The sequence below is a fragment of the Catenuloplanes atrovinosus genome (assembly GCF_031458235.1).
Taxonomy (GTDB): domain Bacteria; phylum Actinomycetota; class Actinomycetes; order Mycobacteriales; family Micromonosporaceae; genus Catenuloplanes; species Catenuloplanes atrovinosus.
On sequence record NZ_JAVDYB010000001.1, the window covers coordinates 6820347 to 6935689 of the forward strand.

The 115343-nt window shown below is 72.1% G+C and carries 91 protein-coding genes and 1 pseudogene (2 of these 92 cut by a window edge); 52 read left to right on the forward strand and 40 right to left on the reverse strand.

The window, feature by feature from the left end:
- Nucleotides 1-859: the 5' end (the start) of a hydrogenase maturation protein gene (locus J2S41_RS30400; protein WP_310372801.1), read on the reverse strand. 1052 nt of this gene lie to the left of the window's left edge; only the first 859 of its 1911 coding nucleotides appear in the window; it begins with the start codon at nt 857-859; its stop codon lies off the left edge, out of view.
- A 312-nt stretch (nt 860-1171) separates the two neighbouring features.
- Between J2S41_RS30400 and mfd the strand changes: the two genes are divergently transcribed.
- The 8 genes from mfd to J2S41_RS30440 all read left to right on the forward strand — a co-directional run bounded on the left by mfd (nt 1172) and on the right by J2S41_RS30440 (nt 13245).
- Nucleotides 1172-4780 carry a transcription-repair coupling factor gene (mfd, locus tag J2S41_RS30405; protein ID WP_310372802.1) on the forward strand — a complete coding sequence of 1203 codons (3609 nt, stop codon included), beginning with the start codon at nt 1172-1174 and terminating at the stop codon, nt 4778-4780.
- 55 nt (nt 4781-4835) lie between these two features.
- Nucleotides 4836-5570 carry a hypothetical protein gene (locus J2S41_RS30410; RefSeq protein WP_310372803.1) on the forward strand — a complete coding sequence of 245 codons (735 nt, stop codon included), beginning with the start codon at nt 4836-4838 and terminating at the stop codon, nt 5568-5570.
- A 23-nt stretch (nt 5571-5593) separates the two neighbouring features.
- Nucleotides 5594-6544 carry a nucleoside triphosphate pyrophosphohydrolase gene (locus J2S41_RS30415; RefSeq protein ID WP_310372805.1) on the forward strand — a complete coding sequence of 317 codons (951 nt, stop codon included), beginning with the start codon at nt 5594-5596 and terminating at the stop codon, nt 6542-6544.
- Nucleotides 6545-6942: 398 nt separating this feature from the next.
- A complete protein-coding gene (gene ppc, locus J2S41_RS30420; protein WP_310372807.1) occupies nt 6943-9726 on the forward strand; it encodes a phosphoenolpyruvate carboxylase in 2784 nt (927 codons plus the stop codon).
- A gap of 117 nt (nt 9727-9843) precedes the next feature.
- The gene (locus J2S41_RS30425) at nt 9844-10758 is read left to right on the forward strand and encodes an ABC transporter ATP-binding protein (protein WP_310372809.1); all 915 of its coding nucleotides are present in this window, start codon (nt 9844-9846) and stop codon (nt 10756-10758) included.
- Nucleotides 10758-11615: an ABC transporter permease gene (locus J2S41_RS30430; protein ID WP_310372812.1), complete on the forward strand. Its 858-nt coding sequence runs from the start codon at nt 10758-10760 to the stop codon at nt 11613-11615. The genes J2S41_RS30425 and J2S41_RS30430 overlap by 1 nt, the downstream gene beginning before the upstream one ends.
- An 11-nt stretch (nt 11616-11626) precedes the next feature.
- Nucleotides 11627-12523, forward strand: coding sequence for an ABC transporter ATP-binding protein (locus J2S41_RS30435; RefSeq protein ID WP_310376603.1), 897 nt, complete (start codon nt 11627-11629; stop codon nt 12521-12523).
- Nucleotides 12524-12525: 2 nt separating this feature from the next.
- Nucleotides 12526-13245, forward strand: a complete 720-nt coding sequence (locus J2S41_RS30440) for an ABC transporter permease (RefSeq protein ID WP_310372814.1) — start codon at nt 12526-12528, stop codon at nt 13243-13245.
- Between the two features lie 36 nt (nt 13246-13281).
- Here J2S41_RS30440 and J2S41_RS30445 read toward each other — a convergent pair whose 3' ends face one another.
- Nucleotides 13282-14469, reverse strand: a complete 1188-nt coding sequence (locus J2S41_RS30445; protein ID WP_310372816.1) for a glycosyl hydrolase — start codon at nt 14467-14469, stop codon at nt 13282-13284.
- 137 nt (nt 14470-14606) lie between these two features.
- Between J2S41_RS30445 and cysC the strand changes: the two genes are divergently transcribed.
- The 8 genes from cysC (at nt 14607) to J2S41_RS30485 (ending at nt 24998) form a co-directional block, all read left to right on the forward strand.
- Nucleotides 14607-16130 (forward strand): adenylyl-sulfate kinase, encoded by a 1524-nt coding sequence (gene cysC, locus J2S41_RS30450; protein ID WP_310372818.1) that lies wholly within the window; start codon nt 14607-14609, stop codon nt 16128-16130.
- A 174-nt stretch (nt 16131-16304) separates the two neighbouring features.
- Nucleotides 16305-18035 (forward strand): tyrosine-protein kinase domain-containing protein, encoded by a 1731-nt coding sequence (locus tag J2S41_RS30455; RefSeq protein ID WP_310372819.1) that lies wholly within the window; start codon nt 16305-16307, stop codon nt 18033-18035.
- A complete protein-coding gene (locus tag J2S41_RS30460) occupies nt 18032-19372 on the forward strand; it encodes a hypothetical protein (RefSeq protein WP_310372820.1) in 1341 nt (446 codons plus the stop codon). The genes J2S41_RS30455 and J2S41_RS30460 overlap by 4 nt, the downstream gene beginning before the upstream one ends.
- Nucleotides 19369-20595, forward strand: a complete 1227-nt coding sequence (locus J2S41_RS30465) for a hypothetical protein (protein WP_310372823.1) — start codon at nt 19369-19371, stop codon at nt 20593-20595. Before J2S41_RS30460 ends, J2S41_RS30465 begins: the two co-directional genes overlap by 4 nt.
- Complete coding sequence (locus J2S41_RS30470; protein ID WP_310372824.1) at nt 20592-21467, forward strand: sulfotransferase domain-containing protein; 876 nt, start codon at nt 20592-20594, stop codon at nt 21465-21467. Before J2S41_RS30465 ends, J2S41_RS30470 begins: the two co-directional genes overlap by 4 nt.
- On the forward strand, nt 21467-23098 hold the full coding sequence (locus tag J2S41_RS30475) for a lipopolysaccharide biosynthesis protein (protein WP_310372826.1): 1632 nt from the start codon (nt 21467-21469) through the stop codon (nt 23096-23098). The genes J2S41_RS30470 and J2S41_RS30475 overlap by 1 nt, the downstream gene beginning before the upstream one ends.
- A 35-nt stretch (nt 23099-23133) precedes the next feature.
- Nucleotides 23134-23856, forward strand: a complete 723-nt coding sequence (locus J2S41_RS30480; RefSeq protein WP_310372828.1) for a class I SAM-dependent methyltransferase — start codon at nt 23134-23136, stop codon at nt 23854-23856.
- A gap of 92 nt (nt 23857-23948) precedes the next feature.
- Nucleotides 23949-24998, forward strand: a complete 1050-nt coding sequence (locus tag J2S41_RS30485; RefSeq protein ID WP_310372830.1) for a glycoside hydrolase family 26 protein — start codon at nt 23949-23951, stop codon at nt 24996-24998.
- 166 nt (nt 24999-25164) lie between these two features.
- On the opposite strand, the gene J2S41_RS30490 is transcribed toward J2S41_RS30485, so the two are convergent.
- The gene (locus tag J2S41_RS30490) at nt 25165-25929 is read right to left on the reverse strand and encodes a WecB/TagA/CpsF family glycosyltransferase (RefSeq protein WP_310372832.1); all 765 of its coding nucleotides are present in this window, start codon (nt 25927-25929) and stop codon (nt 25165-25167) included.
- 61 nt (nt 25930-25990) lie between these two features.
- On the opposite strand from J2S41_RS30490, the gene J2S41_RS30495 reads away from it, so the two are divergent.
- The 5 genes from J2S41_RS30495 (at nt 25991) to galT (ending at nt 31812) form a co-directional block, all read left to right on the forward strand.
- The gene (locus J2S41_RS30495) at nt 25991-26950 is read left to right on the forward strand and encodes a sulfotransferase family protein (RefSeq protein ID WP_310372834.1); all 960 of its coding nucleotides are present in this window, start codon (nt 25991-25993) and stop codon (nt 26948-26950) included.
- Nucleotides 26947-27867 (forward strand): glycosyltransferase family A protein, encoded by a 921-nt coding sequence (locus J2S41_RS30500; protein ID WP_310372836.1) that lies wholly within the window; start codon nt 26947-26949, stop codon nt 27865-27867. The genes J2S41_RS30495 and J2S41_RS30500 overlap by 4 nt, the downstream gene beginning before the upstream one ends.
- Nucleotides 27868-27956: 89 nt before the next feature.
- Nucleotides 27957-29963, forward strand: a complete 2007-nt coding sequence (locus tag J2S41_RS30505; protein WP_310372838.1) for a beta-galactosidase — start codon at nt 27957-27959, stop codon at nt 29961-29963.
- Nucleotides 29963-30736, forward strand: coding sequence for a DeoR/GlpR family DNA-binding transcription regulator (locus J2S41_RS30510; RefSeq protein ID WP_310372840.1), 774 nt, complete (start codon nt 29963-29965; stop codon nt 30734-30736). Before J2S41_RS30505 ends, J2S41_RS30510 begins: the two co-directional genes overlap by 1 nt.
- Complete coding sequence (gene galT, locus J2S41_RS30515; protein ID WP_310372842.1) at nt 30733-31812, forward strand: galactose-1-phosphate uridylyltransferase; 1080 nt, start codon at nt 30733-30735, stop codon at nt 31810-31812. The genes J2S41_RS30510 and galT overlap by 4 nt, the downstream gene beginning before the upstream one ends.
- A 175-nt stretch (nt 31813-31987) precedes the next feature.
- Here galT and J2S41_RS30520 read toward each other — a convergent pair whose 3' ends face one another.
- Complete coding sequence (locus tag J2S41_RS30520; protein WP_310372844.1) at nt 31988-33205, reverse strand: NADP-dependent isocitrate dehydrogenase; 1218 nt, start codon at nt 33203-33205, stop codon at nt 31988-31990.
- 230 nt (nt 33206-33435) lie between these two features.
- On the opposite strand from J2S41_RS30520, the gene J2S41_RS30525 reads away from it, so the two are divergent.
- Nucleotides 33436-35097, forward strand: coding sequence for an alkaline phosphatase D family protein (locus tag J2S41_RS30525; protein ID WP_310372846.1), 1662 nt, complete (start codon nt 33436-33438; stop codon nt 35095-35097).
- Between the two features lie 432 nt (nt 35098-35529).
- Here the strand turns inward: J2S41_RS30525 and mdh are convergent, their stop codons facing one another.
- Nucleotides 35530-36480 carry a malate dehydrogenase gene (gene mdh / locus J2S41_RS30530; protein ID WP_310372847.1) on the reverse strand — a complete coding sequence of 317 codons (951 nt, stop codon included), beginning with the start codon at nt 36478-36480 and terminating at the stop codon, nt 35530-35532.
- Between the two features lie 480 nt (nt 36481-36960).
- Here mdh and J2S41_RS30535 point away from each other — a divergent pair, with 480 nt between their 5' ends.
- From J2S41_RS30535 to J2S41_RS30560, 6 genes are all read left to right on the forward strand, one after another.
- The gene (locus J2S41_RS30535) at nt 36961-38595 is read left to right on the forward strand and encodes a peptide ABC transporter substrate-binding protein (protein ID WP_310372848.1); all 1635 of its coding nucleotides are present in this window, start codon (nt 36961-36963) and stop codon (nt 38593-38595) included.
- A 128-nt stretch (nt 38596-38723) separates the two neighbouring features.
- On the forward strand, nt 38724-39650 hold the full coding sequence (locus J2S41_RS30540; RefSeq protein ID WP_310372850.1) for an ABC transporter permease: 927 nt from the start codon (nt 38724-38726) through the stop codon (nt 39648-39650).
- The gene (locus tag J2S41_RS30545; RefSeq protein WP_310372852.1) at nt 39643-40554 is read left to right on the forward strand and encodes an ABC transporter permease; all 912 of its coding nucleotides are present in this window, start codon (nt 39643-39645) and stop codon (nt 40552-40554) included. The genes J2S41_RS30540 and J2S41_RS30545 overlap by 8 nt, the downstream gene beginning before the upstream one ends.
- A gap of 5 nt (nt 40555-40559) precedes the next feature.
- Nucleotides 40560-41555 (forward strand): ABC transporter ATP-binding protein, encoded by a 996-nt coding sequence (locus J2S41_RS30550; RefSeq protein ID WP_310372854.1) that lies wholly within the window; start codon nt 40560-40562, stop codon nt 41553-41555.
- Nucleotides 41542-42594 (forward strand): ABC transporter ATP-binding protein, encoded by a 1053-nt coding sequence (locus tag J2S41_RS30555; RefSeq protein ID WP_374728179.1) that lies wholly within the window; start codon nt 41542-41544, stop codon nt 42592-42594. The genes J2S41_RS30550 and J2S41_RS30555 overlap by 14 nt, the downstream gene beginning before the upstream one ends.
- A gap of 41 nt (nt 42595-42635) precedes the next feature.
- Complete coding sequence (locus J2S41_RS30560) at nt 42636-43544, forward strand: GNAT family N-acetyltransferase (RefSeq protein WP_310372856.1); 909 nt, start codon at nt 42636-42638, stop codon at nt 43542-43544.
- A 67-nt stretch (nt 43545-43611) separates the two neighbouring features.
- Here the strand turns inward: J2S41_RS30560 and purH are convergent, their stop codons facing one another.
- The 6 genes from purH to icmB form a co-directional block, all read right to left on the reverse strand.
- On the reverse strand, nt 43612-45294 hold the full coding sequence (gene purH / locus J2S41_RS30565; RefSeq protein WP_310372858.1) for a bifunctional phosphoribosylaminoimidazolecarboxamide formyltransferase/IMP cyclohydrolase: 1683 nt from the start codon (nt 45292-45294) through the stop codon (nt 43612-43614).
- Nucleotides 45291-45902 (reverse strand): phosphoribosylglycinamide formyltransferase, encoded by a 612-nt coding sequence (purN, locus tag J2S41_RS30570; RefSeq protein WP_310372860.1) that lies wholly within the window; start codon nt 45900-45902, stop codon nt 45291-45293. Before purN ends, purH begins: the two co-directional genes overlap by 4 nt.
- Before the next feature lie 47 nt (nt 45903-45949).
- On the reverse strand, nt 45950-47341 hold the full coding sequence (locus J2S41_RS30575; protein ID WP_310372862.1) for a cell division protein PerM: 1392 nt from the start codon (nt 47339-47341) through the stop codon (nt 45950-45952).
- 118 nt (nt 47342-47459) lie between these two features.
- Entirely contained in the window at nt 47460-48341 is an 882-nt protein-coding gene (sucD, locus tag J2S41_RS30580) for a succinate--CoA ligase subunit alpha (RefSeq protein ID WP_310372864.1), read from the reverse strand.
- 5 nt (nt 48342-48346) lie between these two features.
- Nucleotides 48347-49525, reverse strand: a complete 1179-nt coding sequence (sucC, locus tag J2S41_RS30585; protein ID WP_310372866.1) for an ADP-forming succinate--CoA ligase subunit beta — start codon at nt 49523-49525, stop codon at nt 48347-48349.
- A 414-nt stretch (nt 49526-49939) separates the two neighbouring features.
- Nucleotides 49940-50353: a coenzyme B12-dependent isobutyryl CoA mutase small subunit gene (gene icmB, locus J2S41_RS30590; protein ID WP_310372867.1), complete on the reverse strand. Its 414-nt coding sequence runs from the start codon at nt 50351-50353 to the stop codon at nt 49940-49942.
- Nucleotides 50354-50742: 389 nt separating this feature from the next.
- On the opposite strand from icmB, the gene J2S41_RS30595 reads away from it, so the two are divergent.
- Together J2S41_RS30595 and J2S41_RS30600 are read left to right on the forward strand one after the other, a co-directional pair.
- On the forward strand, nt 50743-51486 hold the full coding sequence (locus tag J2S41_RS30595; protein ID WP_310372869.1) for a M23 family metallopeptidase: 744 nt from the start codon (nt 50743-50745) through the stop codon (nt 51484-51486).
- Nucleotides 51487-52548: 1062 nt separating this feature from the next.
- Nucleotides 52549-53247 carry a M23 family metallopeptidase gene (locus J2S41_RS30600; protein WP_374728280.1) on the forward strand — a complete coding sequence of 233 codons (699 nt, stop codon included), beginning with the start codon at nt 52549-52551 and terminating at the stop codon, nt 53245-53247.
- Between the two features lie 11 nt (nt 53248-53258).
- Here the strand turns inward: J2S41_RS30600 and pcrA are convergent, their stop codons facing one another.
- Nucleotides 53259-55640, reverse strand: a complete 2382-nt coding sequence (pcrA, locus tag J2S41_RS30605) for a DNA helicase PcrA (RefSeq protein WP_310372873.1) — start codon at nt 55638-55640, stop codon at nt 53259-53261.
- Nucleotides 55641-55743: 103 nt separating this feature from the next.
- On the opposite strand from pcrA, the gene J2S41_RS30610 reads away from it, so the two are divergent.
- Nucleotides 55744-57588, forward strand: a complete 1845-nt coding sequence (locus J2S41_RS30610; protein WP_310372875.1) for a bifunctional metallophosphatase/5'-nucleotidase — start codon at nt 55744-55746, stop codon at nt 57586-57588.
- 229 nt (nt 57589-57817) lie between these two features.
- Entirely contained in the window at nt 57818-58132 is a 315-nt protein-coding gene (locus J2S41_RS30615; protein ID WP_310372876.1) for a chorismate mutase, read from the forward strand.
- A 635-nt stretch (nt 58133-58767) separates the two neighbouring features.
- Here the strand turns inward: J2S41_RS30615 and J2S41_RS30620 are convergent.
- From J2S41_RS30620 to J2S41_RS30650, 7 genes are all read right to left on the reverse strand, one after another.
- Nucleotides 58768-59778 carry an ABC transporter ATP-binding protein gene (locus J2S41_RS30620; protein ID WP_310372878.1) on the reverse strand — a complete coding sequence of 337 codons (1011 nt, stop codon included), beginning with the start codon at nt 59776-59778 and terminating at the stop codon, nt 58768-58770.
- Complete coding sequence (locus tag J2S41_RS30625) at nt 59771-60802, reverse strand: ABC transporter ATP-binding protein (RefSeq protein ID WP_310372880.1); 1032 nt, start codon at nt 60800-60802, stop codon at nt 59771-59773. Before J2S41_RS30625 ends, J2S41_RS30620 begins: the two co-directional genes overlap by 8 nt.
- Nucleotides 60803-60810: 8 nt before the next feature.
- On the reverse strand, nt 60811-61746 hold the full coding sequence (locus tag J2S41_RS30630) for an ABC transporter permease (protein WP_310372882.1): 936 nt from the start codon (nt 61744-61746) through the stop codon (nt 60811-60813).
- A 48-nt stretch (nt 61747-61794) separates the two neighbouring features.
- Nucleotides 61795-62721 (reverse strand): ABC transporter permease, encoded by a 927-nt coding sequence (locus J2S41_RS30635; RefSeq protein WP_310372884.1) that lies wholly within the window; start codon nt 62719-62721, stop codon nt 61795-61797.
- Nucleotides 62722-62849: 128 nt separating this feature from the next.
- On the reverse strand, nt 62850-64478 hold the full coding sequence (locus tag J2S41_RS30640) for a peptide ABC transporter substrate-binding protein (protein WP_310372886.1): 1629 nt from the start codon (nt 64476-64478) through the stop codon (nt 62850-62852).
- Nucleotides 64479-64788: 310 nt separating this feature from the next.
- Complete coding sequence (locus J2S41_RS30645) at nt 64789-65439, reverse strand: response regulator (RefSeq protein WP_310372888.1); 651 nt, start codon at nt 65437-65439, stop codon at nt 64789-64791.
- A 5-nt stretch (nt 65440-65444) separates the two neighbouring features.
- Nucleotides 65445-66707, reverse strand: a complete 1263-nt coding sequence (locus tag J2S41_RS30650) for an ATP-binding protein (RefSeq protein WP_310376606.1) — start codon at nt 66705-66707, stop codon at nt 65445-65447.
- A gap of 156 nt (nt 66708-66863) precedes the next feature.
- Here J2S41_RS30650 and J2S41_RS30655 point away from each other — a divergent pair, with 156 nt between their 5' ends.
- The 3 genes from J2S41_RS30655 (at nt 66864) to J2S41_RS30665 (ending at nt 70079) form a co-directional block, all read left to right on the forward strand.
- Nucleotides 66864-68231, forward strand: a complete 1368-nt coding sequence (locus J2S41_RS30655; protein ID WP_310372890.1) for a PspC domain-containing protein — start codon at nt 66864-66866, stop codon at nt 68229-68231.
- Nucleotides 68228-68758 (forward strand): hypothetical protein, encoded by a 531-nt coding sequence (locus tag J2S41_RS30660; protein WP_310372893.1) that lies wholly within the window; start codon nt 68228-68230, stop codon nt 68756-68758. Before J2S41_RS30655 ends, J2S41_RS30660 begins: the two co-directional genes overlap by 4 nt.
- A gap of 91 nt (nt 68759-68849) precedes the next feature.
- Complete coding sequence (locus J2S41_RS30665) at nt 68850-70079, forward strand: phosphatidylserine decarboxylase (RefSeq protein WP_310372895.1); 1230 nt, start codon at nt 68850-68852, stop codon at nt 70077-70079.
- A gap of 955 nt (nt 70080-71034) precedes the next feature.
- Here the strand turns inward: J2S41_RS30665 and J2S41_RS30670 are convergent.
- From J2S41_RS30670 to guaB, 11 genes and pseudogenes are all read right to left on the reverse strand, one after another.
- A pseudogene (locus tag J2S41_RS30670) lies at nt 71035-71781 on the reverse strand (CDP-alcohol phosphatidyltransferase family protein); the annotation flags it as partial.
- Nucleotides 71782-72370: 589 nt separating this feature from the next.
- The gene (locus J2S41_RS30675) at nt 72371-73318 is read right to left on the reverse strand and encodes an NUDIX hydrolase (RefSeq protein WP_310372897.1); all 948 of its coding nucleotides are present in this window, start codon (nt 73316-73318) and stop codon (nt 72371-72373) included.
- 19 nt (nt 73319-73337) lie between these two features.
- On the reverse strand, nt 73338-74285 hold the full coding sequence (locus tag J2S41_RS30680; protein WP_310372898.1) for an NUDIX domain-containing protein: 948 nt from the start codon (nt 74283-74285) through the stop codon (nt 73338-73340).
- Nucleotides 74286-74412: 127 nt separating this feature from the next.
- On the reverse strand, nt 74413-75966 hold the full coding sequence (gene guaA, locus J2S41_RS30685) for a glutamine-hydrolyzing GMP synthase (protein ID WP_310372900.1): 1554 nt from the start codon (nt 75964-75966) through the stop codon (nt 74413-74415).
- A 55-nt stretch (nt 75967-76021) separates the two neighbouring features.
- Nucleotides 76022-77704, reverse strand: coding sequence for a S8 family serine peptidase (locus tag J2S41_RS30690; protein ID WP_310372902.1), 1683 nt, complete (start codon nt 77702-77704; stop codon nt 76022-76024).
- A 58-nt stretch (nt 77705-77762) separates the two neighbouring features.
- On the reverse strand, nt 77763-79427 hold the full coding sequence (locus J2S41_RS30695; RefSeq protein WP_310372904.1) for an FAD-dependent oxidoreductase: 1665 nt from the start codon (nt 79425-79427) through the stop codon (nt 77763-77765).
- A 10-nt stretch (nt 79428-79437) separates the two neighbouring features.
- Entirely contained in the window at nt 79438-80934 is a 1497-nt protein-coding gene (locus tag J2S41_RS30700; protein WP_310376610.1) for a PAS domain S-box protein, read from the reverse strand.
- 89 nt (nt 80935-81023) lie between these two features.
- Nucleotides 81024-82457, reverse strand: a complete 1434-nt coding sequence (locus tag J2S41_RS30705) for a M1 family metallopeptidase (protein WP_374728281.1) — start codon at nt 82455-82457, stop codon at nt 81024-81026.
- A gap of 109 nt (nt 82458-82566) precedes the next feature.
- The gene (locus tag J2S41_RS30710; RefSeq protein WP_374728180.1) at nt 82567-83982 is read right to left on the reverse strand and encodes a M1 family metallopeptidase; all 1416 of its coding nucleotides are present in this window, start codon (nt 83980-83982) and stop codon (nt 82567-82569) included.
- Nucleotides 83983-84042: 60 nt separating this feature from the next.
- A complete protein-coding gene (locus J2S41_RS30715; protein ID WP_310372906.1) occupies nt 84043-85158 on the reverse strand; it encodes a GuaB3 family IMP dehydrogenase-related protein in 1116 nt (371 codons plus the stop codon).
- A gap of 22 nt (nt 85159-85180) precedes the next feature.
- A complete protein-coding gene (gene guaB, locus J2S41_RS30720; RefSeq protein ID WP_310372908.1) occupies nt 85181-86680 on the reverse strand; it encodes an IMP dehydrogenase in 1500 nt (499 codons plus the stop codon).
- 186 nt (nt 86681-86866) lie between these two features.
- Between guaB and J2S41_RS30725 the strand changes: the two genes are divergently transcribed.
- On the forward strand, nt 86867-87265 hold the full coding sequence (locus J2S41_RS30725) for a DUF5319 domain-containing protein (protein ID WP_310372910.1): 399 nt from the start codon (nt 86867-86869) through the stop codon (nt 87263-87265).
- A gap of 47 nt (nt 87266-87312) precedes the next feature.
- Here the strand turns inward: J2S41_RS30725 and J2S41_RS30730 are convergent, their stop codons facing one another.
- A complete protein-coding gene (locus tag J2S41_RS30730; protein WP_310372912.1) occupies nt 87313-88152 on the reverse strand; it encodes a helix-turn-helix transcriptional regulator in 840 nt (279 codons plus the stop codon).
- Nucleotides 88153-88421: 269 nt separating this feature from the next.
- On the opposite strand from J2S41_RS30730, the gene J2S41_RS30735 reads away from it, so the two are divergent.
- On the forward strand, nt 88422-88811 hold the full coding sequence (locus tag J2S41_RS30735) for a WhiB family transcriptional regulator (RefSeq protein WP_310372913.1): 390 nt from the start codon (nt 88422-88424) through the stop codon (nt 88809-88811).
- Between the two features lie 87 nt (nt 88812-88898).
- Here the strand turns inward: J2S41_RS30735 and J2S41_RS30740 are convergent, their stop codons facing one another.
- The 3 genes from J2S41_RS30740 to groES form a co-directional block, all read right to left on the reverse strand.
- Nucleotides 88899-90608 carry a molybdopterin-dependent oxidoreductase gene (locus tag J2S41_RS30740; RefSeq protein WP_310376616.1) on the reverse strand — a complete coding sequence of 570 codons (1710 nt, stop codon included), beginning with the start codon at nt 90606-90608 and terminating at the stop codon, nt 88899-88901.
- 114 nt (nt 90609-90722) lie between these two features.
- Entirely contained in the window at nt 90723-92369 is a 1647-nt protein-coding gene (groL, locus tag J2S41_RS30745) for a chaperonin GroEL (protein WP_307240923.1), read from the reverse strand.
- Between the two features lie 136 nt (nt 92370-92505).
- The gene (groES, locus tag J2S41_RS30750) at nt 92506-92814 is read right to left on the reverse strand and encodes a co-chaperone GroES (protein WP_503128928.1); all 309 of its coding nucleotides are present in this window, start codon (nt 92812-92814) and stop codon (nt 92506-92508) included.
- 291 nt (nt 92815-93105) lie between these two features.
- On the opposite strand from groES, the gene J2S41_RS30755 reads away from it, so the two are divergent.
- From J2S41_RS30755 to J2S41_RS30785, 7 genes are all read left to right on the forward strand, one after another.
- Nucleotides 93106-94299: a class I SAM-dependent methyltransferase gene (locus J2S41_RS30755; protein ID WP_374728181.1), complete on the forward strand. Its 1194-nt coding sequence runs from the start codon at nt 93106-93108 to the stop codon at nt 94297-94299.
- A gap of 68 nt (nt 94300-94367) precedes the next feature.
- Nucleotides 94368-95444 (forward strand): sugar ABC transporter substrate-binding protein, encoded by a 1077-nt coding sequence (locus tag J2S41_RS30760; RefSeq protein WP_310372923.1) that lies wholly within the window; start codon nt 94368-94370, stop codon nt 95442-95444.
- 19 nt (nt 95445-95463) lie between these two features.
- Complete coding sequence (gene ybaK / locus J2S41_RS30765; protein WP_310372925.1) at nt 95464-95958, forward strand: Cys-tRNA(Pro) deacylase; 495 nt, start codon at nt 95464-95466, stop codon at nt 95956-95958.
- Nucleotides 95959-97383: 1425 nt separating this feature from the next.
- Nucleotides 97384-98466 carry a sugar ABC transporter substrate-binding protein gene (locus J2S41_RS30770; protein ID WP_310372927.1) on the forward strand — a complete coding sequence of 361 codons (1083 nt, stop codon included), beginning with the start codon at nt 97384-97386 and terminating at the stop codon, nt 98464-98466.
- A gap of 95 nt (nt 98467-98561) precedes the next feature.
- Nucleotides 98562-99335: an ATP-binding cassette domain-containing protein gene (locus tag J2S41_RS30775; protein ID WP_310372929.1), complete on the forward strand. Its 774-nt coding sequence runs from the start codon at nt 98562-98564 to the stop codon at nt 99333-99335.
- On the forward strand, nt 99332-100570 hold the full coding sequence (locus tag J2S41_RS30780) for a sugar ABC transporter permease (RefSeq protein WP_310372932.1): 1239 nt from the start codon (nt 99332-99334) through the stop codon (nt 100568-100570). Before J2S41_RS30775 ends, J2S41_RS30780 begins: the two co-directional genes overlap by 4 nt.
- Nucleotides 100571-100593: 23 nt before the next feature.
- Entirely contained in the window at nt 100594-101790 is a 1197-nt protein-coding gene (locus tag J2S41_RS30785) for an ROK family protein (RefSeq protein ID WP_310372933.1), read from the forward strand.
- Here J2S41_RS30785 and J2S41_RS30790 read toward each other — a convergent pair.
- Nucleotides 101770-102354, reverse strand: a complete 585-nt coding sequence (locus J2S41_RS30790) for a TetR/AcrR family transcriptional regulator (protein WP_310372935.1) — start codon at nt 102352-102354, stop codon at nt 101770-101772. The two genes, J2S41_RS30785 and J2S41_RS30790, sit on opposite strands and share 21 nt — an antisense overlap.
- 159 nt (nt 102355-102513) lie before the next feature.
- On the opposite strand from J2S41_RS30790, the gene J2S41_RS30795 reads away from it, so the two are divergent.
- Genes J2S41_RS30795 through J2S41_RS30805 form a run of 3 tightly spaced genes read left to right on the forward strand, consistent with a single transcriptional unit; the run spans nt 102514 to nt 106590 of the window.
- A complete protein-coding gene (locus J2S41_RS30795; protein WP_310372937.1) occupies nt 102514-103125 on the forward strand; it encodes an O-methyltransferase in 612 nt (203 codons plus the stop codon).
- 48 nt (nt 103126-103173) lie between these two features.
- Complete coding sequence (locus J2S41_RS30800) at nt 103174-104859, forward strand: ABC transporter ATP-binding protein (RefSeq protein ID WP_310372938.1); 1686 nt, start codon at nt 103174-103176, stop codon at nt 104857-104859.
- A gap of 3 nt (nt 104860-104862) precedes the next feature.
- Nucleotides 104863-106590, forward strand: a complete 1728-nt coding sequence (locus tag J2S41_RS30805) for an ABC transporter ATP-binding protein (RefSeq protein ID WP_310372940.1) — start codon at nt 104863-104865, stop codon at nt 106588-106590.
- Here the strand turns inward: J2S41_RS30805 and J2S41_RS30810 are convergent.
- The 3 genes from J2S41_RS30810 to rimI all read right to left on the reverse strand — a co-directional run bounded on the left by J2S41_RS30810 (nt 106587) and on the right by rimI (nt 109065).
- Nucleotides 106587-108263, reverse strand: coding sequence for a DUF6311 domain-containing protein (locus J2S41_RS30810; RefSeq protein ID WP_310372942.1), 1677 nt, complete (start codon nt 108261-108263; stop codon nt 106587-106589). The two genes, J2S41_RS30805 and J2S41_RS30810, sit on opposite strands and share 4 nt — an antisense overlap.
- Before the next feature lie 38 nt (nt 108264-108301).
- Nucleotides 108302-108556 (reverse strand): hypothetical protein, encoded by a 255-nt coding sequence (locus tag J2S41_RS30815; protein ID WP_310376618.1) that lies wholly within the window; start codon nt 108554-108556, stop codon nt 108302-108304.
- A 65-nt stretch (nt 108557-108621) separates the two neighbouring features.
- The gene (gene rimI / locus J2S41_RS30820) at nt 108622-109065 is read right to left on the reverse strand and encodes a ribosomal protein S18-alanine N-acetyltransferase (RefSeq protein WP_310372944.1); all 444 of its coding nucleotides are present in this window, start codon (nt 109063-109065) and stop codon (nt 108622-108624) included.
- A gap of 83 nt (nt 109066-109148) precedes the next feature.
- Here rimI and alr point away from each other — a divergent pair, with 83 nt between their 5' ends.
- The 3 genes from alr to ung all read left to right on the forward strand — a co-directional run bounded on the left by alr (nt 109149) and on the right by ung (nt 112216).
- Complete coding sequence (gene alr, locus J2S41_RS30825; protein ID WP_310372946.1) at nt 109149-110279, forward strand: alanine racemase; 1131 nt, start codon at nt 109149-109151, stop codon at nt 110277-110279.
- A 32-nt stretch (nt 110280-110311) separates the two neighbouring features.
- Nucleotides 110312-111433 carry an alpha/beta fold hydrolase gene (locus tag J2S41_RS30830; protein ID WP_374728282.1) on the forward strand — a complete coding sequence of 374 codons (1122 nt, stop codon included), beginning with the start codon at nt 110312-110314 and terminating at the stop codon, nt 111431-111433.
- Nucleotides 111434-111529: 96 nt separating this feature from the next.
- On the forward strand, nt 111530-112216 hold the full coding sequence (gene ung / locus J2S41_RS30835; protein ID WP_310372950.1) for a uracil-DNA glycosylase: 687 nt from the start codon (nt 111530-111532) through the stop codon (nt 112214-112216).
- A gap of 5 nt (nt 112217-112221) precedes the next feature.
- Here the strand turns inward: ung and J2S41_RS30840 are convergent, their stop codons facing one another.
- Both J2S41_RS30840 and J2S41_RS30845 read right to left on the reverse strand, forming a co-directional pair.
- On the reverse strand, nt 112222-113913 hold the full coding sequence (locus J2S41_RS30840) for an alpha/beta hydrolase (protein WP_310372953.1): 1692 nt from the start codon (nt 113911-113913) through the stop codon (nt 112222-112224).
- A 22-nt stretch (nt 113914-113935) separates the two neighbouring features.
- Nucleotides 113936-114238, reverse strand: a complete 303-nt coding sequence (locus J2S41_RS30845) for a hypothetical protein (RefSeq protein WP_310372955.1) — start codon at nt 114236-114238, stop codon at nt 113936-113938.
- A 115-nt stretch (nt 114239-114353) separates the two neighbouring features.
- Between J2S41_RS30845 and J2S41_RS30850 the strand changes: the two genes are divergently transcribed.
- Complete coding sequence (locus J2S41_RS30850) at nt 114354-114722, forward strand: holo-ACP synthase (RefSeq protein WP_310372957.1); 369 nt, start codon at nt 114354-114356, stop codon at nt 114720-114722.
- Between the two features lie 96 nt (nt 114723-114818).
- Nucleotides 114819-115343: the 5' end (the start) of an NAD(P)H-hydrate dehydratase gene (locus tag J2S41_RS30855; RefSeq protein ID WP_310372960.1), read on the forward strand. The gene runs 906 nt beyond the window's last position; only the first 525 of its 1431 coding nucleotides appear in the window; its start codon is at nt 114819-114821; its stop codon lies off the right edge, out of view.

Consider the following 115343-nt stretch of genomic DNA (forward strand, 5'->3'; position numbering starts at 1 on the left):
CCACCGCGGCCGGCAGCTTGATGCCCCGCGGCCAGGTGCCGGCCGGGCCCGCACCGCCACCGGCGACCGGCTCCGGACCCGCCTGGCGCAGGTGCCCGATCCACACGCCGCCGTCGCCGGTCGCGACCAGGATCGCGCCCTGTCGCCGGCACAGCACCGTGCCCGGCTTCGCGCCGGTGCCGGCGGTGCCGCCCGGGTGCGCGTCGTACGCGTAGACCGGCAGGCCCAGCACCTCGGTGCGCACGCCGGGGGCGCCGTCCGCGGCCCGGATCCGCCGGACGATGCGCTCGCCGCCCTCGTCCCAGCCGAACGCGCGGTCGGACTGGCGCATCGCCGCTCGCGGGCGCGCGTTCGGCACCTCGTGCGGCATCCGCTCGGCCGGCACCGGCCGGAACGCCGGGTCGGCCGCCTTCGCCAGCACCTCCCGTACGCAGGCGACGGCCGCGTCCGCGACCGGGCCGTTGTAGAGCGCGGACTTGCGCGGCGCGGTGCCGGACAGCCGGAAGATCCGGGTGGCCCAGATCGGCCCGGCGTCCATCTCGGCCACCGCCTGCAGCGCGGTGACGCCCCAGTACGGCTCCGCCTCGGTGATCGCCCAGTCGAGCGAGGACGGCCCGCGGTCGCCGACCGGACCCGGGTGGATGATGATCGTGCGCCATTCGGTCCAGATCTCGGCCGGGACGCGGTGGGTCAGGAACGGGCAGAGGATCACGTCCGGGCGCGCGGCGCGGACACCCTCGATCATGTCCCGGTCGCCGGTCGCGAGGAGCACACCGACCTCGTGTCCCGCCTCCCGGAGCGTGCACCAGACCCGCTGGCTGAGTCCGTTGAAGGCGGAGACGAGCAGCAGAACCCGCACCGTGTGGTTCCTCCTTGCGTGGCGGGGGTGGTTCGGCGGCGCGGGCGCCCGGATGATCGACGTCGAGACGGTGATCCAGTGCCCGGCCCGCACGACCTTGCAAGCGCGCCGAGCTGCGCGGTCGCACAGCGGGTGCGACGCGCGCGCCGCCGCCACCATCGGATTCAGCCGAACTCCGGACCCGCGCTCCGTCGCCCGACCCACCGCTGTTCCACGGGTCGGGCGGACCGGCGGCGTAGTCTGGATGTCGTACCCCCCGTCCATGCTGGGCGCGGGGTAAACGCCGTGCCGTCCTACGGGGGATCGATCCACATGAAGCTCGCCGGCCTGCTTCCCGCCGCGCTCGCCGACGGCGGCCTGGCCCGCGCCCGCGACCTCGCCCGCGCCGGTGGCCCGGACGCGGCGGAGCTGGGGCTGACCGCGCCCGCGCCGCTGCGCCCGATCATCGTCGCGACCGTCGCCGCCGCGGCGGAGTCCGGCGGTGCCGGCCGCCCGGTGCTCGCGGTGACCGCCACCTCGCGCGAGGCGGACGACCTGGTGGACGCGCTGGGCTGCCTGATCCCGGCGGAGCAGGTGGTGGCGTACCCGGCGTGGGAGACGCTGCCGCACGAGCGCCTCTCCCCCCGGTCGGACACGGTCGGCAAGCGGCTGGCCGTGCTGCGGCGGCTGGCGCACCCGGGCCCGGGCTCCCCGGTGCGGGTCGTGGTCGCGCCGGTCCGGTCGGTGCTGCAACCGCAGCTCAAGGGCCTCGGCGACCTGGAGCCGGTGGTGCTGCGCCCGGGCGGCGAGGCGGGCCTGGAGGCGACGGTCGCGCGGCTGGTGGACCTGGCGTACGCGCGGGTCGACCTGGTGACCAAGCGCGGCGAGTTCGCGGTGCGCGGCGGCATCCTGGACGTGTTCCCGCCGACCGAGGAGCACCCGCTGCGCGTGGAGTTCTGGGGCGACGAGGTCGAGGAGATCCGCACGTTCGCGGTGGCCGACCAGCGCACCATCGAGCCGGCGGCCGAGCTGTTCGCGCCGCCGTGCCGGGAGTTGCTGCTCACCCCGCACGTGCGGGAGCGGGCCGCCGCGCTGGCCGCCGCGCACCCGGAGCTGGGCGAGATCCTGTCCAAGCTGGCCGAGGGCATCCCGGTGGAGGGCATGGAGTCGCTGGCCCCGGCGCTGCTCTCCGGCACGGACAGCATGGAGCTGCTGCTGGACTGCATGCCGCGGGACACGCACGTGCTGCTCTGCGATCCGGAGCGGATCCGCACCCGGGCGCACGACCTGGTCCGCACCAGCGAGGAGTTCCTGCAGGCCAGCTGGGCCGCGGCCGCGGTCGGCGGCGAGGCGCCGATCGACGTCGGCGCGGCGGCCTTCCGCAGCCTGTCGGACGTGCGGGCGGAGGCGGCGCGGCTCGGGCAGGCGTGGTGGTCGGTGTCGCCGTTCGGTCTCGCCGACGCGGAAGCGGAGACCGCGCCGTGGGAGGACTCCCCGGCACCGGTCACGGTCACGCCGGACGCGGGGGACGACATCGCGCTCGCCGCGCAGGCCGCGCCGCTCTACCACGGCGAGACCGGGCGGCTGGTCGACGACCTGAAGCGCTGGTCCGGCGACGGCTGGTCGGTGGTGCTGGTCTTCGAGGCGAACGGCCCGGCGAACCGCGCGGCCGAGGTGCTGCGCGACGCCGGTCTGGGCACGGTCATGGCCGACGGGCTGACGACCGCTCCGGCCGCCGGGCAGATCACCATCGTCTGCGGCGGGCTGAACCACGGCTTCGTGGACGAGCGCTCCCGGCTCGCGGTGGTGACCGGCAACGACGTGAGCGGCGGCCGGGGCGCGACCACCAAGGCGATGGGCAAGATGCCGTCGCGCCGCCGCAACACGATCGATCCGCTGGAGCTCAAGGCCGGCGACTACGTGGTGCACGAGCAGCACGGCATCGGGCGGTACGTGGAGCTGGTGCAGCGGAAGGTGAACGGCGCCGACCGGGAGTACCTGGTCATCGAGTACGCGGCGGCCAAGCGCGGCCAGCCCGGCGACCGCCTGTTCGTACCCACGGACCAACTGGACCAGCTCTCCCGCTATGTCGGCGGCGAGGCGCCCACGCTGCACAAGATGGGCGGCAGCGACTGGCAGAAGGCGAAGGCGCGGGCGAAGAAGGCGGTCCGGGAGATCGCCGCGTCGCTGATCCAGCTGTACGCGGCCCGCCAGGCGCAGAAGGGCCACGCGTTCGGCCCGGACACGCCGTGGCAGCGCGAGCTGGAGGACGCGTTCCCCTACACCGAGACGCCGGACCAACTGGCCGCGATCGAAGAGGTCAAGCACGACATGATGCAGCAGGTCCCGATGGACCGGCTGATCTGCGGCGACGTCGGTTACGGCAAGACCGAGATCGCGGTCCGGGCCGCGTTCAAGGCGGTGCAGGACGGCAAGCAGGTGGCGGTGCTGGTGCCCACCACGCTGCTGGCTCAGCAGCACTACAACACGTTCGCGGAGCGGATGTCGCAGTTCCCGGTGGAGATCCGCCAGCTCTCCCGGTTCCAGACGCCGAAGGAGGCGGAGCAGACGCTGAGCATGGCCGCGGACGGCACCGCGGACATCGTGATCGGCACGCACCGGCTGCTCTCCGCCGCGGCCCGGTTCAAGCAGCTCGGCCTCGTGATCGTGGACGAGGAGCAGCGGTTCGGCGTCGAGCACAAGGAGCACCTGAAGACGCTGCGGGCCAGCGTGGACGTGCTGACCATGTCCGCCACGCCGATCCCGCGCACGCTGGAGATGGCGATCACCGGCATCCGGGAGATGTCCACCATCGCCACGCCGCCGGAGGAGCGGCACCCGGTGCTCACGTTCGTCGGCCCGTCCGACGACAAGCAGATCGCCGCCACCATCCACCGCGAGCTGCTCCGCGACGGCCAGGTGTTCTACCTGCACAACCGGGTCGAGTCGATCGACCGGGCCGCGCGGAAGCTGCGCGAGCTGGTGCCGGAGGCGCGGGTCGCGGTGGCGCACGGGCAGATGTCCGAGGAGGCGCTGGAGCGGGTGATGGTCGGCTTCTGGGAGAAGGAGTTCGACGTCCTGGTCTGCACCACGATCGTCGAGTCCGGCATCGACATCCCGAACGCGAACACGCTGATCGTGGAGCGGGCGGACCTGCTCGGCCTGGCCCAGCTGCACCAGATCCGCGGCCGGGTCGGGCGCGGGCGGGAGCGGGCGTACGCGTACTTCCTCTACCCGCGGGAGAAGCCGCTGACCGAGCACGCGCACGAGCGGCTGGCCACCATCGCGCAGCACACCGAGCTGGGCGCCGGCATGTACGTGGCGATGAAGGACCTGGAGATCCGCGGCGCCGGCAACCTGCTCGGTGGCGAGCAGTCCGGGCACATCGAGGGCGTCGGCTTCGACCTGTACGTGCGGATGGTCGGCGAGGCGGTGTCGCAGTTCAAGGGCGAGCGGCCGGAGGAGGCCGCCGAGGTCAAGATCGACCTGCCGGTGGACGCGCATCTGCCGCACGACTACATCGGCGTGGAGCGGCTGCGCCTGGAGATGTACCGGAAGCTGGCGGAGGCGCGCGACGAGACCGCGCTGAAGGAGATCGTCGCGGAGATGACCGACCGGTACGGCGAGCCGCCGGCCCCGGTCGCGCACCTGCTCGCGGTGGCCCGGTTCCGGCTGCTGGCGAAGTCGTACGGGCTGACCGAGGTGACGTTGCAGGGCAAGCACGTGCGGTTCGCGCCGCTGTCGCTGCCGGACTCGAAGCAGTTGCGGCTCAAGCGGTACCACCCGGACTCGGTCTACAAGGCGACGATCGATCAGGTGAGCGTGCCGCGCCCGATGACCCGCCGGGTCGGCGGCGAGCCGGTGCGCGACCAGGCGCTGCTGGACTGGTGCGCGCAGCTGCTCAAGGACGTGCTGGGCGACCCGGTGGCCGCGACGCGCTGATCAGGGCCGGGCGCGTCGCAGTGTGATCACTTCGTCACGTGATAGAGTTCTCTCTATGCGACCTGCCCGTTATGCGGCATTTGCACTGGTGGCCGCGCTGGCCGTCACCGGTTGCGCCCAGCAGAGCCCGGCCGTGGCCGCCTACGTCGGCGACCGGACGTATGACCAGAGCACCGTCGACGCGATCTTCGAGGAGGCGCGCGCGGCCTTCGACGCCGACCAGGCCACGCTGGCCGCGGCCGGCGCGCCCGGCGAGGCCGGTGACGAGCTGGAGTCGCCGAGCTTCCCGATCACCCGGCGGCACGTGGTCGACCTGCTGCTCGCGATCGACCTCGGCCGCCGGGCGGCCGACCGGCGCGACCTGGCGCCGTCCGGCCGGCGCGTCCCGGGCGAGCTGGTCGAGTCCGTGCTCGGCGTGCCGGCCGAGACCCGGTACGTGGCGCTCTACCAGGACTGGTACCAGCTCTACGGCACGCTCCAGGAGAACCTGGCGCCCGGCGAGGTCACCGACGACCGGATGATGACCGTCTACCAGGCGCTGGTGGACGCGCACGCGATCGACCCGGGGCTGTCCGTGCCGGTGGTGCGCGAGCAGTTCGGCGGCGGCGAGTTCGCGGGCCCGCCGCTGGCCGTCTCCGACCTGCTGCGCGAGGAGGCGGAGCGGGCGGGCGCGGTGGTCAACCCGAAGTACCTGCCGGCCGCGGTGCCCATGATCGCCTCGGCGAACAACCAGTCGTTCCCGTACCGCATGCCGTACCTCGAGGACCGGACCGTCGTCACGGCGGGCTGATCGCCTGCGGCATGCTGGTCCGCATGCCGCAGATCGTCCTGCTCGTCACCTCGCCGCGCCTGCCCGCGGGCCTGCTGACCGCCGACGCCTGGGACCTGGTCCGCCGCCATCCCGTGCTCGCCTCCGAGGAGAGCGATCAGGTCCGCGCGCTGCGCGCGGCCGGGGCCGGCGTGACCGTGGTGGCGCCGGACCCCGCGCCGGTGCTGGACGCCGCGGCCACGCACGGCACCGTGGTCTGGCTGGCCGGTCCCACCGGCGACCAGGACCTGGCCCGCGCGCTCGGCCTGCGCCTGGCGCGCGAGCCCGGCCTGGCCGAGCTGGAACTGCGATACGGCTCGTGGGACCCGCCGGGCGCGCGCCTGCTGGACGCGGTCACCGTGATCGACCGGCTGGTCTCCCCCGGCGGCGACCCGTGGAAGCGCGAGCAGACGCACGCCACGCTCGCGCAGTACCTGCTGGAGGAGGCCTACGAGGCGTACGACGCGATCGAGGCCGGCGACCTGGACACGCTGCGCGAGGAGCTCGGCGACGTGCTGCTCCAGGTGGTGCTGCACGCGCGCCTGGCCGAGGAGCGCCCGGACGGCGCGCGGTGGAACGTCGACGACGTGGCCGGCACGCTGGTGGAGAAGATGATCCGCCGCAACCCGCACGTGTTCGCGGACACCGAGGTCAGCGGCGTCGACGAGATCATCGAGAACTGGGAGCGGATCAAGCGGGCGGAGAAGGCGCGCGGGTCCTCGATGGACGGCATCGCGCTCGCCCAGCCCGCGCTGTCGCTGGCCGCCAAGATCCTCCAGCGGGCGGAACGCGCGGGGCTGGACGTACCGCTGCCGGACGGTCCTGATCTGGGTCCCGAACTGCTGCGCCGGGTCGCCCTGGCCCGCGCGGACGGCCTGGACGCGGAGGCGGCGCTGCGCCGCGCCGCACTGGACCACGCCGAGGCCGTCCGGGACGCGGAGTCCGCTCAGCGCTGACCGCCGCTGCCGTGGATGATCGAGCCGGTCCCCCGGCGCGCCGCGTGCGAGGCCGGGACGACCGCGACCGGGCCGTAGTCGCCGGGCGTGCCGAGCGAGTCGGCGGGGCCGGTGACGACGACCGCGGCGCCGGCGTCCGCCGGCGAGGTGGCGATCGCGGCGCCGGGCCGCTGTGCGGGCCGCCGACCCGGTTCGGCGGCAACGCCGGGACGCTGATCGAGGCACAGCGGCGGTACGACGCGGATGAGCCCGTGGCGGCGGCGAAACCGTCATAGGGTGTAGCGGGGACCAGCACGTGAGACAAGGCTCACCACAGTGACCCCAGCGCTACGCGTCGCCGATACGATCGCGCCAGTCGGACAGCGCTGTCCTTCGTTCGCATGGGAGGAGCGCTTTCTGTGACCGAGCACAGCGACCACGAGGGTCCTGACGCCGCGCTTCGCGCCGACATCCGCCGGCTGGGCACGCTGCTGGGGCAGACGCTCGCCCGGCAGGAGGGCAAGCCGCTGCTCGACCTGGTCGAGGAGATCCGCGCCCAGGTGCGCACGGACGCCGGCGCGGCCGCGGCCCGGCTGTCGGCCATGGAGGTCACCACCGGCACGCAGCTGGCCCGGGCCTTCTCCACCTACTTCCACCTGGCGAACATCACCGAGCAGGTGCACCGCGCCCGCGACCTGCGCCGCCAGCGCGCCAGCTCCGGCGGCTGGCTGGACCGGGCCGCGAAGCAGATCGCGGAGGCCGGCGTCCCGGCCGACGAGATCGCCACCGCGGCCCGCCGGCTCGCGATCCGCCCGGTCTTCACCGCGCACCCGACCGAGGCGTCCCGCCGGTCCGTGCTCACCAAGCTGCGCGCGCTCGCCGACCAGTTGGACGCGGAGCAGGCCGCCGCGGTGCTGTACGGCGTGAAGGACAACGGGCCCGCGTCCCGCCGCCTCGCCGAGCTGATCGACCTGATCTGGCAGACCGACGAGCTGCGGCTGGACCGGCCGGACCCGACCGACGAGGCGCGCAACGCGGTCTTCTACCTCAAGGACCTCTACGCGGACGCGGCGCCGCAGGTGCTCGACGACCTGGCCGAGACGCTGCGCTCGCTGGGCGTGGAGACGTCGCCGACCGCGCGGCCGATCACGTTCGGCACCTGGATCGGCGGCGACCGGGACGGCAACCCGTTCGTCACGCCGACCGTCACCCGGGACGTGTTGATCATCCAGCACGAGCACGGCATCCAGGCCACCGAGGCCGCGATGGACAAGCTGATCACGGAGATCTCGGTGTCCCGGCGGCTGCGCGGCGTCTCGCTCGACCTCTCCGCCAGCCTGGCCAAGGACCTGGACGCGCTGCCCGAGGTGTCGCCGCGGTTCCGCCGGGTCAACGCGGAGGAGCCGTACCGGCTGAAGATCCGCTGCATCAAGGCGAAGCTGGCGAACACGCGCAAGCGGCTCAGCGAGAGCACGCCGCACGTGCCCGGCCGCGACTACCTCGGCACCGAGGAACTGATCGCCGACCTGGAGCTGATCCGCGCGTCGCTGGCCCGCAACTCCGGGCAGCTCACCGCGGTCGGCCGGCTGTCCTCCACGATCCGCAGCGTCTCCGCGTTCGGGCTGCAGCTGGCGACCATGGACGTGCGCGAGCACGCGGAGGCGCACCACGCGGTGCTGGCCCAGATGTACGGGCAGGTCGGCGAGGTCGGCGACTACGACCGGCTGAGCCGCGCCGAGCGCACCGCGCTGCTGGCCGAGGAGCTGACCGGGCGCCGCCCGCTGTCCAGCGTGGACACGCCGCTGACCGACGCGGCGCGCAAGACGTTCGACGTGTTCGGCACGATCCGGGCGGCGCAGGAGCGGTTCGGCGACGAGGTGGTCGAGACGTACATCATCTCGATGACGCTCGGCGCGGACGACGTGCTCGCGGCCGCGGTGCTGGCCCGCGAGGCCGGCCTGATCGACGTGCACTCCCGGCGCGCGCGGATCAACATCGTGCCGCTGCTGGAGACGCCCGCGGAGCTGAACTCCGGCGGCGCGATGCTGGACGAGCTGCTGTCGCTTCCGGCCTACCGGGCGATCGTCAAGGCGCGCGGCGACGTGCAGGAGGTCATGCTCGGCTACTCGGACTCCAACAAGGAGGCCGGGATCACCACCTCGCAGTGGTCGATCCACAAGGCGCAGCGCGCGCTGCGCGACGTGGCCGCGCGGCACGGCGTCCGGCTGCGGCTGTTCCACGGCCGCGGCGGCACGGTCGGGCGCGGTGGCGGCCCCACGCACGAGGCGATCCTGGCCCAGCCGTACGGCACGCTGGACGGCGCGATCAAGGTGACCGAGCAGGGCGAGGTCATCTCCGACAAGTACACGCTGCCCGCGCTGGCCCGGGAGAACCTGGAGCTGACCGTGGCCGCGGTGCTCCAGGCCACGCTGCTGCACACCAAGCCGCGCGTCTCCGACGACAACCTGCAGCGCTGGGACGCGGCCATGGACTGCGCGTCGGACGCGGCGTTCCGGGCGTACCGGCGGCTGGTGGAGAACCCGGACCTGCCGGCGTACTTCTGGGCGTCCACGCCGACCGAACTGCTCGGCGCGCTGAACATCGGCTCCCGCCCGGCCAAGCGGCCGAACGCGGACGCGGGCCTGGGCGGCCTGCGCGCGATCCCGTGGGTGTTCGGCTGGACGCAGAGCCGGCAGATCGTGCCCGGCTGGTTCGGCGTCGGCACCGGCCTGGCCGCCGCGCGGGAGGCCGGGCTCGGCGACGTGCTCAGCGAGATGTGGTCCGACTGGCACTTCTTCCGGACGTTCCTGTCCAACGTGGAGATGATGCTGACCAAGACCGATCTGAAGATCGCCCGGCGGTACGTCGAGACGCTGGTCCCCGAGGAACTGCAGCCGATATTCGCCACGATCGAGGAGGAGTACGCGCGGACCGTGCGCGAGGTCCTGGCGATCACCGGCGAGACCGGCCTGCTGGAGGGCAACCCGGTGCTGGCCCGCACGCTCGGCGTCCGGGACACCTACCTGGAGCCGCTGCACCACCTCCAGGTCGCGCTGCTGCGGCAGTACCGGGACGCGGGCGCCAGCCAGACCGTCGGCACCTCCGCGGGGGCACGCCGCGGCTACAGCGACGCCACCGCGCTGGAGCGCGCGCTGCTGACCACGGTCAACGGCATCGCGGCCGGCATGCGCAACACGGGCTGATCCGGCGCTCCACGGCGTACCCCGGACGGGTTCTCAGGGTTTTGATCTTGCTTCTGAGGGTCCGTCCGGGGGTCATTCCCGATCCGCGGGGTGCGCGCTGGGCCTAGGCTCGACGGCGTGACATTGATCGCGACCCAATCCCTGACGAAGGTCTACGGCGGACGCGTCACCGCGCTGTCGGACCTGACGCTGAGCGTGGGGCCGGGCATCGTGGGCCTGGTCGGCGCGAACGGGGCCGGCAAGTCCACCCTGATCAAGCTGCTGCTGGGACTGCTGGCTCCGACCAGCGGTTCCCTGAGCGTGCTGGGGATGGACCCGACGACCCAGGCTGTCGACGTGCGAGCGCGCGTCGGATACATGCCGGAGAACGACTGCCTGCCGCCGGAGCTGTCCGCGGCCGAGTTCGTGACCCACCTCGGCCGGATAAGCGGGCTGCCGCGCACGGCCGCCCGGGAGCGGGCCTCCGAGGCGCTGCGCCACGTCGGACTGTACGAGGAGCGCTACCGCCAGATCGGCGGCTACTCGACCGGCATGAAGCAGCGCGTCAAGCTGGCCCAGGCGCTGGTGCACGACCCCGACCTGCTGCTGCTCGACGAGCCGACGAACGGCCTGGACCCGGCCGGGCGCGACGCGATGCTCAACCTGATCGCGCGGATCGGCGCCGAGTTCGGCATCTCCGTGGTGGTCTGCTCGCACCTGCTCGGCGAGGTCGAGCGCATCTGCACCTCGCTGATCGCCATCGACGGCGGCCGGCTGCTCCGGTCCGCGGAGATCTCCACCATGACGACCAGCACGGACGTGCTTGCGGTGGAGGTCAGCGAGGGCACGGACGAGCTCGGCCACCGGCTGGCCGCGGCCGGCCTGCCGCCGACGCGTGAGGGCCGGCTGCTGCTGGTGCCGCTGGGCGAGGCGCCGGACACGGCGTACGACACGATCCTGGCCGCGGTCGCCGACCTGGACCTGCCGCTGCACCGCCTGGAGCAGCGCCGCCACCGGGTGGCCGAGCTGTTCGCCGCGAGGGAGGACGCCTGATGTCCGTCATCCACGACATCGGATACCGCCGCTACCAGGGTCAGCGGCTGGGCCGGGCGGCCGTGTTCGGCGCGCTCTACGTGCACGGCATGCGCGCCGCGTTCGGCCTGGGCCGCACGTTCAAGGCCAAGATCTTCCCGTGGTCGGTGGCCGGCATCATGCTGGTCGTCGGCGTGGTCGCGGCCGCGGTCAAGTCGCAGACCGGCCTGGAGCTGCTCACCTACGAGTCGTTCCCGGACCAGATGAGCATGCTGCTGATCCTGTTCTGCGCGGTGGTGGCGCCGGAGCTGGTCTCCCGCGACCTGCGCAGCGGCGTGCTGCCGCTCTACTTCTCCCGGCCGCTGAGCCGCGCGGACTACCCGCTGGCGAAGTTGGCCGCAATGGTCACGTCCGGGTTCGCGGTGCTCGGCGTACCGATGCTGATCATGTTCCTGACCGCGGCGTTCAGCGGCGACGGGATGGGCGCGGTCTGGGACGAGACCAAGGCGTTCGCGCCCGGCCTGGCGTACGCGCTGCTGTTCGCGCTGGTCTACGGCGCGATCGCGCTGCTGGTGTCCTCGTTCGTCGCGCGCCGCGCGGTCGCGGCCGGCGCCACGGTCGCGGTGTTCCTGGTGACCGCGCCGGTGGTCGGCGTGCTCACGTTCGCCACCACGCAGACCGGTCAGCAGCTCGCGCAGCTGGCCAGCCCGGCCACGCTGGTCGGCGGCGTCGGGCAATGGATCTTCGGCCGTCCGGAGAGCATGCCGGAGGAGTTCGGCATCGGGCCGTACGGTCCGCTCTACGGCGCGGTCACGCTGGCTCTGCTCGCGACCTGCGTCTCGCTCCTGCTCGTCCGATACCGGAAGGTGGCCTCGTGACCACGGTGACCATGGACGGCGTGTCCCGCTGGTTCGGGAACGTGGTGGCCGTCAACGACATCACCATGACGCTCGAACCGGGCGTGACCGGACTGCTCGGCCCGAACGGCGCCGGCAAGACCACGCTGCTGCACATGATGGCCGGATTCCTCGCGCCGTCCCGGGGCCGGGTGATGGTCGGCGACATGCCGGCCTGGCGCAACCCGGCCGTCTACCGGCACCTCGGCCTGGTCAGTGAGCGCGAGGCGGTGCACGGCTTCCTCACCGCCCACGAGTTCGTGCTGGCCAGCGCGCGGCTGCACAAGCTGCCCGACCCGGTGAAGGCGGCCGCCGCCGCGCTCGACCTGGTGGAGATGACGCAGTACAAGGACCGGCGCATCTCCACCTACTCGAAGGGCATGCGGCAACGGACCCGGGTGGCCGCGTCGCTGGTGCACGAGCCGCAGGTGCTGCTGCTGGACGAGCCGTTCAACGGCATGGACCCGCGCCAGCGCATGCACATGATGGAGCTGCTGCACCGGCTCGGTGACTCCGGGCGGACCATCCTGTTCAGCTCGCACATCCTGGAGGAGGTCGAGCAGCTCTCCGGCACCGTGCAGGTGATGGTGGCCGGCCGGCTGGCCGCCTCCGGCGACTACCGCGAGATCCGGCGGCTGATGTCGAACCGGCCGCACGTCTTCGCGGTCTCCTCCACCGACGACCGGCGGCTCGCGGTCGCGCTGATGGCCCAGCCCTCCGTGGCCGGCGTCGAGCTGGCCGCGACCGGGCTGACCGTGCGCGCCAGCGACTACGGCGGCTTCACCCGGTCGCTACCCAAGATCGCACTCAAGGAGGGGATCCGGGTCAGCCGGCTCACCCCGTCCGACGAGTCCCTGGAGAGCGTCTTCTCCTACCTGGTGGAGGCCTGACCATGCTGTTCAACCCGACCATCGCCTGGATGACCGCGCGCGGCCTGTTCGGCCGCCGCCGGTTCCTCCTGCTGCTGCCGCTGCCGCTGCTGCTGGTCGCGCTGGCCGTCTTCGCCCGGGTCACCGGCATCAACACCGGCGACTGGGCCCCGGCGGTGATCAACGGTCTCGGCATCACGGTGCTGCTGCCGGTGATCGCGCTGATCGTCGGCACCGGCGTGCTCGGCTCCGAGATCGACGACGGCACGATCGTGCACATCCTCACCAAGCCGCTGGCCCGCGCCGAGATCGTCTGGGCCAAGTTCCTGGTCGCCTCCGGCGTCACCGCGCTCACCGCCGCCATTCCGCTCTACGTGGTCGGCGTCCTGGCCCAGGACTTCCGCTTCGGCCTGGCCCTGGCCGCCGCGGGCGCGATCGGCGCGGTGATCTACTCCGCCGTGTTCGTGCTGCTCAGTCTGCTCAGCCGCCGTCCCGTCCTGGTCGGCCTGCTCTACGTGCTGATCTGGGAGGGGCTGCTCGGCAACCTGGTGAGCGGCACCCGGGTGCTGTCCATCGGGCAGTACACGCTGACCTACGCGGACCGGTTCGCGCCGACGGAGTTCCTGACGGCGAACGTGTCGCTGCCGGTCACCATCGTGATGAGCGCGGTGGTCACGGTGGTGTGCCTGGCCTTCGCGATGGTGAAGCTCCGCTCGTTCACCGCCTCGTCCGAGACCAGCTGATCGCCGCGGCCCCGCCGTCGCCGTACGGCGGGGCCGCTAGCGCACGTCGACCTGGAAGACCGGCAGCCGGCCGAGGTCGCGGTAGGCGGCGAGCCCGGAGCTGGTGCGCTCCGGGCGGGAGTCACGGCCGCGCTGGTCGTGCGGCGTGTCGAAGTGGAGCAGCGCCTTGATCCGCGGGAAGTCGTGGATCTGCCGGCCCACGCTGCGGTAGAACTCGGCCTGGTGCCCCGGATTCGCACGGCTGGCCCACACGCCCCACTCCGCGACCATCAGCGGCTTCGACGGGTGCCGGGCCGCCGCCCAGTTGTAGAACCCCGGCCAGTCCGGCGCCTCGCTGGACGTCCGGTTCATCAGCTCCGCGAAGTCGCCGTGGCCGTACTCGCCGCGATCGCTGTAGGCGTACGTGTCCCAGGCGACCCAGTCGACCACGTCGTCGCCCGGATACAGGTCCGGGAACCACCGCGCCGACGTGTACGGCACATAGGCCATGTGGACCACGACCGTGACCAGGTTGTCCACGCCGCGCGCCCGCAGCCGCCCCACCACGTGCCGGAACATGTCGCGGTAGTCGTGCGCGGTGTAGCCGGACCCGGGGCGCGGATCCACCTCCTCCTCCGGCTCGTGGTGCACCGTGAAGAAGAACGGCTCGCGGTACGTGGCGCGGACGTGCGCGGCCAGCCGGTCCAAATAGTCGTCCGCCGCGCCGTCCGCGATCTCCGCCCAGCTCGCGTCCCACGGCTTCCAGTTCAGGAACAGCAGCCGCGGCCGGGCCGGGTCCCCGGCGATCCCCACCTCCTCGGCGGTCGGGAACAGCCCGTTCATCCCCCGGTGGTACGCGTGGTAGACCGCCTGCGTGCGGCCGGTGCTCTCCTCGTACTCGGCCAGCGCCCGGGCGCCGCGCGCCGAGGTGAACGCGCCCGGCGCCGCTCCCCAGAGGACGTTGCAGGTCGGCACCAGCTTCGCCCCGACGCGGCAGTCGCGCGGCTCGCCCGGCCGTTCCGGCGCGGTCCCCCACCCGGACGACGCGGACGGCGCGGGCGACCGTCCCGGAGCCGGTGGTGCCGCCGGCGGCGGGGCCGGCCCGGCGCGCGGCGGCGGCGCGGTGCCGGGCGCGGCCGGCTCCGGCCGGTCGTCCTGCCGCGGCCCGCACCTGACCAGGCCGGCGACCACGACCAGCGCGACGACCGCGATCAGGGCCGGTATCAGGCGGAACCGGCGGCGCATGCCGAGAGACCTCCTCCAGTGACGACCTTCCCGGCACAACGAGCCGGAGCACTGATTTGTCGCTCGGCCCCCCTCCGACTTTCACGATCGGGCGTTCTGCTGAGAGACTGTCTGCCTTACTTGGTCTTGGGGGTGGGATGAACAGCGGTGGGTGGTTGCTGCCCGAGGACGTGCTGCGGGACGCGCCGGCTTATACGCCCCGGGCGTATGAGCTCGCCGATCTGGAGCTGCTGCTCTCCGGCGCCTATGCCCCGCTGACCGGCTTCCTCGGCCGGGCGGACCTGACGAGCCTGGCGCGCCGCGGGCGGCTGGCGGACGACCGGTCCTGGCCGGCGCCGGTGACGCTGGAGGTGCCGGCCTCGATCGCGGAGAGCCTGGACCTGACGAACCCGGTGGCGCGCGCGATCGTGCTGACCGACCTGGAGGGCGCGCCGGTCGCGGCCATGGAGGTCTCGGACGCCTGGCCGGCCAAGAACGGCATGTACGGCGTCGGTGGCGACGTGCGGCGGCTGGGTGACGGCACGCACGGCCCGTTCCAGCGGCTGCGCCGTACCCCGGAAGAGGTCAAGGCGCTGCTGCCGCCGGGCCGCGTGCTCGGCGTGATCGCGGACAAGCCGCTGCACCGCCCACAGCTCGCCCAGATCGCGCACGCGGCGAAGCAGTTGAGCGCGCACCTGCTGGTGCTGATCCCGATCGCCGAGGCCAGTCCGGACGGCATGCCGCCGGAGGCGCTGGTCCGGGCGATCTTCGCGGCCCGCGACCGGATGCCCCCGGCGACGCTGGTGGCGGTGTCGCTGACCCGGCGCGGCCAGGAGGTGGCGGACGCGCTGCTGCGCGCGCGGGTGGCGGCCGCCTACGGCGTGACCCACCTGCTCTCCACCGGCGAGTCGCTCTCCGGCGGCGGCCCGCGCGTGCTGGTGCCGCGCGAGCTGGCCTACGACAACCGGGACGGTCAGTGGCGCTGGCGGGACGACATCCCGCCGCGCAACCGCAAGCTGGCGCTCTCCCAACTGGAGATCAACGACTTGCTGGACCGCGGGTTCCCGCTGCCGGAGTGGCACACGCCGCCGGCCGTGGCGAAGGAGCTGGTCCGGGCGCGCCCGCCGCGGCGGCACCGGGGGCTGGTGGTGTTCCTGACCGGGCTCTCCGGCTCCGGCAAGTCGACCGTGGCCCGGCACGTCGCGGACACGGTGCGGGAGTCCGGCGAGCGCACCGTGACGCTGCTCGACGGCGACGTGGTGCGCCGGGAGCTGTCGGCCGGGCTCACCTTCAGCAAGGAGGACCGGGACCGCAACGTGCGCCGGATCGGGTGGGTCGCGGCCGAGGTGGCCCGCCACCGCGGCCTGGCGATCTGCTGCCCGATCGCGCCGTACGCGGATGCCCGCGCGGCCGCCCGCCGGATGGCGACGCAGGCCGGCGCCGGGTTCGTGCTGGTCCACGTGTCGACGCCGCTGGAGGTCTGCGAGCGGCGCGACCGCAAGGGCCTCTACGCGAAGGCGCGGGCCGGCGAGCTGACCGGGATGACCGGCATCGACGATCCGTACGAGACGCCGACGGACGCGGAGCTGACCATCGACACCAGTGACCTGTCGCTGGCCGATTCCGTCAAGCTGGTGCTGGACTACCTCACCGAACACGGGTGGTTCGAGCCGCACCGCTGACCCGATCGGGCAGTTACGTAGCCGAGAGACGGGCGTTGAACCCCTGGGGGCGATTCGCCGCTCTCGGCCGCTGCACGGTGTTCTCCCTGGCGGCCCCGCCTTCGACCGTACGGTCGGCACCCCGTGGAAAGGGCCGCCACACCCATGGACGCGTCTCCTCCGGTGTCCCACGACATGTCCCACTATTTCGGGATACTACGGCGGCACTGGTGGGTCCTGGCGGGGCTGGCGCTGCTCGGACTGGCCATCGCGGCCGGCGTCACCGCCCGGATGCCCAAGACGTACGAGTCCGCGACCAGCGTGCTGGTCACGCCGGCCGGCCAGGACACCAACGTCTCCGGCGGCCGCACCAAGGGTGAGGTCAACCTCGACACCGAGGCGCAGCTGGTCCGCTCCACCGCGGTCGCGGCCGGCGCAGCCGAGCTGCTGCGCAGCCCGCTGCCACCGGACGAGCTGGCGAAGAACCTCCGCGTCGAGGTCCCGGCGAACACGTCGGTGCTGGTCATCACGTACGCCGCCACCGAGCCGAACGCGGCGCGGGCCGGCTCGCACGCGTTCGCGGAGGCGTACCTGCGCAACCGCGAGCGGACCGCCACGGCCAGCACCGAGGCCGCGATCAAGGCGCTCTCCGACAAGGTCAAGCAGCTCAGCGCCACGCTCACCGAGGTCAACAACCAGCTGGCCCGGGTCGACCGGGACAGCCCGCAGCGGCCCAACCTGGAGAGCCAGCGGCAGACCACGCAGAACCAGCTCAACTCGCTCAACGGCAAGCTGAACGAGCTGACCACCACCACGGTCAGCGTCGGCTCGATCATCAGCGACGCGCGGCTGCCGGTGATGCCCAGCAGCCCGAACACCATGCTCAACCTGGCCACCGGCGGCATGATCGGGCTGCTGCTCGGCCTGCTCACCGCGGCGCTCTGGGAGCGGCTGGACCGCCGGGTCCGGTCCGCGTCCGACGTGTCCGCGGCCGGCGTGCCGGTGCTGGCCACGCTCAACGGGCGCAGCGCGCCGCGGTTCGACGACGTGCTCCAGCCGTACGGACCCGGCGGCCGGACGTTCAACCGGCTGCGCAACGAGGTGCTGGCCAGCCTCGGCCGCGACGACCAGGTCGTGGTGGTGACCGGCGCCAGCCGCGGCTCCGCCACCACGCTGGTCGCGGCGAACCTGGCCACCGCGCTGGCCCGCACCGGCAGCGAGGTGGTGCTGATCGGCGCGCACCTGCCGGAGAGCATGGTGGAGATCGCCCCGATCGCGCGGATCTTCGGCATCGCGGCCAAGCCCGGCCTGTCCGAGGTGCTGGCCGGGCGGGCGCCGCTGTCCGACGCGGTCCAGCAGGCGCCCCGGGTGCCGTCGCTGCGCGTGGTCACCACCGGGGGCACCGCGGCCGCGGGCGGGCTGATCCAGTCGCAGGCGCTCGCCGACATGCTCGGCACGCTGCGCCGCCAGGCCGCGTACGTGGTGGTGGAGGCGCCGTCCACGTCGAGCAGCGCGGACGCGCAGAGCCTGGCCAGCCTGGCGGACGCGGCGATCCTCTCGGTGGAGACGCGCCGCGCGCGCCGGCCGGAGGTGGCGGACGCGGCCGAGCAGCTGCGCCGCGTGGGTACGCCGCTGCTGGGCGCCGTGGTGCTGCCGCGCATCGAGCCGAAGGCCGCCGAGGAGCTGCCGCCACCACGGCCGACGCTCACGCCGCCGCAGCCGAAGAAGCCGGTCAGCCGCACGTACGGGTCGGAGGCCGCGAAGAAGCCGAGCCCGGCCGGCAAGGAGAAGCCCGAGCCGAAGATGCCGGCCTGGCTCGGCGAGTCGGAGGCGGAAACCCGCGTCATCGACATCTCCGCCGTGGCCGCGGCGGCCCGGGACGATGCCGCGGCCAAGCGCGCGGACCGCGACGGATCGGGCCGGTGACGTCGGCCCACCTCGCGGAGCGCACGGCTACCACGTACCCCCGCGAGGGTGTTGACCTTCCGGCCTGGCCGGTCGCGGGGTTGCTGCTGCTCTATCCGGTGTGGTGGGCGCTCGGGCTGGGTGTGCTGATCTTCCCGATCCTGGCCGTGCCGATGACGGTGCTGCTGATCCGCGGCGCCGCGCGCGGCCGTCCGGTGCGGATGCCGCCCGGGTTCGCGTGGTGGCTGCTCTTCCTGGTGGTCGTGGTGATCAGCATCGGCGCGCTCGGCGCGGACCCGGCCGGCACGGTCCCGGAGCGGGCGAGCGCGCGCATCGTCGGCGTCGCGTTCCGGCTGGTGCAGTACCTGTCGCTGACCGTGCTGCTGATCTACGCCGGGAATCTCACCGAGCGTGAGCTGCCGCGCCGCCGCCTGGTCGGCCTGCTCGGCTGGCTCTTCGTGGTGACCGTGGCCGGTGGTCTGCTGGGCGTGTTCGCCGGCCACTTCGCGTTCACGTCGCCGGTCGAGCTGGCGCTGCCGGCCGGCATCCGGAACAAGGGCTTCGTGCAGTCGATGGTGCATCCGTACGCCGCGCAGATCATGGACGTGGTCGGCGAGACGCGCCCGCGCCCGGCCGCGCCGTGGGGCTACACGAACACCTGGGGCAACAACTTCTGCCTGCTGGCCGGGTTCTTCGTGGTCGCCACCCGGAGGCACCGGCTGTTCGCCGCGATCTGCCTGGTGATCGCGCTGATCCCGGTGGTGGAGTCGCTCAACCGTGGCCTGTGGATCGGGCTCGGCGTCTCCGTGCTGTACGTGGCGCTGCGGTCCGGCCGGATCGCGCTGCTGCTCGGCGTGCTGGCCGCGAGCGCGCTGCTGGTGCTGGTGATCCTGGTCAGCCCGCTCGGGAGCACGGTCACCGCGCGGCTGGACAACGGCAAGTCCGACGGCGTGCGCTCGTTCCTGGTCGGGCGGGCGCTGGACGGTGTGCTCCACTCCCCGGTGATCGGGTACGGCTCCACCCGCACCACGATCGGCGGCCGCAACTCGATCGCGGTCGGCGAGAGCTCCGCCTGCGAGCGGTGCGGCAACTTCACGGTCGGCGGCAACGGCCAGCTCTGGCAGTTGCTCTACGCGCACGGCCTGACCGGCACGGTCGCCTACCTCGGCTTCTTCGCCCAGGGGCTGTGGCGGTTCCGCCGCGACCGCAGCCCGGCCGGGATCGCCGCGAGCTGCGCGATCGTGGCGTCGTTCGCGGCCACGCTCTGGTACAACGCGCTGGTCACCCCTCTGGCGTTCCTGTTCCTCGCCTACGCGCTGCTATGGCGAAACACATCCGCGGAGGGAGACCCCACGTGACCGTCAAGACCGCGCCGGTACGCCTGACGGCGGACGACGCCGCGCTGCGGGCGCAGTATCTGGACGAGGTGCTGGGCGTGCTCTACCCGCCGCCGATGTTCACCACGGACGGTCCGGGCGTCGTCGAGTACGTGGTGGTCCCGGACCGCGCCCGCGCCCGGCTGCTGGTCCCGGCCGGCTCGCGCCGGATCGCCGCGGCGGCGGTCCGCCGGTACGCCGAGCCGCAGTCCCGGGTCGCGCGGCTGAAGCGCGAGGCGGTGGTCGCCGCGTTGCGGACCGGCGCGTCCGGCCTGCTGCTGCGCGACCGCATCCGGATCGGCGGCCCGCGTGACGGCTCGATCGACGCGTACCTGGAGCGCGCGCTCGGCCGCCGGACCTCGATGAGCGTGCACATCGGCCCGGCCCGCGCCAACCGCAAGCCGGTGCTGCAACTGCTCGACGACACCGGCGCCACCTGCGGATTCGTCAAGCTCGGCACCGGGCCGCTGACCCGCGAGCTGGTCGGCGCGGAGACGGCCGCGCTGCACACGCTCTCCGGCGTGCCGCTGCCGCACCTGACCGTGCCGCGCGTGCTGCACTCCGGCCGGTGGGGGACGCATCAGGTGCTGGTGCAGTCCGCGCTGCCGGTGTGGCGGCCGCGCGCCTCGGTGTCTCCGCGCCGGCTCGCGGCCGCGATGCGGGACGTGGCCGGGTGCCTCGGGTACACCTACGGGCCGCTCACCGGCGGGCCGTACTGGAAGAGCCTGACCGAGCGGCTCGCCGCTGTCGCGGACCGGCCGGAGGGCGCGCAGCTCGGGCGCGCGGCGCGGTTGCTGGCCGACCGGGCCGGGCAGATCAGCCTGCGGTACGGCGCCTGGCACGGCGACTGGGCACCGTGGAACATGGCCGCGCTGGACGACACCGTCCTGCTCTGGGACTGGGAGCGGTTCACGCCCGGCGTACCGGCCGGGTTCGACGCGATCCACCACGAACTCCAGCGCCGGGTGCAGTCCGATCCGGACGCGGCCGGCGCGCTGGAGGCGACCATGCAGCGCGCCGGCGAGCTGCTGCACCCGTTCGAGGTGGCGCCGGGCGCGCGGGAGCTGACCGCGCTGCTCTACCTGATCGACCTGGCCGTCCGCTACCTGATCGACCGGCAGGCCGAGGCCGGCGCGCGGCTCGGCGTCCTGGGCAGCTGGCTGCTGCCGGTTCTCATCCGTCGCGTGGAGGGCAATCAAAAATGATCACATCGTCGCGGGTGCCGGGTGCGGTCAAGCACCTCGTGCACCTCGGGTCCCGGTCGTACGGGCGGCTCACGTCCGGCTCGCGCATGCTGCCGTCGTTCCTGATCGCGGGCGGGCAGCGGTGCGGGACCACGTCGCTCTACCGGGCGCTGGCCGCGCACCCCGTGGTGCTCAAGGCCGTGCTGCACAAGGGCGTGCACTACTTCGACACGTCCTATCACCGCGGGCTGAGCTGGTACCGCGGGCACTTCCCCCGGCACAGCGCGGGCCACCGGGTCGCCGAGCGGCACGGCGTACCGGCGCAGACGTTCGAGTCGAGCCCGTACTACCTCTACCATCCGCGGGCCGCGGCCCGGATCGCCGCGGACCTTCCCGAGGTACGGCTGATCGTGCTGGTCCGGGACCCGGTCGAGCGCGCCTACTCGCAGCACGCGCACGAGGTGGCCCGGCGCTTCGAGAAGGAGCCGTCGTTCGCGCGGGCCCTGGCGCTGGAGCCGGCCCGGCTGCACCGCGAGGAGGAGCGGCTGGCGGACGACCCGGACTACCGCTCGTTCTCGCACCAGCACCACGCCTACCGCGCGCGCGGCGAGTACGCCCGTTACCTGGACGCGGTCGCGGAGCACATCCCACGCGAGCGGATTCTGGTGCTGGAGAGCGAGCGGTTCTTCACCGAGCCGGAGCCGGTCTACGACCGGGTGCTGGACTTCCTGGAGCTGCCGCACCTGGAGCGGCCGGCGTTCGAGAAGCACAACGCGCGCCCGCGCGGCGCGGCGATGGAGGACGCGGTGCGCGAGGACCTGACCGCGCACTACGCGCCGCACGACCGCGCGCTGGCGGCCTGGCTCGGGCAGACCCCGGTCTGGCGCGCCTGATGGGGGCGCCGTCGCGCGCCCTGCCCCGCACCGTCGACCACTCCGTGTGCAGCAGCGTGCCGGGGATGTACTGCGCGCACGCGGCACCGGCGGCGGAGGCGCCGACGCGCAACGGCGTCGGCGGCGCCGCCCGGGGCGGGCTGGCGAACCTGATCGGCGTCGGCTTCACCGGGCTCACCGGCCTGGCCGTCACCTGGCTGGTCGCCCGCGGGCTCGGCACCGACCACGCCGGCGCGTTCTTCGCGGCCACCGCGCTGTTCGCGCTCACCACCGGCCTGGCCCGGCTGGGCACGCAGACCGGGCTGGTCTACTGGCCGGCCCGGCTGCGCGCGCGGGGCAACACCAACCTGCTCGGCGAGTGCCTGCGCACCGGGCTGATGCCGGTCGGCGCGGTGGCGCTGGCGATGGCCGCGCTGGTGTGGACGTTCGCGCCGGCGCTGGCCCGGCTGACCGCGCCGGGCGCCACGCCCGGCGTGGTGGCCGACCACGCCGGGCAGCTGCGCGTGCTCGCGGTCTTCCTGCCGCTGGCCGCGATCGCGGACGCGGTGCTCACCGCCACCCGCGGCTACCGCATGCTGCGCCCGACGATCATGCTGGAGCGCATCGTCCGGCCCGGCCTGCAACTGGCCGGCATCGGCGGGCTGGCGCTGGCCGCGCTCTGGGTGGCGCTGCCACCGCGCTGGTACGCGCTGGCCTGGGTGGGCCCGTACCTGCCGGTGGCGCTGCTCGGGGCGTACGCGCTGCGCCGCGTCTACCTGTCCGGCCCGGCGCCGGAGCAGGGGCCCACCTCGCGCGCGCGCCGGCTGCTGCGCCGCCGCTTCTGGCGCTTCACCGGCCCGCGCGCGGTCGCCAGCGTCGCCCAGCTCGCGCTGCAACGCCTGGACGTACTGCTGGTCGCCGCGTTCGGCGGGCTGGCCGCGGCCGCGCTCTACGCGGTGGCCGGCCGGTTCGTGGTGCTCGGCCAGTTCGCCAACCAGGGCATCGGGCAGGCGGTGCAGCCCCGGCTGGCGGAGGCGCTGGCCACCGGCGACCGGGCCCGGGCGAACGCGCTCTACCAGGCCGCGACCGGCTGGCTGGTGCTCGCCACCTGGCCGCTCTACCTGCTGGTCATCACGTTCGCGCCGGTCTACCTGGGCGCGTTCGGCGCCGGCTACCGCCACGGCGGCGCGATCGTGGTGGTGCTGGGCAGCGCCATGCTCTTCTCCACCGGCTGCGGGATGGTCGACTCGGTGCTGACCATGGCCGGGCGCACCACCTGGAACCTGTGGAACGTGGTGCTCGCGCTGGTCGTGACGATCGCGCTGGACCTGCTGCTGATTCCGCCGCTGGGCGCGCTGGGCGCGGCGATCGGCCTGGCGGTGGCCGTCCTGATCAACAACCTGGTGCCGTTGCTGCAGGTCGGCTTCGCGCTGGGGCTGCACCCGTTCGGGCGGGGGACGCTGGCCGCGGGCGTGCTGGCGGTGGCGTGCTTCGGCGGCGTGGGCGCGTTCTCCGTGGCGGTGCTGGGCCCGTCGGTGCCGGGTTTGGCGGGCGCGCTGGTGGTGGGCGGGACGTCTTACGCGCTCGGCGTGTACCGCCTGCGGAACCTGCTCGGCCTCTCCGACTTCGTCCGGCTGCGCCGTTCTCGCTAACTTCAGGAGGATTTATCGTGACAAATTATGCTTCAGTGTTTCAGAACGCGGAGGCGGTCGAGAAGTACGAGACCGTCACGTACGCGCCGGACAGCTACGGCTCCGCGATCAACGAGCGGCAGCGGGCGTACCTCCGGCGTCTGATCACGCGGTCCTTCCCGGTGCGCCGGCCGGTGCAGCACGACTTCGCCTGCGGGACCGGCCGCGCGATCCGGCTGTTGCACGGCGCGGTGCGCGGCGCGCACGGCTACGACACGTCCGCCGAGATGCTGGCGAAGGCCGCCGAGGTGGGTACGGCCGCGCGGCTGCACCGGATCGCGGAGGACGGCCCGGTCCCGGTGCCCGCGCGGGAGGACGGCCCGGCGCTGGTCACCTCGTTCCGGCTGCTGCTCAACGTGGATGACTCGGTCCGGCACCGGCTGCTCGCGTTCGCCGCCCGGGCGCTGCCGGACCGGGACGCCGGCCTGCTGGTGGTGGAGAACCACGGCAACCGGCGTTCGCTGCGGCACCTGGCGGCCCGCCGCCGCTCGGGCCGGCGGTGGTTCGCGGAGCTGTCGCACGCGGAGGTGGTGGCGCTGCTCGCCGAGCACGGCTTCGAGGTGGTGGAGCGGCGCGGGTTCAGCATGTTCCCGCAGTCGGCGTACGAGCGGCGCGGCGTGCGCACGGTCGCGCGCCTGGTGGACCGGTTCGCCACGCGGCTGCCGTCCCTGTCCGGCGTGGCGGTGAACGTGCTCTACGTGGCCCGGCGGCACACGTGACCCGCCGACGGATGCCCGCCCTCGCGACTCGCCGGTGGATGCCCGCCCTCGCGGCTCGCCGGTGGATGCCCGCCCTCGCGGCTCGCCGGTGGATGCCCGCCCTCGCGGCTCGCCGGTGGGTGCCCGCGCTCGCGTTGACGCTGGTGGCGTCGCTGGGCGTCGCCGCATGCGGCCGGGACGAGCCGTCGCCCGCGCCGACGCCGTCGCCGGACCTGGACGGGCCGCCGCCGGCCATCGCGGTGCACCCCGGGCCGTACGACGCGGGCCCCATGCCGGTGCCGGCGACCGGCGCCTACCTGGGCGCCTGGGTGAAGCCGGAGGTGATCAGCCAGCCCGGACGGCTCGACGCGATCCACGGGCTGGAGGCACGGCTCGGGCGCGAGCTGGACATCGTCCACACGTACCGCAAGTGGGACGAGAAGTTCGGCACCGAGTCGGACCGCGCGTTCATGGACGCCGGCGCGACGCTGCTGTTCAGCTGGGCGTCCGGCGACACCCGGTCGATCACGTCCGGCGAGCACGACGAGCTGATCCGCGCGCAGGCCCGGCGCGTGGCCGCGGCGAAGCGGCCGGTGCTGATGCGCTTCCGGTGGGAGATGGACCGGCCCAACCTGCGGCCGTCCATGTGGTCCGGCCCGGACTACGTGGCGGCCTGGCGGCACGTGCGGCGGATCTTCGACGCGGAGCGGGCCCGGAACGCGTCCTGGGTCTGGTGCCCGACCTCGGAGGGCTTCGAGAACGGCGAGGCGCCCGCCTTCTACCCCGGCGACGACGTGGTCGACTGGACCTGCGTGGACGTCTACGCGGGCGAGCGCTTCCGGTCGCTCGGCGAGCTGCTCACCCCGTTCCTGCGCTGGGCCGCCGAACGGCCCAAACCCATCCTGATCGGCGAGTACGGCGTGGCAGCGGCCTGGGGCTCACCGGCGCGGGCCGCCTGGCTGCGCGACGCCACCCGCCTGTTCAAGGCGAACCCGCAGATCAAGGGCGTCTGCTACTTCGACTCCAACCCGGACGGCAACCCGCCGGAGAAGCAGTTCCGCGTCTCCGGCGACGCCGCCGCCTTCGACGCCTTCGCGGAACTGACCCGCGACCCGTGGTTCAACCAGCCGCCCGGGCCGCGGCGCGCCCGCCCCCGCGCGTGACGCTTCGCTCTGCTTACCCGTGCACCCGCCGCCGGATTCGCGGCTTTTCACCCGGGTAAGCAGAGCGGCGCGGCCCAGGTAAGCAGAGCGGCGCGGCACAGGTAAGCAGAGCGGCGCGGCCCAGGTAAGCAGAGCAAAGCCGCGCGGAGCGAGCAGTGCGAGGGTCTCAGCGGACGCGGCCGACCATGGCGCCGACCAGTAACCGCATGGCGTAGGGCGCGTCGTGGCCGAGGTAACGGCCGGCCATCCGGCGGGGCTCGCCGGCGAGGCGGTGCAGCCACTCCAGGCCGGCGCGCTGCATCCAGGCGGGTGCGCGCCGGGCGTCGCCGGCCACGAAGTTGATCGCGGCGCCGCAGCCGAGGAACCAGGTGAACGGCAGGTAGTCGGCGAGTGCGGAGATCACCCACTCCTGCTTGGGGAAGCCGAGTCCCACGTAGACCAGGTCCGGCTTGGCCTCGACCACCTCGCGGCAGACCGCCTCCAGTTCCTTGGGGCGGCGCTCGAAGCCGTACGCGGGGCTCAGGCAGCCGGCGATCCGCAGGCCGGGGCAGGCCACGGCCAGCCGGGAGGCGGCGCGTTCGGCGCCGGTGGCCCGGTCGTCGGGCGCGCCGCCGAGCAGGAACACCGACCGCCCGTCGTCGGCCACGCCGGAGGAGAGCGACCAGATCAGGCTGGATCCGGCGACGCGCTCCGGGACCGGTGTGCGGGCGAGCCGGCTGGCCCAGACCAGCGGCATGCCGTCCGCGACCACCAGGTCCGCGCCGCACAGCAGGTCGCGGACGGCGGCGGAGGACCGGGCCTGGCGCAGGATGTCGACGTTGGGCGTGACGATCCGCCCGCCCTCGCCGCGTTCCAGCGCCCGCCGGACGTGCGCCACCACCTGCGCCTCGGTGACGGGGTCGAAGCCCGTCCCGTCCAGGACGACGCGCACCGCAAGCACTCCCCCACGCTCGATCACTCGTTACTTAACGAAACGACCGAAAGTGGTGAAAGTGGCACGGGTAGTCTTTCTCGGTGGTTTAGGGCGAAGTGGGACAACTCTCGTAGAGCGTCTCCTTGGCGAGCTGCCGGGGGTCTGCGCGCTCGGCGAGGTGGTGCACCTCTGGCAACGGGACGTACGGGACGACGAGCGCTGCGGCTGCGGCGCCCGCTTCTCGGACTGCGCGTTCTGGCGGGCGATCGGCGAGGCCGCGTTCGATGGCTGGCACGCCGTCGACGTGGACCGAATCCTCCGGCTGCGCGCCACCGTGGAGCGGACCCGCCACATCCCGCGCCTGGCCGCCCGGACGCTGCCGCAGCCGCTGCGCGAGGCCGTGCTGGAGTACGCCGGGTTCTACACCGCCGTCTACGAGGCCGCGGCCCTGGTCGCGGGCGCCGAGGTGGTCGTCGACTCGTCCAAGCACAGCGCGCTCGCGCACTGCCTGCGCTGGTCACCCGCGCTGGACCTGCGCGTCGTGCACGTGATCCGGGACCCGCGCGGCGTCGCGTACTCGTGGACGAAGGCCGTGGACCGGCCGGAGACCGACGGCGCCGAGCAGATGACGCGCTACTCCGCGGGCCGGTCCGCGCTGCTCTGGGCCGGGCACAACGCCGCGTTCGGGCTGCTCGCGCGCCGGGGGGTGCCGACCGCCCGGCTCCGGTACGAGGCGCTGCTGGCCGACCCGCGCACCGAACTGCACCGGATCGCCCGGCACGCCGGTCTGCCGCTGCGCGACGAGGACCTGGCGTTCCTGAGCCCCGACGGGCGCGCGGCCGAATTGCGCACCGGGCACAGCGCCGCGGGTAACCCGATGCGGTTCACGGTCGGCCGGGTGCCGCTGCGCCGGGACGACGCGTGGCGCGAGGCGCTTCCGCCACGGCAGCGCGCGCTGGTCGGTGCCGTGTGCGCGCCGATGCTGCGCGCCTACGGCTACCGCACCATCGACAAGAAGACAGAAGTGGAGATCTCGTGACCAGCTGGCCCACGGTCGGCGTGGTGATCCCGACCCGCAGTCGCCCGGAGCTGGTGCGCAAGGCCGTCGACTCGGTCCGCGCCCAGGACTACCCGGGCAAGATCCGCATCATCGTGGTGTTCGACGGCACCGAGCCGGACTTCTCACTGGCCTCGCCGAGCGGCCCGCCCGTGCTGATGCTGGCGAACTGGCGTACCCCTGGTCTGGCCGGCACCCGCAACACCGGCATCACCGCGCTGGACACCGAGCTGGTCGCGTTCCTGGACGACGACGACCAGTGGCTGCCGGCGAAGTTGCGCAAGCAGGTGGCGGCGCTGCTCACCGAGCCGCAGGCGGAGTTCGTCACGTGCGGCATGCAGGTGGAGTTCGACGGGCGGCTGAACGCGCGGCTGGCCGGCCGGGAGCGGGTGACCGTGCAGGAGCTGGCCCGGTCCCGGATGGCGATGCTGCACTCGTCGAGCTTCCTGATCCGGCGCGAGGCGCTGATCGGCAAGCACGGCTTCGGGCTGGTCGCGGAGGACGCGCCGGGCAGCCAGAACGAGGACTGGGACCTGCTGCTGCGCGCGGCCCGCCGGTCGCCGATCGTGCACGTGGACGAGCCGCTGGTCCGGGTGCTGTGGGGCCGCAGCTCGCACTACGCGTACGAGTACGGCACCAAGATCTCCTCGCTGCGCTGGATGATGGCGCGGCACCCGGAGATCGCCGGCTGTGCACCCGGCGCCGCGCGCGTCTACGGTCAGCTGGCCTGCTGGTCCGCGGCGACCGGGAACCGGCCGGACGCGTGGCGCTGGACGAAGGAGGCGGTCCGGGCGAACTGGCGCGAACCGCGCGCCGCCATCGCGCTGGCGGCGATGACCGGCGCGGTCAAGGTCGAGAACGTGCTGGCCACGCTGCACCGGCACGGCCGGGGGATTTAAAGGAGAGAGCCCTTCTCGTTCACCACCACACCGGGGTATGTTCGTTTCTGTTGTTTTTAGTGCGGAAGCGTTGACACCCGGGAGGTCGCGTGGCGAACCGGCTGGCGCCGAAGGTCCGAGGGCTGAGCTACGGCGGGGACTACAACCCTGAGCAGTGGCCGGAGAGCGTGTGGGCGGAGGACGTCGCGCTGATGCGCGAGGCCGGCGTCAGCGTGGTGAGCCTGGGCATCTTCGCCTGGGCCTGGCTGGAGCCGGCCGACGGGCGGTACGAGTTCGACCGCCTCGACCGTCTGATGGACATGCTGCACGATGGCGGCATCGCCGTCGACCTCGCCACCGCCACCGCGTCCCCGCCGGCCTGGTTCTCGGCCGCCCACCCGGAGGCCATGGTGGTGGACGCGGACGGCCGTGTGCTCACGTACGGTAGCCGTCAGGCGTTCTGTCCCAGCTCCCCGGCGTACCGGCGAAAGGCCGTTGATCTCGCGAAGCGGCTGGCCGAGCGCTATGGGACGCACCCGGCGCTGGCCATGTGGCACGTGCACAACGAGTACGCGTGCCACAACCCGCACTGCTATTGCGAGACCTCCGCGGACGCGTTCCGGGACTGGCTGCGCGCCCGGTACGGCGACCTGGACGCGCTGAACGCCGCCTGGGGCACCGCGTTCTGGTCGCAGACCTACACGGACTGGGCGCAGGTGCGACCGCCGCGCGCCACCGTCACCTCGTCGAACCCGACGCAACTGCTCGACTTCGCGCGCTTCTCCTCGGACGCGCACCTGGCCAACTTCACGGCCGAGCGGGACGCGCTGGCCGCGATCACGCCGGACGTGCCGATCACCACGAACCTGATGACGTCCAGCTGCTACGCGCTGGACTACTGGCGGTGGGCGCGCGAGCTGCCGGTGGTCTCGAACGACCACTACGTGCTGGCGGAGAGCCCGGTCCCGCCGGCCGCGCAGACCGCGTACGCCGCGGACGCCGCCCGCGGCCTGGCCGGCGGATCGTGGCTGCTCATGGAGCACTCCACCAGCGCGGTCAACTGGCAGCCGCGCAACCTGGCCAAGGCGCCCGGCGCGCTGCTCCGGGAGAGCCTGGGCAACGTGGCGCGCGGGTCCGAGGGCGCGATGTTCTTCCAGTGGCGGGCCAGCCGCGCCGGCTCGGAGAAGTGGCACTCCGCGATGCTGCCGCACGCCGGCACCGCGTCGAAGGTGTGGCGCGACGTGGTCGCGCTCGGCGGCGCGCTGCGGAGCCTGGCCGAGGTCGAGGGCTCCCGGGTGGACGCGCCGGTCGCGATCGTGCTCGATTACCCGTCCGGCTGGGCGCAGGAGGCGCCGAACCAGCCGAGCGTCGACATGCGCGCGTTCGACGAGGTCAAGCGCTGGCATGCGGCGCTCTGGCGGGCCGGGGTCACGGCCGACCTGGTGCACCCGGCCGCAGACCTGAGCGGTTACCGGGCCGTGCTGGTCCCGTCGCTCTACCTGGTCGAGGACGACGCGGTCGCGAACCTCGCCGCGTTCACCGGCACGCTGGTGATGGGGCCGTACAGCGGGCTCGTGGACCCCAACGACCACATCCGCCCGGCACCGTTGCCAGGAGCGTTCCACGAGCTTCTGGGGGTACGGGTGGAGGAGCACTTCCCGCTGCCGGCCGGCGCGAGCGTGGCGCTGGACGACGGCTCCTCGGCCGCGATCTGGACCGAGCAACTCGCGCTCGACGGCGCCACCGCCGTCGCGTCGTATCTGGACGGTCCGGTAGCGGGCGCACCCGCCATCACCCGGCTGCCGCCCCGGCCACCCGCCCCCGGCACGACCGGAGACTCCGCTCATGGCGACGTCTGGTACCTCGGCACCCGGCTCGCCGACGACGCGCTGCAGGCGCTGCTGGCCACCGTCGCGCCGGTCACCCACCGCGTCCCGGCGCAGGTCGAGGCGGTGCGCCGGCGGCACGAGGACGGGCGGTCGTACCTGTTCCTGCTCAACCACGGCGACGGCCCGGCCGCGGTCGACGCGCGCGGCACCGACCTGCTGACCGGCGCCTCCTGGACCGCACCGGCCGAGGTGCCCGCCGGCGGCGTCGTCGTGCTCCGGGAGGCGTGATGCTGGCCCAGCAGCGGCAGGCCGCGATCCTGGAGCGGGTACGCACCGCGGGCGGCGCCCGGGTGAGCGAGCTGGCGGCCGAGTTCGGCGTCTCCGACATGACCATCCGCCGCGACCTCGACCTGCTCTCCGACCGGGGCCTGCTGGCCAAGGTGCACGGCGGCGCCACGCCCGGCCTGCCCGGCTCCGCGCACGAGCCCGGCTTCGCCGCGAAGTCCGCGCAGCAGCGCCGGGAGAAGGCGATGATCGCGGCGGAGGCGGCCCGGTTGGTCGGTCCCGGCACCGCGATAGCGCTCTCGGCCGGCACCACCACGGTGGAGCTGGCGAACCGGCTGATCGACGTGCCGTCGCTGACCGTGGTGACGAACTCGATCCCGGTCGCGGACGTGTTCTACCGCGGGGGCCGCCCGGACGCGACCGTGGTGCTCACCGGCGGCGTCCGGACGCCGTCCGACGCCCTGGTCGGCCCGGTGGCGGTGGCCGCGATCCGCTCGCTCCACCTGGACCTGGTCTTCCTCGGCGTGCACGGGATGAGCGAGCGCGCCGGCTTCACCACGCCGAACCTGACCGAGTCCGAGACGAACCGCGCGCTGGTCGAGGCCGCCGAGCGGCTGGTGGTGCTGGCCGACAGCACCAAGTGGGACACGGTCGGCATCTCGTCCTTCGCCGCGCTCGGCGAGGCGCACACCCTGATCTCCGACGCCGGGCTGTCCGACCCGGCGCGGGCGGTACTTGCCGATTACGTAACGGACCTACGAGTGGTGGAAGCATGAAGCGCACCCCGATCACGCTGGCGGACGGCCGCGAGCTGATCTACTTCGACTCCAACGACGACGCGGTCCGCGAGACCGTGGACCGGCGCGAGCTGCCCCCGCCGCCGCCCGCCTCCCAGCTGCGGTACGACCCGCTCACCGACGAGTGGGTGGCGGTCGCGGCGCACCGGCAGACCCGTACGTTCCTGCCACCGGCGAACGAGTGCCCGCTGGACCCGTCGACCGACGAGTTCCTGACCGAGATCCCCGGCGACTACGAGGTGGTCGTCTTCGAGAACCGGTTCCCGTCGTTCAGCGCGCGGACCGTGGACGAGGCCGGCGCGTCCGTCACCGACCTGGTGCCGATCAAGCCGGGCTTCGGCCGGTGCGAGGTCGTCTGCTTCACGTCGGATCACAGCACCGCGTTCACCGCGCTGCCGCCGTCGCGGGTGCGCCTGGTGGTGGACGCGTGGGCGGACCGCACCGCGGAGCTGTCCGCCACGCCCGGGATCGAGCAGGTCTTCTGCTTCGAGAACCGCGGGGTGGAGATCGGCGTGACGCTGCACCACCCGCACGGGCAGATATACGCGTACCCGTTCCTGCCGCCGAGGACCGTGGCCATGCAGGCGGCGGCGCGCCGGCACTTCGACGCGACCGGGCGGAACCTGTACGCGGACGTGCTGGCCGCGGAGATCAAGGCCGGCGAGCGGGTGGTGGCGTCGAACGAGTTCTGGACCGCGTACGTGCCGGCGGCGGCGCGCTGGCCGTTCGAGGTGCACCTGGCCCCGCACCGGCAGGTGGCGGACATCCCGGCGCTGTCCCCGGCGGAGCGCGACGCGTTCGCGGTCATCTATTTGGAGATTTTGAAACGGTTCGACGGGCTGTTCGACGGGCCGATGCCGTACATCTCCGCGTGGCACCAGGCGCCGGTCAACGCCGGCCGCGAGCTGGGCTACCTGCACCTTCAGCTGTTCAGCATCCGGCGCGCGCCGGGCAAGCTGAAGTACCTGGCCGGTTCCGAGTCCGCGATGGGCGTGTTCATCAACGACGTCACGCCGGAGCAGGCCGCGACCATGCTGCGTGACGTGTCGCTGTAGGAGCCTGGGGGGTGTGCGGGAGGCCCGGGACAGAGCCTCCCGCACGAGGGAAGGGACGACATGAGGTCGTTCTGCCCAAATTAACGGCATATGTTCCCTGCGGTTACGGCCTCAAACATCCATAAAACGCACGAAGGCCCGCACCCCTCCCGGGCGCGGGCCTTCGTTTTCCGGATCAGGCGCCGAGGCGCTTCGCCAGGTTCTGGTCGAGCGTGGCCATGAACTCGTCCGTGGTCTGCCACGGCGCGTCCTTGCCGATCAGCAGCGCCAGGTCCTTGGTCATCTGGCCGCCCTCGACGGTGTCGATGACGACCTTCTCCAGCGTGTCCGCGAACTCGGAGACGGCCGGCGTGCCGTCCAGCTTGCCGCGGTGGGCCAGGCCCCGGGTCCAGGCGTAGATCGAGGCGATCGGGTTGGTGCTGGTCTTCTCGCCCTTCTGCCACTGCCGGTAGTGCCGGGTGACGGTGCCGTGCGCGGCCTCGGCCTCGACGGTCTGGCCGTCCGGCGTCATCAGCACGGAGGTCATCAGGCCCAGCGAGCCGAAGCCCTGCGCCACCGTGTCGGACTGCACGTCACCGTCGTAGTTCTTGGCGGCCCAGACGAAACCGCCCTCCCACTTCAGCGCCGCCGCGACCATGTCGTCGATCAGACGGTGCTCGTAGGTCAGGCCGGCCTTGGCGAACTCGTCCTTGAACTCGGCCTCGAAGACCTCGGCGAACAGGTCCTTGAAGCGGCCGTCGTACGCCTTCAGGATCGTGTTCTTGGTCGACAGGTAGACCGGGTAGTTGCGGGACAGGCCGTAGCGGAACGAGGCCCGCGCGAAGTCCCGGATCGAGTCGTCGTAGTTGTACATCGCCATGCCGACGCCGCCGCCCGGGAACTTGGCGACCTCGAACTCCATCGGCGCGGAGCCGTCGTCCGGCGTGAACGTGACGGTCATGGTGCCCGGGCCGGGCGCCACGAAGTCGGTGGCCTTGTACTGGTCGCCGTGCGCGTGCCGGCCGATGATGATCGGCTTGGTCCAGCCCGGCACCAGGCGCGGCACGTTGGACATGATGATCGGCTCGCGGAACACGACGCCGCCGAGGATGTTGCGGATCGTGCCGTTCGGCGAGCGCCACATCTTCTTCAGGCCGAACTCCTCGACCCGCGCCTCGTCCGGCGTGATGGTGGCGCACTTGACGCCGACGCCGTGCGCCTTGATGGCGTTCGCCGCGTCAATCGTGATCTGGTCGTTCGTCTCGTCGCGCTTCTCGACGGACAGGTCGTAGTACTCCAGCTCGACGTCGAGGTACGGCAGGATCAGCTGCTCACGGATCTGCTTCCAGATGATCCGCGTCATCTCGTCGCCGTCGAGCTCCACGACCGGCTTGTTTACCTTGATCTTCGCCATCCGCCGGCGCTCCTCTCGGGGGCAGGTGCCCTTTCGCGAACTGTGGACTCTCAAGCAGTACGAGCGTACTGCAACGACCTTCCACCCGCCCGCGGGGTCCCCACCAGTCAAGCACCGGCCGCGACACGCCCGAGGGGCAAACCGGACTTTTCCGAATTACCACCCTTAGTTCCCCCGACACGTCATGCCGCGTTGGAGCCGGTGTAACCCGCGACCGAAAGCATCGAGGCATGTCGCTACCTTTCGCGTTCCCCGTCCGCCGGCGCCGCCTGGTCGCGAACGCGGCCGCCGGCCTGATCGCCGGACCGCTGCTGCTGCGCCCCGAGGGCGGCTTCGCGCACGTCCAGAGCGGTCCGCGGGAACCACTCCCGGCCGGCCTCTTCACGCTCGGCGTGGCGTCCGGCGATCCGCTGCCGAACGGCGTGGTCATCTGGACCCGACTCGCACCCGACCCGCTCAACGGCGGCGGGATGCCGGACCGCACCGTGCCGGTCGCCTGGGAGGTGGCCGAGGACGCCAGATTCCGCCGGGTACGCCGTCGCGGCGTCGCGTTCGCGGAGCCGGCACTTGGCCACGCCGTTCACGTCGACGTGCGCGGGCTGCGCGCGGGCGCCGACTACCACTACCGCTTCCGGGCCGGCACGGAGATCTCGCCGGCCGGCCGCACCCGGACCGCGCCGGACGCGCACGCGTGGCCGGAGCGGCTGCGATTCGCGTTCGCCAGCTGCCAGGACTACCAGTCCGGGCGGTACACCGCGCACCGGCACCTGGCCGACGAGGACCTGGACTTCGTGGCGTTCCTCGGCGACTACATCTACGAGGGCGCGCCGAACCCGAACGCGTTCCGGCAGCACGACGGCACCGGCGAGCCGTACGGGCTGGTCGAGTACCGCAACCGGCACGCCCGCTACAAGAGCGACCCGGACCTGCAGGCCGCGCACGCGACGTACCCGTGGATCGTGACGCTCGACGACCACGAGATCGACAACAACTGGGCGGACGAGGTGCCGCAGGACCCGGCGCTGCAGACGCCGGAGGCGTTCCGGGCGCGGCGGATCGCGGCGTTCCAGGCGTACTACGAGCACATGCCGCTGCGGCGCGCCTCCGTGCCGCGCGGGCTGGACATGCAGCTCTACCGGCGGCTGCGGTTCGGCAACCTGGCCAGCGTGCACGTGCTCGACACCCGGCAGTACCGCAGCGACCAGCCGACCAGCCTCGCGGCCGCGCAGGACCCGGCGCTGTCCATGACCGGGCCCACGCAGGAGGAGTGGCTGGTGCGCGGCCTCGGCACCTCCGGCACCCGGTGGAACCTGCTGGCCAACCAGGTGATGTGGGCGCAGAACGACCGCCGGGCCGGGCCGGAGACGGTCTTCGACTTCGACAACTGGGACGGATACCGCGCGCAGCGGCGACGGCTGCTGGAGTTCTTCGGGACCGGGCGCGTGCAGAACCCGGTCGTGCTCACCGGCGACCGGCACTGCACCTGGGTCTGCGACCTGCGGCCGGACTTCGACGACCCGGCGTCACCCGTGGTCGGCGCGGAACTCACCGGCACCTCGATCAGCTCCGGCGGCAACCCGGACACCGCGGCGTTCCACGCGACCTTCGACCCGATCATGGCGGAGAGCCCGCACTGGAAGTACATCGACAACCGCCGGGGGTACGTGGTCTGCGACGTGTCCGCGCGGGAGATGCGCTCGCGGCTGCGCGTGGTCGACGACATCTGGACCGAGGGCAGCCCGATCTACACGGCGGCCGAGTTCGTCACCGAGGCGGGCCGGCCCGGCGTCTCGGTCGCCTCGCAGGAGACGTCCCCGCTCGCCCGCTCCGGCGACTACACCGGCCCCGTCTACGACGTCCAGGACGACAACGCTTTTCCGCTGCGGCCGTGACGCGCGGCGCGGCGGCCGTGACGAGCCGCCGCGCCACTCGCGCGTTCGTGGTGACCAGCGGCGACACCGGCTCCGACGCGGCGGCGGAGCGGCGGCGGAGCCGCCGCGCGGTTGGCCCGCGGGAGCATGCGGGCCGCGACCACGCCGGGAGCGGGCACATCGATCGTGGGGTCCGGGGCTCGGCCCCGGGTCAACTCAGCGCCCGCGGGAGCATGCGGGCCGCGACCACGCCGGGAGCGGGCACATCGACCGTGGGGTCCGGGGCTCGGCCCCGGGTCAACTCAGCGCCCGCGGGAGCATGCGGGCCGCGACCACGCCGGGAGCGGGCACATCGACCGTGGGGTCCGGGGCTCGGCCCCGGGGAGACGCGGCGGTCCGTGGAAACGGCGAGGCCGGGCCCGCGCGTCGGCGGGCCCGGCCTGGCGTGGTGGATCAGAGGTTGGCGACGTCCGCCTGCTTGCCGCGGACAGCCTCGGCGGCGGTCTTGAGGTCGGCCAGCTCGGCGTCGGTGAGCGCGGTCTCGACGACCTTCTTGACGCCCTCGGCGCCGATCTCGGCCTCGACGCCCAGGTAGACGCCGGAGATGCCGTACTCGCCGTCGACCCAGGCGCAGACCGGCATGACGGCGCCGGAGTCCTCGGCGACCGCGCGCGCCATGCGGGCCGCGGCGGCGGACGGCGCGTAGTACGCGGAACCGGTCTTGAGCAGCGCGACCACCTCGGCGCCGCCGTTGCGGGTGCGGACCACCAGCTCCTCGATCTTGTCCGCCGGCAGCAGGTCGGTCAGCGGCTTGCCGTCGACGGTGCAGCGGGACGGGACCGGGACCATGGTGTCGCCGTGCGAGCCGAGCGTGAGCGTCTTGACGCTGGCCACCGGCACGTTGAGCGCCTCGGCCACGTTGTTGGTGAAGCGCGCGGTGTCCAGCATGCCGGCCTGGCCGAGCACCCGGTTCTTCGGGAAGTTCGTGGCGATCTGGGCGAGCGCGGTCATCTCGTCGAGCGGGTTCGAGACCACGATGATCACGGCGTTCGGCGCGTGCTTCGCCACGTTCTCCGCGACGCCGCGGACGATGCCGGCGTTCACCTCGAGCAGGTCCATCCGGCTCATGCCCGGCTTGCGGGGCAGACCGGCGGTGATCACGACGACGTCGGAGCCGGCGATGGCCTCGTAGCCCTCGCCGTTCTTGCCGGTGGTCTGGCCGACGACCTTCGTCTCGAAACCCTCGATGGCGCGGGACTGGTTCATGTCCAGCGCGAGCCCCTCCGGCTTGCCCTCGACGATGTCCGTCAGGACCACGGTCTCGAAGATGTCGTACTCGGCGAGACGTTGCGCGGTCGTGGAACCGTAGAATCCGGCGCCGACGACGGTGACCTTCTTGCCCATGTCGCGTCACTCTTCTCTGGACGAGGCGGTTTTTTCCCGACCGTATCAATCGGGTTACGCGCTGCCGTCGCCGGGCCAATGATCGTTAAGTAAGCCACCGAGCACCGCCCGTAGGTGACGCTCCGTGGACTTCCCTCCCTTAACGCTCTGTAACCCACGGTGTGTCACTTCCCACACTGTGAGCTGCGGTCCGCCTACAAAACAGTCAGTCGGGCATCAACCTCGCGTTGATCCAACCCTCCCGGACCGGGCCGATTAGTCCGAATAATGGTGCATAATGCCTATTACCACTTGAGTGATTGTCGCGGCCGCTACCAGGGTGAACAGGGATAACGCAAATCGATGGAGGCGTGCCACGGCATGCCGCCGCAAAGACCCGATTTGTAGGTGGGACTGACCCGCCCTACCTTTGCCCGGGCGTTGCTCAGCGTTACTCACACAGGGGCGAAGCTGCGCAGCGTAAGGAAACAAGGAGGCTCCATGCAGGTCCGCAGATTCGCGGCCTTGGCCGCTCTCCCCGTCGTCACGTCCCTCGGCCTGGTCGCGTGCGGCCAAGGCGGCGACGACGCAGGCGAGAGCAACACGTCCGCGATCGTCTCGATCGAGATCGCCGAACCGCAGCACCTCATCCCGACCAACACCAACGAGACCTCCGGGTCCCAGGTGCTGGCGGCGCTGTTCACGCCGCTCGTCAGCTACGACGCGGAGAACAAGCCGGTCGAGGACGCGGCCGAATCGATCACCTCGACGGACAACACGGTTTGGACGATCAAGCTGAAGAACGGCTACACCTTCCACAACGGTGAGAAGGTCACGGCCGACAGCTACATCAACGCCTGGAACTACGGCGCGTACGCGCCGAACGCCCAGGGCAACTCGTACTTCTTCGAGAAGGTCGCGGGCTACGCGGACCTCCAGTCGACGGACCCGGACGGCGACGGCCCGCAGGCCGCCCCGGCGCCGAAGACGAACAAGCTCTCCGGCCTGGCCAAGGTCGACGACCTGACCTTCACCGTGACGCTCACCGCGCCGTACGTCGACTTCAAGACGATGCTCGGCTACACCGCGTTCTACCCGCTGCCGGCCGCGGCGTTCTCCGCCGAGGGCGTGCTCGCGGAGGGCTTCGAGGAAGCGATCATCGGTAACGGCCCGTTCAAGATGAACGGCACCTGGCAGCACGACGCCAAGATCGAGGTCGCGGCGTACGACGGCTACCCGGGCGCCAAGCCGAAGATCGGCGGCGTCGAGTTCCGGATCTACCAGCAGCTCACCGCCGCGTACGCGGACGTGCTGTCGGACAACCTGGACGTGCTGCGGACCATCCCGACGGAGAACATCACCTCCGCGCCGACCGACCTGGGCGACCGCTACGCGACCAGCCCGGCCTCGACGTTCCAGTTCCTGGCGTTCCCGACGTTCCAGGAGGACTTCGCCAAGCCGGAGGTCCGCAAGGCGATCTCCATGGCGATCGACCGGGACGAGATCATCAAGTCGGTCTTCAAGAACTCGCAGCAGTCCGCCCGCTCCTTCGTCTCGCCGGTCGTGGCCGGCTACCGCGAGGACACCTGTGGCGCCTCCTGCCAGTTCAACGCCGCGACCGCGAAGACGCAGTACACGGCGGCCGGTGGCCCGTCGACGATCAAGATCTCGTACAACGGCGACGGCGGCCACAAGGACTGGGTCGACGCGACCTGCAACCAGCTGAAGACCAACCTGGGCATCGCCTGCACCGGCGTGGCCGAGGCGAAGTTCGCGGACCTGCTCAGCAAGGTCGAGAAGAAGCAGGACGTCGGCCTGTTCCGGATGGGCTGGGTGATGGACTACCCGTCCATGGAGAACTACCTCGGCCCGATCTACACCACCAAGGGCTCCTCGAACTACTACGGGTACAGCAACTCGGAGTTCGACACGCTGGTCGCGGAGGGCACCAAGGCGGCGGACGAGGACGCGGCCATCACCAAGTACCAGGCGGCGGAGGACCTCCTCGCCAACGACATGCCGGTGATCCCGCTGCGGTTCGGGCAGAACAACTACGGCTACTCCACGAAGGTCCGCAACGTGGAGATCGACCTGTTCCAGCGGATCAACCTGCTCAAGGTCGAAGCGGTCAGCTAACCGGCTGGGCGTGACGGTGGCGGCGTCACCGGCCCACCAGGCCGGGGCGCCGCCACACCTTTGTCTTCCGGCGCGTGTCCTCCCCCTGACCCAGGGGACGCGTCGCCCTCTCCTGGGGGTTTCCACTCGTGATTCGCTACATCGTGCGACGCCTGCTCCAGGGCGTGCTCACGTTCTTCGGGGCCACGTTCGTGGTCTACGCGCTGATGTTCGCCAACCAGGACAACCCGCTGCAGGCGCTCGCGGGTGAGCGCCCGATCTCGGAGAACGTCCGGCAGGCGCTCACCGAGCGCTACCACCTCAACGAGCCGTTCATCGTCCAGTACGGCTACTACATGCGCGGCCTGTTCCAGGGCGACTTCGGTCAGTCGCTCACCGGCAAGGACATCTCGGAGATGCTGGAACTCGCCTGGCCGAACACGTTCCGGCTGGCCGTCATGGCGGTGGTGTTCGCCGCGCTGATCGGCATCCTGGCCGGCGTCGTCGCGGGCATCCGCCGGGCCGGCATCTTCGACCACACCACACTGATCATCACGCTGGTGCTGATCTCGATCCCGATCGTCGTCCTGGCGCCGCTCATGCAGCTCTTCTTCGGCGTGGAGCTGAAGTGGTTCCCGGCCACCGCGGGCGCGGACCCGTCGTTCTACGCGCTGATGCTCCCGGCGATCGTGCTGGGCGCGGGCTCGCTGGCGACCTACTCGCGGCTGACCCGCACGTCGGTGGTGGAGAACCTGCGCGCGGACTACGTGCGTACCGCGAAGGCGAAGGGCCTGGCCCGGAACCGGGTGATCGGGGTGCACGTGCTGCGCAACTCGCTGATCCCGGTCGTCACCTACATCGGCGTCGACCTCGGCAGCCTGATGGCCGGCGCCATCGTGACCGAGGGCGTGTTCAACATCCCCGGCGTCGGCTCGTCGCTGTTCCGGGGCATCACCACGGAGGACGGTCCGCTGGTCGTCGGCTTCGTCAGCATCCTGGTGATCATCTTCATCGTGGCCAACCTGATCGTCGACCTGCTCTACGCGGTCCTGGACCCGAGGATCCGGTATGAGTGACTTGCAAGCGGTGGCCGCCACCGAGGTCCCGTCCGTGGAGCGGGCGCGCAGCCTGGGCCAGGACGCGTGGCGCGACCTACGGCACAACTGGATCTTCTGGTTCGCCTCCACGATCGCGCTGATCGTGATCCTGATGGCGATCGCGCCGTCGTTGTTCACGCCGAACAACCCCACCGAGTGCGCCCTGTCGCGGCAGCACGCGCCGGGCAGTGGCTGGGCGTTGTTCGGCTACGACTTCCAGGGCTGCGACATCTACGCTCGGACCGTCCACGGCGCGCGCGCCTCGATCTGGGTCGGCGTGCTCTCCACGGCGCTGGCCTCGGCGATCGGCCTGGTGTTCGGCCTGTCGTCCGGGTTCTTCGGCGGCTGGCTGGACGCGATCCTGTCCCGGATCACGGACATCGTGCTGGGCATCCCGCTGCTGCTGGCCGCGATCGTGCTCGGCAAGCGCCTGGCCGCCGGTGACACCGGCGGCTCGTCCGGCCTGCTCGCGGTCGTGGTCGTCCTCGGAATCCTGGGCTGGACCACCGCCGCCCGCGTCATGCGGTCGTCGGTGATCTCGGCGAAGAATCAGGATTACGTGGCGGCGGCGCGGATGCTGGGGGCGGGGAATTTCCGGATCATGTTCCGGCACATCCTGCCGAACGCGATCGCGCCGTTCATCGTGGTGCTGACCATCGCGCTGGGCCAGTTCATCGCCACCGAGGCGACGTTGTCGTTCCTGGGCATCGGCCTGAAGGGCGATGCGATCTCGTGGGGTATCGACATCTCGACGGCGTCGAAGCACGTTCGTGAGTCCGCTCCGCCGCTGGTCGCTCCGTCGCTGTTCTTGGCGATGACCGTGCTGGCGTTCATCATGCTCGGCGACGCCATCCGCGACGCCTTCGACCCGAAGCTGCGGTGACCCCCATGCCCCCAGTCGCGAAACACCTGCTCGAGGTCAAGGACCTCTTCGTCGAGTTCAAGAGCCGGGACGGCGTCGCCAAGGTGATCAACGGCGTCTCGTACCACCTCGATCCGGGCGAGACGCTCGCCGTGCTCGGCGAGTCCGGTTCCGGCAAGTCCGTCACCGCGCAGGCGATCATGGGCATCCTGGAGATGCCGCCCGCGCGGATTCCCTCCGGGCAGATCCTCTACAACGGTGTGGACCTGCTGAAGCTCCCCGAGGACAAGCGGCGGGAGGTGCGCGGCAAGGAGATCGCCATGATCTTCCAGGACGCGCTCTCCGCGCTGAACCCGGTCTTCCCGGTCGGCTGGCAGATCGGCGAGGTCCTCCGCAAACGCGAGGGCAGGTCCCGGGCCGACGCGCGCAAACGGGCGATCGAGCTGATGGACCTGGTCAAGATCCCGGCCGCGAAGCAGCGCGTCGGGGACTACCCGCACCAGTTCTCCGGCGGCATGCGGCAGCGCGTCATGATCGCCATGGCGCTGGCGCAGGACCCGAAGGTGCTGATCGCCGACGAGCCCACCACCGCGCTCGACGTCACCGTGCAGGCCCAGATCATGGACCTCCTCGGCGACCTGCGCCGAGACCTCGACATGGGCCTCATCCTGATCACGCACGACCTCGGCGTGGTCGCGGACGTGGCGGACCGGATCGCGGTCATGTACGCGGGCCGGATCATCGAGGAGGCGCCGGTCTACGACATCTACGAGGCGCCGGCGCACCCGTACACGAAGGGGCTGCTGGCCTCCATCCCCCGGCTCGACCAGCGCGGCCAGAAGCTGGCCACGATCAAGGGCCTGCCGCCGAACCTGGCCAACATCCCGCCCGGCTGCCCGTTCCACCCCCGGTGCCCGTACGCCCAGCCGGTCTGCCGGGAGGTCGTCCCGGCCAAGCACGTGCTCGGGCCGCGGTACAGCGCCTGCCACTTCGCCCAGGAGGTAGTCAGTGACCACCGCTAGGGGATTCGCGGCACCGGCGCCGCAGCACCACCCACGGCACGGCGAGGTGCTGCTCGACGTGCAGAACGTGGTCAAGCACTTCCCGATCAGCCAGGGCGTGGTGTTCAAGCGCCGGGTCGGCGCGGTGCAGGCGGTCGACGGCGTCAGCTTCCAGCTGCGCCGCGGCGAGACGCTCGGCGTGGTCGGCGAGTCCGGCTGCGGCAAGTCCACGCTGGCCAAGCTGCTCATGCGGCTGGAGACGCCGACCTCGGGCAAGGCCGTGCTGGAGGGGCGGGACATCTTCACGCTCGGCGGGTCCGAGCTGCGCCGGCTGCGCCGCAACGTGCAGATGGTCATGCAGGACCCGTACACCTCGCTGAACCCGCGCATGACGGTCGGCGACATCATCGGCGAGCCGTTCGAGATCCACCCGGACGCGGCACCACCCGGCGACCGCCGGCGCCGCGTCCAGGAGCTGCTCGACGTGGTGGGCCTGAACCCGGAGCACGTCAACCGGTACCCGCACCAGTTCTCCGGCGGCCAGCGCCAGCGCATCGGCATCGCCCGCGCGCTCGCGCTCCGCCCGCAGATCATCGTCTGCGACGAGCCGGTGTCCGCGCTCGACGTGTCCATCCAGGCCCAGGTGATCAACCTGCTGGAGCAGTTGCAGGACGAGTTCGGGCTGTCGTACATCTTCATCGCGCACGACCTGAGCGTGGTCCGGCACATCGCGGACCGGGTCGCGGTCATGTACCTCGGCAAGATCGTGGAGCTGGGCACGGAGTCGGAGATCTACGAGCGGCCGACCCACCCGTACACCCAGGCGCTGCTCTCCGCGGTCCCGGTGCCCGACCCCCGGGCGCGCAACCACCGCGAGGTCATCCGGCTCGACGGCGACGTGCCCTCACCGGCCAACCCGCCGTCCGGCTGCCACTTCCGTACCCGCTGCTGGAAGGCACAGGAGATCTGCGCCGCGCAGGAGCCGCCGCTGGTGGTGCGCCCGGCCGACCCGCACCCGTCCGCCTGCCACTTCCCGGAGCTCCGGCACCCGGTCCGATAAATCGGTTGCCGTCGGCGTGCCGGGCGGATGGTCTGTCCACCATGACCGTCCGCCCGGCACACCCCGACGACGCGCCCGCGCTGGTCGCGCTGCGCCACACCGTCTACCCCTATCTGGTACGCGGAGAGGCCTCCACCCGGCGGCAGCTGGCGACGCCGCCGCCGGACTCGTCCCTGGCCGCGTTCGTCGCGGTGTCCGGCACCGGCGAGGTGGTCGGCTTCAGCACCGCGTTCCGCAACACCAGCACCTCCGCGCCGCACGCCGGCCAGGTCTCGCTGCTGCACGTCCACCCCGCGCACCGGGGACGCGGCCACGGATCGGCGCTGCTCACCGCCTCGCTGTCGCATCTGCGCGGGTGCGGGCTGCGCAACGTCCGCGGGTACGTGACGCCGGAGTCGCTGCCGTTCGCGACCGCCCGCGGGTTCACCGCCAGCCGGGAACTGCGCTACTCCCGCCTCGACCTGACCACGCCGCTGCCACCACCCCCGCCGCTGCCGTCCGGGTACACGCTCGTACCGGTGTCGGCGCTGACCGACCGGGCGCTCTTCGCGGCCGAGACCGGCGGCGTCGCGGACGAGCCCTCCGACGTGGCGCCGGACGCGCTCACGTTCGACCACTGGCGGTACGACGTCTGGGAGGAGCCGGGCCTGGACCGGGACGCGAGCTTCGCGGTGCTCGACCCGGACTGCGCGGTGGCATCCTTCTCGCTGCTGCTGCGCGACGGCGACCGTTACTGGTCGGACATGACGGCCACGCTGCCCGCCCATCGCGGCCTCGGCCTGGCCCGGCTGGCCAAGACGGCCGCGCTCTCCCACGCCGCCGCCACCGGCGGGACCGTCGCCTACACCTCCAACGACACGGCCAACGCCCCGATGCTCGCCGTCAACACCCGCCTCGGGTACGTCCCGACCGCGACCGCCCTCTCCGTCCTCACCACCCTCACGCCCTGACCCGCGCGCGTCCCGGACGTGGAACGGGCCGCGGCGAAGGCCACGGCCCGTGCACACCAGGGACGGCTCAGTGGAAGAAGTGCCGCGCCCCGGTGAAGTACATGGTGATCCCGGCCTTCTGCGCCGCCGCGATGACCTCGTCGTCGCGGACCGAGCCGCCCGGCTGGACCACCGCACGCACGCCCGCCTCGGTCAGCACCTCCAGGCCGTCCGGGAACGGGAAGAACGCGTCCGAGGCCGCGACCGCGCCGCGGGCCCGGTCCGCGCCGGCGCGGGAGACCGCCAGGCGGGCCGAGTCGACGCGGTTGACCTGGCCCATGCCGACGCCGACGGTGGCGCCGTCCGCGGCGAGCAGGATCGCGTTGCTCTTGACCGCGCGGACCGCGCGCCAGGCGAAGGCCAGTTCGTCGAGCAGTTCCGCGGACGCGGGCTCGCCGGCGACCAGGCGCCACGCGGACGGCGCGTCGCCGGGCGCGTCGATGCCGTCCCGGGTCTGGGCCAGCAGACCGCCGCTGACCTGCCGGAACTCCACGGACGCGGGCGCCCACGTGGGCGCGACCAGGATGCGCAGGTTCTTCTTCGCCCGCAGCACCTCCACCGCACCGTCCTCGTAGCCGGGCGCGACCAGAACCTCGGTGAAGATCTCCGCGACCTGCCGGGCCAGCTCCACCGTCACCGGCCGGTTGACCGCGATGACGCCGCCGTAGGCGGAGACCGGGTCGCACGCGTGCGCCTTGCGGTGCGCCTCCGCCACGTCACCGGCGAACGAGACCGCGATGCCGCACGGGTTCGCGTGCTTGATGATCGCGACGGCGGCGTCGGCCATGTCGTTGGCGGCCCGCCAGGCGGCGTCCGCGTCGACGTAGTTGTTGTAGGACATCTCCTTGCCGTGCAGTTGCTCGGCCTGCGCGAGGCCGGCCGGCGCGGCCGGGTCCGTGTAGAGCGCGGCCCGCTGGTGCGGGTTCTCGCCGTAGCGGAGCACGGCGGTGCGGCGCAGCGCGAGCCCGGCGAACTCCGGCCACCACGCCTCGGACGGGTTCAGCTCCTGCGCGACCCACTCGGCGACCGCGGTGTCGTACTCCGCGATGTCCGCGAACGCGCGGGCCGCGAGCGCCCGGCGTTGCTGGAGCGTGAAGCCGCCCTCGGCCAGCGCCGTCTCGACCAGCGGGTACGCCGCCGGGTCGGTCACCACGGCCAGCGACGCGTGGTTCTTCGCCGCCGCGCGGACCATGGCCGGCCCGCCGATGTCGATCTGCTCGATCGTCTCCTCGACGCCGGCCCCGGACGCGACGGTCTCCTGGAACGGGTACAGGTTCGAGACCAGCAGGTCGAACCCGGCGATGCCCAGGTCGGCGAGCTGCGTGCGGTGCGACGCCAGCCGGGTGTCGGCGAGCAGCCCGGCGTGCACCTTCGGGTGCAGCGTCTTCACCCGGCCGTCCAGGCACTCGGGAAACCCGGTCAGCTCCTCGACGCGGGTGACCGGCACGCCCGCGGCGGCGATGACGGACGCGGTGGAGCCGGTGGAGACGATCTCGACGCCGGCCGCGTGCAGCGCCGTGGCCAGCTCGGTCAGGCCGGTCTTGTCGTAGACGCTGACCAGGGCGCGGCGCAGCGGCCGGCGGAAGGCCGCGTCCGCGGCGGCGAGCGTGTCGCCCGCGACGACGGCCTCGCCCGAGGTGGCGGCGCCGACGGCGCCGGTGGCGGACACCGCGGCCGTCACGACCGAGGCCTCACCTGGGGTGAGTGTCATGGAATGGTGACCTTTCTTCCCGTGATGGTCCAGCCCTCGCGGACCAGGCGCCCGACCTGCTCGACGAGCTGGCGGCGTTCGGCTTCCTTGATGCGCTCGGTGAGGTCGGCCTCGGTGTCGGTGTCCAGCACCGGCACGACGGTCTGCGCCACGATCGGCCCGGTGTCCACGCCCGCGTCCACGAAGAACAGCGTGGCGCCGGAGACCTTCACGCCGTACTCCAGCGCGTCGCGCGGCCCGTGGATGCCCGGGAACGACGGCAGCAGCGCGTTGTGCGTGTTCAGGTAGCGGTCGCCGAACGCGGCGAGGAACCCGGCGCCGACCAGCTTCAGGAAGCCGGCGGAGATGACCAGGTCGGGCTTGTGCTCGGCCACGTGCGCGGTCAGCGCCGCGTCCCACTCGGCGCGGGTGGCGTGGTCCTTCACCCGGTCGACGAACGTGGGCACGCCGGCCTCGGCCGCGATGTCGAGCCCGGCGATGCCGTCCCGGTCCGCGCCGACGGCCACCACGGTCGCGCCGTAGGCCGGGTCGGCGGTCGCGTCGAGCAGCGCCTTGAGGTTGCTGCCCGAGCCGGAGATCAACACCACCAGTCGCGCGGGGAGATTCACCCCAGCACCCTACCGAGGGCCCCGGAGCGGCCCGGACGTCGGGTGCGTCATGTGTGAGACGTACCCGTGCGGGGTCCGCCGGTCTTCTGCCCGGTCACGAACATGCGGGCCGCGATCGCACCGGCCAGCGCGCCCACGCTGACCACGCCGGCACCGATCAGACCGACCTGCCACGCGGACGTGCCCAGCTCGGACAGGCGCCCGCCGCCGAGCGGGCCGCCGGAGACGAGCGCGGCGGCGAACAGGACCACGCCGGCGACCGGGCCGGCGGTGGCCGCGGCCGCGGTGAGGCGCCGCCAGGGCACCACGCGTGGCGGTTTGGCCGGGTCACGACCGGCCCGGCGCAGGCGGCGGTGCAGCAGCCAGCCGGCCAGCATCGCGGCCACCAGCGGCACCGCGGGCAGCGCCGCGCCGACGCCGCCGAGCGGCCCGGACGGAAGACCGGCCACCAGCGGTACGGTCGGCAGCGCACCCACGCTGACCTGCGTTATCTGCACGGTGGTGTGGGTGCCGAGCGAGAACCCGGGCCCCAGCAGATAGCCCACGGCCCAGATCGCGGCGTTCGGCGCGTAGGCGAGGCTGACCAGCGTGATCCCGGCCTGCCCGGCCACGCCGGTCCGGTAGGCGCCGATCATGCCGCTGGCGTCGCCGCCGTTGAGCGCCACTGCGAGCCCGGTGCTCCCGGCACCGGTGGCCAGGATCAGAAGACCGCCCACCACGCCGGTACGGACGGCGTCGCGCAGCCACCGGGGCAGGCGCGTGGCCAGCTCGCCGAGCGCGCCGGTGGTCCGCAGCGCACCGGTCAGCGACGCCAGCGCGCCGACCACGAACAGCGTGGCGAAGGCGCGCGCCGGGTTCACCTGCGGCCCGCCGCCCGCGCCGACCAGCAGCGCGGCGAGCAGGCCGAGCGCGGCCCAGCCGAGCCCGACCGCGCCGGCCACGGAGAGCGCCTGCCGCATCGTGCCGTCGTCGCGGGCGCCGATCGCGCGGGTGACGTGCACGCCGGCCCGCGCCAGCCGCCAGGTGATCAACACCGCGAGCCCGAGCGGCGCCAGGCCGACCGGCCCGAGCGAGGTGCCCAGCGGCACGCCGTGCCCGAGCAGCCACGCGCCGAGCCCGATGATCGCTGCGCCGCCGGCCGACCCCGCGCCCTCGACGAGCTGCGCCAGCCACATGACGAGCGCGACCGGCAGGTAGGAGACGAGGAACGCCCACCCGGCGGCGACCGCGGCGGCCACGGCGAGCGGCGCGCGCCCGGCCCTGGCCCGCGCGCGGGCCCGCTGCAGCGGCAGCCGGACGGTGTCGCGGGTTCTCAGGTCCCGGCCCTCGGACGCGTCGATGGGGACCGTGTCGCGGGCAGCCAGATAGGCGGCCTCGGCGTCGGTCAGCGTCTCGTCCGGCTGCGCGCTCGAGGCCGGACGGTCCGGGGTGCTCGGCATCGGTGCCTACTTTTCCACGTCAGCCCTGTTCTGGCTAAGGAAAACCCCCGCCGAGTGTCCTCACTCGACGGGGGATGTGATCCACGACGCAGTGGTCGATCCCGCGATGTACGCGGAACTAGCTCATGATCTCCCGCATCAGGCGCGCGGTCTCGCTCGGCGTCTTGCCGACCTTGACCCCGGCCGCCTCGAGCGCGACCTTCTTGGCATCCGCGGTGCCGGCCGAGCCGGAGATGATCGCTCCGGCGTGACCCATGGTCTTGCCGGGCGGGGCGGTGAAGCCCGCGATGTAGCCGACGACCGGCTTCGTCACGTTCGCCTTGATGAAGTCGGCGGCCCGCTCCTCGGCGTCGCCGCCGATCTCACCGATCATGACGATCGCGTCGGTGTCCGGGTCGTCCTGGAACGCCTTGAGCGCGTCGATGTGCGTGGTGCCGATGACCGGGTCGCCGCCGATGCCGACCGCGGTGGAGAAGCCGATGTCCCGCAGCTCGTACATCAGCTGGTAGGTCAGCGTGCCGCTCTTGGAGACCAGGCCGATCCGGCCGGCGCCGGTGATGTCGCCGGGGATGATGCCGGCGTTGGACTGGCCGGGCGACGCGATGCCGGGGCAGTTCGGGCCGATGATCCGGGTCTTCTGGCCCTTGGCCACGTTGTGCGCCCAGAACGCGGCGCTGTCGTGCACCGGGATGCCCTCGGTGATCACGATGGCCAGGCCGATCTCGGCGTCGATCGCCTCGATCACCGCGGCCTTGGAGAACGCCGGCGGCACGAAGATGACGGTGACGTCCGCACCGGTCTTCTCCATGGCCTCCTTGACCGTGCCGAAGACCGGCAGCTGGGTGCCGTCGAAGTCGAGCGTCTGCCCGGCCTTCTTCGGGTTGGTGCCGCCGACCACGTTCGTGCCCGCGGCGAGCATGCGCTTGGTGTGCTTGGTGCCCTCGGAGCCGGTGATGCCCTGGACGATGACCTTGGAGTCCTTGGTGAGCCAGATAGCCATTGTCGTCAGACCCCCGCAGCCGCGAGCTCGGCGGCACGCGCGGCCGCACCGTCCATGGTGTCGACCCGCTCGACGAGCGGGTTCGCGGCCGAGTCGAGGATCGCGCGGCCGGCCTCCGCGTTGTTGCCGTCCAGGCGGACGACCAGCGGCTTGGTGACCTGCTCGCCCCGGTCGGCCAGCAGTTGCAGCGCCTGCAGGATGCCGTTGGCGACCGCGTCGCAGGCGGTGATGCCGCCGAAGACGTTGACGAAGACGGACTTCACGGCCGGGTCGGAGAGGACGATCTCCAGGCCGTTCGCCATCACGGTGGCGCTCGCGCCGCCGCCGATGTCGAGGAAGTTCGCCGGCTTCACGCCGCCGTGGTTCTCGCCCGCGTAGGCCACCACGTCGAGCGTGGACATGACCAGGCCCGCGCCGTTGCCGATGATGCCGACCGAACCGTCGAGCTTCACGTAGTTGAGGTTCTTGTCCTTGGCCGCCTGCTCCAGCGGGTCGATCGACGCGGCGTCGACGAAGCCCTCCTGGTCCTGGTGCCGGAAGTGCGCGTTCTCGTCCAGCGTCACCTTGGCGTCCAGGCAGAGGACCTTGCCCTCCGGCGTCTTGGCCAGCGGGTTGACCTCGACCAGCGTGGCGTCCTCCTGGATGAAGGCCACCCACAGCTTCTGCGCGATGTCGACGATCTGCTCGGACACGTCGGCCGGGAACTTGGCGGCCGCGACGATCTCGCGCGCCTTCGCCTCGTCCACGCCCTGGATCGCGTCGATCGCGATCTTCGCGACCTTGTCCGGGTCGGTCTCGGCGACCGTCTCGATCTCCATGCCGCCCGCGACGGAGGCGATGCACAGGAACGTGCGGTTCGCCCGGTCGAGCAGGTAGGAGAGGTAGTACTCCTCGGCGATGTCAGCGGTGACGGTCAGCATGACCTTGTGCACCGTGTGACCCTTGATGTCCATCCCGAGGATGTCCGTGGCGCGCGCGGTCGCCTCGTCGACGCCCTCGGCCAGCTTGACGCCGCCGGCCTTACCGCGGCCACCGACCTTCACCTGGGCCTTGACGACGACCCGGCCGCCGAGACGGTCGGCGATCGCGCGGGCCTCCTCGGGGGTCGTGGCGACGCCACCGCTCAGCACGGGCAGGCCGTGCCGCTCGAATAGCTCGCGCCCCTGGTACTCATACAGGTCCACTTGCGCGTCCCGATTCACTCCGCGGCACCCCGGCGCCGCTGCCAGCGTGGATGTGCACCGCTCATCCGGTGATGAGAAGGTGCCTTTCCCGTCACCCTAGCGACCTGGGCACTCCGGGCCGCCAGGCGGGTACAGGGTGTGCGGTACTGCACATTCCGCCCGTGCCGATAGGTGTGGTGCAGGCGATGAGCATGGGGCACGGGGTACGCCAAAAATCGCGCGGCGGGTTCCGTAACCGCTGTTCAGAGGACGTCGTTGAGTCAGATGTCAGCGCACCGCACGGCGGGACGCGACGAGAAAGCGGCCGATGCCCTGTCGGTCGAGGGGTGGCGGCGGGGCATCGCGCATAGAGGGGCCGGACGTGTGAGGGGTGCGTCCGGCCTCTCCCTTTTCCCGCTCCTGTTTATAAGGTCGCTATTTGTTGGCGGCCGGGAATCCCGCCACATGCTCGCGGACCCAGTCCACGATCGACCGCATGGTCGCGCCGGGACCGAAGATCTTCGCCACGCCGAGCCGCTGGAGCTCCGGGATGTCCGCGTCCGGGATGATGCCGCCGCCGAAGACCACCACGTCGTCCGCGCCGCGCTCGGCCAGCAGCTCACACACCCGCCGGAACAGCGTCATGTGCGCGCCGGAGAGCACGGAGAGGCCGACCGCGTCCGCGTCCTCCTGGATGGCGGTCTCCACGATCTGCTCCGGCGTCTGGTGCAGCCCGGTGTAGACCACCTCCATGCCGGCGTCCCGGAGCGCCCGGGCGACCACCTTCGCGCCGCGATCGTGCCCGTCCAGGCCCGGCTTCGCGACCACCACCCGAATCCGCGGTTCCATACCTGCCGCACCTCTATTCAGCGACGAGACGTGCCCACAGAGCCACCTTAACGATCGTGAAGCCCCTAGGGGATGCGCGACGACGTCCCGCCCCGAATTCGAGGCACGGCTTTACGTTGAGTATTGATCAAAATTACGCAGCGCCACTAACGAACACGGGTACAAATGGTTACGAAATCCGGCATTCTGCGCCATGACGTCGCACACCCTGTCAGCAAATCGGCCGCAGAACTTGTGACCCGCCCACCGCTTGGCTACCGTGTCCAACGGTTGTCAACCGGGATACCCCGGAACGGCGGCCTAAACCAGCCAGTGTTCACCCACGGTTAAGGCGCGACAGTCCGGAGCGCCGCACCGCCCGGGGGGTGGACAGATATCGGAGGGTGTACGTGCGTCAGCGGCTTTCATCCGAGCCAGACCGCTATCGCGGTCGACGTCGCGTACCCACCGTTCCCGGAAGCCGCTACGCGGCGGTGGTCACCACCGCGCTGGTCGGCGCGGGCGTGGTGGCACTGGGCGCGGGTGCCGCGCTGGACGACGCCAAGGGCGTCGACGCCGCCGCGCTGAAGAACTCGCTGGACAACGCGTCCGCCACCGCGGAGGAACTGGCCGAGCGCGAGGCGAGCGCCGAGCGCTCCACGCGTGACAGCGAGCGCGAGGAGTCCGCCGAGGCGGGCCTCGCCACCTCGCTGAGCGAGTCCCCCGATGCCTGGCTCCTTCCGCTGCACGGATACGACTTCACCGCGCCGTACGGTGTCCGCTGGGGCGAGGTCCACCCCGGCATCGACCTGGCCGCGCGCGAGGGCACGGCCTACAAGGCCGTGCACGGCGGCACGGTCAAGCTGGCCGGTTGGTACGGCGGCTACGGCTACGCAGTCATTGTCGACCACGGCGACGGCGTCGAGACCATATATGGACACTCTTCGCAGCTCATGGTGCAGGTCGGCCAGCAGGTCAAGGCCGGCGACACGCTCGGCCTGGTCGGCGACACGGGCCACTCGTACGGCTCGCACCTGCACCTGGAGATCCACGTCGACGGTGCACCCCGCGACCCGGTGCCGTTCCTGCGCGACCAGGGCGTCGACATCCAGCTCGAGGTCGAGCAGGTCTACGGCGCCGTGACGGCCTCCTGACGCCGCGCTCCTTCGTCACCGCCCTTCCCGTAACCCGGGGGAGGGCGGTTTTTATTGTCGCTGTTCATCACGTCACATGAGTTTTTGTGTGCCAGCACACGCCCTCCAAGATCACACTTCCGGACGGTGCGGGCGCCGGGTGGACAAATCATCCTCGACCCGGACTGATCTCTATCAATCCTGTCTAGGTTCTGATTGCCGGGCATAGCGTGATCGATCAGCATTCTTCGTCATTGCTGCTGCTCAGCCGACGGAGGTGCACCCGTGCACGACCACGTGGACACCGGTACGACCCTGGCCCCGGGCCGCCACCGCCGCGCCTCCGGCCGCCACCGCCGCCGCCCCCGCCCCCACCCGGCCGCCGCGTCTCTCCCCCGGCCCCGCCCACCGGCGGACGACCTCGAACTCTCCATCGCGGCGGGGCCCGGGCAGCACCGATCGGCGGCCGGCCCCACGACCACGCCGGCGCCCCGGCAGGCGCCGCCCATGCCGCGCCGATCGGGGGATGGCTCCTGGACCACGCCGGCGCCCCGACCGGTCCAGCCCGCGCCGAGCGGATCGGCGGACGTCCTCACGGCCACGCCGGCGCCCCGGCACGCCATACCCCAGCCGCGCCGATCGGCAGAGGTCCTCACGACCACGCCGGTTCCCGCCATCCCCACGCGGCGCCCACCGGCTGGCGGCGTCGGCGCCGCGCTGGCGGGCCAGGCGACCGCCACCGCCCACGCCGCGGGTCAGCCGGCGGGCGGCCTCCCGGCCGCCGGCACCGACGGGGGCGTGCCCGCGGCCGAAATCCGCGCCGGCTCAGCGACGACAGCCGCCATACCCACCCAGCGCCGGCCATCCGACGGCCTCGCCACCCGGCCGGGGACCGAAGCCGCGCCCGTGGCCGGTCCACCGGCGGACGACATCGCCGGCGAGCCCGCCACGGCAGCGGCCATCCCCGCGCCACGGCCGGCGGTGGCGGATGAGCACGTCGCGGACTCCGGCGACGAGACCGGCGGGACCGGAGCCGGCGGCCGGGGCGGGGCACATCGGCGGCCGGGCCGCAACGCGCTTCAGATTCGTCAGGCCGCCGCGGCCACGCTCTCCGTCACCGGACTCGCCCTCACCGGCGGCACGGTGCTCCACGGCGCCGTCACGGGCGCCAGCGGGGCACCGCAGGCAGCGCCGAGCGCGGTCACGGTCGCGGAGGCGCAGACGGAGGCCGACGCGGCCGAGCGGGCCGACGCCGCCGCGGCGGCGAACCGGGCCACCCGGCAGACGCCCGGGACGCCGTCACCCGCCCCGTCGACCACTCCCCCGGCGCGCGCCGCGAATCCCGCGCAGGACAAACCGAGCCCCACACCGACCACGGCGAAGCCCGCCTGGGTCGATCCGATGCCGGACGGCCGCACCACGTCCTGCTTCGGCCGGCGCTGGGGCCGCCTGCACGCCGGCATCGACCTGGCCGCGGCCAGCGGCACCACGGTCCGCGCCGCCGGCGCCGGCACCGTCGTCACCGCCGGGTCGAACTACGGCGGCTACGGCCTGTCCGTGCTGGTCGACCACGGCAACGGCTTCTACACGCACTACGCCCACCTGTCCCGCGTCTCCGTCGCGGCCGGCGACCGGGTCACGGCCGGGCAGCGGATCGGCGCGGAGGGCTCCACCGGCAACTCCACCGGCCCGCACCTGCACTTCGAGGTGCACGACGGCAGGTGGAACCAGGTCGACCCCGCCGCCTGGATGGCGTCCCGCGGCGTCGACCTGGGCTGCTGACCGGGCCGGGGCTACATCTTCTCGATCGGCGCGTGGCGCAGCACCAGCCACACCTTCTGATCGCCGAAGTCGATCTGGGCGCGCGCGCCCGCACCCTGCCCCTCGACCAGCAGGACCCGGCCCAGCCCGTACCGCTGATGGTTGACCCGGTCGCCCGGCGACACGGACGGCGCCTGGGCGCGCAGGTCACTGGCGGTGGCGAGCTTGCTCGCGTCGATGCCGAGCCCCTGCGCGATCTTCTGCGCCTTGCTCGTGCCCCCGACGAAGGTGGACGTGCGCGAGGTGCCGCGGCCGCCGACGCCGCCGCCCGAGCCGGACCACGTCGTATACGACCCCTCGGTGCGCTCCCAGCGGACCAACTCGCCCGGCAGCTCGTCGGTGAACCGCGAGGCCGGGTTGTACTGCGGCGCGCCCCACGCGGAGCGGGTCACCGCGCGCGACAGGTAGAGCCGCTGCCGGGCCCGGGTGATCCCGACGTACGCCAGGCGGCGCTCCTCCTCCAGTTCCTTGGTGTCGGACATGGCCCGCATGTGCGGGAACACGCCCTCCTCCATGCCGGTGAGGAACACGACCGGGAACTCCAGCCCCTTCGCCGTGTGCAGCGTCATCAGCGTGACCACGCCCTGGTGGTCGGAGTCCGGCTCGTCCGGGATCTGGTCCGCGTCCGCGACCAGCGCCACCTGCTCCAGGAACCCGGCGACGGACGACTCCGGCCCGTCCGCGGCCTCGGTGCGCTCGGTGTACTCCCGGGCCACGCTGACCAGTTCCTGGAGGTTCTCCACCCGGCCCGCGTCCTGCGGATCGATGCTCTCCTCCAGCCCGGTCAGGTAGCCGGACCGGGTGATCAGCGCCTCCAGCACGTCCTCCGGCGGCGCGGTCTCGGCCAGCTCGCGCACCTCGTCCAGCATGGCCACGAACTCGTTGATGCCGTTGACCGCGCGGGTGGAGATGCCCGGCGCCTCCGCGGCCCGGCGCAGCGCGGCGCCGAACGAGATGCGCTCCCGGTTGGCCAGCGCCTCCACGCACGCCTCGGCCCGCTCGCCGATGCCGCGCTTCGGCGTGTTCAGAATCCGGCGGATGCTGACCGTGTCGTCGTCGTTGACCACGGCGCGCAGGTAGGCCAGCGCGTCCCGCACCTCCTTGCGCTCGTAGAAGCGCACCCCGCCGACCACCTTGTAGGGCAGGCCGACCCGGATGAACACCTCCTCGAACACCCGGGACTGCGCGTTCGTCCGGTAGAAGACGGCCACGTCGCCGGGCTTGGCCAGGCCCTCGTCGCCGAGCCGGTCGATCTCCCGGGCCACCCAGTCCGCCTCCGCGTGCTCGGTGTCCGCCACGTATCCAACGATCCGCTCGCCCTCGCCCTGGTCGCTCCAGAGCCGCTTGGGCTTGCGCGACGTGTTGCGGTCGATCACCGCGTTCGCCGCGTTCAGGATGGTCTGGGTGGAGCGGTAGTTCTGCTCCAGCAGGATCGTCCGCGCGTCCGGGTAGTCGCGCTCGAACTCCAGAATGTTCCGGATCGTCGCCCCGCGGAACGCGTAGATCGACTGGTCCGCGTCGCCGACCACGCACAGCTCGGCCGGGGGCAGGCCGGCCTCCGGCACGCCGTTGCCGACCAGCTCGCGGATCAACGTGTACTGCGCGTGGTTGGTGTCCTGGTACTCGTCCACCAGCACGTGCCGGAACCGGCGACGGTACGACTCCGCGACCAGCGGATGCGACTGGAACAGGTGCACGGTCGCCATGATCAGGTCGTCGAAGTCCAGCGCGTGCGCCTCCTTCAGCCGACGCTGATACAGCTGGTACGCCTCCGCGACGGCCCGCTCGTTCGGCCCGTTCGCCTTCGCCGCGAACTCCTCCGGGTCGGTCAGCTCGTTCTTCAGGTTCGACACCTGGGTGGCGAGGCCGCGCGGCGGGTAACGCTTCGGATCCAGGTCCAACTCGCGCGCGACCAGCTGCATCAGCCGTCGCGAATCGTCCGCGTCGTAGATCGAGAACGTCGACTTCAGCCCCGCGTGCTCGTGCTCCGCCCGCAGGATGCGCACGCAGGCGGAGTGGAACGTGGAGACCCACATCAGCCGGGCACGGTTGCCGACCAGCGCGGCGACCCGCTCCTTCATCTCGCCGGCGGCCTTGTTCGTGAACGTGATCGCCATGATCTCGCCGGGATGCACGTCGCGCGCGGCCAGCAGGTAGGCGATGCGGTTCGTCAGCACCCGGGTCTTGCCCGACCCGGCGCCGGCCACGATGAGCAGCGGCCCGCCGGCGTGCGTCACCGCGTCACGCTGGGGACCGTTGAGCCCGGCGAGCAGCGCCTCCGGGTCGCGGCGAGGCGGCCCGGGGCGGGTCGGCGGCGTGGGCTGGACCGGGGGGACATCAAACAGCGATTGCATCGCGGTGAAGTCTAGGCCGTCGGTATGACAGGCAACCTTGCCGATGCCAAGACGACACGTGACCACCCTGGCGGGGGAGCCACCGATGGATGAGTATGCGTGCATGGATCGATCTCGCAAGCGCCTCTGGCCGGTGCTGCGCACGCTGGCCACGCCGGCGGCCGCGCTGGCCGTCGCCATAGCCCTCGTCCCCAGCGCCGGCGGATCGCCGGCCGAGCCGTCGGTGGACACGCTGACGCCGGTCAGCGTCACGTACGGCCACGGCGGCAAGACCGCCAAGGGCAACTTCCTCAGCTACAACGACTTCCACGGCGCCATCGACCCGCCGGCCGGCAGCGGCGGCCTGGTCACCGGCGTCCCGGCCGGCGGCGTCGAATACCTCGCCACCTGGCTGAAGAAGCTGCGCGCCGAGGCGAAGGCCGAGGGCCGCGGCCGCAGCATCACGGTCGGCGCCGGCGACCTGATCGGCGCGTCGCCGCTGGTCAGCGCCGCGTTCCACGACGAGCCGACGATCGAGCTGATGGACCAGGTCGGGCTGGAGATCAGCTCGGTCGGCAACCACGAGTTCGACGAGGGCGTGACCGAGCTGCTGCGCCTCAACCGCGGCGGGTGCCACCCGGTCGACGGCTGCCAGGACGGCGACGGGTTCGCCGGCGCGCGCTTCACCTACCTGGCCGCGAACACGGTCTACAAGAAGTCCGGCCTGCCGATCCTGCCGCCGGTCGAGGTGCGCCTGGTCGACGGCGTCCCGGTCGGCTTCGTCGGCATGACGCTGGAGGGCACGCCCGGCATCGTCAACCCGGCCGGCATCCAGGACGTCAACTTCCTGGACGAGGTCCAGACCGCGAACAAGTGGGGCGGCCTGCTCCGCGCGTTCGGCGTGAAGTCGCTGGTCCTGCTGCTGCACGAGGGCGGCCAGCAGAACTCGCCGCCGGCCACGCCCGCGCTCTCCGAGTGCGCCAACTTCTCCGGCCCGGTCGTCGACATCGTCAAGGGCCTGCGCCCCGAATTCGGCCTGGTCGTCTCCGGCCACACCCACCGGTACTACACCTGCGCGCTGCCGAACTCGCAGGGCACGCAGACCGTGGTCACCAGCGCCGGCAGCAACGGCACGCTGGTCACCGACATCGACTACACGCTGGACAAGCGGACCGGCCGGTTCGCCGAGATCACCGCGCGCAACGTCATCGTGGAGAACGGCGTGCGGAACGCGGACGGCACCTGGCAGACCGACCCGACCGGCGCGCCGGTGCGCAACCCCGCCCTGGCCGACCCGGCCGCGAAGCGGATCGCGGACAAGTACCGCGCCGCGGTCGCGCCGATCGCGAACCGGGTGCTCGGCTCGATCACCGCGACCATCACCCGCGACGCCGGCGCCAACCAGGAGAGCCCGCTCGGCGACGTGATCGCGGACGCGCAGCTGGCGTACACGCAGGCCAACGGTGCCCAGATCGCACTGATGAACCCGGGCGGCATCCGCGCGTCGCTGCCGTACGACTCGCAGACCGGCGGTGAGGCCCCCGGCCAGATCACCTACGGCGAGGCGTTCACGGTGCAGCCGTTCAACAACCTCGTGGTCACCCAGACGTTCACCGGCGCGCAGCTGAAGAACGTGCTGGAGCAGCAGTTCGCCGGCTTCGGCGGACAGACCGCGCAGCGCGTGCTGCAGGTGTCGGCCGGCTTCACCTACAGCTTCGACGCGACCGCCGCGGCCGGCAGCCGGGTCAGCAACCTCGCGCTGAACGGCACGCCGATCGACCCGGCCGCGACGTACCGGGTGACGACCAACGACTTCCTGGCCAACGGCGGCGACGGCTTCTCGAACCTGACGCTCGGCACCGACCGCACCACCGCGCCGGGCTTCGACATCGACGCGCTGGTCGCCTACCTGGGCGCCAACAGCCCGGTCGCCCCCGGCCCGGCCAACCGGATCACCAGGATCGCCTGATCCACATCCCGCCGGATGTGTCCGATAAGTGGGCAAACGCTTGCGCGGGCACATCCGGCGTGGGCATACTCGACGGCGTGTTCCAGCGGGTGCGATTTTATGGCTACGGCGTCGGGAGTCCGGCAGCCGTGGGTCGCGCCTGAACAACAGACCTACGAGAAGCCCCGGGCTCGTCAGCCCGGGGCTTCTTCGCGTCCCGGGACCGACCCCAGCACGATCAGGAGACGACATGGCCACCGTAGTGGACCAGCCTCAGGACGCCGGCTCGCCCAGCCAGGACACCGGCACGGCCGAGGCGACGGCATCAGCGGCGATTCTGGAGATCCGGTCACGGATCAACGAGATCGATGATGCGATCATCGCGCTGTGGAAGGAGAGAGCGGCGCTGTCGCAGCAGGTTGGCGCGACGCGGGTGGCGTCCGGGGGGACGCGTCTGGTGTTGAGTCGTGAGCGCGAGATCATGGAGAAGTTCCGCGACGCGTTGGGGGCGGATGGGCCGCAGGTGGCGCTGCTTTTGCTGCGTGCGGGGCGTGGGCCTCTTTGAGCCATTCGTCGCTGGTGTTCCTCCCTGCTGGTTCGTGCGGAGGTCTATTGCTTGCTTTTCGCGGTTGGGGGGTTTGGGTGGGACGGTGGCAGTTCTTAGTTAAGTCTTGGAGTAACCGCCGAAGTGACTCCGGCCCGGGCCGGAACGTGGAGCGCCCTGGAATTCCGGTAAGAGGAGTAATTGCTTCGTCGTCACCGGTGCGAGTTGCGCGGGGCTTGGTCTTCAGACTGTGGGCTGAGATTTAGGGCCCATGGTTACGTTCGTGCTTTTCACCGTGTCGTCTCGGGCCGGCGCTCCGCGCCTCCTGAGTGCTATGGGTTGTTCACGGGTGAGGCGCGGAGCGTCGGGTGGGTGGGAAAATTTGCGGGTGACCATGAGGTCTGAGGACGGGTGGCACTCTGCAGGGTGACGACCGCGTGTCTCGCACCGGGGGCGACGGGGCGGTTACCTGTCTTACGAGGTTCCAGGGTGCTCGATGTTGTGGTCGGGGGCGGTGGTTACTCCAAGATTCGAGTAAGAGTTGCACCGTCTCACTCAAGGTGACCAACCGCTATCGCGAAAAGCAGGCAATGGACCCGGAGGCGGGACAATGAAAAGGGTCCGGCTCAAACAAGAGCCGGACCCTTCGGGAAGGACTAGTCCACGGCGTGAACGACGTCGCGCACCTCGGCGAAGTGGCAAGCGCTCGGGTGAGCGGACTTCGGGCGGAGCGTGAGCATCGGGTCCTCGTCGGCGCACTTCTGCTGCGCCTTCCAGCAGCGCGTGCGGAAACGGCACCCGGACGGCGGGTTGGCCGGCGACGGGACGTCCCCCTCCAGGACGATCTGGTCCCGGTGGCCGCGCAGCGTCGGGTCGGGGACCGGGACGGCCGACAGCAGCGCCTGGGTGTACGGATGCGTCGGCTGCTCGTAGATCTCCAGATCGCGGCCGGTCTCCACGACGCGCCCGAGGTACATGACCGAGACGCGGTCCGCGATGTGCCGGACCACGGACAGGTCGTGGGCGATGAAGATGTACGACAGGCCCAGCTCATCCTGGAGCTGCTCCAGCAGGTTGATCACCTGCGCCTGGATGGACACGTCCAGCGCCGACACCGGCTCGTCACAGACGATGATCTCCGGCCGGAGCGCGAGCGCGCGGGCGATGCCGATGCGCTGGCGCTGGCCGCCGGAGAACTGGTGCGGGTACCGGTTGATGTGGTCGGGGTTGAGGCCGACCAGGTCCAGCAGGTCACGGACGCGGCGCTTGCGGTCGCCCTTCGGCGCCACGTCCGTGTGGATCTCGAACGGCTCGCCGATGATGTCGCCGACCGTCATGCGCGGGTTCAGCGACGTGTACGGGTCCTGGAGCACCATCTGGATGTTGCGGCGGGCCCGGCGCAGCTCGGCGCCGCGGAGCTTGGTCATGTCCTGACCGCGCACGTTGATCGAGCCGGCGGTCGGCGTCTCCAGGCCGACCAGCAGCCGGGCGAGCGTGGACTTGCCACAGCCGGACTCGCCCACGATGCCGAGCGTCTCACCGCGGCGGAGTTCCAGGTCGACGCCGTCGACCGCCTGCACCGCACCGACCTTCGACTGGAAGACGATGCCCCGGGTGATCGGGAAGTGCTTCTTCAGACCCTGCGTCTGCAGCACGATGTCACTCAACGCCGGCGACCTCCTTCCAGAAGTGGCACCGGGCGGTGCGCGAGTGGGTGACCTGGTACGCGGGCGGCGCCGGGTCCTGCCGGCAGACGTCCCGGGCGTACCGGCAGCGGGCGGCGAACGGGCAGCCCGGCGGGATGTTGGTCAGCGTCGGCGGCAGACCCTTGATCACGCTGAGCTGCTGGCCCTTGAGGTCGACCCGCGGGATCGACTCGAGCAGCGCCTTGGTGTACGGGTGCGCCGGCCGGGCGTAGATGTCGTAGACCGGCGCCTCCTCCACCACGCGGCCGGCGTACATGACCGAGATCCGGTCGGCGACGTCCGCGACCACGCCCATGTCGTGCGTGATCAGGATGAGGCCCATGTTCCGCTCGCGCTGCACCTCGGCGAGCAGGTTCATGATCTGCGCCTGCACGGTGACGTCGAGCGCGGTGGTGGGCTCGTCCGCGATCAGCACCTCGGGGTCGAGCGCCAGCGCCATGGCGATCATGACGCGTTGCCGCATGCCGCCGGAGAACTGGTGCGGGTACTCGTTGATCCGCTGCCGCGCGGCCGGGATCTTCACCTGCTCCAGCAGGTCGATCGCGCGCTTCTTGGCGTCCGCGCGCGACATGCCCCGGTGCTTGCGGAAGAGCTCGCCCAGTTGGAAGCCGACCGTGAAGACCGGGTTCAGCGCGGAGAGCGCGTCCTGGAAGATCATCGCGATCCGGTTGGCCCGGACCTGCCGACGCTGGTCCTCCTTGAGTTTCAGCAGGTCGACGCCGCGGTATCGCACCTCGCCGCCGGTGACGAAGCCGGGCGGCGTGTCCAGGATGCCCATGATCGCCTGCGCGGTCACGGACTTGCCGCAGCCGGACTCGCCGAGGATCGCGAGCGTCTCGCCCTCGGCCAGCCGGAAGTTCGCACCGTTGACGGCCTTGGCCACGCCGTTCGCGGTACGGAACTCGACCTTCAGGTCCTGCACCGCCAGCAGCGGGGCCGCCGTGTCGATCGGCAGGAACTCGTTCTTGACCTTGATGTCTGTCATTGAGGTGCTCACCGCAGCTTCGGGTCGAAGGCGTCGCGGATGGCGTCGCCGAGCATGATGAACGCCAGCACGGTCATCGCCAAGAACAGCGACGGAGCGACCAGCGGCGGAGCGGACTCACGAACGTGCTTCGACGCCGTCGAGATGTCGATACCCCACGAGATCGCATCGCCCTTCAGGCCGATGCCCAGGAACGACAACGTCGCCTCGGTGGCGATGAACTGGCCCAGCGCGATGGTCAGCACCACGATAAACGGCGCGATCGCGTTCGGCAGGATGTGCCGGAACATGATCCGGAAATTCCCCGCCCCCAGCATCCGCGCCGCCGCCACGTAATCCTGATTCTTCGCCGAGATCACCGACGACCGCATGACGCGCGCCGCCGTCGTCCAGCCGAGCACGCCCAGCACCAGGACCACGGCCATCAGGCCGGACGAACCGCCGGTGTCACCCGCGGCCAGACGCTTGCCGAGCACGATCGCGGCCAGCAGCAGCGGGATGCCCAGCACGATGTCCGTGATCCGGGACAGGATCGCGTCCAGCCAGCCGCCGAAGAACCCGGACGACAGGCCGAAGATGAGGCCGATCGTGGACGCCAGCGCGGTGGACAGCACGCCCACCCAGATCGAGGCACGCGCGCCGTGGACCGTCCGGGCGTAGATGTCGCAGCCCTGGAAGTCGTAACCGAACAACGCCCAGCCACTACCCGGCGCGTGCTGCCGCGACAGCGCGCAGTCGGCCGGGTTGTTCGGCGTGAACAACGACGGCGCGATCGCCATCAGAATGACGATCAGCGCGATCGTGGAGGCGAACCAGAACACCCAGTTGTGCCGCAGATCGCGCCACGCGTCCTGCGTCAGGCTGCGCGCCTTGTCGCCGCCGGTGCCCTTGACGTCGGTGCCACTCGGCACCTCCGTGGCGGCAATCGATTGCAGATCACTCATGACACTTCGCCTCGCTCCGGTCCGCCCCGTTCCTCTCCTGCCGTGTGCTCACTCATACCGGATCCTCGGGTCGAGAACGGCGTAGAGCAGGTCGACGATCAGGTTGGCCACGATGAAGATGATCACCAGAACGCTGACGAAGCCGACCACCAGCGGGCCGTCCTCGGTACCGATGCCCCGGAACAGCTGGGAACCGACACCGGGGATGTTGAACACGCCCTCGGTCACGATCGCGCCCGCCATCAGGCCACCCAGGTCCACGCCGATGTAGGTGACGACCGGGATCAGCGAGTTGCGCAGCACGTGCACCCCGATCACCCGGTTCCGGGTCAAACCCTTCGCCTTCGCGGTACGCACGTAGTCCGCGCGCAAATTCTCCACCACCGACGTGCGGGTCAGCCGCGAGTAGGTCGCCAGCGAGCCCGCGCCCAGCACGATCGCCGGCAGCATCAGCCCGTAGAACGACGGATTCGCACCCGCGGTCGCGGGGAACCACTTCAGCTCCACGCCGAAGAAGAGCTGCATGAGCGGCGCCAGGACGACGATCGGGATCGAGATCAGCACCAGCGTGATGATCAGCGTGGTGTGGTCGAAGATGCTGGCGCGCCGGATGCCCGCGACGACGCCGGCGACGATGCCGATCAGCGCGGCGAACACCACCGCCATGACCGCGAGCCGGAACGTGTTCGGCCAGGCCTGTTCGAGCAGGTCGGAGATGTCACGGCCGGTGAGTGACTGACCGAAGTCGCCCTGGAGCAGGCCGCGCATGTAGTAGCCGTACTGGACGATGAACGGCTCGTCCAGGTGGTAGCGCTCGGTCAGGGCCTGGCGGACGTTCTCCGTGATGGGCCGCTCACCCGCGAGCGCCTGCAGCGGGTTGTCTTGGTTGGCGAACATGAGCGCGTAGACGACGAACGTGGCTCCGAAGAACGTGAGCACGCCCTGAAGTAGGCGCCGAATGATATAGCGAAGCATTTCTCAGGCCTTCTCCGCGACGGATCGCGGTGCAAACTGCCTCGTGAGCAGCGACTGCGTGACACGGCGGTGGCGCCGCGGGTCCGATTGGACCCGCGGCGCCACCCCCGTCATGACGCGGCGTCGACTCAGGCGGCCTCGATCTTCATGAGGTCCACGCGGTTGAAGAGGTCCATCTCGACGTTCTTCACCTTGGTCGAGTGCCCGAAGTTGTTCTGGCCGAAGCGCAGCGGGATCACCGGCATGTCCTGGACCAGGATGTCCTCGGCGGCCTGGTACTTGGCGATGGCCTCCTCCGGCGTGGCGGCGGAGACGCCCTCCTTGACCAGCGTGTCGAACTGCTTGTTCGAGTAGCCGTAGTAGTTCGACGAGCCGTCGGTCGTGTAGATCGGGCCCAGGTAGTTCTCCATGGACGGGTAGTCCATGACCCAGCCCATCCGGAACATGCCGATCGGCTGCTTCTGGTCCAGCTTGGTCAGCAGGTCGGCGAACTTCGGCTCGGCCACGCCCGTGCACTCGATGCCCAGGTTGGTCTTGAGCTGGTTGCAGGTCGCGTCGACCCAGTCCTTGTGGCCACCGTCGCCGTTGTAGGTGATGGTGATCTTCTTCGGGCCACCGGCGGCGTCGTACTCGGACTTGGCCTTGGCGGCGTCGAAGACGCAGTACTGACCGCAGGTGTCCTCGCGGTAGCCGGCCACGACCGGGGAGACGAAGGAGCGGGCGGAGGTCTGCGAGCCCTTGAAGACGCTGGTGATGATCTCGTCGCGGTTGATCGCCTGGGAGATCGCGCGCCGCACCTCGGGCTTGCTGAACTCGGTCTGGTACGTCGGGAAGGCGACGAACTGGAACGTGGAGGCCGCGCTCTTCTTGAACCGGTCGCCCAGGTCGGACTCGGCGCTCGAGATGTTCTCGGTCGGGATCTGCTTCAGCACGTCCAGGTTGTCCGCGGCCAGGTCGGCGTAGGCCGCCGGCAGCGCCTGGTAGATCTTGAAGATGACGCCCTGGACCTTCGGCTTGTCACCCGGGTACTCGGCGTACTGCTCGACCTCGATCTGCGAGTCGTGCTGCCAGGTGCCCTTCATCTTGAAGGGACCGTTGCCGATGATGGCCTCCTCGAAGTCCTCCTTGACGACACCCTCGGAGGCGAACGCGGCGGCCGGCAGCGGGTAGAACGCGGTGTATCCGAGCATGGTCTTGAACTCGGAGAACGGCGCGGAGAGCTTCACCGTGAAGGTCAGGTCGTCGACCTTGGCCAGACCGGTGAGCTTGTTCGCCTTCGGCGTCGGGGCCTTCTGCGGCCCGTCTTCGTCCGGGTCCTCAGACTGAAGGTCGGCCCAACCCTCGATCTTCTCCCAGAAGTAGGAGTTGTTCTGCGCGTTCGGCGCGTACGAGCCGTAGTTCCACGCGTTGATGTAGCTGTCGGAGGTGACCTTCTCACCGTTGTGGAAGGTGTAGCCGTCCTTCAGCTTGATGGTCCAGGTGACGTTGTCCGTCGTGGTGATGGACTCCGCGGCCACCTCGACCGGCTTGTTGTCGGCGTCGTAGTCGACGAGCGGCGTGAACAGAGCGGCGAGCACCTGCGAACCGCTGGTCTCGTTCGTGTTGGACGGGAGCAGGTACTGCGGCTCCGCGACCTCGATCGAGACGACGGCGTTGCTGGATCCGGCCTCGTCGTCGCCCCCGCCACCGCAGGCGGTGACGAGCAGGGCGGTCGCGGCAAGACCAGCCGAGATCTTTATTGCGGTTTTCCCGCGCATGGGAAGGGCCTCCTCAGAGCACTCACGAGGGGTATGTGAGGTGAGGAACACTGTGACACCGCAGGGACTCACAGGTGAAGGTGCTGTTATCAAGCCGATACTTGTCAGGTGGGACGACATAGCCTGTTACCTGCACGTTTCGTACCTCAGGCCGTCCCATCTGATCAGGTATTTCATTCCTTCGACTGCACACCGCCATCGTTTCCGCAGGCAGTGGCTGTGATGTTCCCCGCGCCTGGTGTAACCCCCTGATTAACAAAATCCGATGTGGACCCGCAAGGGAATTTTCGGACAGACCGGATTCGGGGCGTCAGACCAGGCGGCGGTCGGCGGCCCAGCGGGACAGCTCGTACCGGTTGCTCATCTGGAGCTTCCGGAGCACGTTCGACACGTGCGTCTCGACGGTCTTGATCGAGATGAACAGCTCCTTGGCGATCTCCTTGTACGCGTACCCCCGGGCCAGCAGCCGCAGCACCTCCCGCTCCCGGTTGGTGAGCTGGTCCAGCTCCGGGTCGGCCACCGGCGCGTCCGGCCGGGCCGCGAACGCGTCCAGCACGAAGCCGGCCAGCCGCGGGCTGAACACCGCGTCGCCCTCGGCCACCCGCTTGATCGCGGCGGCCAGCTCGTCCGGGGAGATGGTCTTCGTGACGTAGCCGCGGGCGCCGGCCCGGATCAGGCCGATCACGTCCTCGGCCGCGTCCGACACGGAGAGCGCCAGGAACCGCACCTGCGGGTGCGACTTGCGCATCGCCTCCAGCACCGCGCGGCCGCCGCCGTCCGGCATGTGCACGTCCAGCAGCACAACGTCCGGCGTGGCCGCCGCGATCCGGCTCACCGCCTCCGCGACCGTGCTCGCCTCACCCACCACGTCCACGTGCGCGCCCAGCTCGGCGCGGACACCGGCGCGGAACATCGCGTGGTCGTCGACGAGGAAAACCCTCAGACGGGCGTTGTCGGTCATGCTGGCTACCTTTCCCTACCGGAGGTCACCGCGTCACGTTCCATCGGGAGGAACAGTCTGACCTCGGTGCCGTCCCCGATCTCGCTGCGGATCTCCGCGTGCCCGCCGTGCCGGCTCATCCGGCCCAGGATCGAGCCGCGCACGCCGTGCCGGTGGTCCTCCACCGCGTCCATGTCGAAGCCCGCGCCCCGGTCCCGGACGAACACGCTGAGCTGCTCCGGCTCCACCTCGGCGTAGAGCGACACGGTGCCCACGCCGGCGTGCCGGGCCGCGTTCACCAGCGCCTCCCGGGCGGCCATCACCAGCGCCGCGACCCGCTCGTCGTTCTCCCGGTCGCCGACCACCACGACCTCGACCGCGATCGCGTACGTGTCCTCGACCTCGGCCGCGGCCTCCTCCAGCGCGGCGGCGAAGCGCTCGGTCGGCGACCCGGTCGGCTTGTAGAGCCAGTTGCGCAGGCTGCGTTCCTGGCCGCGGGCCAGTCGCTGCACCGCCTTCACGTCGTCCGCGTTCCGCTGGATCAGCGCCAGCGTGTGCAGCACCTGGTCGTGCACCATCGCGGCCAGTTCGGCGCGCTCGGTCTCGCGGATCCGGCCCTCGCGCTCGGCGCGCAGCTGGCTCACCGTGCGCCACAGCACCGGCGCCGCCACCACGCCCACGCCGAGCAGGCCGAGCAGCGCGAACAGCACGCCGTTCACCACGGCCTCGTTGTTCTCCGCCGGTACGTACACCGCCACCATGCCGATCACGCCGACCGCGACCAGCAGGCCGCCGCCGATGAACCGGAACAGGAACAGCCGGCGGTCGGTCTCCTCCAGGAACGTGCCCAGCCAGGGGAAACGCGGCAGCGCCTCGGTCCACTGACGGCGGCGCTCCGGCGTCGACTCGTGCCAGATGATGCCGGCGCCGACCGCGACCACCGCGACCAGCCACCCGGCCGTGCCGGTGACGCTCGAATTCCGCCCGAGCACCAGCACCTGGAGCAGGATCAGACCCAGGCCGATCGCGATGAACGGGACCAACTGCGACACGTCGCGCCGCCGCGGCTCGCCGGTGACGCGCTCGTACGGCAGCACCGCCCAGAAGCCCGCGTAGAGCATCAGTCCCAGGCCGTTGAAGCCGAGCAGGATCACGAACGCGGCCCGCACGGCCAGCGGCGACACCCGCAGGTGCCGGGCCAGGCCGGACGCGACACCGGCGACCACGCGATGGTCGCGTGCCCGGTAGAGGCGGCGGGGCTGTCGGGCGGTATCGATCGTGACTCCCAGGCGTCGTTCGCGCGTGCGGTTTCCGCATCGATCGTCACACGCCCGCGCCGCCCTGGCCACGGGTTGGCACCCGGACAAACGGCACGGCAAACTCAGGGTGGGGTCAGGGTTCGCGCCTGAGGCAGAAGTGCCGCGGGAGGGCCGACCATCGAAGGCATGAACACGCAGCATGACCCGGCCGAGCCCGGACCCGCCGCCCCGCCGCCCCCGCCGGGCCCCGGGCCTGCCGCGGCGCCGGGCGCCGGGGAGTTCCCCGGTGGCGCCGCGGCACCGCGCCTGTTCGGCCTGGTCCGCCCCCGCGAGGGCCGGTACGTCGCCGGCGTCTGTGCCGGCATCGGCCACGCCACCAACACCGATCCCGTGCTCTGGCGGGTGCTGCTCGCCGTCCTCGCCGTCTTCGGCGGCACGGGCCTGCTCGTCTACCTCGTCGCCTGGCTGTTCATCCCGTCCGAGGGCGACAGCGGCTCGCCGCTGGAGGGCGTGCTCGGCAAGGGCCACTCCGGCACCTCGCCGCTCACCGCCGTCGGCCTGGCGGTCCTCACGATGGTCACGTTCGCCTACATCATGTCCGACACCTGGCGGGCGATGCTGCTGGTCGCCTGCGCCGCGGTGGTGGGCACGCTGATCGTCAACCGCGGGCGGATCACGTCGCCGGGCTTCACCGCCGGGCCCCCGCCGCCGCCACCCGCCTCCCCCGCCCCGTCGGCCGAACCCGCTCCAGGAGTGCCGCCAGTGCCACCGAACGCCCCGTACCCGCCGCAGCCCGGCCACGCCCCGGCACCGCCGCACTGGCAGGCACCGCCGTCCGGGGGCTACCGTCCGCCGTTCGCGCCGCACGGGCCGTACCAGAGCCCCTACACGGCGACGAATCCGCCGCCGCCCCCGCCGCCGCGGCAACGGCCGCCGAAGCCGCCCAAGGAGCGCTCCCCGCTGTTCGGCGCCACCGTCTCGGTGATCCTGATGGCGATCGGGCTGCTGGCCGTCAGCGACCTGAGCAACCTTGCCAACCCGTCCGCCTCCGCGTACTTCGCGGCCGTGCTCGGCATCATCGGCGTCGGCATGCTGGTCGGCACCAGGTGGGGACGCGGCCGCGGCCTCATCGTCCCCGGCCTGGTCGCGGCCGTGGCGCTCGGGCTCGCCGTCGCCGCGGAGAACGACACCTCCGACCACCGGGACGCCGCCCCCACGATCTGGGCGCCGCGCACCCTGAACGAGCTGTCCACCCGGCAGAGCGCCGCGTTCGGCGACGCCACGCTGGACCTGCGGGCGCTGGACTTCACCGGCCAGGACAAGGCCACCGAGGTGGAGCTGGGCGCCGGCGACCTCACCGTGCTGCTCCCGCCGGCCGTGGACGTCACCATCGACGTCGAGCTCGGTGCCGGCACCGCGAACGTGCTCGGCCGGCAGCTGGACGGCGTCGGCCTGAGCGACCGGATCGAGGATCTCGGCACCGACGGCGCGGGTGGCGGAAAACTCGCGCTGACGATCTCGAACGGCGCCGGAGACGTGGAGGTCGCCCGATGAAGGCACATCGTACGGACGGGGTCTCGCTCGGCTTCGGCTTCGTCTTCCTGTTCTTCACCGCCTGGTGGGTGCTGGCCCAGTTCGTCACGCTGGCGCTGCCCGCGGTCGGCTGGATCGTGGCGCTCTCCCTGATCATGTTCGGCCTGGCCGGGCTGGTCGGCGCGTTCCGGGCCGGCCGGGGCGCGGTGCCGGCCCCGACCAGCGGCGCGCCGATCAGCGCGCCGCCGGGCAGCGGCCTGCCGACCGGGATGCACGCGGACATCGTCCGCGAGCTGATGGAGAACCAGCGCACCTCCGGCGGCGTCGGCATCGACGACACCCGGGTGGAGACGCCGCCGGCCCCGACCGCCGCGTTCGCGCCGATCACGCCGCCGGAGCCCGTCTCGCCGTACGCGACGGACTACCTGACGGTCTCGGACCCGCCGGCGTCGTCCGCGGACGACGCCACCCAGGTCATCGACGACACGCCGACCACGGAGATCAAGGCCGGGGAGGTACGCCCCGAGGGCGACGACGGGCGCCGATAGCGACGCGCAATATGCTTGGCGGGCGGAGGACGACCCTCCGCCCGCCGGCCGCGTCCGGTACAGCTCAGTCTGCCGCGAGGAGCACACCCGCATGTCCCAGACCCCAGCGCCCGTCGAGGTCGGCGAGCGGGCTGCCCGCACGCTCACCGCCGAGCTGGCCCGCCACTCCGGGCCGAAGACCGCGCTGGTGGTCGGCGCGGACGCCGGGTCGGCCGTGCTGCCCGCCGCGTTCGACGCGCTGCTGCCCGGCGACCGGCTCACGCTCGTCCCCGCGGAGGGCTCCTCCGGTTCGGATCTGCGGGACCACGTCGAGGCTCAGGGCGCGTGGATCGCCGAGCGCGTCACCGTCGCCGGCTCCTTCGAGGAGACCGACCCGGCCGACGTCGTCATCGTGGCCCAGCCGCTCACCGACGGCGCCACCCAGACCCGGGCGCTCATCGACGGCCTGTCCAAGCTGCTCACCGACGGCGGCGTGCTCAGCGTCGCGGCCGTCGCGCTCCCCGGCCTGGCCGGCGAGGCCAGCGCCGAGCTCGACCGTCAGTCCGCGCTCTTCGGCGCCGGCACCGACCTGGTGCTGCGCAACCGCCCGCCGCTGCGCGTGCACCGCCTGCGCTTCACGCCCGCGTCGCCGTCGCTGGCCGCCCGGCTCGCGCCCGCGTACCGCCCGTCCAGCGTGCCGGTGACCCGCACCATGCACCTGGACTCCAACGGCGTCGCCGCCGCTGGCATCGCGCTGGGCCTGGCCGCGCTCACCCGCGTCACCCGCCCGAAGTCCAAGCTGTGGTGGATCCCCGCGCTCGCCGCCGCCCCCGCCGCCGCGTTCTTCCGCGACCCCGAGCGTGACGTCCCCGACGACGCCTCCGCCATCGTCGCCGCCAGCGACGGCAAGGTCCTCTCCGTCGAGCGCATCCGCGACGACCGCTTCGGCGACACCGAGTTCCTGCGCGTCGCGGTCTTCCTGTCGATCCTCGACGTGCACGTCAACCGCTCGCCCGTGCCCGGCCGGGTCACCGACTACTTCGTCACCGACGGCGGTTTCGCCGCCGCCATGAAGCCGGAGGCCGAGCACAACGTCGCGGCGTACACGGTGCTGGACACCGACCGCGGCACGGTCGTCGTCGCCCAGCGCACCGGCCTGATCGCCCGCCGCATCGTCCAGCGAGCCCCCGTCGGCTCCGTCCTCGCCCGCGGCGAGCGCCTCGGCCTGATCCGCTTCGGCTCCCGCACCGACGTCTACCTGCCCGCGGACGCGGTGGAGCCCCTGGTCGGCATCGGCGACCGGGTGGCCGGCGGCGCCACGGTCATCGCCCGCTGGCTCTGATCCGGCTGGTCACGTGATCGATGTGTACGTAGTCGATGTTCTGGGCGCCGCACAACGTCGACTACGTATGCATCGCGGCCAAAGTCACGCCTCTCCCGGCACCGGAGAGCGGCCGGCGGCAGACCGAAACTGACCAAGGCTCTTATAAGCCGAAATTTCGGGCGCGGAGCGCCCGACACGCCGACGTCGACCGCCTCTGGCTACCTGGCGGGGAGCCGGAACGCCGGCTGACAGAGGTCCGGGATCAACGGCGAGTCCGGCCGCTCGGCCGGGATTCACAACGCTGGTCATCAGCACCCAGCGGTCTCAGCCCGCCGCTCGGCTTCGTCGCCGGCGCTCCGGGACCAACAGCGGCCCCGGCCGCCGACCAAGTGCGCACCGGCAAGCTCGTCGGCGGTCGCCAGCGTCCCGGCCAACCGCACCCACGACCGCCCAGCCAGACGCGAAACGGCAAGCTCGGCTGGTCGCCAGCGCGTCCCGAACCAACCGCACCCACGACCGCCCAGCCAGACGCGAAACGGCAAGCTCGGCTGGTCGCCAGCGCGTCCCGAACCAACCGCACCCACGACCGCCCAGCCAGACGCGAAACGCTGACGAGCGCGGGCTTGGTCGCCGACGCGCCGGGACCAACGGCGCCTTCAGCCGCCCGCGGTGCGTCGGCGAGCGCGGGACTCCGGCGCCGGCGGGGAACAAGCCACCCCGGCTCGAAGGCGGAACGCCGGATATCGGGGGTTCCAAGGGACGAACCGCGAGCGCCGCTGCCCGGCCGGAAGCCGGAACGCCGGTGATCGGGGGTTTCCGGACCAGCGGCGGGACCGGCAGGGAGGAGCGCCAGCGACGACCGGTGCCCGCGGGAGCATGCGGATCGCCACCACGCCGGAAGCGGGAAACGAAGAAAAGAAAACGCCGGGACGCTCGAAACAACGATTCGAGCGCCCCGGCGGCGAACAAGAACCTAAGCGACCCGCTGCACGTTACGTCGCTGGTGCAGCCAGAGCAGCGGCCCGCTGAGGAGATAGGCCGCCACGACGACGGCGAACGTCAGGCGGGGGTTGACCAGCGCGCCCGCCGCCGGGATGAGGACCAGCCACGGTGGCAGCGTGAGCAGCCGGGCGAGTTTGGCGTACGGGAAGCTGGAGACCATCGCGACCGCCAGCAGTGCCACGCCCGCCAGCTGGAATTCGCCCGGGATGGGGAGGCCGATGAGGACCGCGATGGCGAGGACCGCGGCGGCCATGGTGGTGGGCACGCCGCAGAAGAAGCGGCCGTCCTTGGGTGAGACGTTGAAGCGGGCCAGGCGGATGGCGGCGCAGCCGGCGACGAGCGCGCAGGCGGTGGCGGCGGCGACCGTGGGGACGCTGCCGGCCAGGCTGGCGTAGACGACGATCGGGGCGGCCAGGCCGAACGAGCACATGTCGGCCAGCGAGTCCATCTGGGCGCCGAAGGGGCTGGAGACGCCGAGTTTGCGGGCCAGCGCGCCGTCGAGGCCGTCGAAGAGGACGCAGGCGATCAGGCAGAGCGCGGCGGCCCGCACGTCGTCGCGCATGGCCAGGAAGACCGCGCTGAGACCGAGGAAGATGCTGGCCAGCGTGCACGCGTTGACGAGGGCGAAGGAGATCCGGCGGCTCATGGTGTGTGCGCCCGGGAGCAGTGACGAGTCGGCCGGGGCCGGCTCTGGGGTCGGGGTGGCCTCGGCGATCGAGCGGAGTTCGGCCAGGGTTGGCACGTCGGACGAGGCCGGTAACACCTCGGGGAGCGGGTGGACCACCGGCTGAGGATGGCTGACCAGCGGGCTGTTCCCGCGCTGGTTGGGCCGTCGAAGGCCCACTCGCACCCGCAGTACCTGCCGAGCGAATGATCCGCTTCGGCGCAGCCCGTCCCACCGGCGCCCGGCCGGGCGGGGGCTGTCTGCTGTACGACGCCGACGCCAGGGGGCTCTCGGCACTGTCCCTCCATCGCCGGCGACCTGTGCACTGCGCGCCGGCTTGTCCCTAGGGTCGGCCCAGTGCGCCCGGACCGACGTGTGTCGTCGCCGGTCGCCGTGGTGCGGCCAGCGAAAGTGGTCGCCGGCCTCGGGTCGTGGGCCGGTGGTGCCGTCACGGCCACGTCCTCGTGCGGGCGTCGGCCGTTATGCGGCCTACACCATTGCACACGACCCGGCCGTCTGGCGATAGCCAGTAGTTAAACTTTGAGCCACTTAACGCCGGAAATAGCCCATTTGAGAGGATGTCCTATTTGGGTGGCTCTGACGGTGGAACTCATTCCGCAGTTTACCGGACGGCATGCGGCCGTTAAGACCGTGGGAGCGACTGGGCGAGCCACTCCAGCGCGGCCAGCGCCACGTCCGTCAACGCCAGCGTGCGCGCCTCCGCGGGGCTGAACCAGCGGGCCTCGGCCGTCGATCCGCCCGCGGCCTCGGTCACCACCGGCTCGGTCGGTTCGTCCACCACCGCGGTGTACGTCACGCGCACCGAGTGCCAGTCGATCGGATAGCCCTCCGGGCCGACCGCGGCCGGGTTGCGCCGGTGCGAGACGCGCAGCAGGCCGGTGATCCGCCCGTGCTGCCCCGCCTCCTCGACCAGCTCGCGGAGAAAGCCGGTGTCCGGCTGCTCGCCGTGGTCGGTGCCGCCGCCGGGCAGGTGCCAGCGGCCGGCGCCGGGGTACGCACCGGCGATCCGGGTCAGCAGCACGCGCCCGGCCGGGTCCGTCACCAGCCCGTAGGCGGCGAACCGCTGGCCGCGCGGACCGGTGGGCGGCGCCGCCACCGCCTCGGGCAACTCCACCCGCGGCGCGGACCGCAGCGTCTCCTCGACCAGGGCGCGATCCGCCGGTACGCCGAGCAGCCGCGCGGTGAACGGCATCAGCGGCAGCGCGGTCAGCTCCGCCGGCGCCACCCAGCGCGCGAGGTCGGTCGCGCCGTCCACCTCGGGCCGTGGATCGCCGCCGTCCCGCGCGACATCGAAGATCACCCGATCGTGGTGGACCTCGACGTCCCGGAACGGCAGCGGCCCGACGTCCGCGAGCACGGTGTGCAGGCCTGCCGCACGCACCGTGATCCCGGTCTGCTCCGCGAACTCGCGCACGACCGCCCACTCCGGGTGCTCGCCGTGCTTGAGTCCGCCGCCGGGGAGGTGCCACAGGCCGGGATCGTCGGAGAAGGCGGACGCCCGGACCAGGAGGACCCGGCCGTCCTCGTCGCGACATATGCCGTATGCGGCGATCCGCCTCTGCTGCTCCACCCGACCAAGATTAAGTTGTTCAGGAGCGTCCGGCCGCCCGCATGGCCTCGATGGTGACCTCGGTCAGCTCGGCCTCGGTCAGCTCGGCCACCTCGGCCGGCGTGAACCAGCGGACGTCGTCCGTGGAGCCGCCCACGTCGTGGATGGTCGGCGGGCACGGCTCGTCCACGGCCACGCGGTAGAACGCGCGCACGCCGTGCCAGTCGATCGGGTACCCCTCCGGGCCGAGCGAGGCCGGGTCGCGGTGGCTGGCCACGCCGAGCAGCTCGACGATCCGGCCGGGCTGGCCGGTCTCCTCCAGCAACTCGCGGAGCAGCGCGCTGCCGGGCTGCTCGCCGTAGTCGGTGCCGCCGCCGGGCAGGTGCCAGCGCCCGCCGCCGGGGTAGTTGGCCGCGATGCGGGTGAGCAGGATGCGGTCGTCCGGGTCGGTGGCGACCGCGTACGCCGCGAAGCGCTGCGCCCGGTGCAGGCCGTCGGGCCCCGGGTACGCGTAGAACGACGGGAAGTCCGGCGCCTCGTCCGGCCGCAGGTCCACCGCCGCGGACGTCAGCCCCAGCGCGGTCGCCGCGAACGGGCGCAGCGGCAGCTCGGCCGCCTCCGCCAGGGTGAACCAGCGGGCCAGGTCGGTGGGCTGGCCGACGCGGTCGATCAGCGAGCCGCCCCGGATGGTGACGGTGTAGATGAGCCGGTCGGTGTGGATGGTGATGCCCTTGTGCGGCAGCGCGCGCATGTCGGCCACCACGTCGTGCAGGCCGGAGACCGCGACGGAGAGCCCGGTCTCGGCGGCGGTCTCGCGGACCACCGTGTCGTTCGGGTTCTCTCCGTGGTCGACGGCGCCGCCGGGCAGGGACCAGACCCCGGGCGTGCCGGAGCGGGAACTCGCCCGCACCAGCAGCACACGGCCGTCGGAATCGGTACAACGTGCATATGCCGCGATTCTGCGAAGCGGCTCGAGCGCGGGTGTCACGCCGTCACATTGTTCTCGCGGTTTGTAACCCACCCGTGAACTCTGTCGGATGGGTGACAGTTGAATCGGTCAAAAGCACACCGACGAAGGACATTGCCCGATTTGCCCGCGAACATCAGCGGACGAATTACTCCCACTCGATGGTTCCCGGTGGCTTGCTCGTCACGTCCAGGACAACTCGGTTGATCTCGGCGACCTCGTTGGTGATCCGGTTGGAGATCCTGGCGATCAGGTCGAACGGCAGCCGCGACCAGTCCGCGGTCATCGCGTCCTCGCTGGAGACCGGGCGCAGCACCACCGGGTGCCCGTACGTCCGGCCGTCACCCTGCACGCCCACGCTGCGCACGTCCGCCAGCAGCACCACCGGGAACTGCCACACGTCGCGGTCCAGACCGGCCGCGGTCAGCTCCTCGCGCGCGATCAGGTCCGCCTGGCGCAGCACGTCCAGCCGCTCGCGGGAGACCGCGCCGATGATCCGGATCGCCAGGCCCGGGCCCGGGAACGGGTGCCGCTGCACCATCTCGTCCGGCAGGCCGAGCTGCGTGCCGAGCGCGCGCACCTCGTCCTTGAACAGCGTGCGCAGCGGCTCGATCAGCGAGAACTGGAGGTCGTCCGGGAGGCCGCCGACGTTGTGGTGCGACTTGATGTTGGCCGTGCCGGTACCGCCGCCGGACTCGACCACGTCCGGGTAGAGCGTGCCCTGCACCAGGAACTCCACGTCGCGCTCCGCGTCGACCTCGCGCGCGGCCTGCTCGAAGACGCGGATGAACTCACGGCCGATGATCTTGCGCTTCCGCTCCGGGTCGGTGACGCCGTCCAGTGCGCCGAGGAAGCGCTCGGACGCGTCCACCACCTTGAGCCGGATGCCGGTGGCCGCGACGTAGTCCTTCTCCACCTGCTCGGCCTCACCCGCGCGGAGCAGGCCGTGGTCGACGAAGATGCAGGTGAGCTGGTCGCCGACGGCCCGGTGCACGAGCGCGGCGGCCACCGCGGAGTCGACGCCGCCGGACAGGCCGCAGATGACCTGCTTGTCCCCCACCACGGAACGGATCGCGGCGACCTGCTCGTCGATGATGTTCGACGAGGTCCAGGTCGGCTCGATGCCGGCGATGTCGTACAGGAAGCGGGTCAGCATGGTCTGGCCCTGCTCGGTGTGCAGCACCTCGGGGTGGAACTGCACGCCGGCGCGGCGGGCCGGCAGGTTCTCGAACGCGGCGACCGGCGCGCCCGGCGAGGACGCGGTGACCGAGAAGCCGGCCGGGGCCTCGACGACCGAGTCGCCGTGGCTCATCCAGACCGGCAGGTCCGCGGGGAGCGCGCGGAGCAGCACGCCCGGGTCGGCGGCCGGGGTGAGCGAGGTGCGGCCGTACTCCCGGGCGCCGGTGTGCGCCACCGTGCCGCCGAGCGTCTGGGCCATCGCCTGGAAGCCGTAGCAGATGCCGAAGACCGGCACGTCCGTGTCTAGCACGCCGGCGTCGAGCTGCGGGGCACCGGGCTCGTAGACGCTGGACGGGCCGCCGGAGAGGATGATCGCGGCCGGGTCCTTCGCCAGCATCTCGGCGACCGGCATGGAGTGCGGGACGATCTCGGAGTAGACGTTCGCCTCGCGCACCCGGCGGGCGATCAGCTGGGCGTACTGGGCCCCGAAGTCGACGACGAGGACCGGGCGCGGTGTGCTCATGTCCGCAAAGACTACCGAGGGGCCCGGACGCCTCCGCGCCCGAGCCCCGGGTAGGTCACCGCTTGTAGGTGTAGACCGGCGAGTAGGACACGTTGCCGAGCCGGTCGTACGCCCGGATACGTACCGTGAACCTGCTGCCGTACGTCGCGGTCTGGATCTTGAAGGACGTTCCGGTCCCGGCGACCTTGCCGTTGACCAGCAGCTCGACCTTGCTCACGCCGTGCTTGTCGGACGCGGCCACGCTCACCGCGACGGTCCTCTTCACGGTCGAGCCGCTCTTCGGCGCGGTCACGGTCAGCACCGGCCCGCGGTTGTCCGCCTCGAACGCGCGGGACGAGGTGGTGGCGCGCCCGGTCCAGTCGACCGCGCGCACGGCCACGGTCACGATCCCGTGGTACGCGGCGGAGTTCCACCGGAACGAGTACGGCGCCGTGCGGTCCACGCTCACGACCTTGTTGTTCACGACCAGCTCGACCCGGTTCAGCCCGGTGTTGTCCGTGGCGGTCCCGGTCACGGTCATGGTGCCGTGCACCAGCGTGCCGGGCTTGGGCGCGGCGAGCGCGGCGGACGGCGCGGCGGTGTCCGCGGCCGCCCAGACCGCGCGGCCCGCGTTGATCCGGCCGTAGCGCACCCAGCCCAGCGGCGAGGCGCTGTGCGACAGCACCGTGCCGATGAACGGGCCGCTGACCGACGGCGCGCGGCTCTGCATCAGCGCGGCCACGCCCGCCACCAGCGGCGTCGCCGAGGACGTGCCGCAGAAGTCGAGGTAGCCGCGGCTCAGGTAGTCCTGCGCCACGTTGCAGCCGGGCGCCGCGATGTCCACCCAGCCGGTGCCGTAGTTGGACCACGAGTAGCGGGCGTCGCCGGAGGTCGAGCCGCCGACGGAGAGCACCTGCGGGATCGCGGCCGGGTACTGGCGGGCCGCGGTGTTCTCGTTGCCGGCCGCCGCGATGACCAGTGAGCCCCGGTCCGTGGCGTACTGCACGGCGGAGTTGAGCAGCGGCGACGATGCGCTGCCGGCCAGCGACATGTTGATGATTTTCGCGCCCTGGTCGGCCGCGTACCGGATGCCCTTGGCGATCGAGACGTAGTCGCCGGAGCCCTCGTCGTCGAGCACCTTGACCGGCAGGATGCGGCAGGTCCAGCAGACGCCGGCCATGCCGTCGCCGTCGTCGCCGGCGCCGGCGATCACGCTGGCGACCGCGGTGCCGTGACCCTCGTCGTCGGCCGCGTTCGCGTCGTCGTTGATGAAGTCGTATCCGGGCAGTACCCGGCCGGCCAGGTCGCTGACCGGGTTCACGCCGGTGTCCAGCACCGCGACGGTCACGGCCGCGCCGGTCGTCATCGACCAGGCGCCGGGCACGTTGACCTTCCGCAGGCCCCACTGCTCCGAGTAGAACGGGTCGTTCGGCGTCACCTCCGCCTTCGAGGCGACGTGGTTGGTGTCGACGAAGGCGACGTCCGGATCGCGGCGCAGCAGCGCGGCGGCCTCGGCCGCGTCCCGGGCGGAGACGCCGACCACCACCGCGCCGGCCTCGTCGGCCGCGTCCGCGTCGACCACCCGCACGCCGTCCGCGCCGGCCAGCGCGTCGTCCGCCGAGGCGCCGGGCGCGAGGCCCACCACCAGTTCGACCGGGGTGCCGGGATCGGCGGACGCGGGCGCGGACAGGCCCACGCCGGCGGCGACCGCCATCACCAGCGCGACGGTCATCCGCCGCTGAGAAGCAAGCTTGCGCACGTAATCTTCACCGTTCCTCGGGGACACACGACGCCGAGAACGGTAGGAACGCCCGGGATCAGGACCGGGTGCCGTTCGGGTGCGGATCGGCTGCAACCGCGGCGATCCGGCGGTACGGCGTGCCGAGCGGTGGGCGCGGGTCCGCCGCGCCCACGTTCGGCCAGAACGAGCACGCGCGCTCCGCCTGCGCGGTGATGGTCAGCGACGGGTTCACGCCCAGGTTCGCGGTGACCGCGGCGCCGTCCATCACGTGCAGCCCCGGGTGGCCGAAGACCCGGTGGTACGCGTCGATCACGCCGTCCGCCGCGGTGGCGCCGATCGTGGCGCCGCCCAGGATGTGCGCGGTCATCGGGATGTTGAACGCCTCGGTCACCGAGCCGCCGGGCACGCCGCCGATCTCCTCGGCCAGCGCCCGGGCCGCCGCGTTCCCCGCCGGGATCCAGGTCGGGTTGGACGCGCCGTGGCCCGGCCGGCTGCGCATCCGGAAGCGCCCGAGCCGCCGCCGGTACGTCGTGGTGATCGAGTTGTCCGCCGCCTGCATGACCAGCGTGATGATGGTCCGCTCCGACCAGCGGCGCACCGAGAGCATGCGCAGGTAGGTCAGTGGGTGCCGGGCGAGCGTGCCGAGCCAGCGCAGCGGGCGCCGTGGGCCGCCGTCGGTGAGCGCGGACTGGAGCAGCCCCATCAGGTTCGCCCCCCGGCCGTACCGCACGCCCTCGATGTGGGTGCGCTCGTCCGGGTGGAACGAGCTGGTGATCGCCACGCCGTCGGTGTAGTCCAGGCCGGGCGGCGGGCGGAGCACGGACGCGCCGAGGATGGACTCGGAGTTGGTCCGGGTGAGCGCGCCGACCCGGGCGGACAGGTGCGGCAGCGCGCCGGTGGCACGGGCGCGGTGCAGCAGGCGCTGGGTGCCGAGCGCGCCGGCCGCGAGGACCACCTGGTCCGCCTCGATCGTGCGGCGGTGGCGGCGCCGGTGCGCTCCGGTCCGTACCGTGTCGATCAGGTATCGGTCCTGGTGCGCACGCACCGCGGTGACCGTGGTCATCGGCAGGACCTGCGCGCCGGCCCGCTCCGCGAAGAACAGATAGTTCTTGACCAGCGTGTTCTTCGCGCCCACCCGGCAGCCGGTCATGCAGCTGCCGCAGTGCGTGCAGCCGGTGCGCGCGGGGCCGGCGCCGCCGAAGTACGGATCGGGCACGGTCCGGCCCGGCTCGCCGAGGAAGACGCCGACCGGCGTGGCGTGCACCGTGTCGGCGACGCCCATCCGGGCCGCGACCGCGCGCATGGCCCGGTCCGCGGCCGTCACCCGCGGGTAGACGGAGACGCCCAGCATGCTCTTGGCGCGCGCGTAGTGCGGGGCCAGTTCCGCGCGCCAGTCCGTGATGTCGCGCCAGGCCGGGTCGTGGTAGAACGCGGGCAGCGGCTCGTAGAGCGTGTTCGCGTAGACCAGGCTGCCGCCGCCGACGCCGGCGCCGGAGACCACCAGCACGCCGGCCCCGGTGCCGCGCTCACCGCGCAGCAGCGTGATCCGCTGGAGTCCGAAGCAGCCGAGCGCGGGCGCCCAGAGGAATCGGCGCAGCCGCCACGACGTCTCGGGGAACTCGTGGTCGGCGAACCGGCGGCCGGCCTCCAGGACCGCGACCCGGTAGCCCTTCTCGGCCAGGCGCAGCGCGGCGACGCTCCCGCCGAAGCCGGAGCCGATCACGACGACGTCGTACCGCACCCATTCATCTTTACCGATCGTTAAGGCCGGCGCCAGCCCGTACGACGTCGCGGCGCCCGCGCTTGTCCGCGTACATGGCCGCGTCCGCGGCCTGGATCAGCTCGTCCGCGGTGGGGTGGTCCCCGCTGTTCGCGTGCCCGATGCTGAGCCGCGGCACCAGCACGGCCGACGCCAGCGCGACCGGCCGGCAGACCGCGCTGGTCAGCCGGGACACGATGGTGGTGACGTCCTCCGGCTTCGCCTGGTCGTCGCAGAGGATCACGAACTCGTCGCCGCCCAGCCGCGCCACCGTGTCCGAGGGGCGCACGCTCTGCCGCAGCCGGCTCGCCACCGTGGTCAGCAGCGCGTCGCCCATCGCGTGCCCGTACGTGTCGTTGACCTCCTTGAACCCGTCCAGGTCCAGGTAGAGCACCGTGATCGTCTTGCCGGTGCGCCGGGTCCGGTTCAGCGCCATGGTGAGGCGGTCCATCAGCAGCGCGCGGTTCGGCAGGTCGGTGAGCGTGTCGTGGGTGGCCATGTGCGCCAGCCGCGCCTCGTACCGGCTGCGCTCCGCCTCCATCTGCTGCTGTGCCGTGATGTCGCGGAGGAACGCGTTCGCCTCCATCCGGCCGTTGTGCTCGGTGATCCAGAGCTTCATCTCCACCGGTACGTCGCGCCCGTCCCGATGCCGGGCCACCACCCGGATCGGGTCGCCGGTGGCCAGCGTCGGCACCCGGGTGCGCAGCAGGCGCGCGAACCCGGCGTCGTGCGCGGCCCGGTCCTGCGGCTGGATCAGCACGTCGCGCAGCGGGCGGCCGATCACCTGCCCGGCCGGCCAGCCGAACGTACGCTCCGCCGCCGCGTTCCACTCCGTGATCACGCCGTCGGAATCCATGCTGACCAGCGCGTCACCGGCGGTCTCGATGATCCGGGCCAGGCGCTGCCGCTGCTCCAGGAGCATGCGGTGTTCCGCGGCCTGGGCGGTGATGTCCCGGCCCACCACGGCCACGCCCACCACCGCGCCGGTGCGGTCCCTGACCGGCGACACCGAGGCGGAGATCTCGATCAGGCGGCCGTCCTTGCGTACGTACGAGTTCTCCTGGTTGAGGAGGACCTCGCCGTCCGCGATGCGCGGCAGCAGTCCCATCGCGCGGTCCGGCTCGTCCTCCGGGAGCAGCAGGCTGCCGTGCCTGCCGATGATCTCCTCGGCGCGGTAGCCGAAGATGCGCTCGGCGGACGGGTTCCAGCTGTCGATCACGCCGTCCAGGCTCAGGCCGATCACCGCGTCGTCGCACCACTGCACGATCGCGGCGAGCCGCGCCGACGCGGATGCGGTGCGCCGCTGCCGCAGGTGGTGCGCGGCCAGCAGCACGATCACGGTGCCGCCGACGCCCACGATCGCCGTGAAGAGCACCTCCGGCGCCCGGACCGGCCCGCTCGCCAGCAGCCACACCACGTCGACCGTCGCCAGCACCACCAGCGCCAGCAGAACCGACAGGAAGAGCCAGGCGCGGTCGAACGGCTCCATCACCGTCTGCCCCCTTCGCCGGAAATCAGCTTCCGTCCCAATCATCGGCAGGGGTGACGCACATCCTAGAAATCCGGCACGGCACGCACTCAGCGTTCCGGGACCGGCGGCTGGGTCGTGCCGAACAGCCAGGCGTCGAAGAGCGGGCGCAGCGACTCGCCGGAGACACGCTCCGCCAGCGCGACGAAGTCCGCGGTGACCACGTTGCCGTTGCGGCGCTCCGCGGTCCAGGTCTTCAGGATGTCGAAGAACGCCTCGTCGCCGACGGTGAGCCGCAACGCGTGCACGGTCAGCGCGCCCCGGTGGTAGACCCCGTTGCTGAAGATGTTCGCGCGCCCGGGGTCGCCGGTGCGCACGCTCCAGTCCGTGGCGCCGTAGGTGGCCTCGAACACGGTCTGCACCGCGGCGCCGCGATTGTGCTCGTCCCACAGCCACTGCGCGTAGGTGGCGAAGCCCTCGTTCAGCCAGATGTGCTGCCAGCCCGCTATCGACACGCTGTTGCCGAACCACTGGTGGGCCAGCTCGTGCGCGACCAGCCAGGTCCCGTCGTCCTCGCGCCGGAAGTAGTCCGGTCCGTAGACCGGCCGCGACTGGTTCTCCAGCGCGAACTTCACGGTCTCGTCGGCGACGATCACACCCCCGTAGGCCTCCATCGGGTACGGACCGAAGCGCTCCTCCAGGAAGTCCGCGATCTCGCCGGTGCGGGCCAGCGCCGCGTCCTCCACGCCGCCGGCCGGGATGGACGCGGCCACGGCCGTGACCATCGGCCGGTCCCGGTGGCTGCCGGACTGGACCCGGAAGTCGCCGACGACCATGGTGGCGAGGTAACTGGCCATCGGCACGCGCTCGGCCCAGCGCCAGGTGGTCCAGCCGTCCGCGGTGGTCGAGCCGTCCGGCACGCCGTTGCTGAGCGCGGTCCGCCCCTCCGGCACGGTGATCTCCACGCGGTAGGTGGCCTTGTCCAGCGGGTGGTCGTTGACCGGGAACCAGGAACTCGCGGACTCCGGCTGGCCGATCACGACCGCGCCGTCGTCGGTGTGCCGGAACCCGCCCCGGCCGAGCGCCGCTTCGGGGATCATCGTGGGTACGCCCGCGTACTCCAGCTCCACGGTGAACGCCCCGGTGAGCTCGGACTCCGGCGTGACCTGCAGCTCGGAACCGCGCTGGCGGGTGGTGGCGGGCCGGCCGGCGACCACGGCGCGGCTGACCGGCAGGCCCTCGAAGTCGAGGTTGAACCGCCGCAGCGGCATGACCGCGGTGGCGCTGATCGCCACGTTCCCGCTCAGCCGGTCGCTGTCCGGGTCGTAGCGGACCCTGATGTCGTAGTGGCCGACGTCGTAACCGCCGTTGCCGTAGCGCGGGAAGTAGGGATCACCGAGGCCGTCGGCGCCGGCACCGACACCACCGCCGCCACCGATGCCGAGCACGTCGTCCGGCAGCGACCCGCAGGCCGCCAGCGTGCTGGTGGCGACCAGCGTGGCCGCGATCCACCGCACGCCGGCCCGGCGGGAGAGCGATCCCAGCAGAGAGCGTCGCAACCCGGCCTCCGTCCTGGTGGCCCGGCGTGGCCCGCCGGGGGACGCGCCGAGCGCCCACACTAGAGACACCCGGCCGGCCGGAGAGGTTGCAGGCTCAGGGTTTCGGCAGCGGCGGCTTCGTCGTGCCGAACAGCCAGGCGTCGAAGAGCGGGCGCAGCGACTCGCCCGAGACGCGCTCGGCCAGCGAGATGAAGTCCGCGGTGACCGCGTTGCCGTTGCGGCGCTCCGTGGTCCAGGTCTTCAGGATGTCGAAGAACGCCTCGTCGCCGACGGTCAGCCGCAACGCGTGCACGGCCAGCGCGCCCCGGCGGTAGACCGCGCCGCTGAAGATGTTGGCCGGGCCGGGGTCGCCGGTCGGGACGGACCAGTCCATCACGCCGTAGACCTGGTCGAACTGGGACTGGACGCTGATCTTGCGGTCGTGCTCGGCCCAGAGCCACTCGGCGTAGGTGGCGAAGCCCTCGTTCAGCCAGATGTGCTGCCAGCCGCCGATCGAGACGCTGTCGCCGAACCACTGGTGGGCCAGTTCGTGGGCGACCACCCAGGTGCCGTCCCCGCCCGCGCGGAAGAACGACGGCCCGTAGACCGGCCGCGACTGCGTCTCCAGCGCGTAGCTGATCCGCGGATCCGAGACCACCACGCCGCCGTAGGACTCGAACGGGTACGGCCCGAACTGTGTCTCCAGGAAGTCCGCGACGTCCGTGGTGCGGGCCATCGCCGTCTCCGCGGGGCCGCCCGCCGGCACGGACTTCGGGACCGCGGTGAGGATCGGCCGGTTCTTGTGACTGCTCGACGTGATCCGGTAGTCACCGATCACCAGCGTGGCGAGGTACGGCGCCATCGGCGCGCGCTCCGCCCACCGCCAGGTGGTCCAGCCGTCCGCCGTCTCCGCGCCCTCGGGCGTGCCGTTGCTGAGCGCGGCCAGCCCGTCCGGGACGGTGGCCGCCAGGTCGAACGTGGCCTTGTCCAGCGGGTGGTCGTTGACCGGGAACCAGGAACTGGCCGACTCCGGCTGGCCGAGCGCGATCGCGCCGTCGTCCGTGTGCAGGAACCCGCCCTCGCCGAGTATCGCCTTGATCGGCTGCGGCACCCCGGCGTAGTCGATCTCCACGGTGAACTCGCCGGTGATCTCGGCCGCCGGCGTGATCTCCAGCTCGGCCTCCTGCTGCCGCGCGGTGGCGGGCTGCCCGTCGACCACGGCGCGGCTGATCGGCAGGCCGGTGAAGTCCAGGTTGAACCGCCGGAGCGGCATGGTCGCGGCCGCGGTGATCGCCACCCGCCCGGTCAGCTGGTCGCTCTTCGGGTCGTACCGGACCTGGATGCCGTAGTGGGAGACGTCGTAGCCGCCATTGCCGTACCTGGGGAAATACGGATCGCCGATGCCGTCCGCGCCGATCCCGGCACCGCCGCCGCCCGAGGCGGTCACCGACGGCGACTCCGGCCCCGACGTGCACGCCGTCGCCAGGAGACCGACGACCACCGCCGCTGTCACGCTCTTCCGCACACCCACGGCCGAAACGGTATCCGACCGGGTCGCGCTCCGGCCGGGAGCGCGACCCGTCCGGGCGTCTCAGTCCAGGACCAGCGAGACCTTCTGGAACTCCTTGAGGTCCCGGTAGCCGCACTTCGCCATCGCCCGGCGCAGTCCGCCGAACAGGTTCAGCTGGCCGCTCGGGTCGGAGGCCGGGCCGTACAGCAGCGTCTCCAGCGTGCCGAGCGGCTCGTTGGCCGGCCCGAACGAGCCACGCGGCAGGTTCGGGTGGCTGGCGGCGGAGTGCCACCAGGCGCCCTCGGCCGGCGCGCCCTCGGCCAGCGACAGCGGCTCGCCCAGCATCACCGCGTCCGCGCCGCAGCCCAGCGCCTTGGCGATGTCGCCGGAGGTGGAGATGCCGCCGTCCGCGATCAGGTGCACGTACCGGCCACCGGTCTCGTCCAGGTAGTCCCGGCGGGCCGCGGCGGCGTCCGCGATCGCGGTCGCCATCGGCACCCGGATGCCGAGCACGGTGTCCGTGGTGGCCCACTCGTCCGCGCCGATGCCCACGATCACGCCGGCCGCGCCGGTGCGCATCAGGTGCAGCGCGGTCTTGTAGTCCGTGCAGCCGCCCACGATGACCGGCAGGTCCAGGTCGGCGATGAACTCCTTGAGGTTCAGCGGCTCGTCCGTGGTGGACACGTGCTCCGCGGAGACCAGCGTGCCCTGGATGACGAGCAGGTCCACGCCCGCGTCCAGGATCACCGGGGCGAGCGCCAGCGTGTGCTGCGGCGACACCCGGACCGCGACGGTCACGCCGCCCTCGCGGATCTGCCAGACCCGCTCGGCGATCAGCTCCGGCTTGATCGGCTCGGAGTAGATCTCCTGCAGGCGCGGAGTGGCCGACTCGTCCTCGTCCAGCGCGGCCAGCTCGGCCAGCACCTTGGCCGGGTCCTCGTACCGCGTCCAGAGGCCCTCCACGTTGAGCACGCCGAGGCCGCCGAGGCGGCCCAGCGCGATCGCGGTGTCCGGGCTCATGGTGGCGTCCGAGGGGTGCGCCACGCAGGGGATCTTGAAGGGGTACGCGTCGAGCTGCCACACGGTCGAGACGTCGTCGACGTCCCGGGTGCGGCGGCTCGGCACGATCGCTATGTCGGACAGGTGATAACCGCGCTGCGCGGTCTTGCCCAGCCCGATCTCGACGACGTCACGCACGGGTCAGCTCCAGCCTTGGTGATCAGCGACTGTGGTAGTTCGGGGCCTCGACGGTCATCTGGATGTCGTGCGGGTGGCTCTCCTTGAGCCCCGCCGCGGTGATCCGGACGAGCCGGCCACGCCGGTGCAGCTCGGCCACGGTCTCGGCGCCGACGTAGAACATCGCCTGCCGGAGACCGCCCACCAGTTGGTGCGACACCTGTGCCAGCGTGCCCCGGTAGGGGACCTGGCCCTCGACGCCCTCCGGGATCAGCTTGTCGTCGCTGGTCACGTCGGCCTGGAAGTAGCGGTCCTTGGAGTATGACTTGGCCTCCGGACCGCGGCCCTTCATGGCGCCGAGCGATCCCATACCCCGGTACGTCTTGTACTGCTTGCCGTTCATGAAGATCAGGTCGCCCGGGCTCTCCTCGCAGCCGGCCAGCAGGCTGCCGAGCATCACCGTGTCCGCGCCGGCCACCAGCGCCTTGGCGATGTCGCCGGAGTACTGGATGCCGCCGTCGCCGATCACCGGCACGCCGGCCGGGCGGCAGGCGCGGGCGGCCTCCATGATCGCGGTGATCTGCGGGACGCCGACGCCCGCCACGATCCGGGTGGTGCAGATGGCGCCCGGCCCGACGCCCACCTTCACCGCGTCCGCCCCGGCCTCGACCAGCGCCTTCGCGCCCTCGTAGGTCGCGATGTTGCCGCCCACCACGTCGACCGTGGTGTCCCGCTTCAGCTGGCGCACCATGTCCGCGACCGCGCGGTTGTGCCCGTGCGCGGTGTCCACCATCAGCACGTCCACACCGGCGTCGACCAGGCCGCGAGCCCGCTTGTACGCCTCCTCGCCGACCCCGACCGCGGCGGCGACGCGCAGCCTGCCGGCCTCGTCCTTGGTGGCGTGCGGGAACTGCTCGGACTTGGTGAAGTCCTTGACCGTGATCAGGCCGCGCAGCATGCCCGCGTCGTCGACGATCGGCAGCTTCTCGACCTTGTGCTTGCTGAGCAGCTCCAGCGCCTGCTCCTTGGTCACCCCGACCGGCGCGGTGACCAGCGGCAGCGGCGTCATCATCCGCTTGACCGGCGTGGCCGGGTCGGAGACGAAGCGCATGTCGCGGTTGGTGACGATGCCGACGAGCCGGCCGCTCGCGTCCGCGACCGGGACGCCGGAGATCCGGAACCGGCCGCAGAGCCGGTCCACGTCTGCCAGCGTGTCGTCCGGGCCGCAGGTGACCGGGTTGGTGACCATGCCGGCCTCGGAGCGCTTGACCAGGTCGACCTGGCTGGCCTGCTCCTCCGCGGAGAGGTTGCGGTGCAGCACGCCGATGCCGCCCTGGCGGGCCATGGCGATCGCCATCCGCGCCTCGGTGACGGTGTCCATCGCGCTGGAGACCAGCGGGATGGTGAGCGTCACGTTCCTGGTGAGCTGCGTGACGGTGCGCAGCTGGCTCGGCAGCAGATCCGACTCACCCGGCTGCAAGAGCACGTCGTCGAAGGTGAGCCCCAACGGCACGGTCTGCTCTACGGACGACGAAAAGTCCACGATTGAAATCCCCTGAGCTTGGACGGCGGCGCGATAGTTCATCGTACCCAGAGGCCTGATCGCGGCCCGGCGGTCGCCGCCGAGAACGACGCAGGTCACCCACCTGAGCCCCATCGATGGCGACCGGATCACCTTCTGGGGGCGGCGGGCCGACGAAGAGGGCGGGTCTGCCGCTACGGTGGAGGCGTGCACGACGAGCCGATCGACCCCTTCAACGGCGACCCTGTCGACCCGTCTGCGGGCCTGGACGACCTCACCGATGGGGACAACCTGGATCCGCTGACCGAGGCTGAGCGCCAGGACGTGCTGGAAGATCTGGCCGATCTCGAGATCTACCAGGCGCTTCTGGGCCCGATCGGGGTGCGGGGCCTCGTCATCGAGTGCGAGGACTGTCACGAGCCGCACTATTTCGACTGGGACCTGCTGCGCGGCAACCTGCGTCACCTGCTCAGCTCGGGGCGCCCGCGGGTGCACGAGCCGGCGTACGACCCCGATCCGGACCACTACGTCACGTGGGAGTACGCGCGGGGTTACGCCGACGGGGTCCACGACACCCTCACCGAAGGAACCGACGAGAACGAGTGAGGGCCGGGCGTCGTCGCACGCCCGGCCCTCACCTTCGTCCAGCTCCGTCAGTCCACCAGGCCCGCGCGGAACCCGGCCGCCACCGCGTGGGCCCGGTCGCGCGCGCCCAGCTTCCGGAACAGTCGCCGCGCGTGGGTCTTCACGGTGTCCTCCGAGACGAACAGCTCACGCCCGATCTCCGCGTTGCTCTTCCCGTCCGACATGCCGCGCAACACCTGCAACTCCCGTTCCGTGAGCGCGATCCGGCGCGCGGCCGGCTCCGGCTCGCGGCCCAGCTCGGCCTCGCCCGGGCGGACGGCGGGCCAGCCGCCCCGGCCGAGATCTCCCAGCCCGTCGCCGGGATCGCCGAAGTCACCACGCTGCGCGGGCACGACCTGGGTCGGCACCCGCCCCGGCATCATGCCGAGCGCGGACGCGGCGCCCTGCTCGGCGACCGCGCCGGCGGTGGCGCGCACCGGGCCGGCGACGGCGGCCTGCGCCGGGCCGGCACCGGCCGGACGGGCACCGGCCGGCGGGCGGGATGGCAGGCAGAGCAGGAGCACCGCCTTGGCCACCACGCTGACCATGTCCTGCTCGGCACCGCGGATGACGCCCCGGGCCCCGGCGGCGACCGTGGCCGCCGCCGCCCGGGGGTCTTCGGCGCCGAAGAGCACGATCACCGCCCCCGGGGATCTGGCCAATACTCTCCGTGTAAATCCGACGCTGTCGGGCCGGGTGACCGCGGTGTCGGCCAGGACCACGTCGGCCGGCCTCTCGGCCAGCCGCAGCATCGCCTCCGGCTCGGTCACCGCAGTTCGGACGGCGCCGGCCACTCCCAGCCGGGCCGCCGTGGTCGCTACGGCTTGAGCCGCCAGCGGCGTCCGGACGCAAACGAGGACGGTACGCACAGTGATCCTCCTCTCCTCATAGGAGGAGACCACGAACCTGGGGCAGTATTACGCGCTTTCGACGGATAGAAGAGGAAACTTCCGGACACCTCGCCACGCCGGGGAGCTGCGTGCGGATAACGATTCGATCTGTCATGTGTGAGCACTCCTCCCCCTGGGTAGAACGGCGACAGGTCGGATCGGATGCGCCTGTCTTGGTCGCCGCCATCATCCGGCTCCCACAGCTGAGCCACATGAGCCGTCGCGCGGCGCCGCGAAGGAGGGTGCTGATGTCCAACGTACGCAGACTGCCCGGCCCCATATCCGACCTCTGGGAGTGGCAGCGTCTCGGCAGTTGCCGGGGCCGCGACAGCGCGCAGTTCTTCCACCCGGACGGCGAGCGGGGCTCGTCGCGCAACCGGCGGGAGACGAAGGCCAAGCAGGTCTGCGGCGCCTGCCCGGTCCGGGCCCAGTGCGCGGCGCACGCCCTCTCCGTCCGCGAACCGTACGGCGTGTGGGGCGGGTTCAGCGAGTCCGAGCGACTGCGGCTGCTCGCCGTCGGCTGGGAGGACCTCGCCGACCGGCGTCACAGCGCGGTCGACGTGGCGCGCCTGGAGGCCCGCCTCGGCGCACCCCACAAGAGCACGGTTCCGGTGCAGCGGAGGCCCACCGCGGCCTGAACCACCCGGCACTTCCCAGCGAATCTTCACACCCCCGGATACGTCGCGGCGGCGCCCAATGGTTCAGCGGGCGCCGCCATCGCGTTTCTATCCGTCGTTCACCTGCACCTTCACGGTGTGCCAACCGGTGGCCCCGTCCGGTGCGACCGGCGCCTCCGCCTCGGTCTGCACCGCGCCGGTCGCGTCCGTGGCCCGCACCCGCAGCGTGTGCTCGCCCGGCGTGGCCTCCCACGCGTACGTCCACTGGCACCAGGTGTCCTTCGAGACCGAGGCGTGCAGCGTGGCCGGCGCCCACGGGCCGTCGTCCACGCTCACCTCGACGGCCGCGACGCCGACGTGCTGCGCCCAGGCCACGCCCGCCACCGTGACCGCGCCGGCCGCGAGCGCCGCGTTCCGCCGCGGCGTGTCGATGCGTGACTGCGTCTTGATCGGCCCCTTGGCGGACCAGCCGCGCGGCACCCAGTACGCGTCGAAGTCGGCGAAGCTGGTCAGCTCGATCTCGGTGATCCACTTGCAGGCGCTGACGTAGCCGTACAGCCCCGGCACCACCATCCGCACCGGGAACCCGTGCTCCACCGGCAGCGGCTCCCCGTTCATCCCGATCGCCAGCAGCGCGTCCCGGCCGTCCCGGAGGATCTCGGTCGGCGTCCCGCAGGTCCAGCCGTCGACCGAGCGGCTGACCACCTGATCGGCACCGTCCAGCGGCCCCGCCTCGTCAAGAAGATCCTTCACCGGTACGCCGAGCCAGCGCGCGTTCCCGATCAGGTCCCCGCCCACCTCGTTCGATACGCAGGCGAGCGTGACATATCGTTCGACCATCGGACGTTTCAGCAGGTCCGCCCAGCTGATCGTGATCTCCCGCTCGACGCGCCCGTGAATCCGCAGACCCCAGCTCTCCGGGTCGACCTGCGGCACGCTCAGCGCCGTATCAATCCGGTAGAAGTCCCGATTTTTCGTGACATAGGTGGCTAGATCGGGCACCGGATCGAGGCCGCTCGGCAGCGCCGGCGCCGCGTTCACCGGCACCGGCAGCGTCACCGCGGCCCGCACCTCCGACACGCTCAGCCGGGTGGACAGCCACCGCCCCGCATAACCCGCCACCGCCGCACCGGCCACCACCAGCCCCGCCGACCTCAAGAACCGCCGCCTGCCCTCCGAATCGGGCCACGCGGCCCGGCCACCCGACGCCGAGCCACCCACCGTGGTGGCGCGGGCCTCCGTGACGACCGTGGCTGAACGCGCATCCGTGGCTGGGGCCGCAGCCGCCCCCGGACCCGCGTCCGAGGCTGAGGTCGCGTCCGCGTTCGTGGCTGAGGCCGCGCCGTGAACCGTTTCGGGCAGGCGCCGGAGCAGGAACCAGCCCGCCGCCAGCGACCACGCCACCGCCGTCAGCGAGGGCAGTGCCCAGGCCGCGTCGGCGCCCGGCCGGGTCAGCGCGGCCGCCACGCCGATCGCGCCGAACAGTGCGGTGCCGCCCACCGCGTAGCCGAGCGACCGCACGGCCAGCGCGCCCACCCCGGCCGCGGCCAGCGCCAGCAGCAGCATGGTTCCGACGATCAGCGCGGTCTTGTCGTGCACGCCGAACACCGCGATAGCCGCGTCCTTCACCGCCGCCGGGACGTGGTCGACCACCACCCCGCCGACCGCCACCACCGGTGCCGACCTCGGCCCGGTCAGCACCGCGGCCAACTCGGCCACACCCAGCCCGGTCGCGGCCGCCGCCACTCCCGCCAGCGCACCCCACCGGGCCGGGCGGCGGCCGGTGACCGTCGTCGGCGCGGCCGTTTCCGTCGTCATCGCCACGCCTCAAGTCTGCCGCGCCGCGGCGCGACGGCCCGGACGCCAATCATTACGGCTCACGAACGGAAAACGCCCCGGAGCCGTCGGCTCCGGGGCGTTCACAGGGTCGGGTCAGAAGCCCGGGCCGTGCTGGTGGCCGTGGCCGTGGGAGTGGCCGTGGCCGCCCGCGGCGGCGGGCTCGGGCTCGGCCGGCTTCTCGGCGACCAGGGTCTCGGTCGTGAGCAGCAGGCCGGCGATCGAGACGGCGTTGGCGACGGCGGAGCGCGTCACCTTGACCGGGTCGATGATGCCGGCGGCGGCCAGGTCGACGTACTCGTCGGTGGCCGCGTTCAGGCCGGTGCCCCACGGGGAGTCGGTGACCTTGTTGACCACGACGTAGCCGTCGTGGCCCGCGTTCTGCGCGATCCAGCGCAGCGGCTCGACGAGCGCCTTGCGGAGAATCCGGACACCGGTGGCCTCGTCGCCGGTCTTGCCGAGGTCGCCGTCGAGCACGGAGGCGACCTGGACCAGCGCGGCGCCGCCGCCCGGGACGGTGCCCTCCTCGACCGCGGCCTTGGTGGCGGCGATCGCGTCCTCGATGCGGTGCTTGCGCTCCTTCATCTCAACCTCGGTCGCGCCGCCGGCCTTGATGACGGCGATGCCGCTGCCGAGCTTCGCGAGACGCTCGGAGAGCTTCTCCCGGTCCCAGTCGGAGTCGGTCGCCTCGATCTCCTTCTTGATCTGGGCGACCCGGTCGGCGACCTCGGCGGAGTTGCCGCCACCGTCGACGATCGTGGTGTTCTCCTTGTCGACGACCACGCGGCGGGCGGTGCCCAGCTGGGAGATCGTCGTCTGGTCCAGCTTGTAGCCGAGCTCGGGGGCGATGAGCTCCGCGCCGGTGGAGATCGCGATGTCCTGCAGCATGGCCTTGCGGCGGTCGCCGAAGCCCGGCGCCTTCACCGCGGCGACCTTGAAGGTCTTGCGGATCGCGTTGACCACCAGCGTCGCGAGCGCCTGGCCCTCGACGTCCTCCGCGATGATCAGCAGCGGCTTGCTGTCCTGCAGCACCTTCTCCAGGAGCGGCAGGATCTCCTCGACCGTGGAGATCTTCGAGGTGGTGATCAGGATGTACGGGTCCTCCAGCACCACCTCCTGCGCCTCGGCGTCGGTCACGAAGTTCGGCGAGATGAAGCCCTTGTCGAACTGCAGGCCCTCGGTGATGTCCAGCTCGGTGGCGAGCGTGGAGCCCTCCTCGACGGTGATGACGCCGTCGCGGCCGACCCGGTCCATCGCCTCGGCGATCAACTCGCCGATCGTGGCGTCCTGCGCGGAGACGGTCGCGACGTGCGCGATCGCCTTGTGGTCCGCGACCTCGACGGCCTTCTCGATCAGCGCGTTCGACACGGCCTCGACGCCCGCGTCCAGCCCGCGCTTGATGCCGGCCGGGTTGGCGCCGGCCGTCAGGTTGCGGATGCCCTCGCGGACCAGCGCCTGGGCCAGCACGGTCGCGGTGGTGGTCCCGTCGCCGGCGACGTCGTTGGTCTTGGTCGCCACCTCCTTGACGAGCTGCGCGCCGAGGTTCTCGTACGGGTTGGTGAGCTCGATCTCCTTGGCGATGGTGACGCCGTCGTTGGTGATCGTCGGAGCGCCGAACTTCTTGTCCAGCACGACGTTGCGGCCGCGCGGCCCGAGGGTGACCTTTACGGTGTCCGCGAGCGCGTTGACGCCGTGCTCGAGCAGGTGGCGGGCGTCATCCGAGAAGCTCAGGATCTTCGCCATTGTTGTCCCTTCACGGACTTGGAAACTGCGGTCACGCCGTCGGGCGCGATACCGCTGGAGAACCGCCTATGGGCGCAGACAGCCCCGGCCCCCGCGAAACGGGTTCCGGGGCTGACCGCAGGAATTACTTAGTAAGTCACTTCTCGATGACGGCGAGGACGTCACGCGCGGAGAGCACGAGGTACTCGGCGCCGGCGTACTTGACCTCGGTGCCGCCGTACTTCGAGTAGATGACGGTGTCGCCGACCTTCACGTCAACCGGGATGCGGTTGCCCTTGTCGTCGACGCGGCCGGGGCCGACGGCGACGACGGTCCCCTCCTGCGGCTTCTCCTTGGCGGTGTCGGGGATCACGATGCCCGACGCCGTGGTGGTCTCGGCCTCGTTCGCCTGGACGAGGATGCGGTCCTCGAGCGGCTTGATCGCAACCTGGGTCGCGGTAGTCACGGGCATACCCTCCTGGGGTACTGGTGTCGTTACCGGCCACGCACGCGGGAACGCGCGCGGGACGGCGTCAATCTGCCTCATGCCACCGGGCGGGCCGTCGTCGCGGGTGCCGGACCGCCAGGCGTTGCTCCCGGAACGGGTCCGGAAGGCTCAGGGTGCTCCCGGGAACGGGCCCGGAAGGCTGGCACCCACCCATGGCGAGTGCTAACGGAAGGTTATTCCGGGGGCTAGCACTCCGTCAAGGAGAGTGCCAACACCCCGCGCGCCGCGGCGATCACCGCCGCCCGGAGGATGAGGAACGTGGAGTGGGAGCAGCTGCGTACGCCCGAGGGAGAGGCCGCGCTGGCCGCGGCCGAGGCGGCCGGTGACGGGGACGCGCTCGCCGCGGCGGCCGCGCTGCGCCGGGCCGGGATCGCGCCGGACCTGGCCGCCGCCGCGCTGACCCAGGCCGAGCTGCGCCGCCGGGCGACCGCGAAGTTCGGCGCGGACGCGGCCGTCATGTTCTTCACCCGGGCCGGGCTGGAGCAGGCCACGCGCGCACCTGTGGCGGCGCGCCGGGCCGCCCGGCTGCACGCCGCCGGCGTTCGCGCGCTCGCCGATCTGGGTTGCGGACTCGGCGCGGACGCGATCGCCGCGGCACGGCAGGGCATCAGCGTGTACGCCGTGGAGGCCGACCCGCACACGGCGCGGCTGGCCGAGGCGAACGCGCACGCCCTGGGGCTGGCCGACCGGATCTCGATCACCACCGGCGACGCCACCGAGGCGGACGTGAGCGCGGTGGACGCGGTCTTCTGCGACCCGGCGCGGCGCGCCTCGCGGACCGGGCGGCGCGTCTTCGACCCGGCGTCGTTCTCGCCGCCGTGGGACTTCGTGGCCGGGCTCGCCGCGCGCGTGCCGCGTACCGTGCTGAAGCTCTCCCCCGGCATCGACCACGCGCTGATCCCGGAGGGCGCGGAGGCGGAGTGGGTGAGCGTGGGCGGCGACGTGGTGGAGGCCGCGTTCTGGTGCGGCCCGCTGGCCGGGGTGCCGCGCCGCGCCACGGTGCTGCCGGACGGCGGCGAGCTCACCGGCGCCGCGGACGTGCCCGCCGAGGTCGGCGAGATTCGGCGGTACGTGTACGACCCGGACGGCGCGGTCGTCCGCGCGCACCTGGTGGCCGCGTTCGCGGAGCGGGTCGGCGGCGTGCTCGCGGACCCGCTGATCGCGTACGTGTACGCGGACACGGCGACGCCGACCCGGTTCGGCCGGTGCCTGGAGGTGCTGGACGTCATGCCGTTCTCGCTGAAGCGGCTGCGCGCGGAGCTGCGGCGCCGCGCCGTGGGGCGGGTGGAGATCCTGAAGCGCGGCTCCGCGCTCGACGTCGCACAACTGCGCCGTGACCTGCGGCTGAGCGGGCCCGAGGAGCTGTCTCTGGTGCTCACCCGGGCCGCCGGAGCACCTGTGACGCTGCTCTGCCGACCCGTACCGTCGGTCAATCTGTCCTGATCTGCCCCGATAAGGGGCTCCGGCCCGGCATAGTGGAATCTGATCCTCCGCAGCTGAAAGGGCCTCGTATGCGCCGCGGTATCGCCACGCTCACCGCCACCGTCGTCGCGGCCGGCCTGCTCACGGCCTGCGGAGGTGATGACGCGGGCGAGGCGCCGGTCCCCAAGATCGGCGTGATCCTGCCGGACAGCACCTCGTCCGACCGCTGGGAGACGGCGGACCGCCGGTTCCTGGAGAGCGCGTTCGAGAAGGCCGGCATCCCGTACGACATCCAGAACGCACAGGGCGACAAGGCCGCGTTCCAGTCGATCGCCGACCAGCAGATCACCAACGGCGCCACGGTACTGATGATCGCGAACCTGGACTCGGACACCGGCAAGGCCGTGCTGGACAAGGCGAAGAGCCGGGGCGTGGCCACGATCGACTACGACCGGCTCACGCTCGGCGGCGGCGCGGAGTACTACGTCAGCTTCGACAACGTGCAGGTCGGCAAGCTGCAGGGGCAGGGGCTGCAGAAGTGCCTGACCGCGAAGAGGGTCGCCAAGCCGACGATCGCGGAGCTGCACGGCTCCCCCACCGACAACAACGCCACGCTGTTCAAGGAGGGCTACCAGTCGGTGCTGAACCCGCTCTACGCGAAGGGCACCTACGTGAAGGGCCCGGAGCAGGCGGTGCCGGACTGGGACAACACGCAGGCCGGCACGCTCTTCGAGCAGATGCTGACGCAGAACCCGGCGATCAGCGGCGTGCTCGCCGCGAACGACGGCATGGGCAACGCGGTCATCACCGTCCTCAAGAGGAACAACCTCAACGGCAAGGTGCCGGTCACCGGCCAGGACGCTGACGTGCAGGGCCTGCAGAACATCCTCGCCGGCGACCAGTGCATGACCGTCTACAAGGCGATCAAGGAGGAGGCGAGCGCCGCCGCCCAGCTGGCGATCTCGCTGGCCAAGGGCGAACGCCAGGACGTCACCGGCAAGGTCACCGACCCGCAGAGCGGCCGCGAGGTCCCCTCCGTCCTGCTGGCACCGAAGGCGATCTTCGAGGAGAACGTCAAGGCCGTGGTCGACGACGGCTACGTCACCCGCAGCGAGCTGTGCACCGACGCCTACGCCGCCGCCTGCCGCCGGCTGGGGATCACCTGACCGGCTAGTGTCGTCCCTCGTGGCCAAGTCTGCGAACAAGACCGGCGGCACCCCCGCGACGACGCTGCTCACCCGGCAGAAGGTGGCTTTCACCGCGCACACGTACGAGGTCGATCCCAAGGCCACGTCGTACGGTGAGGCGGCCGCCGCCGCGCTCGGCGTACCACCGACCCGCCTGTTCAAGACGCTGGTCGCGACCGTCGACGGCCGACTCGCCGTCGGCGTGGTCCCGGTCTCCGCCTCCCTCGACCTGAAGGCCCTGGCCGCCGCCCTCGGCGGCAAACGCGCCGCGATGGCGGACCCCGCCGCCGCCGAACGCGCCACCGGTTACGTGACCGGCGGCATCTCCCCGTTCGGCCAGCGCTCCCGCCTCCCGATCGTGGTCGACGCGTCCGCGGAGGCGCAGGAGACGGTCTTCGTGTCGGGCGGGCGGCGGGGCCTCCAGATCGAGATCCCTCCCGCCGCCTTCCCCTCCGTCGCCGGCGCCATCTTCGCCCCCATCGCGACGGCTTGACCGCCGCTTCGATACGTCGCGCTCCCGGCGTGGGGGTGCTCGGCCCGCGCAAGCCGGTTCCGTGATCGAGCGCGCTTTCTTCCCTGATCAATTCGTGGCGTCGACTACGCATACACCGCGGCTTCCACCGTGAGCGGCGTGCCTGGATAGCGCTTATCGGGCATGAAGGGCTATCGCGCGGCACCGTCCCGTCGGCGGACCCGGCAGATCCGCCGTACCCACCCGAGACGCCATCCGACCGGCGGTCTCCGGTCGAAGGCCCGGCGCGTTCCCTGGACCAGTCCGAAGCGCGTGAGCAGGACATTGTCCGGCACATCCGTCGTGGTTCGCCGTGAAGTGCTACCGCCGTGGCGCAGGCCGACGCGCGCCGGCGGCAGTGTGGCGCAGCCACAAAGGCGTCGGCTTCACTACGGTCACGAGCACATTCGATATGTGGGCATGCCGCCTGCCACGCCCCGACTCGCCATATGCGGCGCCTTTTCTGCGGCAATTGCGTGCCGGCACCACCCGGCAGGGACGATCGATTCAATTCGCGGGAAAGGGCACAACCACGCACTGCACATGAGGACATTGCCCTGGGCCGCCCAGCCCTGGGCGCGATAGTCGAGATTCCTGCGACCGTGCCGGCTTGCCGAACATGTGGATAAGGCGAAATTTCCCTCTAAAGCGCTCGAAGGGCAGCCTGGCCGTCCCAACGACCGGCACACCGGTGCAAGAGCCATCCGCACCAACAGCCCGCGGCCCCTCGCCGGCCACCTCGCACGACCGACGCATCGACCGACAGCCCCATCGCAAGCCGCGCGGCACGAACCCACGCCCACCACACGCGGCACGGCACGAACCCACGCCCACCACACGCGGCACGGCACGAACCCACGCCCACCACACGCGGCACGGCACGAACCCACGCCCACCACACGCGGCACGGCACGAACCCACGCCCACCACACGCGGCACGGCACGAACCCACGCCCACCACACGCGGCACGGCACGAACCCACGCCCACCACACGCGGCACGGCACGAACCCACGCCCACCACACGCGGCACGGCACGAACCCACGCCCACCACGCGGCACGGCACGAACCCACACGCCCACCACAGCGGGCCTGGCCCCGCCCGGCGAGATCGCCCGCCAGACGATCAATACCCGGGCGCGCGGCGGAGCCGCTCGTTCGTCCGGCAAGGGTGCGGGCGACGGTGGGATGAAGGGGGCATCCTTCCCGGCGGCGGGAGGCGTACCGCGTACCGGCGAAGGGCCTTGGATCTTGAATTTTCGGAGACGTGTCGGGCGCGTTGCGGAATTGTTATGCCACTAAACAAAAGTGGGGGTTGTGCCGTGGGCCACAGGCGAAATACGTTGCCGGGCACAACAAACCGACGACACCGCAGGGAGTTCCACCACACCGAAAGGACCATGCACAATGCGCAGAGTCCTGACCACGCTGGCCGTGGCCGGCCTCGCCGCCGGGACGCTCGTCGCCTGTGGCGAGGATGCGGGCGGCGGAGAGGCACGACCCGCCAAGATCGGCGTCATTCTTCCGGACAGCGCCTCGTCGAACCGCTGGGAGACCGCGGACCGGAGGTATCTGGAGGCGGCGTTCAAGGCCGCGGGCGTCGAGTACGACATCCAGAACGCGCAGGGCGACAAGGCCGCGTTCCAGACCATCGCCGACCAGATGATCATCAACGGCGTCACCGTGCTCATGATCGTGAACCTTGACTCCGGTACCGGCAAGGCGGTGCTGGACAAGGCCAAGGGCCAGGGCGTGGCGACCATCGACTACGACCGCCTGACGCTGGGCGGCAGCGCCGAATATTACGTCAGCTTCGACAACGTGCAGGTCGGCAAGCTTCAGGGCGAGGGCCTGCAGAAGTGCCTGACCGATCTGAACGCGAACAAGCCGGTGATCGCGCAGCTGCACGGCTCGCCCACCGACAACAACGCCACCCTGTTCCGGGAGGGCTACCAGTCGATCCTGAACCCGCTCTTCGACGGCGGCACCTACGCCAAGGGGCCGGAGCAGGCGGTGCCGGACTGGAACAATACGCAGGCCGGCACGATCTTCGAGCAGATGCTGACGCAGGCCAACAACGAGATCGACGGCGTGCTGGCGGCGAACGACGGGCTCGGCAACGCGGTGGTGACCGTGCTGAAGCGGAACGGGCTGAACGGGAAGGTCCCGGTCACCGGTCAGGACGCGGATGTACAGGCGTTGCAGAACATCCTGGTCGGCGACCAGTGCATGACGGTCTACAAGGCGGTCAAGCAGGAGGCGGACGCGGCGGCGGATCTGGCCATCGCGCTGTCCAAGAGCGAGCGGAAGGACGTGACCGGCCGGGTCACCGATCCGGAGACCGGCCGCGAGGTACCGTCCGTGCTGCTCACGCCCAAGGCGATCTTCTTCGACAACGTGAAGGACGTCGTCGCGGACGGGTACGTGACCGCGGCCGAGCTGTGCACCGGCGCCTACGCGGCCAAGTGCACCGAGGCCGGAGTCAGCTAGACCCCTTGTAACCGGCTCAGGGCACCAGCCGGCTCGCGCGCCGCCCGGGACACGTTCCGGGCGGCGCGCGAGGAGTTCAAGCCGCTAGGAGAAACGTGTCCGCGACACCCCTGCTGGAACTGCGCGGGATAGACAAGGGCTTCGGCCCGGTCCAGGTCCTCCGCGACGTCAATCTCGCCGTCCATCCCGGTGAGGTGACCGCGCTCGTCGGCGACAACGGCGCCGGCAAGTCGACGCTCGTCAAGTGCGTCAGCGGCATCTACACCATCGACTCAGGGCAGATCTTCTTCGAGGGCCGGCCGGTCACGGTCAACAGCCCGCGCGACGCGGCGACGCTCGGACTCGAGGTCGTCTACCAGGACCTCGCGCTCTGCGACAACCTCGACATCGTGCAGAACATGTTCCTCGGCCGGGAGCGGCGCAGCGGCCTGGTGCTGGACGAGCCGACCATGGAGCAGCTGGCGGCGGAGACGCTGGCCAGTCTGTCCGTCCGGACGGTGAAGTCGCTGCGCCAGCACGTCTCCAGCCTCTCCGGCGGCCAGCGGCAGACCGTGGCGATCGCCAAGGCCGTGCTCTGGAACAGCAAGGTCGTCATCCTGGACGAGCCCACGGCCGCGCTCGGCGTGGCCCAGACCGCTCAGGTGCTGGAGCTGGTCCGGCGGCTCGCCGACCGGGGCCTGGCGGTCGTGCTGATCTCGCACAACATGAACGACGTCTTCGCCATCTCGGACCGGATCGCCACGCTCTACCTCGGGCGGATGGCCGCGCAGGTGAAGACCACGGACGTCACTCACTCACAGGTCGTCGAGCTGATCACGGCGGGGCGCAGCGGGGAGCTGGGGCTGCCCGAGAACGGGGGGCCACGGTGACCGACACGGTCGTCAAGGAGGCGGCGCCGACCGTCGGCAGCCATGTCCGCAACTATCTGAGCCGGGTGCGCGGCGGCGACATCGGCTCGCTGCCGGCCGTGCTCGGGCTGATCGCGCTCTGCCTGTTCTTCGGCCTGATGCGGCCCGCGTTCTTCAGCGCGGGCAACTTCGCGAACCTGTTCACGCAGGGCGCGGCCGTCACCATCATCGCGATGGGGCTGGTCTTCGTGCTGCTGCTCGGCGAGATCGACCTTTCCGCGGGGTACGCCAGCGGCGTGTGCGCGTCCGTGCTGGCGGTGCTGCTGACGTACCAGGGCTGGCCGTGGTACGCGGCGACGCTGGCCGCGCTGGCCACCGGCGCGCTGATCGGGGTGGCCATCGGGTTCATGGTGGCGAAGGTCGGCATCCCGTCGTTCGTGGTCACGCTGGCGGCGTTCCTCGCGTTCCAGGGCGTGGCGCTGATCCTGATCAAGGGCGGCACCAACGTGTCGGTACGCGACGACGTGCTGCTCGCGATCTCCAACCGGAACGTGCCGCCGCCGCTCGGCTGGGCGCTGTTCGCGCTGGGCGTGCTGATCTACGCCGGGATTCAGCTCTTGCAGTGGCGCAACCGGCACCGGCGCGGACTGGTCACCGAGCCGCTCGGGGTGGTGGCCGCGCGGATCGCGATGCTGGTCGTGGTGGTCGGCGCCGCCGTGTACGTGCTCAACCTGGAGCGCAGCCGCAACGTGCTGATCACCTCGCTGAAGGGCGTGCCGATCGTGGTGCCGCTCATCGTGGTGCTGTTGGTGATCTGGACGTTCGTGCTGCACCGGACCGCGTACGGCCGGCACGTCTACGCGGTCGGCGGCAACCGGGAAGCCGCGCGCCGGGCCGGCATCAACGTCGACCGGATTCGCATCTCGGTCTTCGTGATCTGCTCGTTCATGGCCGCGATCGGCGGCGTGGTGGCGGCCAGCCGGGCCGCCTCGGTGGACGCGAACACCGGCGGCAGCAACGTGCTGCTGTACGCGGTCGGCGCCGCGGTGATCGGCGGCACCAGCCTGTTCGGCGGCAAGGGCCGGATCATCGACGCGGTCATCGGCGGCGCGGTGGTCGCGGTGATCGACAACGGGATGGGCCTGATGAACGCCAGCGCGGGCGCGAAGTTCGCCTGGACCGGTGGCGTGCTCCTCGCCGCGGCTAGCATCGATGCGCTGTCCCGGCGTCGCGCGGCGGCCACCGGAAACCGTTAGTCCGCAATGGAGAGTTCAGACTGATGCGCGCCGGACCCAGCCAGGACGAGGTCCGCCGGCAGAACCTCGGGGCGCTGCTGCGCTATGTGCACGTGCACGGGCCGATCTCCCGCGCGGAGCTCACCACCCGGCTCGGGCTCAACCGCAGCACGATCGGGGCGCTCACCGCGGACCTCACGGCGGCCGGGCTGGTGCGCGAGGAGGCGCCGCGCGGCGCGCGCCGGGCCGGGCGGCCGTCGCTGGTGGTGCTGCCCGAGTCCGGCCGGGTGTACGCGTACGCGCTGAGCATCGAGGTGGACCGGTTGCGCGCGGCCCGGGTCGGGCTCGGCGGCGAGGTGCTGGACGAGCGCGTCTACGACCGCCCGCGCGACCTGCGCGTGTCCGAGGTGGTCGGTCCGCTGGCCGCGTTCGTGAAGGAGATGCAGCACGCGGCCCCGGAGGGCCGGTACGTGGGCGTGGGCGTGGCGGTGGCCGGCATGGTCCGCCGCCACGACGGCCTGGTCCGGCTCACGCCGAAGGCCGGCTGGGTGGACGAGCCGCTCGCCGAGCCGCTGGCCGAGGCGCTCGGCGGCGACCACACCGTGCGGGTCGGCAACCACGCGGACCTGGCGCTGCTGGCCGAGCACCTGCGCGGCGTGGCCGTGGACACCGAGGACGTCATCTACCTGCACGGCGAGGTGGGCATCGGTGCCGGCATCATCGCGCACGGCACGCTGATCACCGGCCACGGCGGGTACGCCGGCGAGGTCGGCCACATGATCGTGCACCCGGGCGGCCGTACGTGCAGCAGTTGCGGCGCGCGCGGCTGCTGGGAGTCGGAGATCGGCGAGGAGGCGCTGCTGCGCGCGCTGGGCACGGACGGCAGCGGCCGGATCCCCGCGCACCAGCTGATCGCGGCGATGCGCGGGGATCCGGGCAGTCACGAGGCGCTGCGCCAGATCGGCGAGTGGCTCGGCCTGGGCGTCGCCAACCTGGTCAACATCTTCAACCCGGAGATGGTCATCTTCGGCGGTACGCTGCGGAACCTCTACCTGACCACGGCCGCCCAGGTGCGGTCCCGGCTCAACTCGCTCGCGCTGCCGGCCAGCCGCGAACTGCTGCGCCTGCGCACGCCGAAGATGGGTGAGGACGCGGCGCTGATCGGTGCCGCGGAGCTGGCGTTCACCCAGTTGCTCGCGGACCCGCTCAACGAGGCCCCGTCAGCCCGTCAGGCCACGTAGCGCCTCGTCGACCAGCCGGTCGGTGAAGTCCGCGCCGACCGGGTCGCCGGTGACCAGCACCCGGTAGTAGAGCGGCCCGACCAGCGTGTCGACCAGCAGGTCCAGGTCGGTGCCGGGCGGGAGGTCGCCGCGCGCGACCGCCCGCTCCAGCGGCGCCCGGTCCAGCTCGCGCTGCCGGCTCAGGTGCTCGGTGCGGAGCCGGGCCGCCAGCGCCGCGTCGTGCTGCGCCTCGCCGTGCAGCGCGCGGAACACCGCGCCGGCGTCGTGCTCGGTCAGGAAGATGGCCAGCCCGCGCAGGTGGAGCCGCAGGTCGGTGACGAGTTCGCCGGTGTCCGGCGGGCGCAGCGCCTCGCGGGCGTCCACCGTGAACGCCTCCATCAGCACGTCGGTCTTGGACTGCCACCAGCGGTAGATGGTCTGTTTGGCCACGCCGGCCCGGGCCGCGATTCCCTCGATCGTGAGCTGGGCGTACCCGCGCTCGACCAGCAGATCGTCGGCCGCCTCCAGCACGCTGAGGCGCGCCTGTTCACTGCGGCCGTGCCGGTTGCCCCGATGCGCCGTCACGCCGGATTTCTCCCTTTTCTGGTTGTTCTTTTTCATGCCCGAGAATAATCGTGCTTGACTAGACGCAACGTTGCGTCCACTCTAACTCGCATGAACTCAGCTCACATGAACTCAGCCGGCATGAACTCAGCTCGCACGAACTCTCTGTCGGCACCACGTGTGCGTACCGTTCTCGACCGCCTGCGCGCCGCCGCCGATCTCGATGAGGACCGGCCCCACCCCCGCCCCGACGCCGACGCCTCCGCACAGGAGCGCGCCGACCTGCTGGCCGAGGCCTACATGCCGGTGTCCGCGCGCGGCGGCGACCTGCTCTACGCGCTGACCCGGGCCGCCCGGCCGGAGCGCGTGGTGGAGTTCGGCACGTCGTACGGCATCTCGACGCTCTACCTGGCCTCGGCCGTGGCCGACAACGGCGCCGGCCACGTGGTGACCACCGAGCTCAGCACCGTGAAGGTGGCCGCCGCCCGGGCGAACCTGGCGGAGGCGGGTCTCTCCGACGCGGTGACGGTGCTGTCCGGCGACGCGCTGGCCACGCTCGCGGACGTGCCCGGGCCGATCGGCCTGCTGCTGCTCGACGGCTGGAAGGACCTGTGCCTGCCGGTGCTGCGCCTGCTGGAGGACCGGCTGGCGCCGGGCGCGCTGGTGATCGCGGACGACGTCAGCTTCCCGACCATGGCGCCGTACCTGGACTACGTCCGGGACCCCGCCTCCGGGTACGTGAGCGTGGAGTTCCCGGTCGACGACGGCATGGAGATCAGCTGCCGCGCCTGAGAAATTCGGTGGATCGGGATCGACGGCGCACAGTAGCGTCTCGTTACTATGCGTGAGCTACCGCGCTCCGACCCGGGAGTCGCCGACCACCGGTCGGCGGGCCGTCTGCTGTGGTGGATGGTCCGCCGCGTCGGGCGCGAGCTGGCCGTCTCGGTCGTGCTCGGCGTGGTGTGGATGTGCGCGATGGCGCTGGCACCGGCGCTGATCGGCATCGCGATCGACCGCGGCGTGGCCGGGCGGGACCTCGGCGCGCTCGCCGCCTGGTCCGCGGCCGTGCTCGGGCTCGGCATGGTGCAGGCGCTGGCCGGCGTCGCCCGCCACCGGTACGGCGTGCACAACTGGCTCGACACCGCGTACGGCACCGTGCAGCTCACGGTGCGGCAGTCCGCCCGGCTCGGCGCGGCGCTCCCCCGCCGGATGTCCAGTGGCGAGGTGGTGAGCATCGGCGTCTCGGACATCGAGCACCTGGGCGAGATCATCGAGATCATCGACCGGGCGATCGGCGCGTTCGCCGCGATCGCGGTGGTCACGGTGATCATGTTGGGGACGTCCACGCCGCTGGGGCTGGTGGTGCTGATCGGCGTGCCGCTGCTGCTGGGCCTCGTCGCGCTGCTGCTCCGCCCGTTGCAGGACCGGCAGGAGGCGTACCGGACGCGGCAGGGCGCGCTCACCACCCGAGCCGCGGACATCGTCACCGGGCTGCGCGTGCTGCGCGGCGTGGGCGGCGAGGCGCTGTTCGCCGGCGGATACCGCGCCGAGTCGCAGGACCTGCGCGCCGCTGGCGTACGGGTGGGACGCGTCGGCGCGCTGCTGGAGGCGACGCAGGTGCTGCTCCCGGGCCTGTTCCTGGCGCTGGTCGTCTGGCTCGGCGCGCGGCTCGTGCTGGCCGGCGACATCACCGCCGGTCAGCTCGTCGCGTTCTTCGGCTACACCGCGTTCCTGGTGCCGCCGCTGCGCACGCTCACCGAGGCGGCGAACGCGCTGGCGGTGGCGCTGGTCGCGGCGCGCCGCGTGGTGCGGCTGCTGGAGCTGGACCCGGACCCGGCCTCGCCGGCGCGCCCGGTGCCGATGCCGCCGGGGCCGGCCGCGCTCGCCGACCCCCGCTCCGGCCTGCTGGTACGCCCCGGCGAGCTGACCGCGATCGCGGCGGCCGACCCGGCGGACGCGGCCGCGATCGCGGAGCGGCTGGCCCGGTTCACCGACTCGGAGGCGCGGCTGGGCGACGTACCGCTGCGGGATCTGGATCTGGCCGAGCTGCGGTCCCGGGTGCTGCTGGCGGAGAACGAGGCACGGCTGTTCGCCGGCCCGCTGCGCGAGGCGCTGGGCGGCGGCGCGGTGGAGCACGCGCTGGAGACCGCCGCGGCGGAGGACATCGTGGCCGCGCTGCCGGACGGGCTGGACACCGAGATCGCGGCGCGCGGCCGGGAGTTCTCCGGCGGTCAGCAGCAGCGGCTCCGGCTGGCCCGCGCGCTGGTCGCGGACCCGGAGACGCTGATTCTGGTGGAGCCGACCAGCGCGGTCGACGCGCACACCGAGGCGCGGATCGCGGGCCGGCTCGGCGCGGCGCGCGCCGGGCGCACCACCGTGGTCTGCACGACCAGCCCGCTGGTGCTGGCGCACGCGGACCGCGTGGCCTACGTCGAGGACGGCAAGGTCATCGCCGAGGGTACGCACCGGGAGCTGCTCACCGGCGAGCCGCGCTACGCCGCCACGGTCACCCGGCAGGAGGGCTGAGCGATGCTCCCGATCGCCGACGGCGGGCAGGTCCGGCGGTACGTGCGAGGCCTGTTCCGCCGGCACCCGCGCGAGCTGGCCGTGCTGCTCGCCCTGCACGGGCTGGGCGCGCTCTGCGGTCTGGCCGCGCCCCGGCTGCTCGGCGACCTCGTCGAGATCATCCGCGGTGGTGGCACGGCCGGCGCGCTCGACCGCGTCGGGCTGGCGCTGGCCGCGTTCGTGGTCGCCCAGGCCGTGCTGGTGTACCTGGCCCGGTACGCGTCCGCGCGGCTCGGCGAGCGGGTGCTGGCCGAGCTGCGCGAGGAGTTCGTGGACCGGGTGCTGGCCGTGCCGATCGGGACCGTGGAGCGGGCCGGCACCGGCGACCTGCTCACCCGCACCACCCGGGACGTGTCGTCGCTGGCCTACAGCGTGCAGTGGGCGGTGCCGGAGATCCTCACCGCGCTGATCACGCTGGTGCTGCTGGTCGGCGCGCTGGCCCTGGTGTCGCCGCTGTTCCTGCTGGCGCCGCTGGTGGCGGTGCCGATCCTCTGGCCGGCGACCCGGTGGTACCTGCGCCGCGCGTCCGGCGCCTACCTGCGGGAGCGGGCCGCGTACGCGCGGATCACCGAGGGGCTGGCCGAGACCGTGGAGGGCGCGCGGACCGTGGAGGCGCTGCGGCTGCACGAGCGCCGGCGGCGGCAGACGGACGCGGACATCCACGAGTCGTACCGGGCCGAGTGGTACACGCTGTTCCTGCGCACGGTCTGGTACCCGGTGGCGGACACGTCGTACGTGCTGCCGGTCGCCGCGTCGCTGCTGCTCGGCGGCGTGTACTACGCGAACGGCTGGATGACGCTGGGCACCGTGATCACGGCCGTGCTCTACATGCAGCAGTTGGTCGGCCCGGTCGAGCAGGCGCTGTCCTGGCTGGAGGAACTCCAGGAGGGGCAGGCCGCGCTGGCCCGGGTGATCGGCGTCGGCGAGGTCCGCTCGGACGCGGACGCGCCGGGCGCGACGCCCGCGGGCAACGGCATCCGGCTGGACGACGTCACGTTCGGGTACGTGCCCGGCCGCCCGGTGCTGCGCGGCGTCACGCTGGACATCGCGCCCGGCGAGCGACTGGCCGTGGTCGGCCCGTCCGGCGCCGGCAAGTCCACGCTCGGCCGGCTGCTGGCCGGCGTGCACCGGCCGGACTCCGGCTCGCTCACGGTCGGCGGCGTCCCGGTGTCCGCGCTGCCGCCGGACCGGCTGCGCGGCGAGGTCGCGCTGGTCACCCAGGAACACCACGTGTTCGCCGGCACGCTGCGCTTCAACCTGGTGCTGGCCCGGCCGGACGCCTCGCCGGAGCAGGTGCGCGACGCACTGGCCGCGGTGGACGCGCTCGGCTGGGCGACCGAGCTGCCGGACGGGCTGGAGACCGTGGTCGGCGAGGGCGGGCACCCGCTCACCCCGGCGCAGGCGCAGCAGGTGGCGCTGGCCCGGCTGGTGCTCGCGGACCCGCACACGCTGGTGCTGGACGAGGCCACGTCGCTGATCGACCCGCGCGCGGCCCGCTCGCTGGAACGCTCGCTGGCCGCGGTGCTGGCCGGCCGCACCGTGGTGGCGATCGCGCACCGGCTGTTCTCCGCGCACGACGCGGACCGGGTGGCGGTGGTCGAGGACGGCCGCGTCGTCGAGTGCGGCTCGCACGACGAACTGCTGGCCGCGGCCGGCTCCTACGCCGCGCTGTGGCGCTCCTGGCAGAGCTAGAGATCCCAGACCGAGACCCCGCCGGTACGCGTGGGTGGCCGGCCGGTCAGCGAGGTGAGCAGCGACTCCACGGCGGCACGGTGCGGCTGGTCGTTCGGCAGCACGATCACCGATGTCCGCCAGTAGGCCAGGTCCGAGGCGAACGCGGCGCGGTCACCCACGGTCAGCGGCGGCAGGTAGCCGGTCGTGCTCACGCTCACGATCAGCGCGTGCGTGGGCCGGCGCGGCGGGCCGAACAGCGCGCGCCCGCCCGCCGTCGGGTCCGGGTCCGGGCCGAGGAAGTAGCCGAGCGCCAGCGGGAAGTCCAGGCCGGCGCGCGCGGCCCAGCGCATGCCGGTGGTGTCCGTCCAGATCCGCGGCGTGACCAGCATGCTGCCGCCGTCCGCCAGCTGCTCGCGGTAGCCCTGCGTGGTGATGTAGGCCGGCACCGGCGCCAGCCGCGTGGTGGACACCGGCATCGGCACGATCGGCACCAGCGCGGCTGCCACCAGCGCGACCGCCGGCCTCGACCGGTCGACCGCGAGCGCCAGCAGCAGGCCGACGCACGGAATCGCGATCAGCGACAGCCGGGTCGGCACCACCGAGTCGAAGATCGGCAGGTGCGCGAACGGCTCCCACGGGCCGGGGCGGCTCACGTCGCCGTACCCGTTCACGATCACGTCACGGCCGACCGACAGCACCGCGAAGACCACGGCGGTCACGGCGGCGGCGAGCGCGGCGGCCCGCGCCCGCAGCACGACCGCGAGCACCACGAACGCGATCACCAGCGGGAAGCCGAAGAACGCGTTCTCCTCCGTCTCGTTCGGCGCGATCTGGCCGAACGGAGAGATCGGCCCGGCCAGCGAGTGGTGCGAGAACGACACGAACGCGGCCACGTCGTTGCCGTAGCTGGTCACGAACTCGGGCACGCCCCGGTAGCTGCCCGGGCCGGTGAACTGCACCCACAGCGGGTACCCGACCAGCGCGCCGGCCACCGCCAGCGCGACGCCGAGGTTGGTGAGGAACCGCGTCCGGTCCGCCTCGCGCGGGCGCAGCGCCAGGTGCAGCAGGCCGAAGACGGCGCATCCCAGGCCGGTGAAGAACAGCGCCTCCTCGTTGATGAAGACCTGCCACGCCATCACCAGGCCGAGCAGCGGGCCGGACCGCCGCCGCGGGTCGAACAGCAGGTGGACCACGAACGGGAGCAGGAACTGGGCGGTCCAGTTCGGATGGCCCTGCGCGTGCGTGACGACGCCGGGCGCGAAGCCGCAGAACGCGCCGCCGACCCCGGCCGCGAGCGGTGAGACGGCCAGGCGGCGGCGGAACACCCAGAACCAGCCGTACGCGGTGAGCGCCAGGCCCAGCAGCACCAGCAGCGCGAACGAGGCGGCCGGACCGGCCAGCAGCGTGACCGGGACCAGCGGCAGGCCGACGCCGAGCACGGACGTGTTCGCCATCAGGTTCACGCCGAGCGGCACGTTCAGCTCGTCCGTGACGAACGGGTCGCGGGCGTCGCCGGTCACCAGCGCGGCGGCCCGGGCCAGCACGTACTCGAAGAACGCGTGGTCGCCCTCGTTCGCCTCCGGCACGGCCCGGTCCAGGTCCCGCCACAGCGGCAGGGTCAGGACCAGGGCGATCAGGAGGTACGCCGTGAGCGCCGCGAGGTCCGGCTTGTGCTTCCCGATCGCGACCACCGACGAATGGTAGTGGCTCCCGCACTCCGGACTCGGACTTATCGGTCGACCTGGGTGAACTCCCAGACGTGCGGCGACCGTGCGACCAGGTGCTCCGGCGGCTCGGGGAGGTCGACCGGGCCGCTGCGCCACTTCGAGATCACCACGAGGCGGTTGTCGGTCGAGGAGAACACCTCGCTGGACATGTGCAGCGGATACACCTCGATCGACGGGACCGCGTCGTCGCACAGCCAGGTGAGCAGCTCCGCGTACCCGGTGGGCCGGGCCTTGACCTCCCACATCCGAACGATCACGTCCGGCATCTCCCCCTCCTCCCCTGACGGTGAAACTCTTTCAACCGGGGGGATGACTCCGGAGGTTACCGCTCCCGCTCCATGATCAGAGCATCGGTGTTGCTCGGCTGGTAGTAGCCGCGCCGGATGCCGATGCCCTCGAAGCCGTACGCGCCGTAGAGCCGCTGCGCGGGCACGTTGTCCACCGCGACCTCCAGCAGCACCCGCTCCGCGCCGCGCCGCTCCGCCTCCGCCAGCAGCGCCTCCAGCAGCGCACGGCCGATGCCGTGGCGCTGCCGGTCACGGCGGACCGCGATGTTCTGCACCCAGGCGTCCGGCTCCTGCATCGCGAGGCCGGCGTAGCCGTCGACCCGGCCATCGTCGTCCAGTGACACCAGATAGTGATGGCCGTTCGCCAGCTCGTTCCAGAACATGGCGGCCGTCCACTTCTCGGCACCGAACAGGTCGGCCTCGATGGGTAGCAGCTCGTCGATGTGCCACCAGCGCAGCGGCCGGATCGCGTCACTCATCGCCGGACACCCTAACCCCTGTCCGGAAAGTCCCACGTCACAAGGGGTGCGCGGCTTCCTAACCGATCAGTAGGCTGGAGGCCATGTGGCAGGCCGAAGTTCGAGTTGACCTCGATGCGATCCGGGCGAACGTGGCCCATCTCGTCGCCGGCACCACCGCGGAGGTCATGGCGGTGGTCAAGAGCGACGGGTACGGGCACGGCATGGTCGCCTCCGCGCGCGCGGCTCTGGACGGCGGCGCCACCTGGCTCGGTGTGGCGAGCCCGGCCGAGGCGATCACTCTGCGTGAGTCCGGGCTGACCACGCCGATCCTCGCCTGGCTGGTCGGCCCCGGCCTGCCGCTGCACGAGGCCGTCGCGGCCGACGTCGACCTGAGCGTGGCCACGCTGGGCCTGCTGGACGAGGTGATCGCCGCCGGTGAGCACACCGGGCGGGTCGCCCGCGTCCACCTGAAGATCGACACCGGCATGACGCGCGGCGGCGCCACGCTGGCCGACTGGCCGGTGCTGCTGGAGGCGGCGGCCAAGGCGCAGTCCGACGACCTGATCGACGTGGTCGGCGTCTGGTCCCACCTGGCGTGCGCGGACGCGCCCGGCGACGCCAGCGTCGACGCGCAACTCGCCGTCTTCCACGAGGCGCTGGAGATGGCCGACCGGTTCGGCATCCGGCCGCGCTTCCGCCACCTCGCCAACTCCGCGGCCGCGCTCACCCGCCCGGACACGCACTTCGACCTGATCCGGCCCGGCCTCGCCATCTACGGCCTGTCGCCGATGGGCGGGCGGGTCGAGGGGCTGCGGCCCGCGATGACCGCGCGCGCCCGGGTGATGCTGGCCAAGCGGGTGCCGGCCGGCTCCGGCGTCTCCTACGGCCACACCTACGTCACGCCGGCCGAGACCACGATCGCGGTGGTGCCGATCGGGTACGCCGACGGCATCCCCCGGCACGGCTCGAACGCCGCCCCGGTGCTGATCGGCGGCCGGGTCCGGCCGATCGCGGGCCGCGTCTGCATGGACCAGTTCGCCGTCGACTGCGGCGACGACCCGGTGCACGACGGCGACCTGGTCACGCTCTTCGGCCCCGGCGACGACGGCGAGCCGACCGCGGACGACTGGGCGGAGGCCGCCGGCACCATCAACTACGAGATCGTCGCCCGGTTCGGCAGCCCCCGGGTGGCCCGTGTCTTCGACGGCCTGCGACCGGAGGTAGGTGCATGAGTTCCGCGACGTCACCGTCATCGTCGTCGTCCCTGGTGTCCTCGATCTTCACTCCCCGGGTCGGTAAGCGGGCCGGGCTCATCGGTGCGGTGGTCGGGCTGGCCGCCGCCGGCATCGCGGCCGGGGTCGCCGCGGAGCGGAGCATCGTGCGGCGCACCAAGCGCGGCACGATCGACCCGTACGCGAACGAGAAGTTCGGCGAGCAGCCCTACGACGAGTCCTTCATGATCACCGCCCCGGACGGCACCGACCTGCACGTGGAGGTGCTCGAGCCGGTCGACGGGCTGGAGGTCGAGCCGGACTTCCCCGGCGCGCCCGCGGCCGACCTGGCGGCCGAGCCCACCGTCGTCTTCGTCCACGGCTTCTGCCTCGACATGGGCACGTTCTACTTCCAGCGCAAGGAGCTGGTCCGGCGCGGCGACTACCGCATGGTCTTCTACGACCAGCCCGGGCACGGCCGGTCCGGCAAGCTGGAGTCCGGCGACTACCACCTGGAGGCGCTGGCCGAGTCGCTGCACGCGGTGCTCCAGGCCACCGTGCCGACCGGGCCGATCGTGCTCGTCGGCCACTCCATGGGCGGCATGACGATCATGGCGCTGGCCGAGCGGTACCCGGAGCTGCTGCGCAGCCGGGTGTCCGGCGTGGTGCTGATGGCCACGTCCGGCGGCAAGCTGGAGGAGGCCCGGCTCTCCCTGCCGTCGCTGGCCGCGCGCGCGGGCGCGCCGTTCCTGCCGGTGGTCACCCGGACCACGCGGCTCACCGGCGGCGTCATCGACCGGGCCCGGCTCGCCTCGTCGGACCTGGCCTGGCTGCTCACCCGCCAGTTCGGCTTCGGCGGCAGCGCGCCCAGCCCGGCGCTCGTCACGTTCGTCGAGCAGATGAACTCGCACACCACGGCCGACACGGTCACGCGTTACCTCCAGACGATCTACCGGCACGACCGTTTCCCGGTGCTGGACACGCTCCAGGACATCCCGACGCTGGTGATCGCGGGCGACAAGGACCAGATCTTGCCGGTCACCCACTCGCGTGAGATCGCCAAGCACCTGCCGAACGCGGAGTTCATCGAGATCCCGGACAGCGGGCACGTGGTCATGCTGGAACACGCGGACGAGGTGAACGCGGCGCTCATCTCCTTCCTGGAGAAGCTGTAGCTCTCCGGCGGCGGTTCTGTCGCACCCGTCGGATACGGTGCGGGCGCATCGTCCGTGGTGTCCCGTGCCGTTGTCCCCCGTGGAGGAGTCGCCAGCATGTCCCTCGACCTCGTCGCCCTGCTGCCGGAGCCGTGGCAGGCCGTCCTCGTGCCGCACCTGGACGCGGAGCGCACCCGCGGCCTGGGCGAGTTCGTCGCGGGGGAATACGCGGCGCAGACCGTCTACCCCCCGGTCGAGGACCTGTTCACGGCGTATCGGCTGTGCCCGCCGGACCGGGTGCGGGTGTTGCTGCTCGGTCAGGATCCGTATTTCAAGGCCGGTCAGGCGCACGGCATGAGCTTCAGCGTCCGCGCCGGCGTCCGGGTGCCCCCGTCGCTGCGCAACGTCTTCAAGGAGATCGCGGCCGACGTCGGCGCCGGCATGCCGACCGCCGGTGACCTGACGCCGTGGGCGGAGCAGGGCGTGCTGCTGCTCAACTCGATCATGACGGTGCGCGAGGGCAAGGCCGGCTCGCACGCCAAGAAGGGCTGGGAGGAGTTCACCGACGCGACCATCAGCGCGGTGAACGAGCTGGACACCCGCGTGGTGTTCATGCTGTGGGGCAGCTACGCCCGGAAGAAGGCCGCGCTGGTCACGAACCCGCGGCACGTGGTGCTGGAGGCCGGTCACCCGAGCCCGATGAATCCGGCCGGCTTCCTCGGCACCCGACCGTTCAGCGCGTGCAACAAGGCGCTCGCGGACGCCGGCCTGACCCCGATCGACTGGTCGCTCACGCCGGCCTGACCCGGTCACGCCGCACCGCCCAGCGACCGGCCGAGCGCGATGCGGGACAGCGCGTCCAGCGCCGGGCCGCCGCGGTCCCAGTAACCGAGGTGTCCCGCGTCCGCCTGGCTGGGGAAGACTCGGGCGCCGAAGCGCGGGTCGGCCGGGTTGTGCCCGTGCCACAGGGCGTCCTCCGGCGTGCCGTAGGCCAACGCCGCGCCCATGCCCGGCACCGCGGCCGTGACCAGCGCGTCGGTCACCGCGGAGACCGGTGAGACCGGCAGGTGCTGGATCGGGTCGGTGATCGAGGTGCTGGCCCACACCTCGGGCACGCCCAGCTCCGTGGCGTGCGCGACCCCGGCGCCCGGCGAGGCGAGCAGCACCACGCCGTCCGCGGCGAGCCCGAGATCGCGGGCGGTCACGCCGGTCACCACCGTGCCGTAGCTGTGGCCCAGCACCACCTGCCGGGCCGCGTCACCGTCGTGCGAGGCGCGCAGCCCCTCCTGGAAGCGGTGCAGCGCGGGTGCCGCGTCCCGGGCCGGTGCCTCGGAGGCGGCCTGGTCCACGAAGTCCGGCGCGTCGTAGTCCTGCCACAACACGGCCGCGGTGCGGTGCGCCGGGTCGTGCCCGGTGGCGGCCTCGGCGACCCGGGCGGCCCGGTCCAACTCGCCGCCGGCCGAGTCCAGGTCGCTGGTCATGCCGGGCACGTAGGTCACCACGGACGCGCTGCGGTCCGGGTCGCCGACCGCCACCACCACCCGGCCGTCCCGCACCGGGTCGAACCGCACCAGGTACCGCGGCGGATCGGTGCCGGGTGCCACCTGGTCGCGCAGCCGCTCCAGCGACGCGATGAGCGCGGCGTCCCGCGCATACGCCGCACCGCCCGGGATGGCACCGCGCAGGTCCGCGCCGGTCAGACTCACGCCGTCGGCCGGTGCGCCGCTGCGCAGCCCGTCCACCGGCAGGCCCAGCCGGGCCGCCTCCAGCGCCAGGTCCAGCAGCGCGCGGTTGGCGAGGTCGCGGGCCGCGACCGGCACACCGTCCAGGCCGCCGGTCAGCGTCGGCTCGTGCCGAATCAGCCAGCGCCGCTGCGCCGGTGTCAGCGCGTCCCACCAGGCGCGGACCGTTGCCGGGGACGCGTCCGGGGCCGGCCGGTGGCCCGGTGGCGCGCTCTCCCACCCCGTGCCGGCCGCCCGGCTCAGCTCGGCCAGCCGCGCCGCCGCCTCCGCATCGGCGGCCCCGGCCGCGGCCAGCGCCGCCTCGATCTCCGCCGCCACGGCCGCCGCGCCACCGCCCGGCCCCGCACCACCGGCCGGAACCGCACCACCGCTCGCCGGCTCGGGCCCGCCCTCGGGCGGTGCGGTGGCGCCGACCACGCGACCGGAACGCTCCACCGCCAGGCCCGCCGCCTCCGCCGCCCGCACCGCCGCCGACAGGCGCGCCTTCGCCGTCTGCAGCGCCGTCGCGAACTCCGTCAGCACCGCCGCGGCCTCCAGTTGCGCGACCCGCCCGGCCTCCAGATCGTCCCGCAGCCGGCGCAGGCGGCCGATCGCCGCGTCCGCCCCGGCGCCCGACCAGGCCCGGGTCACCGCGATCGCGCCGGCCGCCAGCTCCAGCGCGCGGCGCGCACCGGACGCCGCGAGATCGCGCCAGGCCGCCGCGGACTCCCGCCACGACGGCGGGCTCGCCTGCCACAACTGCTCATATGTCACCGCCACGCCAGGTCACCTCCGCCCCCGCTCACCCGGCCCGCCGCGACACGCCGCGCAGCCGGTGGAGGCGCGTGGCCGCGGCCTCGTCCACCGCCTCATACGCCGTGGTGGCCCGGTCGAGCGCCGCCGCCGTCGCGGCCACGCCCGTGCCGCACCGGTCGAGCGCGGACCAGGCCGCGTCCGCCAGGTCGGCGACCGCGGTGGCGGCCGCCCAGCCGGGCGCGGCGACGGAGAGGCGGCCCGGCGGCATCCCGAGCAGGCGCCGGGCCACGGCCGCGAGCCGGTCGGCGCACGAGCGCAGCGCCGGGGTGGTGACGTCGATGGCTTCCATGGCGACCACCGTCCCACCCGGACACCGGGCCGGATAAGCCCTGTGGACAACCCGCGCCGCGCGTACCGACCGGTTGTCCACAGGGGTTGTCACGGGCCGCACTACGCTGCAGGGTGTGATCGTCTCCGTCGGCATGGACGTGGTGCTCGTCGAGCGGTTCGTCCGCGCGCTGGAACGGACGCCGCAACTCGCGGACCGTCTGTTCACCGACGGCGAGCGGCACACCTCCTCGGGCCACCCGCGCCCGGCCGAGTCGCTGGCCGCCCGGTTCGCCGCCAAGGAGGCGGTGGCGAAGGCGCTCGGCGCACCGGCCGGACTGCGCTGGCACGACTGCGAGGTGGTGTCCGACGCCGCCGGACGGCCGTGGCTGACCGTGTCCGGCACGGTCGCGGCCGCCGCCACCGAGTGCGGCATCACCCGGTGGCACCTGTCCCTGTCCCACGACGGCGGCATCGCGTCCGCCATGGTGGTAGCCGAGTCCTAGAGCCGGTATCGACGTGGGGGCCGGAGCCAGGCGAGGCCCAGGTGTGCGCGGCCCGGCATCCCGCGTCGATACCGGCTCTCAACCGGAGGAGCACGAATGCGTGGCGTGTGGCGGGTCGCCGACGTACGGGCGGCCGAGGAGTCGCTGATGCGCGAGGTCCCGGAGGGCACGCTCATGCGGCGAGCCGCCGCCGGTCTCGCCCGCCGGTGCGCGCTGCTGCTGGACCGGGTCTACGGGGCCCAGGTGCTGCTGCTGACCGGCGCCGGCAACAACGGCGGCGACGCGCTCTTCGCGGGCGCGCTGCTGGCCCGCCGCGGCGCGCGGGTGACGGCGCTGCTGCTCAGCCCGGACCGCGCCCACCGGGCCGGGCTGGCGGAGTTGCGCCGATCCGGCGGGCTGGTGCGCACCCGCTGGTCCGAGGAGATCGTCGCGGATCTGGTGGTGGACGGCATCGTCGGCATCGGCGCCACCGGGGGCCTGCGCGAACCCGCGGCCGGCGTCGTGCGGGCGCTGCGGGCGCGCACGCCACGCCCGATCATGGTCGCGGTCGACGTGCCCAGCGGTGTCGACGTGGACACCGGCGCGGTCGAGGGAGCGGCCGTCCGGGCGGACGTCACGGTC

Excerpts from the sequence above, each read along its gene's own strand:
- mfd (WP_310372802.1), top strand. The coding sequence starts at position 1,172 with ATGAAGCTCGCCGGCCTGCTTCCCGCCGCGCTCGCCGACGGCGGCCTG.
- J2S41_RS30410 (WP_310372803.1), top strand. The coding sequence starts at position 4,836 with ATGCGACCTGCCCGTTATGCGGCATTTGCACTGGTGGCCGCGCTGGCC.
- J2S41_RS30415 (WP_310372805.1), top strand. The coding sequence starts at position 5,594 with ATGCCGCAGATCGTCCTGCTCGTCACCTCGCCGCGCCTGCCCGCGGGC.
- J2S41_RS30430 (WP_310372812.1), top strand. The coding sequence starts at position 10,758 with ATGTCCGTCATCCACGACATCGGATACCGCCGCTACCAGGGTCAGCGG.
- J2S41_RS30435 (WP_310376603.1), top strand. The coding sequence starts at position 11,627 with ATGGACGGCGTGTCCCGCTGGTTCGGGAACGTGGTGGCCGTCAACGAC.
- J2S41_RS30440 (WP_310372814.1), top strand. The coding sequence starts at position 12,526 with ATGCTGTTCAACCCGACCATCGCCTGGATGACCGCGCGCGGCCTGTTC.
- J2S41_RS30445 (WP_310372816.1), bottom strand. The coding sequence starts at position 14,469 with ATGCGCCGCCGGTTCCGCCTGATACCGGCCCTGATCGCGGTCGTCGCG.
- cysC (WP_310372818.1), top strand. The coding sequence starts at position 14,607 with ATGAACAGCGGTGGGTGGTTGCTGCCCGAGGACGTGCTGCGGGACGCG.
- J2S41_RS30455 (WP_310372819.1), top strand. The coding sequence starts at position 16,305 with ATGTCCCACTATTTCGGGATACTACGGCGGCACTGGTGGGTCCTGGCG.
- J2S41_RS30470 (WP_310372824.1), top strand. The coding sequence starts at position 20,592 with ATGATCACATCGTCGCGGGTGCCGGGTGCGGTCAAGCACCTCGTGCAC.
- J2S41_RS30475 (WP_310372826.1), top strand. The coding sequence starts at position 21,467 with ATGGGGGCGCCGTCGCGCGCCCTGCCCCGCACCGTCGACCACTCCGTG.
- J2S41_RS30485 (WP_310372830.1), top strand. The coding sequence starts at position 23,949 with ATGCCCGCCCTCGCGGCTCGCCGGTGGGTGCCCGCGCTCGCGTTGACG.
- J2S41_RS30510 (WP_310372840.1), top strand. The coding sequence starts at position 29,963 with ATGCTGGCCCAGCAGCGGCAGGCCGCGATCCTGGAGCGGGTACGCACC.
- galT (WP_310372842.1), top strand. The coding sequence starts at position 30,733 with ATGAAGCGCACCCCGATCACGCTGGCGGACGGCCGCGAGCTGATCTAC.
- J2S41_RS30520 (WP_310372844.1), bottom strand. The coding sequence starts at position 33,205 with ATGGCGAAGATCAAGGTAAACAAGCCGGTCGTGGAGCTCGACGGCGAC.
- J2S41_RS30525 (WP_310372846.1), top strand. The coding sequence starts at position 33,436 with ATGTCGCTACCTTTCGCGTTCCCCGTCCGCCGGCGCCGCCTGGTCGCG.
- mdh (WP_310372847.1), bottom strand. The coding sequence starts at position 36,480 with ATGGGCAAGAAGGTCACCGTCGTCGGCGCCGGATTCTACGGTTCCACG.
- J2S41_RS30535 (WP_310372848.1), top strand. The coding sequence starts at position 36,961 with ATGCAGGTCCGCAGATTCGCGGCCTTGGCCGCTCTCCCCGTCGTCACG.
- J2S41_RS30545 (WP_310372852.1), top strand. The coding sequence starts at position 39,643 with ATGAGTGACTTGCAAGCGGTGGCCGCCACCGAGGTCCCGTCCGTGGAG.
- J2S41_RS30550 (WP_310372854.1), top strand. The coding sequence starts at position 40,560 with ATGCCCCCAGTCGCGAAACACCTGCTCGAGGTCAAGGACCTCTTCGTC.
- J2S41_RS30560 (WP_310372856.1), top strand. The coding sequence starts at position 42,636 with ATGACCGTCCGCCCGGCACACCCCGACGACGCGCCCGCGCTGGTCGCG.
- purH (WP_310372858.1), bottom strand. The coding sequence starts at position 45,294 with ATGACACTCACCCCAGGTGAGGCCTCGGTCGTGACGGCCGCGGTGTCC.
- J2S41_RS30575 (WP_310372862.1), bottom strand. The coding sequence starts at position 47,341 with ATGCCGAGCACCCCGGACCGTCCGGCCTCGAGCGCGCAGCCGGACGAG.
- sucD (WP_310372864.1), bottom strand. The coding sequence starts at position 48,341 with ATGGCTATCTGGCTCACCAAGGACTCCAAGGTCATCGTCCAGGGCATC.
- icmB (WP_310372867.1), bottom strand. The coding sequence starts at position 50,353 with ATGGAACCGCGGATTCGGGTGGTGGTCGCGAAGCCGGGCCTGGACGGG.
- pcrA (WP_310372873.1), bottom strand. The coding sequence starts at position 55,640 with ATGCAATCGCTGTTTGATGTCCCCCCGGTCCAGCCCACGCCGCCGACC.
- J2S41_RS30610 (WP_310372875.1), top strand. The coding sequence starts at position 55,744 with ATGGATCGATCTCGCAAGCGCCTCTGGCCGGTGCTGCGCACGCTGGCC.
- J2S41_RS30615 (WP_310372876.1), top strand. The coding sequence starts at position 57,818 with ATGGCCACCGTAGTGGACCAGCCTCAGGACGCCGGCTCGCCCAGCCAG.
- J2S41_RS30625 (WP_310372880.1), bottom strand. The coding sequence starts at position 60,802 with ATGACAGACATCAAGGTCAAGAACGAGTTCCTGCCGATCGACACGGCG.
- J2S41_RS30630 (WP_310372882.1), bottom strand. The coding sequence starts at position 61,746 with ATGAGTGATCTGCAATCGATTGCCGCCACGGAGGTGCCGAGTGGCACC.
- J2S41_RS30635 (WP_310372884.1), bottom strand. The coding sequence starts at position 62,721 with ATGCTTCGCTATATCATTCGGCGCCTACTTCAGGGCGTGCTCACGTTC.
- J2S41_RS30640 (WP_310372886.1), bottom strand. The coding sequence starts at position 64,478 with ATGCGCGGGAAAACCGCAATAAAGATCTCGGCTGGTCTTGCCGCGACC.
- J2S41_RS30645 (WP_310372888.1), bottom strand. The coding sequence starts at position 65,439 with ATGACCGACAACGCCCGTCTGAGGGTTTTCCTCGTCGACGACCACGCG.
- J2S41_RS30655 (WP_310372890.1), top strand. The coding sequence starts at position 66,864 with ATGAACACGCAGCATGACCCGGCCGAGCCCGGACCCGCCGCCCCGCCG.
- J2S41_RS30660 (WP_310372893.1), top strand. The coding sequence starts at position 68,228 with ATGAAGGCACATCGTACGGACGGGGTCTCGCTCGGCTTCGGCTTCGTC.
- J2S41_RS30665 (WP_310372895.1), top strand. The coding sequence starts at position 68,850 with ATGTCCCAGACCCCAGCGCCCGTCGAGGTCGGCGAGCGGGCTGCCCGC.
- guaA (WP_310372900.1), bottom strand. The coding sequence starts at position 75,966 with ATGAGCACACCGCGCCCGGTCCTCGTCGTCGACTTCGGGGCCCAGTAC.
- J2S41_RS30700 (WP_310376610.1), bottom strand. The coding sequence starts at position 80,934 with ATGGAGCCGTTCGACCGCGCCTGGCTCTTCCTGTCGGTTCTGCTGGCG.
- J2S41_RS30735 (WP_310372913.1), top strand. The coding sequence starts at position 88,422 with ATGTCCAACGTACGCAGACTGCCCGGCCCCATATCCGACCTCTGGGAG.
- J2S41_RS30740 (WP_310376616.1), bottom strand. The coding sequence starts at position 90,608 with ATGACGACGGAAACGGCCGCGCCGACGACGGTCACCGGCCGCCGCCCG.
- groL (WP_307240923.1), bottom strand. The coding sequence starts at position 92,369 with ATGGCGAAGATCCTGAGCTTCTCGGATGACGCCCGCCACCTGCTCGAG.
- J2S41_RS30755 (WP_374728181.1), top strand. The coding sequence starts at position 93,106 with ATGAGGAACGTGGAGTGGGAGCAGCTGCGTACGCCCGAGGGAGAGGCC.
- J2S41_RS30760 (WP_310372923.1), top strand. The coding sequence starts at position 94,368 with ATGCGCCGCGGTATCGCCACGCTCACCGCCACCGTCGTCGCGGCCGGC.
- J2S41_RS30770 (WP_310372927.1), top strand. The coding sequence starts at position 97,384 with ATGCGCAGAGTCCTGACCACGCTGGCCGTGGCCGGCCTCGCCGCCGGG.
- J2S41_RS30785 (WP_310372933.1), top strand. The coding sequence starts at position 100,594 with ATGCGCGCCGGACCCAGCCAGGACGAGGTCCGCCGGCAGAACCTCGGG.
- J2S41_RS30800 (WP_310372938.1), top strand. The coding sequence starts at position 103,174 with ATGCGTGAGCTACCGCGCTCCGACCCGGGAGTCGCCGACCACCGGTCG.
- J2S41_RS30805 (WP_310372940.1), top strand. The coding sequence starts at position 104,863 with ATGCTCCCGATCGCCGACGGCGGGCAGGTCCGGCGGTACGTGCGAGGC.
- rimI (WP_310372944.1), bottom strand. The coding sequence starts at position 109,065 with ATGAGTGACGCGATCCGGCCGCTGCGCTGGTGGCACATCGACGAGCTG.
- alr (WP_310372946.1), top strand. The coding sequence starts at position 109,149 with ATGTGGCAGGCCGAAGTTCGAGTTGACCTCGATGCGATCCGGGCGAAC.
- ung (WP_310372950.1), top strand. The coding sequence starts at position 111,530 with ATGTCCCTCGACCTCGTCGCCCTGCTGCCGGAGCCGTGGCAGGCCGTC.
- J2S41_RS30845 (WP_310372955.1), bottom strand. The coding sequence starts at position 114,238 with ATGGAAGCCATCGACGTCACCACCCCGGCGCTGCGCTCGTGCGCCGAC.